The sequence below is a fragment of the Promicromonospora sp. NPDC050880 genome (assembly GCF_044456525.1).
Classification (GTDB): domain Bacteria; phylum Actinomycetota; class Actinomycetes; order Actinomycetales; family Cellulomonadaceae; genus Promicromonospora.
On record NZ_JBITFV010000007.1, the window covers coordinates 54,294 to 163,828 of the forward strand.

Genomic DNA, 109,535 nt, shown 5'->3' on the forward strand with positions numbered 1-109,535 from the left:
CCCGGTGTGTGGGCGGGGGGGGGGGCGGGGCCCCCCCCCCCCCCCCGGGGGGGGGGCCCCCGGGGGGGCCCCCGCCTCTCGTGCGTCCCGCGCCGGCGTGTCACCGGCCCGGCCTAGGCTGTCCGGATGGCAGACGCAGCGTTCAAGGACCTGGTCATCGACGCCACCCACGGGCCGGCGCTCGCCGCCTTCTGGTCGGCGGCGCTCGGCCTGCGAGCGGAGCCGGCGGGCGAGTCACCCACGGACCTCGTGCTGCGGGACGACGTCGCCGAGCACACCGTCTGGATCAACCAGGTGCCGGAGGCCCGCACCGTGAAACACCGGGTACACCTGGACCTGCACGCCACGGTCGAGGAGCTGACGCGGCTCGGCGCCACGGCGGCCGCGGAGTACGCGGGCAACGAAGCCGACGACTGGACCGTCCTGCGTGATCCCGAGGGCGGTGAGCTGTGCGCGTTCCCGCGGCGGGCCGCGACCGTCGGCCGGTACCGGCTCTACGCCCTGGTGGTGGACGCCGCGGACCCGGCGTCCGTGAGCGCCTGGTGGGGCGAGCGCCTCGGCCTGGAGCCCCTGCGGTACGACGATCGACCGTGGTACCGGCTGGAGCCCGGCGGCAGCCTGCCCTGGCCGATGCTCTTCATCCCGGTCCCCGAGCCCAAGACCGTCAAGAACCGCATCCACTGGGACGTCTGGGGCGAGACCGAGGCGTTCCTCGCGGCGGGGGCGACGCTGCTCACCGGCCGCGAGGACTCACCCGACCCGCACGTCTGGTGGGACGTGCTGGCCGACCCGGAGGGAAACGAGTTCTGCGTGTTCCGCCCGGACCGGCCCCTGCACGGGTGAGCTCACCACTTGTCGTGGACGTGCTCCTTGATCATCTCGTCGTAGATCTCGCGCACACCCGACATGAACAGCGGGCCCAGCGTCGCGGCGTCGCCGGCGGCCGCGTTGGCCCGGGCCTGCTCGACGTTCCGCGCACCCGGGATCACCGAGGAGACGCCCGGCCGCTGCCAGGCCCAGGCGATGGCCGCCTGCGCCGGGGTCAGCGCGTCGCCCACGCGGTCGCGCGCCAGCTCCGTGAACCGGACCGCGGCCTCCAGGCCCACCTCGTACGGCACGCCGGAGAACGTCTCGCCGACGTCGAACGCGGCGCCCTCGCGGTTGAAGGTGCGGTGGTCGTTCTCGGCGAACACCGTGTCCTTGGTGTACTTGCCGGACAGCAGCCCGGACGCGAGCGGCACGCGCGCGATGATGCCCACGCCTGCCGCGGACGCCGCGGGCAGCACCTCGTCGAGCGGCTTGAGGCGGAACGCGTTCAGGATGATCTGCACGGTGGCGACGCCCGGCCGCGCGATGGCCTCCAGGGCCTCCGAGGTCTTCTCGACGCTCATGCCGTACGCGGCGATGGCGCCCTCGGACACGAGCTGGTCGAGCGCGTCGTAGACGGCGTCCGACGAGTAGACCGAGGTGGGCGGGCAGTGCAGCTGGACCAGGTCCAGCCGCTCGACGCCGAGGTTCCGCCGCGACCGGTCGATCCACTGGCGGAAGTTGTCCAGCACGTAGTTCTCCGGCACCTGGTCCACGCGGCGCCCCATCTTCGTAGCGACCGTCAGCCCGGCGTCCGGGTGGTCCTTGAGGAAGGAACCGATCACCTGCTCGCTGCGGCCGTCCCCGTACGTGTCGGCCGTGTCGAAGAAGGTCACGCCGGCGTCCAGAGAGGCCTCCAGGACGGCGCGGGCGTCGTCCTCGCTCACCTCTCCCCAGTCGGCACCGAGCTGCCAGGTGCCCAGGCCCACAGCCGATACGAGCCGACCTGTCCGTCCGAGTACCTGCTGTTCCATCGTTCCTCCTGCTGCTGAGGCGGGCGGACTACACCCGCGCAGGCCCGTCGTCGGGCCGTCTTCGTGCGGGGTCGTGTGGACATGCCACAGACCCGACCCCATAGTCTGCTGTCTCACGCTACGTGCCGCAGGAGAAAATTGCCCTACGGTTACGGTGTGAGTGTGACGACAGAAATTCCTCCCGTCGGTGCGGCCAGGCCCCATCCTTCCGGGGACCAGTTCCGGATCGGCCACGGCGGCCACCGCGCGACGGTCACCCAGGTCGGCGCGGCGCTGAGAGAGTACTCGGTGGACGGGCGCGACGTCGTGGTCCCGTTCGGCGTCGACGAGATCAGCCCCGTGTTCAACAGCGCGGTCCTCATCCCGTGGCCCAACCGGCTGGCCGACGGCTCGTACGAGTACGGCGGCGCGACCCACCAGCTCCCGATCACCGAGCCCGCGCGCAACACCGCGCTGCACGGCCTCGCGGCGTGGGAGCGCTGGTCCGTGGTCGAGCACACCGGCTCCGCCGTGACGCTGGAGCTGGAGCTCGTCGCCCGGCCCGGGTACCCGTTCCAGCTCGTCGCGCAGATCCGCTACGCGCTGTCCGACGCGGGGCTGGAGATCACCCTCGACGTCACCAACGTGGGCGCCGACACCGCGCCCTACGGGTGCGGCTTCCACCCCTGGCTGTCGACGGGCGGCGCGGACCTCGACGAGTGCACCGTGCGCCTCGACGCCGCCACGCGCGTCACCACCGACGAGCGACTGCTCCCGACGGGCACCGAGCCGGCCGCGGGCAGCTACGACCTGCGGGAGCCGCGCACGGCGGCCGGCCTGGACCTCGACGACGCGTACGTGGACGTCGTCCGCGACGAGGACGGGCTGTCCTGGGCCCACCTGACCGGCCCGGACGGCCGGACGGCGGCGGTCTGGATGGACGGCTCGCAGGACGTGTGGCAGATCTGCACGGGCGACCACATCGAGCCGGAGCGTCGGCGCCTCGGCCTCGCCGCCGAGCCCATGACCTGCGTCGCCGACGCATTCCGCACGGGCGACCGGCTGGTGCACCTCGCACCGGGCGCGCGGCACGCGGTCCGCTGGGGCATGACGCTGCTCTGACGGACCGCCCGGTGCCGGGCGGCTGCGACGCGGGCGGGACCGGCGGGCGCGACCCGGGCAGGTGACGTCGGCGCGTTGTCACCGATCGGTCACGGGTCGTGCACCACAATGGGGAACCGGCCGTCCGCCAGGCTGCCGGGAACAGGCAAGGAGAGTCCGTTGCAGGATCGCGAGGTGCGCATCTGCGTCGTCGGTGACGAGCTGGCCACGGGTGTCGGAGACGCCCGTGCGCTCGGCTGGACCGGTCGTGTGATCGCGCGCACCCATTTCTCCCGGCCCGCCATGCTGTTCACCCTCGCCGTCCCCGGCGAGACCAGCACGCAGCTCGGTGCCCGCTGGGAGGCGGAGACCGCTGCGCGGTTCGGCCCGGACTCCGAGGTCGAGAACCGCCTGGTGGTAGCCCTGGGGCGGCACGACGTCGCCACCGGGCTCACGGTCGCGCGCTCCCGCCTGAACCTCGCCAACATCCTCGACGTCGCCGACGCGAACCGGACCGCCGCGTTCGTGGTCGGACCGCCGCCGGGGGCGCCGTCCGAGGGCGAGCGGATCGCCGAGCTGTCGGACGCGTTCGCCGACGTCGCGAGCCGCCGGCGGGTGCCGTACGTGGACACGTACACGCCGCTGGCACAGCACGAGCAGTGGCTCGCGGACATGGCCCAGGGCGGGGGCACCTACCCCGGGCAGGCCGGCTACGGCCTCATGGCGTGGCTGGTGCTGCACACGGGCTGGCACGCCTGGCTGGGCCTGCCCCAGGACGAGGTCGCGTAGGTCGCGGAACGCGTCAGGCGCTCAGGTCACCGGAGTGACCTGAGCGCCTGACGCGTTCGCGGGCCGGATCAGCCGCGCGTGACGGTGGCCGTGCCCGAGACCGTGTTGGTCGAGACGTACGCCGCCGCTCCGGGCTCCGCGTGGTCGACGACGACGGTGCGCTGGGCACTGGAGGTCGCCTGCGTACCGTCGATGACGACCTTGCCCGTGACGCTGCGCGCCCGGAGGTTCACCGGCGACCCGGCGTCCAGCCGGATCACCGCGGCGCCCGAGACGGTCTTCGCGTTGACCAGCGGCGTGGTACCCACGGCGGTGACGTCGACCGGCCCGGACACGGTCTGCGCCGATACACGGCCCAGGGCGCCCGCGAGCGACACGGCGCCCGAGACGGTGGTGGCCGACGCGTCGCCGGAGTGCTCCGCGATCGTGACGGACCCGGTGCCGGACTTGGCGGTCACCGAGCCCGACGCCCCCGTGACCGTGATGGCCCCGCCGGCGGTCTTGACGTTGACGCCGGCCTGCGCCCCGGTCACCACGACCTCGGCGCCGACGGTCGCGACGTCGACCACGGACGTGGCCGGCACGGTGATCCGCACGACGGCGCTGTCCTGGTCCTTGAGGCCGCGGAACCGGTCGACGAAGCCCTCCAGGCCCGGGAAGTCGTAGGCCACGCGGAGGTTGCCGTGCTCGGCGAGGACCTGCAGCGGCCGTGTCGAGACCTCCAGGACCTCCACGACGGCGCCGGAGGTGCGGTTCGGGTCGGCCACGACCTCGGCGCGGCCGTTGGTCAGTCGGACGGTCAGGGTCGAGGCGCCGCCGACCTCGATGGTCTGGGGGGCGGCCACGCTCCAGGACTCGGTGGTCATCACTGTGCTCCGTTCGATGGGGAGTTCGCTGGGAAGTTCGATGGGACGTCGGGTGGGGAGGTTCCGGGGCAGGTGGGCATCACAGGTCGGTCGTCCGGTCGGTGGGCGGCCGGCCGGAGGCGGTGGTGTGCGGCAGCGTCCCACGGATCGCGGTGCGCGCCGAGTCGAGCACGGTGCGCAGCGTCTCGACGGTCAGCGCCGACACCGTACCCGCGACGTCGGCCTCGCGCAGGTCCGCCAGGACGTCGTTGCGGAACCGCTGCAGCACCGCCTCGGCGTCGTGCCGCAGGGAGTTGGACCGGGTGCGCTGCGGGTCGGGCGCGGTGTCCGGTCCGGGCCGCGGACGGGAACGTGCCTCCTGGGCCGCGGCCGCGAGCTCGGCCCGCAGCCCGCGCATCGTGTCGCGGATGTCCGCCCGGACCTCGTCCGCGAGGCTGCGCACGGTCTCGGCGACGCTGCGCTCCAGGCGCCGGACGTCGTCCAGGCGGGCGTCGACCTCGGCCCGGCCGGCCGGCGTCAGCTCGTACGACGCCTTGCGGCCCGCACCGGCGGCGCCCGGGTGGTCGCCCGGTACGGTGCGGCGGACGAGTCCCTCCTCCTCCAGGCGGGCCAGGCGCGGGTAGATGGTCCCGGCGCTCGGCCGGTAGGTACCGCCGAAGCGCCGGGTGAGCTCGGTGATGAGCTCGTACCCGTGCCGCGGCCCGTCCAGGAGCAGCACCAGCAGGTACAGGCGCAGCTCACCGTGGGCGAAGACGGGCGGCACTACAGCTCCAGGGGCGCGGGTGAGGCGTCCTCGGGCGCGTCCGCCGGTGCGTCCTGCGGCCCGCCGATCACCGTGACGTCACCCGACACACCGGTCACCCGCAGCTGCATGACGCCGGGCGCGGCCGACCGGACCCCGCCGGTCACCTTGCCGCCGCCACCTCCGGTGAACTGGAGCCCGCCGAGCGTGACCCGGCCGCTGACGCTCTGCACCGAGACCTCGACGGCGCGCTCGTCCGGGACCCGCAGCAGCATGTTGCCCGAGACCGTGTTCACGCGGACCTGCCGCGGCTGGGTCACCAGGTCGAACGTCACGTCCCCGGAGACCGACGTCGAGGTGACGACGTCCGCCGAGCCGCTCACCACGACGTCGGCGGACACGGTGTTGCTCGTGACGTCGCCGACGTGGTCGCGCACCGTCACCTCGCCGGACACCGTGTTCAGCTTGAGGTCGCCGGCCGTACGGGAGACGAGCAGGGAGCCGGAGACGGTGGAGGCCGAGGCGCCCGCCGTCGTCCCGGCGAGCAGGCCCTCGCCGCGGACCGTGCCGAGCCGCACGGCGGTCGTGGCGGGGACCGCAACGTGGATGTCGGCGCGCGCCTTGCCGCCGAAGTCGACGAAACGCTTCACGAACGAGCCCCAGCCCGACAGGCCGCTCTCGTGCTCGATCACCAGGCGACCGTCGACCAGGCGTACCTCGAGGGACCGACCCTCGACCGAGTGCACCTCGATCCGGACGACTGGCTCGTCGTGGGCCACGACGTCGAGCCGTCCGTCGACGACGTGCGCGTCGACGGACGTCACGCCGTCGAGCTCGATGGTCTGCGGACCGGTGACGGTCCAGCTGTCCGCGCTCATGGCTTCCTCCGCTGCTCGGTCTCGCTCGGGGTGGTTCCGGAGGGACGCGATATATCGCGTCCGGTGCAGACACGATATATCGCGTCCTCGGACAGGGCAACCCCTTTCGGCGAGATCTCGATGCCGGACAACGCCCCGATCTGTGGGATCATGGGCACCATTCAGTCCGTCACCTGTCAGGAGACACCCATGAGCAAGCGCGGTCGCAAGCGCCGTAGCCGCAAGGGCTCGGCCGCCAACCACGGCAAGCGCCCCAACGCCTGAGCACAGCCTCAGGCCGCACGGCACACGAAAGGGCCGGCACCCCTGTCGGGGTCCCGGCCCTTCGTCATGCCCGCGCTCGACGAGCGGACGGCGCTACCGCACGACCGCCATGACGGTCAGCTGCTGGTGGATGCGCACCCGGAGCGTGTCCGGGGCGCGCTCGCTGCACGACCGCTTCACGAGCTGCTTGACCAGGTCCTCCACACTGAGCTCGGCCAGGCACGGCGAGCAGTGGGCGACGTGCGCGCGCATGCGCTGCTCGTCGTCGGGGGTCATCTCGGAGTCCAGGTACTCGTACAGGTGCGTCAGTGCATGCTCGCACTCGGACTCCCCCGCCGTGTCGTGCGGGACGGGTTCGATGTTGTTCACTGCGCACCTCCGGGCGCCTGGCTGACGAGTCCACGCTGGGCCGCGTAGTCGGCGAGGAGCTCACGCAGCTGCCGGCGTCCGCGGTGGAGACGGGACATGACCGTCCCGATCGGAGTACCCATGATCTCCGCGATCTCCTTGTAGGGGAAGCCCTCGACGTCGGCGTAGTAGACCACCATCCGACGGTCCTCCGGGAGCTCGGCGAGCGCCCGCTTCACATCGCTGTCCGGGAGCCGGTCCAGCGCCTCGGCCTCGGCCGAGCGCAGGCCGCGCGACGTGTGCGACGCCGCACGCGCGATCTGCCAGTCCTCGACGTCCTCGGTCTGGGACTGCTGCGGCTCGCGCTGCTTCTTGCGGTAGCTGTTGATGAACGTGTTCGTGAGGATGCGGTACAGCCAGGCCTTCAGGTTGGTGCCCGGCCGGTACTGGTGGAACGCCGCGAAAGCCTTGGCGAACGTCTCCTGCACCAGGTCCTCGGCGTCCGCGGGGTTGCGCGTCATGCGCAGCGCCGCGGAGTAGAGCTGGTCGAGGTACTGCAGCGCGTCGCGCTCGAAGCGCACGGCCCGTGCCGCGGCATCCTCCTCGGCCGGCGAGCGCTCGGTGCCCTCGTCCTCCGGGACCTCGCCGGGCTCCGCGGTGCTGACCTCGTTCGCGCTCGTGTCGGGACGCGCCTCGACATCGGCTCCGGCGTCGCCGGGGCCCTCGTTCTGCTCGCGGGAAGTGTCAGTCATCGCACTCGAGCCTAGCCGTGTCGGCCAGCCCGTGTTCGCCAGGACCGCGGACAGCTCGTCCGCCGGGCCCTTGGCCGTGGCCCGCAGGGGGTCCGTGCCGTCCCCGAGCAGGTGGGCAGGAACCGCACCGAACTCCAGGGGCACGTCCCGCACGCCAGCCGTTGCACCCGTCACCGTGTCGATCACCCTGTTCCTCACCGCATCCTTCTCGAGGCATCGCTCCACGAGGGTTTCAACCCCTGGCCGGCGCCGCGAATTCCCGGGCCGGACCGGGCGATCACTGCTGCGGGGGACGCCCGCATCTGCCATGGTGGGTGCATGCTGCTCCGACACATCGCGCGTCCCCTCCTGGCCTCGTCGTTCGTCTACGACGGCGTGCAGGCCGCCCGGAAGCCGAGTGAGCACGTGGCCGCGGCCAGGACGGGTTCCGCGCTGGCGACCAAGGCGCTCGGTGCCGAACCGCTCAGCGAGAAGCAGGTGGCCACGCTCGTGCGCGCCCACGGCGTCGCGACCGCCGCCGCCGGGACGCTGCTCGCGCTCGGCAAGGCGCCGCGCGCGTCCGCCGTCGCGCTGGCGCTGCTGACGCTGCCCCTCGCCGTCGTGAACCAGCCCTTCACCGCGCCCAAGGAGGAGCGCCCCGTGCGCACCGAGCGGTTCCTGCGCAACCTCGCCGCGGTGGGCGCCGCCCTCATCGCGGGCGCCGACCTGGAGGGCCGGCCGGGACTGTCCTGGCGCGTCCAGCAGGCGCGCGCCGCCCGCGCGGAGGCCAAGGCCGCCGCCGCCGGCTGACTCCGCGATAATCTCGGCACATGACGTCTTCGACCACCGCGCCCGCACCGACCTGGGAGGCGCCGCTCGCCGGCGCGCCGCTGGACGCGACGGTCGAGGTACCCGGCAGCAAGTCGCTCACCAACCGTCTGCTGGTGCTCGCCGCCCTCGCGGACGCCCCCGGCACCCTCCGCGGCGCCCTGCGCAGCCGCGACGCGGACCTCATGATCCGCGCCCTGCGCACGCTCGGCGCGGGCATCGAGGAGGGTGAGCACCCGAGCACGCTGCACGTCACGCCAGGACCGGTCACCGGCGGCACCGAGATCGACACCGGCCTGGCCGGCACCGTCATGCGCTTCCTGCCGCCCGTCGCGGCCCTGGCCGACGGCCCGGTCCGGTTCGACGGCGACCCCGAGGCCCGCGTGCGGCCGATGCTGCCGGTGCTCGCGGCACTGCGTGCGCTCGGCATCACGGTGCACGATCCGCAGGCCGCGGACCACGCTGAGCTGCCCGCCCACCTCCCGTTCACCGTGGAGGGCCGCGGACGCGTGCCGGGCGGCGCCGTCGACGTCGATGCCTCGGAGTCCTCGCAGTTCGTGTCGGGACTCCTGCTCGCCGCCGCCCGGTTCGAGCGCGGCCTGACCCTGCGGCACATCGGCGCCACCCTGCCGAGCCTGCCGCACATCGAGATGACGGTGGCCACGCTGCGCGACGTCGGGGTCGAGGTCGACGACTCGCGCGACGGCATGTGGCAGGTCTCCCCCGGCCCGATCGCGGCCCGGGACGTGCGCGTCGAGCCCGACCTGTCCAACGCGGCGCCGTTCCTCGCCTCGGCGCTCGTGGCCGGCGGCACCGTCCGCGTGCCCGGCTGGCCGACCCTGACCACCCAGCCCGGCGCCATGGTCCCCGAGCTGCTGGAGCGCATGGGCGCCTCCTCCACCCTCACCGACGGCGTGCTCGCCGTGACGGGAACCGGCGAGATCCGCGGCATCGACGTGGACCTGCACGCCGGTGGCGAGCTCGCGCCGACGTTCGCCGCGCTCGCCGCCCTGGCCGACTCCCCGTCCCGGCTGCGTGGGATCGCGCACCTGCGGGGGCACGAGACGGACCGCCTGGCGGCGCTCGCCCGGGAGATCACGCGCCTCGGCGGCCAGGCCGAGGAGACCCGCGACGGGCTCGTCATCACTCCTCGCCCCCTGCGCGGCGACGTGGTGCGCACCTACGCCGACCACCGCATGGCGACGTCCGCCGCGCTGCTCGGCCTGCGCGTCCCCGGCGTGCTGGTGGAGAACGTCGCCACCACGGCCAAGACCCTGCCGGACTTCACGGGCATGTGGCTGGGCATGCTCGGCACGGCCGCCTGACGGGCCGCCGCCGATGGAGCAGCCGTGACGAGGGCCGTCTGATGGGCCGCCGCGACGTACGGGACGAGTCGGACTTCCGGTCGCGCCCGTCCAAGCGCGGCTCACGGCCCCGGACCAAGCAGCGCCCCGAGCATTCCGACGCCGTCACCGGGCTGGTCACCGGCGTGGACCGCGGGCGGTACACGCTCCTGGTCGGCGGGGCCGCGGGCGGGACCCCGGACGGCACCGTCGTCACCGCGATGAAGGCACGGGAGCTCACCCGCACGCGCGTGGTGGTGGGCGACCGGGTCGACGTCGTGGGGGACGTCTCCGGCGAGGAAGGCTCCCTCGCCCGCATCGTGCGCATCCAGGACCGGACCTCCACGCTGCGCCGGACCGCGGACGACACCGACCCGTACGAGCGGATCGTCGTCGCGAACGCCGACCAGCTCGTGATCGTCACGGCGCTCGCGCAGCCCGAGCCGCGGACCGGCATGATCGACCGCTGCGTGGTGGCCGCGTACGACGCCGGGATGTCCGTGCTGCTCTGCCTCACGAAGGCCGACCTGGCGTCCCCCGACGCGCTGCGTGCCCTCTACGAGCCCCTCGGGGTCGAGGTGGTGGTCACCCGGCGGGCGGCGTCCCCCGACACCGACCACGTGGCCCTCGTGCCCGAGTCGGTCGAGGAGGTCCGGGACCGGCTGCGGGGCCAGGTCTCGGTGCTCGTGGGGCACTCCGGGGTGGGCAAGTCCACGCTGATCAACGCGCTGGTGCCCGCGGCCCGGCGCGCCACCGGGGTGGTGAACGACGTGACCGGCCGCGGCCGGCACACGTCCACGTCGGCGGTGGCGCTGCGGCTCCCCGTGGCGGCCGGCGGCCCGGACGACGACGGAGCCGCGGCCAGGTCGACCGCAGGGTCCTCCGCAGAATCCACCGCCGGGTCGTCAGCCGGGTTCGACGGCTGGGTGATCGACACCCCCGGCGTCCGGTCGTTCGGTCTGGCGCACGTCGAGGTCGCGCACCTGCTGCACGCGTTCGAGGATCTCGACGAGGTGGCCCGGGAGTGCCCGCGCGGGTGCACCCACCTGGCCGACGCGCCGGACTGTGCGCTCGACGACTGGATCGCGGCCTCGCCCGAGGACGAGCGCCCGGCCCGGGAGGCACGTCTCGGCTCGTTCCGCCGCCTGCTGGCGTCGCGGACGGGCTCGGACACCTGACGTGGGGCAGCGCACCGACGGCGCCACCCGCCTCGGCGCCGTCGACGTCCAGTACCTCGACGACGGCGGGGCGCGGGCGGCGCTCGTCGTCTCCGACCGGCCGGTGTTCGCCGGCCCGCTCGAGGAGCACGCGGTGCTCGTCGATCAGGTGGCGGAGTACCGGCCGGGCCGGTTCTACGAACGTGAGCTACCGGCGCTGGAGCAGGTCCTGTCGCAGGCAGCACCCCTCGACCTGCTGATCGTCGACGGCTACGTGGACCTCGACCCCGCCGGCAGCCCCGGTCTGGGTGCGCACGCCGCGGAGGCGGGGCTCGCACCGGTGGTGGTCGGTGTCGCCAAGACCCGGTTCCGGACGGCGACGCACGCCGTCGAGGTGCTGCGCGGGCAGTCCGCACGGCCGTTGTACGTCACGGCGTCGGGCATGGCGCTGGACACCGCCGCGGAGCTGGTGCGGTCGATGGCGGGTGAGGGGCGGCTGCCGGACGCTCTGCGGCACGTGGACCGGCTGGCGCGCGGGGCATCGCCGGCCTGACGCCGGCTCGTCGTCCGGCAGGTCAGGCCTGGAGGAACATCCAGCGGTGGCCCTCCACGTCCTCCGCGCGGTACAGCCTGCCGTACGGAGCGTCCTCGATGCCGGAGAGCAGCCCCGCCCCGGCGGCACGGGCGCGCTCGTAGTGGGCCTCGACGTCGGCGACGTGGACCAGCACGCCGTCGATCACCCAGGGGGTCGACAGCCAGGCGTCCGCCGCGGTGCAGTGCGCGCGGTGAGCGGTGGGCCCCTCGTACGACGCCAGCTCGGAGAGCATCACCCGCCCGCCCTCGACGTCGAGCTCACCGTGCGAGAGGTGGCCGTCGTCATCCAGCCGGCGTTCCGCCTCCCTGAAGCCGAAGGCCTCGATGAGCCAGTCCATGGCGGCGGCGCCGTCCTGGTACGACAGCATGGGGACCACTGAGGGTGCGGGCATGACAGACCTCCTCTTTCTCGAACAAATGTACGAGTCTTTCGAGGATCTGTCGAGCGCTAGCCGATCTGGAAGCCGAACAGCTCCACCGCCCAGGGGTCCAGGCGCCCGGCGGCCGGTCCGCCGTCGGCGGCCCCCTCCACCTCGAAGCCGAAGAACTCACGGACCGCCTGCTCGCCGAGCTCCAGCGGATGGAACGGGAGCGGGTAGCCGGCCACGGACGCCGGCCGCTCGCCCGCCCAGTACGGCCCCTCGAACGCGAGCCGCTCCCCGGTGTCCTCCAGGACGCCGTCGTCGGGCGACACGCTCAGCGAGCGCACCAGGACGCCGTCCCGCCACACCGCGAACGCGAACCAGTCGACCGCGTTGTGCATCGCGTGCAGGTACAGGGTGCGGCCCACGCTCGCGTCGACCAGGTGCGCGGGCAGCTGCGAGGGCCGGTCGAGCATGAGCGCCTGGTCGCACAGGACGTCCACCTCCGGCGTCGACAACGCGCACGCCCGGCCCTGGGGCGGGAACAGCGCGTCGCCGAGGTCCCACGGCTCCTCGCCGTCGGGCCGGATCCGCGCCGGCGGCCACAGCAGGCCGAGCAGCTCGGCCGCGCCGGCCTCGTCGGCGAACTCCGCGGCCCCCGACAGGCCCGCCGCCACGTCCCCGTCCGCGTACACCAGCATCGCGGTCCTGGCACCCATCGTCTCTCCCGCCCTCGACTCCTCTGCCCGTGGCGTCCGCCCCGACGCCGCACACGAGGGTACGGGTACCCGCCGACACCGCCACCGGACGAGACCGTCCGCCCGTACGTGGCGCCCACCAGCCCCGGGACACGGCAGACTGGGCACATGCGCATCTACGTGCCCGCCACGCTCGACGAGCTCGACGCCGTCACCCACACGTCCGACGCGGCCCGCTGGACGGTCGCCCCCCGCCGCGCGCACGCCGTCACGAAGGAGCTCGAGGCCGCACTGCCGGACGAGGACGCGGAGAGCCTCGAGTACGTCGCCGCGCTGAACGCCGCGGACGACTCCCTCGCCCTGATCGCCGGCCGGACCGACGCCCCGAACCTGCGCGTGATCATCACCGTGGAGGTTCCGGACTCGGTGGTCGGCCCCGCGGCGGCGGGCACCGCGGACGACGACGAGGACGACGAGCCGGTCGCCTCCGAGGTGGAGGTCACCAGCACGGTCGAGGACGTCGCCATCGTCTGCGTGCACGTCGACGAGCCCGACGCAGCCGCTGACATCGAGGCGGTTCTGGCGGCAGCCGACGAGGAGAGCGACAGCGAGGACGTCGCCGAGGTCGGCGAGGAGTCGGAGACCCTGCTCGACGAGGCGCTGCAGCGCGTCACCGACCGCGACCTGCTCTGGTACGACTGGAGCGAGATCAAGAACGTCCCGCGCGCCTGACACCACGGATGCGGCCTGACCCGGCGCCCTGGCGGCGTGCGGGTCAGGCCGGTGCGTCAGACCGGCGCGTCAGGCGAGGTAGCCGAGCGCCTCGGCGTGCAGCCTGCCGTTCGTCGCGATCGCGTTCCCACCCCAGGGCCCGGGGGCACCGTCGAGCGAGGTGAAGGTGCCGCCCGCCTCGGTGACGATCGGTACCAGGGCCGCCATGTCGTACACCTCGAGCTCGGGTTCGGCCGCGATGTCCACGGCGCCGTCGGCCACGAGCATGTAGGACCAGAAGTCGCCGTACCCCCGGGTGCGGTCGCAGGCGCGCGTCAGGTCGAGGAACCCGTCGAGCGATCCGCGCTCCTCCCAGCCGCCGATGGAGGCGTAGCTGAACGAGGCGTCGGCGATCCGGGAGACGCCCGACACGGACATCCGCGCCGCGGAGGCCAGCGACTTGCCCGTCCACGCGCCCGAACCCTTCGCGGCCCACCAGCGCCTGCCGAGCGCGGGCGCGCTGACCAGGCCGACGACGACCTCCTCGCCGTCGGCCAGGGCGATCAGGGTGGCCCACACGGGGACGCCGCGCACGAAGTTCTTGGTGCCGTCGATCGGGTCCACGATCCAGCGCCGTGCGCCGTTCCCGGCGGAGCCGTACTCCTCCCCGACGATCGCGTCGCGCGTGCGGGCGCGGGCGAGCTGGCCGCGGATGAAGTCCTCCGCGGCACGGTCGGCGTCGGACACCGGCGTCAGGTCGGGCTTGGTCTCGACCTTGAGGTCGAGCGCCCGGAACCGTGACATGGTGATGGAGTCGACCTGGTCGGCGATCACGTGCGCCAGACGGAGGTCGTCGGCGTAGTTGTCCTTCGTCATGGCGGCCACGGGCACAACCTAGCGTCGGATGGCAGGTTTCGGTCACCCAGCCGCGCCGGTCGGGCGGATTGTTACCCGGGACGGGGCGCCGACCCGGCGCCCCGCCCTCACACCAGAGCGGGCACGAGATCCCGGACCCGGTCCGCCAGCCCGAGGAAGGCGGTGCGGGCCGGCGAGGCGGGTGCGCACTCGGCGAGCACGCGGCCGGCCAGCAGCGCGGCGTCGAGCCCGCCCGGGTCGTCGGGCACCAGGTGCACGTCGTCGACGCCGGCGTACCGGGCGAGCGCGTCCCGCACCTGCGTCTCGGCGCGCCGCCCGACCGCGGCGTCCCGCACCCGGTTCACCACCACGACGCGCGCGCCCGACACCGGCACGTCGGTGTCCCGCAGGTCCTCCAGGCCCCGGACCAGGCGCTGCATCCCGACCGGGTCCGCCCCGCCGACGACCACCACGACGTCGGCGGCCTGGAGAGCGCTCAGGGTCGCACCGTTGCGCTGGGGTGCGCGCGTGTCATAGGTGATGAGCTCGTCGCTCTCCAGGACGGGGCCGCAGTCGACCACCGTCCAGGACACGAGCTCGCGGCACCGCTGGAACACCACCTCCAGCGACGCGGCGGGCAGCTCGGGCCACCGTGAGGCCCGCGTGATGCCCGTGAGCACGCGCACGCCGGGCAGCACCACCGGGCTGTGCCGCGCGAGCGTCACGACGTCGAGCGCACCCTGGCCGGCGGCGCGGGCCGCGGCCGCCAGACCGGGCGCGTCGTCGAGCAGGCCGAGCCGGGAGGTGACCGACGACGCGTAGGTGTCGGCGTCCGCCAGGAGCGCCGTGTCCGCACCCGCCGGCCGGGTGGCGGCACGTGGGCGCCGCAGCAGGCCCGACCGGCGCACCGGGGCGGCAGCGATGCCCGCGAGGGCGGCGGCGAGCTCGATGGCGGTCGTGGTCCGGCCGGGCGACCCCTGCGGACCCCAGACGGCGACGACGGCACCCCGCCGGCCCCCGAGGCCCGGCAGAGGCTCGGGCTGGGGCGGCACGACGATCTCCGGCGCCGCGCCCCGCACGGCCGCGACCAGGTTCTCCGCGTCGCCGGCCGCCACCACGACGTCGCAGCCGAGGGCGGCCAGGCGGTCGGCGGGCGTGGTCGCGTCCTCGACGGCCACGACCCGCAGGCCCGCGACGCGCAGGCGGGCGACCGCCTCACGGTCCAGCCCGGGCAGGTCCCCCGAGACGACGGCGGCCGTCCCGGCACCTGCCTCGGCGGACGCCAGGAGCTCGGGCAGCTCGGCGCACCGCCGGGCGACGACGACCCGCTGCTGCGCACCGAGCACCGTCACCACCGCGGCCTCCTCACCCGGTGCGTGCACCGCGACCAGGACCGTGACCGTCCGTTCCTCGGTCACCGGACGTCACCCGCCACGGGGACCACGGCGACGGTGCCCGTGTCCGACAACGCCGTCAGGACGGCCGGCAGCGCGTCGGCGGGCACGAGGACGTGCAGGGTGACCTGGCCCTGCACCACGATGGCCCCCTCGGCGGTCTCGACCTGCTCGACGACGACCTGCTCCGCCAGCGTCCGGGGCTCGGGCCGGTCGACCTCGCCGGCCGCGGCGGGCGGGGACGGCACGAACCACAGGTCCACCACGGCTCCGGGCCGGATCCGGTCGGAGAGCCCGGTCGCCACGGGGACGGCGACCGAGCGGACGCCGGCGTCGGCGCCGAGCGCGGTCAGCGGGACCAGCTCGCCGTCGTCCACGACGCGGAGCGCGACCAGGTCCGCGGGCAGCGCCTCGTCGGCGGGCAGGTAGCGGGCCGTCCCCGCGCCGAGCCGGACGTCGGCGACGCGCACGGAGGCGGACGTGACCGGCTCACCGGGTGTCAGCGCACCGTCGGCGACGTAGACCGGGACGGTACGGCTCGCGGCCGAGACCACCCATGAGCCGAGCGCCACCGAGAGCGCGACGACCACGACACCGGTCACCAGCCGCGGGTCACGCCAGCGGGGCCGCCGGAGCCGGGCGGCCGTCGGCTCGGGCACCCCCTGGAGGGCGGGGGCTGGTGCGGCCGGGGCATACGTCATCTCGGTCCTTCCGTGCACTTTGGTGGACTTTGGGTAGACCGTCGCGTAGAACTTCGACTGACTGTTCACGCACTGCGACGTGTCGATCCGGACAGAATGGGCGCAGCTTGGGCAGAGCGCCGGAACCATAGTGATCGAACACCGCCGATCCGGCATCAGATAAACACTTCTTGGGGATAACCCCCTCATGTCGGTGTCTCGTGCCACACTGTTCCCATGGAAAAGCGCTTTCTCTCACTGGCCGATGTGGTCGAGACCCTGAACATCTCGATGGCCCAGGGTTACGCCCTGGTTCGGACCGGCGACCTTCCTGCCATCCAGGTGGGCCCCAAGAAGGTCTGGCGCGTCGAGGCGGCAGAGCTCGAGGCGTACATCGAGCGGATGTATGCAAAGAGCCGCGAACGGCTCAAGGGCTCTGCGACCACCGATGCCTGAATTCCCGCAGCACACCGTCGGGACCGGAGCACTCCACAGGAGTGACACCGGTCCCGATCTCCGTTAACGGGCATTCCGACCGAGGTCAGGGCGCTTCGCTCACGACCAGCAGAGCCGAGAACGGAACCAGCCGCGCCCCGCGGTCATCGAGCAGGTCGACGTCCAGATGGTCGCGCCCCACGCGGGCGACACGACCGCTCACCGTGCCACCGAGCGTGCGCACCGTGACCCGCACCCGGTCGCGCTGAAGCGTACGGAGCGCAGGGCCCAGCCCGAGCGCATCGCGCCGGGACGTCGCCGACGCCGCCTGCCGCGCCAGCCCCAGCACCCCCACGACCGCGCCCAGCGGCACCAGGTGCTGCCCCGTCGGTTCGGGCCGCACCCCCTGGAGCAGAACCCACTCGTCCGCCACCTCCCGCACCACACCGCGCAGCGGGGTGCCGTCGAGCAGCTCCACCGTGACCGCGCCGCCCACCACCGCCCGGAACCGGTCCGCGACCTTCATCGTGGCGTGCTCGGCGCGGGTCAGCTCAGGAACGAGCGCATCGGCCTCGGCCGCCGACCGGGCGCGAGCCTGCGCCTCCAGGTCCCCGAACAGTGCCGCCCACCGAGCGGAACCCGCCTGGTCCAGTGACGTCATGAGGCCACCTTGCGCCATCCACAGCCATCTCGCTCTCCGGTGGACACCCCGATGCCACGGATGTTGAATATCGAGCACCGGGCATCATCAACCACCATCAAAGGCAGCTGATGACGCTCGGCCACTTCGACGACGACCATCACAGGGGGAACGATGTCGAGCAGCATCCTCAGCCAGACTCCGGCGCCACCAGGCACCGTGCGGACCCTCCGCACCGACCGCGTCCGGCGCGGAGGGGCGGCACGCGCCGCCCGGCGTGGGGCGGCCGGGCTCCTGGCCCTCGGCGTGGCGCTGGTCGTGGCCGCCGGCGTGCTGGGTGTGCGCACCTGGCACGTGGGTACCGGACTCGGTAGCGCGCTCTTCCCGGTGGAGGGCATCGTCGAGCTCGCGGCCGTCGCAGCGGGCACCGTGGCGGCAGGCTGGGCCGGCGGGCACACGCTCGTCGCACTGGCCTGGGTGGTCGCCTGCCGCCGAGGCGTGCAGTGGGCCGCCGGTGAGCGGGCGGTGGCCGAGCACGCACCGGCGGTCGTGCGCCGCCTCGCGCGGGCCGCCGTCGGGGCGGGGATCGGGCTCGCCCTCGCCGCACCGACCGCCACGGCACTGCCCGAACGGGGTGCACTCGCGTCGGCGGCGGGCGACGGCGGCCCCGCCGTCGTGCTCGATCTGGGCTGGCGGCCGACCGGTGCCACAGCCGGCGACGGGGCAGCGGCGCGATCCGGCGCGACCGAGCACCAGGAGCCCGCCCGGCGAGGTGCGACGCACGGCCGCGCGAGCGGATCACCGCACACGACGCCGCCCACGACATCCCCGCGCCCGGTGCCCGAACGCTCCTCGCTGGTCGACCGGGGCCTGGGCATCGGAGGCGAGCGGCGGCCGGTGGTCGTGGTCGAACCGGGCGACACCCTCTGGTCCATCGCGGCGGCCCGGCTCACGGACGAGGCGACGGCGACCGACCGGGACCCCGGCACCGACCCGACCGCCGGAACCACCGCCGGCGAGATCGCGGCGGCCGTCCAGCGATGGCACCTGGCCAACCGGCAGACGATCGGTGCCGACCCGGACCTGATCCGCCCCGGGACGGTCCTGCGCGTGCCATGACCGGGAGCCCTGGCTCCACCCTGCCGCCCCCGCCCCACCACGACTGCCCGCTGACCCCAGGAGCTCGCCCATGACCGCACTCGACGTACCCCAGGGCACCCCGCCGCACGTCCCGCCGGGGGCCGCGACACCGCAGGCCGCGGAGGCCCTGACGCCGGCGCCACGCGCCACCACGGCCGATGACGCGCCCCCGGCCGGCACGGGCCCTGCCGGCACGGGCCCTGCCGGTACGAGCCCAGCCAGCAGGACACCACGCAGCACGAGTCCGAACGGCACGGGCCCACGCAGCACGACCTCTCGCACCGCCACTCCGCGCACCGCCACTCCGCGCAGCGCCGCCCCACGCAGCACGGCCCTGCGCACCACCTCCGTCCCGGCCCCGCCCCGCAGGCCGGCGACACCCCGGATCGGCCCGGTCACCGGGCCGGGAATCGGCAGTCGCCTGCGGCGGATGCAGATCGGGGGCACGCCGCACCCGGAGCTGCGGGACGCGGCGGTGGCTCTGGCGGCGACCTCCGCACGCCCGGCACCGGAGCCAGAACCCGAGCTGCCCGACCCGACGGCGCAGGTGTGCCGCGTGGTGCGCGCCGCCGTCGAGGTGCTCCGGGGCGAGCGTCCGGCGGCACAGCTCGTGCGGTGGGTGACGCCGGAGGTCTACACCCAGCTCCTGGAGCGCGGGCGGCTCATGCGGGAGGCCCGCCGGCAGCGCCCGCCGCGACCCAGGGCGCACGCGGCCACCGTCCGGCGGGTGCGCATGGTGCGGCTCGGTGCCGCCTCGGCGGAGGCCACGGTGATCCTGCACGACGAGGGGCGCGTACGCGCGGCCGCCGTGCGGCTGGAGGGGCGGCGCGGGGTGTGGCGCGTGGCGGTCCTGGAGATCGGTTGAGCCCGCGGCGCGGCGTGCCCGGGGCACACCCGGCGGGGCGCACCGGCCACGCCCGGCGTCGGGTCAGACGTACCGGCTGGTCAGACCCACTCGACGACCAGGTCGGCCGCGCCCCGCGTGGTGGCGATGAGCTCCGCGTTGCGCTGGTCGGATCCGGCGGCCCAGGTCTCGGCGTCGGGCAGGGGCTTGCCGAAGGCGTGGTGCCGGGCGACGAGGCGGCGCAGCCGCTCGGCGTCGGGCAGGTCGAGGTACCAGACCTCCGCCATCCGGGAGCGCGCGGCGGGCCAGGCACCGTCCGGGACGAGCAGGTAGTTGCCCTCGGTGATCACCAGCGGCTCGGCGCCCACCACGGTGCCCGCCGCCACGGGCTCCTCGATCTCACGGCGGAACTCCGGGGCGTAGAGCGGCGGGGCGTCGAGGGCATGGTCGGCGATCCGGTCGATGAGAGCGGCGTACCCGGCGTCGTCGAACGTGTCGACGGCGCCCTTGCGGTCGCGGCTGCCGCGGGCCTCCAGGACCGCGTTGGACAGGTGGAAGCCGTCCATGCCCACCACGACGGCGGTACCCGCGCCGAGGGCCTCGGTCAGGGCGGCCGCCAGCGTGGACTTGCCCGCGCCGGGCGGGCCGGTGATCCCCAGGATGCGTGCCCGGCCGGTGCGGGAGGCCTCGGCGGCGAGCTCCGCCGCGCGGTCCGCCAGCTCGCGGGTCGTCAGCCGCACCGCAGGCTCTCCAGCCAGGTGCGCGGGCCGATGTGCTGCACGCGCACGGAGGCCACGCGCACCGCCTCCTCGACGGCCTCCTCCAGGCCGGCGCCGCGCGCGAGCGCCACGACGAGGGCGCCGTGGAACGCGTCCCCGGCGCCGAGGGTGTCCCGGACGTCGACGACGGGCACGTCGGTGGTCCCGCGGCGGCCGTCCTTGTCGCGCCACGTCACGGGGGCCGGGCCGTGCGTGGCGACGGACGCCCGGGACCGTGCGACGTCCGCGGGAGCGTGGAAGTCGGCGGAGCGCGCCGTGACGTCGGCCGCTCCGAGGAGGTCGGCGAAGACGGGCCGCCACCGGCCGGCGTCGAGCACGACGAGCGGACGGGGTTCCAGGGTCCGCGCGTAGGCGAGCACGCTGCGGGCCAGGTCGGGGTGGTGACCGTCGAGCAGCACGACGTCCGGCCGGGGCAGGGTGTCGAGCTCGTCGGGCGTGACGTCGAACCCGCCGGCGAGCGTCGCGTCGGGTGAGACGACCGACCGGTCACCGGTCTCGTCGTCGACCATGACCGCCGAGACCGCGAGCGAGATCTCGCGGCCCTCGGCGGTGTCGTGCACCTCGACGCCGTGGTGCTCGAGGTCACCGCGCGCGGCGGCACCCACCGGCCCGGAGCCCATGGCGCTGATGAGCAGCGCCCGGGCCCCGAGCGTCGCGGCGGTCACCGCCGCGTTGGCCGCCGGGCCGCCGGCGGACACGTCCTGCCGGACGGCGGTGATCTTCTGGTTGGGCCCGGGTCTGACCGTGCTCCGATGGATCACATCGAGCGTCGTCAGGCCAGCAAACCAGCAGGTCACATGCGGTTTTTGGCGGGCTGCGGCGGCTGCTTCGAGCATGTGGAGAGATTACCTGTGAAACCGAGTGTCATTGACCGGCGGTCACGAGGGTCAGCTCTCGCCGTCCGGGTAGGCGCGCTCGGCGTAGACACGGAGGGTGTCCCGCACGAACGTGGCGCCCGCGGTGCCCCCGTAGTTCGCGGCGAACCGGTCGTCCGCCACGTACATGTCACCCAGGCCCAGCAGGTAGCCCTTGTCGGGACGACCCTGCTCGTGGCCAGGGGTGCCGGGGACGGACACGAGCCAGGCGGCGTGCCGTGCGGCGAGCGCCTGCGCCTGGTCGGAGGCGGGGTCGATGCCGGCCTCGCCGGCCTCGGTCCAGGCCTGGTTCAGTGCCGCGACCCGCGCCTTGAACTCGTCCTGTCCCTCCTTGCCGAGCCCGCGCCACCACGTGTCGCCTGTCTCGTAGGCGTCGCGGCCCCAGCGCTCGGTCACCTCCTGTTCGTACCGGGTGTGGTCGAACCCGTCGAGCATGTCCTGCGCCACGATGTCCTCCTTCGCGTCGGGGTCCTGTTCCAGGGCGGCGACCGTGCGCTCGACCGACGCGATCTGCCGCGTCAGCCGGTCCTGCTCCGCGCGCAGCGAGGCGAGGTGCCGGCGCAGCGCCGACGCCTCGTCCTGTTCGCTGTCGAGCACCCCGGCGATGTCGCCGAGGCCGAGACCGAGGTCCCGGAGCAGCAGGATCCGCTGCAGCCGCACCAGGGCGGTGCGGTCGTAGCGGCGCGGGCCGTTCGCCGTCGTCCGGACGGCAGGGAGCAGCCCGACGGCGTCGTAGTGCCGCAGCGTGCGGCTCGTGATGCCGGTCAGCCGCGCTATCTCCTGGATGGACCAGTGCATGCCGTCCACGGTAGAGGTTGACGCCGCGTTAACTTCAAGCCCCTTTTCTCACACGTCCTGGAGGCGCTCCCACTCCTCGTCGGTGAACAGCCGCGACCGGATGAGGAACCGCACGCCCTCGGGTGCCTCCAGGCTGAACCCGGCACCACGACCGGGCACCACGTCGATGGTCAGATGGGTGTGCTTCCAGTACTCGAACTGGTTGCGGCTCATCCAGACCGGCACGGTGAACCCCGGACCGCCGTCGTCCGGGCCCGGCGCGATCGCGAGCTCGCCGAGGCGGACGTCGGCGTCGCCCGTGATGAAGTCGCCGTCGGGATAGCACATGGGCGACGAACCGTCGCAGCACCCGCCGGACTGGTGGAACATCAGCTCGCCGTGCCGGGTGCGCAGCCGCGCGAGCAGGGCGGCCGCCTCCTCGGTCACGCCCACCCGCGCGGGCGGCGCACCGCCGTCGACGTCACTGGACACAACAACCTCCCTCATGCGTGTCAGACGTACAGGCCGCCGGGGCGACCCGTACGTCCGACGCGTCGGGCCATGGGCTAGAAGAAGCCCAGCTTGGTCGGCGAGTAGCTGACCAGGAGGTTCTTGGTCTGCTGGTAGTGGTCGAGCATCATCTTGTGGTTCTCGCGGCCCACACCCGAGCCCTTGTAGCCGCCGAACGCCGCCGCGGCCGGGTAGGCGTGGTAGTTGTTCGTCCACACCCGGCCGGCCTCGATGGCCCGGCCGGCCCGGTAGGCGGCGGACCCCGACCGGCTCCACACGCCCGCACCCAGCCCGTACAGGGTGTCGTTGGCGATCTTGATCGCGTCGTCGAAGTCCGCGAACTCCGTCACCGCGACCACCGGGCCGAAGATCTCCTCCTGGAAGACCCGCATCTCGTTCTTGCCCTCGAAGATCGTGGGCGTCACGTAGTAGCCGCCCGCGAGGTCGCCCTCCAGCTCGGCCCGGTGCCCGCCCGTGAGCACCTTCGCGCCCTCGGCCCGGCCGATGTCGAAGTAGCTCAGGATCTTCTCGAGCTGGTCGTTGCTGGCCTGCGCGCCGATCATCGTGTCGGTGTCCAGCGGGTTGCCCTGCACGACCGCCTCGGTGCGCGCGACGGCGTCGGCGAGGAAGTCGCGGTAGATGTCGCTCTGAATGAGCGCACGCGACGGGCACGTGCACACCTCGCCCTGGTTGAGGGCGAACATCGTGAAGCCCTCCAGGGCCTTGTCGTAGAAGTCGTCCCGGGCCGCCGCGACGTCGCTGAAGAAGATGTTCGGCGACTTGCCGCCCAGCTCGAGCGTCACCGGGATGATGTTCTGCGACGCGTACTGCATGATCAGGCGGCCCGTCGTGGTCTCGCCCGTGAACGCGATCTTGCGGATCCGGGACGAGCTGGCCAGCGGCTTGCCCGCCTCCGCGCCGAACCCGTTCACCACGTTGACGACGCCCGGCGGCAGCAGGTCCGCGATGAGCTCCATGAGGTACAGGATCGACGTGGGCGTCTGCTCGGCCGGCTTGAGCACCACCGCGTTGCCCGCCGCGAGCGCCGGTGCCAGCTTCCACACGGCCATCAGGATCGGGAAGTTCCAGGGGATGATCTGCCCCACCACGCCCAGCGGCTCGTGGAAGTGGTAGGCGATCGTGTCGCCGTCGATCTCGCTGATCGACCCCTCCTGGGCCCGGATGGCGCCCGCGAAGTAGCGGAAGTGGTCGATGGCGAGCGGGATGTCGGCGGCCAGCGTCTCCCGGACGGGCTTGCCGTTCTCCCACGTCTCCGCGACGGCCAGCTCCTCCAGGTGCTCCTCCATGCGGTCGGCGATCTTGTTCAGGACGATCGCGCGCTCCGTGACCGAGGTGCGCCCCCACGCCGGTGCGGCGCCGTGCGCGGCGTCGAGGGCCCGGTCGATGTCGTCCGCGTCGCCGCGCGCCACCTCGGTGAAGACGCGCCCGTTCACAGGGCTGGGGTTCTCGAAGTACTGGCCGTTCGCCGGGGGCACGTACTCGCCGCCGATCCAGTGGTCGTACCGGGCCCGGTAGGTGGCGACGGCCCCCTCGGTCCCCGGGGCTGCGTACACGGTCATGGTCTGCCTCCTCGCAGGTTCACGTGCCTGCCGCGGTCGTCCGACGGCGAAGACACCCTCGGGCGCACCGGCGCGCCCGAGTGGGGCGACGTTAGGCAGCCGCACGTTGCAGGAGCGTTGCAACCCGACCGTGACCTCACGGCGCAAGCCCGGCGGGATCCGGCACACAGGGACCCACAGAGGGACAGATCGCCGGGCCGGCACGGTCCGCGACGACGCCAACCCGGAGAGGGACCAGATGAACCCCGCACCGCACCCCGCAGCACCGCGCCACGCCGGCGGCCCGTTCCCCGTGCACCACCGGCCGCAGCCCGCCCTTCCCCTGATCGTGCCGCTGTCCGCCGCACTGACCGTGGTCCTGGCGCTCGCCGGCTGCACCGCCCAGAACGACGAGGTGGCGACGGCGGGCGACACCACGAGCCTCACGGTCCCCGCACCCGGAACCGGCGAGGCCGCGCCCGTCGCCCCCGGCGCGGACGCGGAGCTCGTCGGGCCCGAGAGCCGGGAGGAGTACGACGACTCCCCCGAGTCACCGTTCCTGGACGTCGCCACCAGCCCCCTGTCCACGTTCTCGGCCGACGTCGACACGGCGTCGTACGCGAACCTGCGCCGCCAGGTGAACCAGGGCGTGGCACCCGAGGGCGTACGGATCGAGGAGCTGGTCAACTACTTCGACTACGACTACGCCGCCCCGGCCCCGGACGCGGAGCACCCGTTCACCGTCACCACCGAGGTCGCGGCCGCCCCGTGGAACCCCGGGCACCAGCTCGCCATGGTCGGCGTGCAGGCCACCGAGGCCGTCCCGACGTCGGAGGGCAACAACATCGTCTTCCTGCTGGACGTGTCGGGCTCGATGGACGAGCCGAACAAGCTGCCGCTGCTGGCGGAGTCCTTCGCGCTGCTGGTGGAACAGCTCGACGAGGACGACCGGGTGTCGATCGTGACGTACGCGGGCGACAACCAGGTGGTCGCCGACTCCGTGCCGGGTTCCGAGCACGGCGTGCTCGTGGACCATCTGCGCTCGCTGCGTGCGGGTGGATCCACCGGCGGTGCGGACGGGCTGGTCACGGCCTACGAGCTGGCCGAGAAGAACTTCGTCGAGGGCGGCAACAACCGGGTGGTCCTGGCCACGGACGGTGACTTCAACGTGGGCCCGTCCACACCGCAGGAGCTGACGGACCTGGTCGAGCAGGAACGCGAGTCCGGCGTGTACGTGTCCGTGCTGGGCTTCGGCATGGGCAACCTGAAGGACAGCACGATGGAGGCGATCGCCGACCACGGGAACGGCAACTACGCCTACGTCGACACCCTCGCGGAGGCACGAAAGGTGCTGGTCGACGAGTTCGACTCGACGATGTTCGTGGTGGCGCAGGACCTGAAGCTGCAGGTGGAGCTCAACCCGGCGACGGTCGGCTCGTACCGCCTGATCGGGTACGACAACCGGCGCCTGGCGGACGTGGAGTTCGACGACGACGCCAAGGACGCGGGCGACGTCGGGGCCGGGCACGCGGTGACCGCCTTCTACGAGCTGGTCCCGGCAGGCAGCGACGGCGCATCGGACGGCGACCTGAAGTACTCGGAGCGGGAGGCCGGCACCAGTGACGACTTCATGACCGTGCACGTGCGGTACAAGCAGCCCGGCGGCGGGCGGAGCACGGAGGTCGAGTTCCCCGTCGGCGCCGAGGCGTTCACGACGGCGCCGACGGCCGACTTCGTCTTCGCCTCCGCCGTGGCCGAGCTCGGCCTGATCGCCACGGAGTCGGAGTACCGGGGCGAGGCCGATCTCGACGCGGTCCGGGAGCGCGCTGCCGGAGCCCTGGGCGAGGATCCCTACGGACTGCGGGCCGAGTTCGTGAGCCTGGTCGACGCCTACCCGAGGTGACGCCGGACCCGCTCTTTCCTCGATGGGTGCAGAGACATTCCATGACCGCCAGAAAGAATGGCCGCAAGAATGTCGAGAAAGTTGTTTACCACCAGGGGTGCGACCCGAAATTTCCGGCCTTGCCGGAAACGGTCGTCACGAGCCGTCGTGGGAGGTGAGGATGGTCCGGGTGCCGACCGGGTCGCGGGAGTCCAGGGTGCGCTGGGCACCCTGCGACTGCTGCACCATGTCCATGGCGACGCGCAGGTCCTCGGTGGCCCAGTCGAGCGACGTCTCGATGTGGGTGGCCTGGTCGAGCAGGGTGCGAGCCTGCGTCACCGATGACGGCGGGGCGTCGGTCACCCGCTGCGCGACGGCGGCGCGGGCGTCGGCGAGGGCCTGGGCGAGCACGTCGCGGGTGGCCGGGTCGGCGACGCGACCGTCCGAGTGCACGTAGACCCGCTCGGCCATGTCCATGACGGCGGCCAGGTCGTGCGAACGGTCGGACGTGGCGCTGACCTGCAGCTCGATCTTGTCGGTCAGGGCAAGCAGCCGGCTGGCCTCGTCGGCGCGGACCGACCCGACCCAGAGGGTGATCGCCACCGCGACACCGGTGACGATCGCGGCGCCGTACGTCCAGCGGCGGCGCCCGCGGGCTCCGGCGAGCTCGGCGAGCGGGGGCTCCGACGCGTCGAGCGGCGGGAGGTCGGCCGGGTCGATCTCGGCCAGGGCGGGCAGCCCGGTGGGGCCGGGCGAGGCGGGCAGGTGGCTCGGACTGTCTCCGGCCGGTTCGTCAGCATCGGACATCGTGGATTCCGGTCTAGCTAAAGCGATGGTGTTCAACTCTTCCCCCAAAGAGAGTTCCCATGAAAACTATCTGTCGGACTCAAGGCCCGTTCAACAACCGGTGAGAATGACGCTAGGACTACTTTCTTCCTCTCGCGCGGCGAATCCGTAATACGTCCGTGATCTGTGGACGACGCACCCGGGGTGCTGGCGGCTTGGCCATCGGCAGGCACAACCTGTTGAGAGGCTTGGCCCGGTGCCTACACTGGCCTGGTTCGACGACGACGTCCGAACCAGGTCAGGGGCAGCATGACGCAGGTGCCGCACCGCGACGCGCAGTGGGTGCGCGCCGCCTACGAGAACTTCGTCGGTTCCGCCGGCTCGCAGGAGCCTGACGGCATCGACCCCGTCGTCGCGGCCTCGTGGCGACGGAGCCTGCGCAACGGCGTCGACCCGGACAGCCCGAGCGCGGTGGCGGTCGCGGCGTCGGACGACCTGGAGGACTACCGGAGCCACCATCCCCTGGCCGTCGCGATGCCCCTGGTCCGGGACATGGTGGGCGGCGCGACGGGGGACGACCTCGTGGTGGCCGTCTCGGACGACGCCGGCCGGCTGCTCTGGGTGGAGGGCCGGGGTCCGGTCCGCACTGCGGTCGACCACGTCGGCTTCGTCGAGGGCGCCGTGTGGCGCGAGGAGTCCGTGGGCACCAACGCGCCGGGCACCGCCCTGGCCACACGCCGCCCCGTCCAGGTGCTCGGTGCCGAGCACTTCGCGCGTCCCGTGCAACGACTGAGCTGCACCGCGGCGCCCGTGCACGACCCGGCGGGCGGGATCGTGGGCGCCGTCGACCTCACCGGCGGCAGCGTCGCCGGGTCGCACGTCGCCCTCGCCCTCGTGCGGGCCACCGTCGCCATGGTCGAGCGCGAGCTCGCAGCGCGGGCCGCCGCCGGGCCGCGGGACGCCGCGGTGGCGACGGCGCTCGGACCGACCGCGGGTCCAGACCGCGGGCCCGACCTCCGGCTGCTCGGGCCGCCCGCGCTGCGCGGCCGGCGGATCTCGCTGCGCCACGCGGAGATCCTTCTCCTGCTGGCGGAGCACCCCCGGGGGCTGGGCGCCGAGGAGCTCGCCGTGCTGCTGCACCCGGGCGACCTGTCGCTCGTGGCCGTGCGGGCGGAGATCTCCCGGCTCCGCCGCGTGGCCGACGGCGCCCTGGACGGTCCGCTGCTCGCCGGTTCACGCCCGTACCGGCTCGCGCGCCCCCTCCTGTCCGACGTGGACGCGGTACGCGAACGGCTGGGCCGCGGCGACGTGCGGGGCGCGCTGGCCGCCTACCCGGAGCCGCTGCTGCGCCGGTCGGTGGCGCCCGGCGTCGAGCGGCTGCGCGAGGAGCTGGAGGCGGAGGTGCGTGCGGCGGTGCACGTCTGCGACGACGCCGTCGCCGTCGAGCGGTGGACCGCACGCGCCGAGGGTGCGGACGACCACGCCGCCTGGACCCGGCTGGCCCGGCTGGCACAGCCCGGCGGTCCGCAGGCCACCCGGGCGTCGGCCCACCTGGCCGTGCTGGAGCGCCGGCTGACCTGACCCGCGGGCGATCCCGGCCGGTCCCGGCGATCCGGGATCGTTTCGGGACCGCCGCGTGTTCTCCTGGTCGTCAGCGCACGCGCTCCCCGAGGAGGAACCATGGCCACGCCCGTCGACCCGTCCGAGAAGTTCTCGCGGTACGCCCACCCGGAGCGCCTCGTGAGCACCGCGTGGCTGGCCGAGCACCTCAAGGATCCCGGGATCGTGGTCGTGGAGTCCGACGAGGACGTGCTGCTCTACGAGACCGGGCACATCCCCGGCGCGGTGAAGGTGGACTGGCACACCGAGCTGCAGCACCCGCAGGTCCGCGACTACCTGGACGGCGCCGCGTTCGCCGCGCTGATGGGCGGCAAGGGCATCACGCGCGACACGACGATCGTGCTGTACGGCGACAAGAACAACTGGTGGGCCGCCTACACGGCGTGGGTGTTCACCCTGTTCGGGCACCAGGACGTGCGCCTGCTCGACGGCGGCCGCGGCCTGTGGAGCGCGGAGGGCCGCGAGCTCACCACCGACGTCCCCGCCCCCGCACCGGTCGAGTACCCCACGGTCGAGCGCGACGACACCACGGTCCGCGCCTTCCGCGAGGACGTGCTGGCGCACCTCGGCACCGGCCCGCTCGTCGACATCCGCTCCCCGCAGGAGTACACGGGCGAGCGGATCGCCATCCCGGACTACCCGGAGGAGGGCGTGCTGCGCGGCGGCCACATCCCCACGGCGCGCAACGTGCCCTGGGCGACGGCGGTGGCCGAGGACGGCACCTACAAGACCCGCGAGGAGCTGGAGGCGATCTACACGGAGGGCCTGGGCATGAGCCCGGACGACGCCGTGATCACCTACTGCCGCATCGGCGAGCGCTCCAGCCACACCTGGTTCGCCCTGACCTACCTGCTCGGCTACGCAGGCGTGCGCAACTACGACGGCTCCTGGACGGAGTGGGGCAACGCCGTGCGCGTCCCCGTCGCGACCGGCGCCGAGCCCGGCACGGTCTGACGGCTCCGCGCGGGCGGCGGCTCAGTCCCGGCCGAAGGCCTTGCGCAGCTCGTCCTTGGCGCGTTCGAGCACGTCGCGCTGGTCGGCGTCCAGCTCCTTGCCCGCGCGGTTGACGTAGAACGTCAGCATCGACATCGCCGAGCGGTACGGGGAGCTCTTGCGCCGGCCGCTCGCCTCCGCGGACTTCTTGAGGGACCGGGCGATCCGCGCGGGATCGTGCCAGGTGAACACGCCCTCCTCCAGGTCCAGGGCGTCACTGCCCTCGGTGACGCGCTGGGACCAGCGGTCGGGGCCGCCGTCCGGCCCCTTCTTCTCGGCCATACAGCCACGCTACGACGCCGTCCGGCCACTCGCCCGGGCCGCCGCGACGGTGAAAGGATGAACGGATGAGCACCGACCACGCGGACCTGCCCGAGGCCCTCGCCGAGCTGCGGGACGCCTTCCTGGAGACGCCCGAGCGGGATCGCCTCCAGCTCCTGCTGGAGGTGTCGCGCGAGCTCCCGCCCCTGCCTGCGCGCTACGCGGACGCGCCCGAACAGCTCGAACGGGTCCAGGAGTGCCAGTCCCCCGTCTACGCCATCGCCGAGGTGGACGACGCCGGGGTGGTCGCCTTCCACGCGACCGCCCCGGAGGAGGCGCCCACCACGCGCGGCTTCGCGTCCATCCTCGCGCAAGGGCTGACCGGGCTCACGGCGCAGCAGGTGCTGGACGTGCCCGACGACTACCCGCTCCAGCTCGGCCTGACGAAGGTGGTCAGCCTGCTGCGGCTGAACGGCATGGCGGGCATGCTCGCCCGCGCCAAGCGCCAGGTCCGGGAGCAGGTCGGCACCGCGCACGCCTGACGGCGCTACCCGCCCAGCCGCGCCCGCAGCCACGGCACGCACACCTCGGCCTGGATGCGCTGGAACGCGCGCAGGTGCGGTATTCCGGGCGGCGGGTCGAGCAGGGAGTGGTGCACGAAGTAGGCGGTCAGCACGGCGACCCACACCGTGACCGCCTCGGGGTCCGTGCCCGGCGCCAGCGGCGTGCGGTCCAGCACCTCCTGCGGGGCGGGCCCGCCCGTGGCGTGCACCGCCGGCAGCATCGCGGTCTGGTCCACGAAGCCCGCGCCCCGCACGGCGTGCGGCCAGTCGACGGCCACCGCCTCCTCGCCCCCGTCCGCCCGGCGGACCACGAGCGCGTTGTCCGCACGCAGGTCCTTGTGCACCAGGTGCGGCCCGGCGAGTGCCGCGCGCTGCCGTGCCGGCGCCGCGGTCTCGGCGACGCGGTCGAGGTTCCGGGCCAGCCAGGGGTCGTAGGTCGCCAGGCCGGCCGGCCGTTCGTCGGCCAGGAGCGAGGCCTCGGGCCAGACCTGGTCGGCCAGGTCGGGGAACGCCCCGCCGGCCGGCACCTCGTGCTCGGCGATGCGGCGGGCCAGGTGCTGCAGCCGGTCGAGGTCGGCCAGGTCCCAGGGCTCGGTGCGCGGCAGGCGGCCGTCCACGGCGTCGGAGGCGACCACGACCCATCCGGGTTCGTCCGACCCGGGCAGGGGCACCTCCCTGGCCCAGCGGAAGGCCGGGGCGGGCACGCCCGCGGGCAGGGCCGCCGCGCGCTGCGCCTCGCGACGGTGCAGCCGGGCGGCGACGTCGTAGCCGGTCGAGGCGACCTTGACGAACACGCGCTCGCCGGCCGCCTCGAGGGTGAGTGCCCAGCCGGGCGAGTAGCCGCCGTCGTGCGACGTCCAGCCGGTGACGAGGCCGCCCAGCTCGGCGACGACGGCGTCGCGCACCGGGGCGGGCAGCTCGGGCCAGGTCGGTCGGACACGGGTCATGCGGTGATCCTGCCCGCCGCGGCGGCGCCCTGGCGAGGAGAAATCGGCGCGCGAAGTGGACGCCCGTCCAGAAAATGCGGGATATCACGACTGTGATGTCTGGGTTACGGGTATTCCTGGCGCTCTGCCGCAGAGTTCGGTCCTGGAATGTCTTGTTTCCTTCCCCGCACCGCACGCACAGCACGGATTGACAGGGTGAAAAGAGCACCCGACTCTTCTTCGTGGTGAACACACACGTGTGCTCCACCACCTGTTTCAACGGAGCTATTCGAGGGGAAACACAATGATCCGAGGATTCCGTGCAATCAGTCGCGCTGTGGCAACCGTGGCGGTCTCCGCCGGCCTGGTCTGCGCAGCCACAGCAGGTGCGAGTGCCGCGGTGGTGACCGACGGGGACGTCCCCGCGGCCCACACGATCAGCGTGGAGGCGGAGCCGGCGCCCGACGTCGTCGCGGACCCCGTGCCGGACGTCCCGATCGACGCCCCGGTCCCCGACGTTCCCGTGCCGGACCTCCCCGTGCCGGAGCTGCCTGTCCCGCTGCCGACCACCGGTCTGCTGGACGGCCTGCTCAGCGCCCTCGGCAACCTGCTGAGCTCGCTCCTCGGTGGTCTCCCCGTCCCCGTCCCCCTTCCCGGGGTCTGAGGACAACCCTTTCGACCTGCCGGACGTCGCCAGCACGGCCGGTTACCGAACCCCTTTTCCACCAGCCGTTCGTGAACGGTGGGGCTGGTGACAAAGGGCTCCCGGTGAGGCCCTTTCCCGGATACCCGGGAAAGGGCCTCACTGCTGTCCGGAAAAGGCATTCGGCCAGGGACTTCCCGCTGACCCGGATCAGGGCAGAACACCGGCGCAGCGGGCGATCCGCCGCACCGCCTCGTGCAGCCGGTCCGGGGTGTTCGCGGCGTACCCGATCACCAGGCCGGGCGGCCCGGCACCCCTCCGGTGCGCCGACAACGGCTGCACCAGCACCCCGTCCGCCCGGGCCCGGCGCGCCACGTCGACGTCGTCGAGGCCGGGCAGTGTCACCAGGAGGTGCAGGCCGGCGGCCACGCCGTGGGCAGTGCCGCCGGGCAGGTGCGTCGTCAGCGCCGCCAGCAGCGCGTCGCGGCGGGCGCGATGGCGGCGCCGGACCTGACGCAGGTGCCGCTCGAACCCGCCGGAGGTGATGAAGTGCGCCAGCGCGAGCTGCGGCAGCGCGGGACTGCCGAGGTCGGTCCAGTACCGGGCCTCGACCAGCTCCGTCCGGAGCGCGGCGGGTGCGAGCAGCCAGCCCAGGCGGATCGCGGGTGCCAGGGTCTTGGACACGCTGCCGAGGTGCACCACGTGGTCCGGCGCGAGGGCGCGCAGGGCGGGGACGGGTGGCCGGTCGTAGCGGTGCTCGGCGTCGTAGTCGTCCTCGACGACGAGGCGGCCGGGCATGCCGTCCGGACCCTGCGGGGCCGCGCGCGCCCATGCCACGAGCTCCCGGCGGCGGCCGGGGGCGAGCACGACGCCCGTGGGGAACTGGTGCGCGGGGGTGACCAGCACCGCGTCCACGGCGGTGCGGCCGAGCGCGGCCACGTCGAGCCCGTCCCGGTCCACCGGGACCGGGACCGGGTCCAGACCCCACCGCCGCAGGTGCTCACGTGCGCCGTACGAGCCCGGGTCCTCGAAGCCGATGCGGTGCGTCCCTCGCGCGCCGAGCACCCGGGCGAGCAGCACGAGGCCCTGGGACACCCCGTTGACGACGATGACCTCGTCGGGGTGGGCACGCAGGCCCCGGGTGCGGGCGAGCCATCCGGCCACGGCCTCGCGCAGCGCGGGCAGCCCGCGCGGGTCGCCGTAGCCGAGCCCGCTCGACGCGAGGCCGCTCAACGCCGCCCGCTCGGCGCGCGCCCAGGCGGCGCGGGGGAACGCCGCGAGATCCGGCAGACCGGGCGACAGGTCGATCAGGTCCGGGCCGGCCGGCACACCGGCGGCGTCCGGGCCGGGGAGCCCGTCGGCAGCACCCGGCGACACGTGCGGCAAGCCGGGCCCGGGCAGCGGCCCAGGAACGGACCCGGGCTCGGGCCGCGGCCCGACGGCGTCACGCCCACCCGGCGCAGCCACGACCTCGGTGCGCACCGTCGTGCCGCCGCCGTGCCGCCCCGTCAGCAGCCCCTCGTCCGTCAGGCGCCGGTACGCGTCCACCACCACGCCCCGCGAGCACCCGAGCTGGTCCGCGAGGACCCGGGTCGCGGGCAGCCGGTCGCCCGGGGCGAGACGGCCGTCGGACACGGCGTCCCGCACCTGCTCGGCGAGCCATGTGGCCAGGCCGCGCGGCCGGGCGCGGGCCGGATCGAGCTGGAGAAAGTCGGCGCCCGCCATCTTGGTCTCCTTGTTCACCATCAACTTGGCACTGTCAGACGGACCAAGTCTGGAGCACGCTCACCGTCATGACGACCTCCGTCCACCCGCCGGCGCCGGGCGACGCCCCGGCCGCCCGCCCGTCCGCACCCTGGTCCGGCCCCGTGTTCGCCGGGCTCGGTATGACCCTCGTCGGCAGCCAGGTGGCCGTGTCGGGGGTGCTCGCCGACGCCCCGCTGTTCGCCGTGCAGGCCCTGCGGTACACGCTCGCCGCCGTGGTCCTGGTGCTGCTCCTGCGGGCCACCGGCCGCACCGTCCCCGTACCGCGCGGCCGGGAGTGGGCCTGGCTCGCCGCGGTCGCGCTGAGCGGGCTGGTGCTGTTCAACGTGGGCGTGGTGCGCGGCGTCGCGCACGCCGAGCCGGCGGTGATCGGTGTGGCGGTCGCCGCCGTGCCGGTGCTGCTCGCGCTCGTGGGGCCGCTCCTCGGCGGGGCCCGGCCCGCTCCTGTGGTGGTGGCCGGCGCGGTCGTGGTCACCCTGGGCGCCGTGCTGGTCACCGGGGGTGGGCGCACCGACCCGGCGGGCCTGGGCTACGCCCTGCTCACGCTGCTCTGCGAGGCCGGGTTCACCCTGCTCGCGGTGCCGGTGCTGCACCGGCTCGGGCCGCACGGGGTGTCGCTGCACACGGTCTGGATCGCCGCCCTCGCGCTGTGGGGCCTCAGCCTCGTGACCGAAGGGCCCGCCGCGGTCCTGACGCTGCGGCCCGGGCAGGTCTCCGCCGTGCTGCACCTCGCGCTGGGCGTCACGGTGGTGGCGTTCCTGCTCTGGTACACGGCCGTCGACCGGATCGGTCCCGGACGGGCCGGGCTGTTCACCGGCGTGGTCCCGGTGGCGTCCGCCGTGGGCGGCGTCCTGCTCGGTGCGCCCGTGCCGGGCCCGGTGGTGTGGCTGGGCGTGGCGGTCGTGGGTGCCGGTGTTCTGCTGGGGTTGCGCGCGCCGTCCGCGGCGCCCTAGCTCCCGTCCGCCCTAGCTCCCGGGCGCGGGCCCCGGCCCCGCCGGCTCGGGCGGCCCCGCCGGCTCGACCTCGAACCGGTACCCCGCCCCCGGGTGGGTGAGGATGTGCTGCGGGTGCGACGGGTCGCGCTCCAGCTTGCGCCTCAGCTGCGCCGTGTAGACCCGCAGGTAGTTGGTCTCGGTCGAGTAGGCGGGACCCCAGACCTCGTGCAGCAGCAGCTTGCGGTCCACGAGCCGGCCCCGGTTGCGCACGAGGACCTCCAGCAGCGCCCACTCCGTAGGACTCAGGCGTACCTCCGCCCCGGACCGGAAGACCTGCCGCCGCGCCAGGTCGATCCGCAGCTCACCCGCCACGACCACCGGTTCCTCCGCCTGCGCCGGGGCCGCCCGGCGCACCGCCGCCCGCAACCGCGCGAGCAGCTCGTTCATGACGAACGGCTTGGTCACGTAGTCGTCGGCCCCTGCGTCCAGGGCGTCGACCTTGTCGTCACCGAGCTGCCGGGCCGACAGCACCACGATCGGCACCCGGGTCCAGCCACGGATGCCCGCGATCACCTCGAGGCCCGGCATGTCCGGCAGGCCGAGGTCCAGCAGCACGACCTCCGGCCGGGCCGAGGCCACCGCGTCCAGCGCCGCCGCGCCCGTCGGTGCCGTGGTCACGTCCCAGCCGTGCGCCCGCAGGTTGATGGCCAGGGCGCGCACCAGCGCCACGTCGTCGTCCACGACGAGCACCCGGTTGCCGGACGGCGGGCGCGTGCCCTCGTCACCCGGCTCGCTGTTCACAGCACCCATCTCACCACGTGGCGCAGCGCCACGCGTCCGGCGTCCGGGCGCCAGGGCACGTCAGAAGTCGAAGAGGTCCTCCAGGAAGGACTCCTTGCGCTTCTTCTTGTAGCGGCGGTCCCCGTACGAGTCGTAGCGACGGTCGTCGTCGTACCGGCGGTCGCGGTCGTAGCGGCCGTCCCGGTCGTAACGACGGTCGTCGTCGCGGCGCCGGTCGTCGTACCGCGGGTCGTAGGCGGGCTGCGGCGAACCGTACGACGGGCCCACCTGGACGGGGTTGGGCGCGGGCGGAGCCGCGGGGGCCGACGGGGCCGACGGCCGGTTCTCGGCCGCGATCTCGGTCTCCACCGAGCGGTCGATGACCTTGTCGAGCTCACCGCGGTCGAGCCACACGCCACGACACGTGGGGCAGTAGTCGATCTCGATCCCCTTGCGCTCGGACATGACGAGCGTGGTCTGGTCGATGGGGCACAGCATGCTGAAGGTCTCCTCGCGGTCGTCGTCTGCGTCAACCAACGGACAGGGCCGCCGGGCGGTTCCTCGTCCGCTGCCTACCTGCCCGGGCCGGTCCAGGTTCCCAGGCTCTCACGGACGCCTGGACCGCCGGGGGACGCCGCTGCCGAGATGGCGGTGCCGCCGTCCTGCGCGGCCACGACGGCCCACACGACCGCGCCCACCAGGAGGAGCGCCGCCAGGACGGTGAGGGTGATCTTCCAGGCCGACCAGGGACGCTGGCCCACGACCTCCGCCGTGCGCGCGTTGACCAGCACCTGGAAGGGCTTGCCCGCGTACAGGTAGGTCGCGATCCACACCGGCAGCAGCAGGAGCTTGTACGTCACCGCCGAGTAGCTGGTGTGCACCTGGTGCACGCGCTGCACGTCGCCGCCGATGTCGCGCTCGCAGTCGTTCTCGATGACGGGTGCCATCTCGCCCTTGGCGACCTCCAGCCCGGCCTCGGGCTCGACGTCGTACCGCAGCGTCTCGTAGCCGGCGAGGTAGTCGGGCTGGTAGGGCCGGGCCTGGCCCAGCGGCCACGGGCTGAGCCTCGCCAGGTGCTCGGGCATGACCCGGCCGGTCCCGGCGACCAGCACGTCGTCGAAGTCGCGCGCCACGGTGCCCGCGGCCGGGTACCAGCGGGTCTTCTGCACCTGCCGGGTCTGCGTCTGGCTGCGGCCCTCGGAGTCGGTGGTCGTGTAGGTCTCGGTGACCCAGTAGTGCTCGCCCCGCTGGCCCGTGTAGTCGGAGCGGGTCCGGGCGTCGAACGTCCAGTGCGGCAGGTAGACGCCGTGCGCCTGCTCGGCGGAGACCACCTTCTTCAGGGCCGACGGCGCGAACCACCGCGAGCGCACCCACGTCCGCAGGGCGCCCTGCATGGCGTCCCGGTCCACCTCGAACGGCAGCACGGCCTCCGGCTCGACCAGGCCGAGGCCCTCGACCTCCGCGACCATGGGCGACCCGCAGAACCCGCACTTCTGCGACAGGTGGTCGCTGGTGGTGACCGCACCGCAGGTGCCGCACCGGTAGTCCTGCGTGGCGGGCGCCGCCACGGGGCGCGTCCGCGCCGCGAGCGCCGCGAAGTCGTGCTCGCGCACCTCGCGGACGACGGCGGCGATCTCCTGCGTGTGGCCGCAGTATGGGCAGGTGAGCGTGCCCGTACCGGCGGAGAACTCGACGGTGGCCCCGCACTGCTCGCACGGGTAGGCGCGGTGGGCGACGGGGCCGCCCTCGGTCAGCTCGACCATCGTCAGGCCTGTGGCAGCGGGGGCGGCGTCGCGCCGAGGTGCCTGGCCACGTCGGGCACGGACGACGCCGGCTCCCAGCCCGCCATGCCCGCACGCCAGATCAGCGTGCTCGCCGTGAGGGTGCCCGCGGCGGCCTGCGCGGCGAGGGCGGCGTCGTCGAACGGGCCGGTCTGGGTGCCGCCGTTGCCCAGGAACCAGCCGCCCGGCAGCGGCGGTGGGCCGGCGGGCGCGGCGGCGGCCGGGGCGGCGGGCGCGGCGGCGGGCTGGGCAGGGGGCACGATCGCGTTGCCGACCGCCTGGCCCAGCCCCATGCCGATGACGGCGCCCGCGCCACCACCGCCGTCGGCCGCGGCCTCCATCGCCTGGCCGGCCTGGAACTGCTGGAAGGCGGCCATGCTGCCCACGGTGCCGGACGAGACGATGCCCATCGAGGTGCGCTTGTCGAGCGCCTCCTCGACCTCGGGCGGCAGCGAGACGTTCTCGACGACGAACTTCGGCACGGCGATGCCGAGGTCGGTCGACAGCTCCTCGGTGAGCCGGGCGGCGAGCTGGTCACCGAGGTCGCCGTGGTGCGCGGCGATCTCGATGACGGGGATCCCGGAGGAGGCGAGCACGCTCGCGAGGTGGCTCACCACGTTCTGGCGCAGGTACTCGTGCACCTCGTCGGTGCGGAACTGCGGGTCGGTGCCCACCAGCTCACGCAGCAGGAGCTTCGGGTCGGAGACGCGGACGGCGAACGCGCCGAAGGCCCGCACACGCACCATGCCGAGCTCCGGGTCCCGCATCATGACGGGGTTCTTGGTGCCCCACTTGAGGTCGGTGAACTGGCGGGTGCTGACGAAGTACACCTCGGCCTTGAACGGCGAGTGGAAGCCGTGCTTCCAGCCCTTCAGGGTGGACAGCACCGGGAGGTTCCGGGTCTCCAGGGTGTAGGTGCCGGGCTCGAACACGTCGGCGATCACGCCCTCGTTCACGAACACCGCGGTCTGGGACTCGCGGACCACGAGCCGCGCGCCCATCTTGATCTCGTTCTCGTAGCGGGGGAACCGCCACACGATCGTGTCCCGCGTGTCGTCGAGCCACTCGACGATGTCGACGAGCTCGCCCTTGATCTTGTCCAGCAGGCCCATGCCGCACTCCCTCGCCTCGTCCGTCCGCGCGCCGCGGACACCTGGACGATACAAGCGCCGGGTACGGGGCGGTACGAAAGGTGACGGGACCGTGACCTGGCATCGACCCGGCACCGACCTGGCACCGACCTGGCACCGCCCTGGCAGCCGGCCGCTGCCGCGACCCCGGACGTGTGAGAGAGTTTCACCGCAGGGTGACAACCCGGCGAACCTGTCCGGAGGTGCAAGGGCCGATGACCGTCCTCGTGGCGTACAACGAGTCACCCCAGGGTGAGGCCGCCGTGCGCGCGGCCGTCAGCGAGGCGGCACGCCGCCGGCAGGAGCTGGCCGTGCTCGTCCTCACGCCGCAGGCCGGCACGCAGGTCCCGGCCGCGCTGGCCCACCTGCTCGACGCGGTGCCCAGCACCGTCACCCTCGGTCCGATCGCGTTCCGTCCCGAGCAGACCGAGGTGGCCGACGCGATCGTGGACCAGGCGGAGGCCGTCTCCGCGGACCTCGTGGTCATCGGCTCGCGCAAGCACTCCACCGTGGGCACGTTCCTGGTGGGCTCGACCACGCAGCAGGTGCTGCTCGACTCCCCCGCGCCCGTGCTGGTGGTCAAGGCCAGCTACGCCTGAGCCGGAGGTGAGCGTGGGCGGAGCGCCGAGGAACGAGGCGTACCGCCCGGAGCGAACCGCAGGCTCAGGCGTCGTCCGGCTACGCCTGAGGCTGCGCCGCCCGTGCGGTGATCCGGCCGACGACGTCGTCGAGCACCGGCGTCGCGATGCCGTGCGCAGCCGCCCGACGGCCCACCGCCCCGCCGATCGCGTCGAGCTCGCCCTCCCGGCCCGCCTCGACGTCCGCCTGGAGCGAGGAGCGCATCGGGGGCGGGAAGCCGTCCAGGATGCCGCGCAGGTCCTCCCCCGTGGTGGGCACCCCTTCGGCGGTGGCGGTCGCGGCGATCTCGGCGAGCAGCCCCGCGGTCAGCCCGGGGTCGCGGGTCAGCGCCTCCCCGATGCCCGTCGCCCACGTGGAGGTCAGCAGCGCGAGGGGCGCCAGGAAGCGGAGCTTCTTCCACAGCACCTCGGCCTCGGTGCCACCGGTCACCACCTCGATCGGGGTGTCGCGCAGCGCGGTCACGACGCCGAGCGCGGCGGCGTCGTCCGGCACCACCGTGCGCAGGAGCGTGCCGCGGTGCCGCACCAGCGCCGGACCGAAGCCGCCCGCACCGGTGCGCAGCGTCTCGCCCGCGATGGTGGCCCCGACCACGCGCACGCCCGGCAGCGCCTCGCGGAGCGCGACCAGGTGGTCCAGGCCGTTGAGCAGGGACAGCACCTCGGTGGGCGCGGTGCCGGCGAGCAGGCGGGCGGCGTCGGCGACGCCTTCGGCCTTGACCGCCACGACCACCCGGGCGCCGTGCGGCACCTCGGTGACCGCGGCGAGCGGCGCGTGCCAGGAGCCGAACTCGTCCGTGACCACGTCCATGCCGTGCTCGGTGACCTGCCGGGCGGTCCGCTCCCGGGCGACCACGACGACGTCGTGCCCCGCGCGCTGGAGCATCGCGGCCACCAGGCCGCCGATCGCACCGGGGCCGACGACGGCGATCAGGGTGTCAGTCATGGCCACATCGTAGGTGGGGGCGGGCGACGGGCGGTGCTCGTCACCTGACGAACTCATGACGGTCTGGCCGGGCGGCCGGGGCTCTGGACTAGTCTCGGCACATGACAGCAGTCACGCTCGGGATCCCGTCGGTACGGGGCGTGCCCCGGCGAGCCGCCACGCCGGCCGGCCGGCCGCGACCCGACACCCCCCTGCTGGTCGACCGGTACGGGCGCGTGGCGCGCGACCTGCGCGTCTCGATCACCACCGCGTGCTCCCTGCGCTGCACCTACTGCATGCCGGCCGAAGGGCTCCCGCTCGTGCCGCGCGACGAGCTCATGACGCCCGGCGAGATCGGCCGCCTGGTCGGCATCGGGGTACGTGACCTCGGCATCCGCGACATCCGGTTCACGGGCGGCGAGCCGCTGATGCGGCGCGACCTGGAGCAGATCATCGGCGCCGCCCGCGAGGCGGCGGACGAGGGCATGGCCGCGCTCGCGACCGGCGGCACGCCGCCCGAGCGGGTCCGCATCGCCATGACCTCCAACGCTCTCGGCCTGGACAAGCGGGTCGACGCCCTGGTCGCGGCCGGGCTCGACCGGGTCAACGTCTCCCTCGACACCGTGGACCGGCAGGCGTTCGCCACGCTGACCCGGCGCGACCGCCTGGACGACGTGCTCACGGGCATCCGCGCGGCCCTCGCGGCGGGCCTGGCGCCGGTCAAGATCAATGCGGTGCTGCTGCCGGAGACGCTGGCGGGCGCGGCCGACCTGCTCGCCTGGGCGGTGGAGCACGGCTGCGCGCTGCGGTTCATCGAGGAGATGCCGCTGGACGCCGACGGGCGCTGGACGCGCGACGACGTGGTGAGCGCCGCCGACCTGCTGGAGGTGCTGGGGCAGCGCTTCACGCTGACCCCGGCGGGTCGCGAGGACCCGTCGGCCCCGGCCGAGGAGTGGCTGGTCGACGACGGCCCGGCGACCGTGGGCGTCATCGCGTCGGTGACCCGGTCGTTCTGCGGGGCGTGCGACCGCACCCGGCTGACCGCCGAGGGCACGGTCCGGTCCTGCCTGTTCGGCAACGAGGAGACCGACCTCAAGGCGCTGCTCCGGGCGGGTGCGAGCGACGAGGAGGTCGGCGACGCCTGGCGTGCCGCGATGTGGGCCAAGCCGCGCGCGCACGGCAGCGACGCGGTCGAGCTGGCCGCGGACGCCTTCGCGGACACCCGGCGCAGCATGGGAGCCATCGGCGGCTGACGCCGGACATGTCCCGCAGGTGACGTCCGGCGGTCCCAGGTGACCCCTCGGGGACCGCCGGATGTACGTTGCCCGAAGCCTCGCCCCCGCCAGGGACAAAACAGAACATAACCCCCGGCGGGCTTCCTAGGCTCGCCGCCGTGACCACCATCGCGACGCCCCGGGCGCCGGAGGAACCGGGCACCCGGCCGACCCGCGGCTCCGTGGCCGGGCCACAGAGCCCGCGCCCCGGCCGCCTCGGCGCACGACGCCGGCGCACCGCCCTCCTGTGGGCCGTGCTGCTCGCCGGCCCGAACCTCGCCCTCCTGCTCGTCTTCGTGTACCGGCCGCTGGTCGAGAGCCTCTACCTCTCGACCCTCCAGTGGAACCTCGGCTCACCCACCGCGCGGTTCGTGGGCCTGGGCAACTACGTCGAGTGGTTCACCGCGCCCACCACCGGCCGGATCGTCACCACGACCGTGGTCTTCACGGTCGCGACCGTCGGCGGCGCCCTGGTCCTGGGCCTCGGCCTGGCCCTGCTCCTGGACCGGCGGCTCCGGGGCCGCGGCCTCGCCCGCACGGTCGCCTTCGCGCCCTACGTGCTGAGCGGGTTCGCCGTCGGCATCCTCTGGCTGTTCATGTTCGACCCCCGCTACGGGCTCGTACAGGAGCTGCTCGGCTGGTTCGGCGTCGCCTCGCCCCAGTGGTACACCGGCCGGCCGTGGCCCCTGGTCATGGTGATCGTCGTCTACCTGTGGAAGAACCTCGGGTACGTCGCCCTCATCTACCTCGCCGGCCTGCAGGCGGTACCGCAGGACCTCAAGGACGCCGCGGCGCTCGACGGCGCGTCCGCCGCCCGCACGCTGCGCTCCGTGGTGCTGCCGCTGCTCACCCCCACCACGTTCTTCCTGCTCGTGACGATGCTGCTCAGCTCGCTCCAGTCCTTCGACATCATCAAGGCGATGACCCAGGGCGGCCCGCTCGGCTCCACCACCACGCTCATGTACTCGATCTACGTGGAGAGCTTCGTCAACGGCCGCGCGGGCTACGCCTCCGCCGTCGCCACGATCCTGTTCCTCGTGCTGCTGGCAGTCACGGCCGTGCAGCTGCAGTTCGTCCAGCGGAAGGTACACTACGCATGACCGCCGTGCCGCACCCGGGCCCCGCCGCCCCGGTGGCCCGACGACGCCCCGCTCCCCCGGTGGGCAGCTACGTCACCATGATCCTGGCGACCGTGGTGCTCGGGGCGCCGCTGCTGTGGCTGGCGCTCGCGAGCCTCAAGGCCCCCGACGAGCTGTACCAGGTGCCGCTCCAGTGGCTTCCCGCCCGGCCGGACCTCGACAGCTACGTGCAGGCCGCGGACACCGTGCCGCTCGGGCGGCTGCTGCTCAACAGCATCGGCCTGACGGTCGCGGGCGCGGGTCTCAAGGTGGCGCTCGGCCTGTGCTGCGCGTACGCGCTGGTCTTCCTGGACTTCCCGTTCAAGCGCGTCGCGTTCGGGCTGGTGATCGTGACCCTGATGATCCCGCCGCAGATCACGATCATCCCCAACTACACCCTCGTGGCGAGCCTGGGCTGGCTGAACACCTACCAGGGCATCCTCGTGCCCGGCCTGGCCAGCGCGTTCGGTACGTTCCTGTTCCGCCAGCACTTCCTCACGCTGCCCCGGTCCGTCCTGGAGGCGGCGGAGCTCGACGGAGCCGGCCACTGGCGCAGGCTGTGGCGGTTCGTGGTGCCCATGAGCACCCCCACGCTCGCCGCGGTGGCGCTGGTGTCCGTGGTGACCGAGTGGAACGACTACCTGTGGCCGTTCCTCGTGGTCGACAACCCCTCGACGATGACGCTGCCCGTCGGGCTCACGCTGCTGCAGAACAGCGACGGCATGACCAACTGGGGCGTGCTGCTCGCGGCGACCGTCCTGGCGACGCTCCCCGTCCTGCTCGTCTTCCTGGTGCTGCAGCGCCGGCTCGTCGCCGGCCTCACCGCGGGCGCCGTCACCGGCTGACCCGCGCCCCCGTCCTGTCTCACTCCCGAACGCGCCCCGGACCGGGGCGCGCGAACACCAAGGAGCACACCGTGTCCCACCGTCCCGTCCGCGCCGCCGTCCGGCGTCCGCGTACCGCCGTCGTCACCGCACTCGCCGCGCTGACCGCCCTGACCGCAGCCGGGTGCGCCGGCCCGAGCCTCGGCGCGACCGGCGGATCGTCCGACGCCTCCGCCGAGGCCGTCGACTGGTCGCAGGTCGAGCCGGCCCAGGAGATCACCTGGTGGAGCAACCACCCGGGTGAGTCGCAGGAGGTCGAGCAGCAGCTCATCGACGAGTTCGAGGACGAGACCGGCATCCAGGTGAAGCTGGTGACCGCGGGCGCCGACTACGACGAGGTCGCCCAGCGCTTCCAGGCCGCCTCGCAGACGGACGAGCTGCCCGACCTGGTCATCGCCTCGGACGTGTGGTGGTTCCGCTACCACCTGAACGACCAGATCATGCCGGTCGACGACGTGCTGGAGTTCCTGGACGCCGACGCCGCCGACTTCCAGCCCGCCCTGTACTCCGACTACGAGTACGACGACCAGCACTGGGCCGTGCCGTACGCGCGCTCGACGCCGCTGTTCTACTACAACAAGGACCTGTGGGAGGCCGCCGGCCTGCCCGACCGCGGCCCGGAGACCTGGGCCGAGCTCGAGGAGTGGAACGCCGCCCTGGAGAAGGAGGTGCCCGCGAAGGGCTCGACGTTCGGCCTGTCGACCGGCCCGTCGTGGGGCGCCTGGTGGTTCGAGAACATGATCTGGGGCCAGGGCGGCGCCTACTCGGACGGCTTCGAGCTCACCCTCGACACGCCCGAGGCGGTCGCGGGCGGCCAGTTCGTGCACGACCTCTTCCACGAGTCCGGCGTGGCCACCCTGTCGGCCGACGACGCCATGGCCGACTTCTCGTCCGGCCTCATCGCCTCCACGATCGGCTCGACCGGCTCGCTGAAGGGCGCGCTCGACGCCGCGACGTTCGAGGTCGGCACGGCCTACCTGCCCGACGGACCGCAGGGCGGCGGCACCCCGACCGGCGGTACCGGCCTGGCCATCCCGTCGTCCAAGACGCCGGAGGAGCAGCTCGCGGCCGCGATGTTCCTGGAGTTCCTCACGAGCACCGAGAACACCGCCACCTTCTCGCAGAGCACCGGCTACATGCCCGTGCGCACGTCCGCGGTGGAGAGCGACACCATGAAGGCGACCTACGAGGCGACGCCGCAGTTTCGCACCGCCGTGGACCAGCTCGCCGACAAGGCCCGCGTGCAGGACGACGTGCGCGTCTTCGTGCCCGGCGCCGACGCGCTGCTCAACGAGGCGCTGGAGCAGATCGTCATCGAGGGCGCCGACCCGGCCGCCGCGTTCGAGGAGATCGCGCCGCGCATCGAGACGGCGTACACCGAGAACGTCGAGCCCTACCTCGACGCCCAGGACTGACGCCCAGGACTGACACCCCGGACCGACGCCCCGGACCGACACCCCTGACTGACAGGGCCGGCACTTCGCGCGCGGCTCGTGGCACGGACCACGAGCCGCGCCGTCGTGAGCGGCACACCCCCGAGAACATGGTTGAATCTCGCCCGTGACTACAGCGACCGCACGGCCGCGACGCATCATGATCGTGACCGACGCCTGGGAGCCGCAGGTGAACGGCGTCGCCACGGCCCTGGCCCGCACGGTCACCGAGCTGCGCCGGATGGGCTGCGCCGTCGAGGTGGTCACGCCCTGGGACGGTTACCGGACCCTCCCGCTGATCACCTACTCCGAGATCCGCGTGCCGATCATGGCGCGCGACGACGTGGAACGCCGCTTCCTGGAGTTCGCGCCCGACGCCGTGCACATCGCCACCGAGGGTCCGCTCGGCTGGTACGCCCGCGCCGTGTGCGACCACTTCGGCTTCCCGTTCACCACCAGCTACCACACCCGGTTCCCCGAGTACGTGACCGCACGCTGGTCGTGGATCCCGCTGTGGGCCGGCTACCGCTACGTGCGCAGGTTCCACGACAAGTCCGGCGCCGTGCTGGTCACCACGGCGACCATGCGCGAACAGCTCACCCGGTGGCGCATCCCCAACGTCACGCCCTGGAGCCTCGGCGTGGACACCGAGCAGTTCCACCCCCGGCACCGGGCGGCCGACCGGGAGTCCGGCGTCTACCGGGACCTGACCGGACCCGTCTTCCTCTACGTGGGACGGCTCGCCGTGGAGAAGAACGTCGAGGCGTTCCTCGACCTGGACCTGCCGGGGCCGAAGGTGGTGGTGGGCGACGGACCCGCCCGCGCCGCCCTTCAGGCCGCCTACCCGGAGGCACACTTCCGGGGCCGCCGGTCGGGCGACGACCTCGCCCGGCACTTCGCCGACGCCGACGTGCTCGTGTTCCCGAGCCGCACCGACACGTTCGGGCTCGTCATCCTGGAGGCGATGGCGTCCGGCACGCCGGTGGCCGGCTTCGATGCGCCCGGGCCCCGCGACCTCGTCCCTGGTTCGGGTGCGGGCGCCGTCGACGAGGACCTGCGGGCCGCGTGCCTCGCCGCGCTGGAGTGCTCACGCGCACAGGCCCGGCGGTACGCCGAGCTCTACTCGTGGCGGGCCTGCGCCGAGGCGTTCCACGACCGGCTCGACGTGCCGCCCCCGCCGGTGCGGGAGCGCATCTGGGTCCGCGGGATCCAGCGGCTGCCGGGCGGCGGCCTGCCGTCCCTGAGCATGCCGAGCCTGACCATGCCCACCATCACGCTGCCCAGCATCACCCTGCCCGGCCTGACGCGGCCGGTGCGCAAGCCCAGCCTGACGTTCCGCTCGGCCCGCGACCTCGGTCAGCGCATGCACCCGGCGCGGCTCCCGGAGCTGCTGCCCGACGACGTGCCCGGCACGGTCCGCCGCGCCGTGACCCGGGTCCGCGGGATCGCTAGAGACCGACCCACTCGGACTCGCCGTCGGTGAACTGCTGCTTCTTCCAGATCGGCACCTCGGCCTTGATCCGCTCGACCAGCAGCGAGCACGCCTCGAACGCCTCCTTGCGGTGCCCGGCGGACGCCGCCGCCACGAGCGCGACGTCGCCGATCTCCAGGTGCCCGTACCGGTGCGCCGCGGCGACGCGCAGACCCGTCTCGGCGGACACCGCGGCGCACACCTGGCGCAGCACGGCGCTCGCGTCGGGGTGCGCCTCGTAGTCGAGGCTGGTGACGTCCCGGCCGCCGTCCTCGTCCCGGACCACACCACGGAACGTGACCACGGCCCCGCACTCGGGCGCCGCCACGGCGGCCTCGACGGCCCGTCCGACGGTCTCGTCCAGCACGTCCTCGGTCACGCGCACTACCTCGTCCACCAGCGCTCCTTCGTCCTCCGGGCCCTCGGCGGGGCCGGCGTGCGGCGTCACAGCGGCCACGTGGCCACCTCTGCACCCGGGTCGAGCGTAGTCGCGGCCGCGGGCACGTCGATCAGCACGTCCGCAGCCGCCATCGAGGCCACCAGGTGCGAACCCGGCCCGCCGACGACGGCGACCCGCGGCGCCGCGCCCGCCTCGTGCACCCACCGCCCGCGCAGGAGCTGACGGCGGCCGGCCGGAGAGCCGACGGCGCCGTCGAGCACCGCGGGCACCCGGTCCACGGGCGGCAGGCCCCCGGCCCGGCGCAGGAGGTCGCGCAGGAAGACCACGAACGAGACCTGGGCGCTCACCGGGTTGCCAGGGAAGGCGAGCACCGGACGGCCGCCGACCCGGCCGAGGCCCTGCGGTCCCCCGGGCTGCATGGCCACGGAACGGAACGTCACCTCGGGCAGGGCGTCCTTGACCACCTCGTAGGCCCCCTGGCTCACGCCCCCGGTCGTCAGCACGAGGTCGCACAGCGCCGCCGCCCGCTCCAGCGTGGCACGCACGATCTCCGGCTCGTCGGGCACGCTCACGCGCATGCCGACCCGCGCCCCGGCGGCGCGCACGGCGGCCTCCAGCGCGGGCCCGTTGGCGTCCCAGATCTGGCCCGGACCGGGTTCGGCGTCCGGCGGGACCAGCTCGCTCCCCGTGGACACGACCGCCACCGACACCGGCACGAGGACGGACAGCCGGGTGATGCCGCACGCGGCCGCCGCGGCCACGTGGTGCGGTGCCAGCACGGTGCCCGCGCGCAGCACGACGGCGCCGGCCGCGACGTCGGACCCGGGCTCCCGCACGAACTCGCCGACGGCGCGCGACCGGGTCACGGCGACGGTCGCCGCGGGGATGCCGGCCGCCCCGTTGAAGGTGTGGTGGTCGGTGTCCTCCACCGGGACCACGGCGTCTGCACCGTCGGGCACGGGGGCGCCCGTCATGATGCGCACCGCGGTGCCGGGCTCCAGCGGTTCCGGTTCACCCGGCGCGGCGGCGACGTCGCCCACCACGGGCAGGGTGACGGGCGTGCCCGGGGCGGCCGGGGCGACGTCCGCGGCGTGCACCGCGAACCCGTCCATCTGCGAGTTGCGGAAGCGGGGCAGCGCGCCGGGTGCCGTGACGTCCTGCGCCAGGACACGCCCCAGCACGTCGGGACCGACCGGCACCTCCTCGACGGGACGTTCGGCGAGCGGCGCGAGAAGCTCCGCGACGTCGGCCCGATGCTGTTCCACGACCACGCGATCACCCATGTCCGCAACCTATCCCGGCACCACGCGAGCCTCCGCACCGGCGCGTCCCGCTCTGGCGCGGGAGCCGGACGTGACGCAAGAATCGACCATGCACATCCACGCGCTGAGCAACAACGGGACCACCCCCGACGGCGCACTGGTGCGCCGCGACGCGCAGACCCACGACGGGCTGCGCGTGCTCGACTCCGTGCTCGCCATGCGGCCCACGCCCGACGTGGTGCTGCGGGCCCGGCAGCGCGTGGAGTACGACGGCGACATCCGCCACTGGGTGCGCTACTCGCTGCAGCGCGAACCCGGGGGCGTGGACGTCGCGTTCGAGCGCTCGGAGCTGCCGCCCGGCGTCGGGGACGGCGTGCCGTCCTTCGCCCGGTACCTGCTGGTGCTGGAGCTCGCGTCGGTGGGCGCGTGGGTCGAGTACACGCAGCTCGACGACGCGGACCCCACGCGCGCGCAGCACGCGCTGCTCGTCCGCACCGACACGCAACCGCTGGTGCTGCCGGACGGCGTCTCGACGTCGGCGATGCGCATTGACCAGCTCCTGGACGGCGTGCCCGCCAACGCGTTCTGGTGCGACGCGTTCGGAGTGCTCCAGGCGGACTACATCGAGCGGTTCCCCGACGGCAGCCAGGTCACGGGGATCTCCTGGCGCACCACGTGGGAGGGCATCGAACCCTGGCTCGACGCCGAGGTGCGCGGGGCGCTGGACGCCTCGGGGATCCTGGTGCAGCCGTAGGGGCTGGGGCCGGTGGGGCGGGTGCGCCGGGGGTGGTGCGGGTGGCGGGGGTGGGAGTGGCTGGTGTGGGTCCGCTCGGTCCAGCTGATGTGAGCCCGGCGGACGTGGACCCCGCTGATGCGGACCCGGCGGACGTTGACCCCGCGGACGTGGACCCCGCGGACGTTGACCCCGCTGACGTTGACCCCGCTGACGTGACCGGCCTGATAAGTGGCCCGCGGCCTGCCTGATGTGTGACCGGGCTGATGTGTGACCAGGCCGATGTGCGACCAGGCCGATGTGTGACCACCGCCTGGTGTGCGGCTGACCAAGGCGGGCGTCTTCGGTCACCTGCCCGGCTCGGACCGCGATGTTCGGTCCCTTGCCGCGAGATCGGCCCACCGCCGGGCCGATCTCGCGGCAAGGGACCGAACACGCAGCCGGCGCAGATGCATCTGACCGAAGCCACCACACCGAACCGCCCCGACGCACGGCCCGCTCCTGGATCTGGGGCCGCATCGCCCACCGGGGCCGCATCGCCCACCGGGGCCGCACCTACCGGTGCAGATGCGCCTTGTGCCCCACCGCCGCCGAGACGTCGCTCTCGGCGACCGCGAGCAGCCGGTCCGCGAGCCGCCGCAACGCCCGGCCCGCCGCGATCTCGTCGCCGATCATCGGCACCTCGGGGTCCTGGGGCGCCTTCCGCGCGTGCCCGACGCCGCGCAGCGACTCCGGCGGGCCGTTCATCACCATCGCCTCCGCCGTGGTGCTGTCTCCGGACTCGACCACGGTGATCCGCACGTCCCAGGTGAGCGCGCGCCCCGGGTGAGCGGGCTCCGCCGTCGTGCTCCCGGTCGGCGCGCCCGGGTCGACGATCGTGTCCGCGCCCGGGAAGACGAGCGTCTCCTCGCCCGTGTCGGACCACCTGACCCGGTACGGCGGCGACCCGTCGTCGTGGGGACACTCGGTCACCACGCCGTCACGCACCGCGCCGCCGACCACTCCCGAGGCCGTCACTATCCGGTCGCCCACTGCTGCCTTCATGGGTCCTCCTCGCGTCGTTGCGGTCCTCCCATCATCGCTCCGTTCGGGCCGGTGCGTCAGGTGGTCGTTTGATGCGGCTGTCACGCGGGCGACTCCCGGCCGTGACGAAGAAGTGGGACGCTGACGGAGAGGTGCCCGGCGGGTTCCGACAGCGGGCCGGAACGGGCTCGGCGTGCCGGGCGGACGAACGGGAGTGCCGAGCGGGCGTACACGAGCGCCGAATGTGCCGAGCGGGCGTACACGAGTGCCGGGCTCGTGATCGGAAGGAGGTGCGCCGCATGCTGGATCTGCTGCCGCAGCTGCTGGACTGGTGGCGCACCGGCGAGCGCGCCGCCGTCGCCACGGTGGTGCGCACGTTCCGGTCGGCGCCACGTGAACCAGGCGCCGCGATGGCCGTCGGACCGGGCGGCGAGGTGATCGGCTCCGTGTCCGGCGGATGCGTCGAGGGCGCGGTGTACGACGTGTGCCTGGAGGTCGCCGAGACCGGCCGCCCCGCACTGGTCCGCTACGGCGTGTCCGACGAGGCGGCTTTCGACGTCGGTCTGACCTGCGGCGGGACCATCGAGCTCTTCGTCGCGCCGCTCTCCCGTGCCGCCTGGCCGGACTTCGATACGTTCGCGCGGCGGGCGATCGGACGCACGACGCCGGGTAGCGGCGCCACGAGGAGCACCCACGCCGACGCGGCAGCCGGCGGCGGCGTCTGCCTGGCCACGGTCGTGGCCGCACCGGGCGGTACGACGGTGGGTCGGCACCTGATCGTCCTCGAGGCCGCACCAGCCGAACCCGGCACCAGCACCAGCCCCGGTCCGGGGTTCCCGCCCGGACCCGCGCCTGCGCCCGGGCTGGGCGGCGCAGGGCTCGACGCCGCAAGGCTCGGCGACACAGAGCTAGACGCCGCAAGGCTCGACAACGCAGGGCTCGACGCCGCAGAACTCAGCAACGCGGGGCTAGGCAACGCAGGGCTGGGCAACGCGGACCTCGACGCCGCCGTCACCGCGGACGCCGTCGGGCAGATCACCGCGGGACTCTCCACGCTCCGGGAGTACGGGCCGCACGGCGAGCGCACGGGTACCGGAACGCAAGTCTTCCTCCAGGTGTTCGCACCCCGCCCGCGCCTGCTCGTGTTCGGTGCCATCGACTTCGCCGCCGCGATGACCCGCGCCGGACGGCTGCTGGGCTACCACGTCACCGTCTGTGACGCGCGCCCCGTCTTCACCACGGCACAGCGTTTCCCGGAGGCGGACGAGCTGGTCGTGGACTGGCCGCACCGCTACCTCGCCGCCGAGATCGAGGCCGGACGGGTGTCCGGACGCGACGCCGTCTGCGTGCTCACCCACGACCCGAAGTTCGACGTGCCGCTGCTGCGCACCGCGCTCACCGGTCTGCCCGCCGGCACGTACGTGGGCGCGATGGGCTCCCGCCGTGCGCACGCGGAACGCCAGGCGCAGTTGATCGAGGACGGCGTACCGCCCGAGGCGCTGGCGAGACTTCGCAGCCCGATCGGCCTCGACCTGGGCGCCCGCACCCCGGACGAGACAGCGGTCTCCATCGCGGCCGAGATGATCGCGACCCGCTCGGGCGCCTCGGCCAGACCGCTGCGCGAGACCCACGGCCCGATCCACGGGTGACCTGTCGGTCCTGGCCCGACCTGCGCAGCGGACCTCGCAGCCCGCACGGCCACCACCGTCCTAGGCTGCAGCCATGCCAGAGCACGTACAGACCGTCGTCCCGCCCAGGCTCCGCCGTGGCGACACCCTCCGTGTGATCGCGCCCGCGCGGTCCCGGACCATGGTCATGGAGCACGACAACACCCGGTGGATCGACGAGCGGTTCGCCGCCATGGGGCTCACGCTCACGTTCGGTGAGCACGTGGACGAGGACGACCAGTTCCGCAGCAGCACCGTCGAGCACCGCGTCGCGGACCTGCACGCCGCGTTCGCCGACCCGTCCGTGGCGGGGATCCTGACCGTGATCGGCGGCTTCAACAGCAACGAGCTGCTGCCGTACCTGGACTTCGACCTGATCGCGGCGAACCCGAAGGTCTTCTGCGGCTACTCGGACATCACCGCGCTGCAGAACGCGATCCTCGCGCGCACCGGTCTGGTCACGTACTCCGGACCGCACTGGTCGAGCTGGGGCATGCGCGACCACTTCGAGCCCACCGGGGACTGGTTCCGCGCGGCCGTGACCGACGACGCCCCGATCGTCGTGGAGCCCTCGGCCGCCTGGACCGACGACCTGTGGTTCGCCGACCAGGACGCCCGCACGCCCGTACCGAACGAGGGCTGGTGGCCGCTGCGGCCGGGGCGGGCCGCGGGCCGGGTCGTCGGCGGCAACCTGAGCACGCTGGCGCTGCTGCACGGCACCCCGTACCTGCCCTCGCTGGACGGCGCGCTCCTGTTCCTGGAGGACGACTTCGAGTCCGACGCCGCCCACGTGGCCCGCCACCTCACGGCCCTGCTCCAGCAGCCGGGCGCGGACGGCGTCGCCGGCCTGGTGATCGGCCGGTTCCAGGCGAGCTCCGGCGTGACGCGCGAGGCGCTCGACGAGATCGTCGCGCGTCAGCCCGCCCTGCGCGGCAAGCCGGTCCTGGCGGGCGTGGACTTCGGGCACACCAGCCCGCTGCTCACCCTCCCGGTGGGCGGCACGGCGGAGGTCGCCGTCGGCCCGGACGAGGCAACGCTGACGATCACCCGCCACTGACCTCGTGATCCCAGGGCGGCGTCCGCCGTCGGCGAACCCGGAAATTGAGTCGGGTCGACTCAGGTTGTACCGGTCATCAGACCCCGCCCGAGGAGGACATCATGACCACCGTTCTGACCCGTTCCCCGTTCGCCCACACCTGGCTCCGCGACCCGTGGAGCCAGCCGCTGGCCGCCGAGGGCCCCGTGCCCGCGGCCGACGTCTACCGTGAGGGCGAGGACCTCGTCGCCCGCCTCGACCTGCCGGGCGTGAACCCGGCCGACGACATCACCGTCGAGGTCGAGGGCCGCAAGCTCGTCGTGCGTGGCGAGCGCAAGGACCAGCGCTCGGAGGAGTCCGAGGGCCGCCGCATCTCGGAGGTCCGCTTCGGCTCCTTCCGCCGCACCGTCACGCTGCCGAAGGCCGTGGACGGCGACGCCGTCCGCGCGTCCTACGACGCGGGCGTGCTGACGGTCACCGTGCCGGGCGTCTTCGCCGGCACGACGCCGCAGCGCATCGAGGTCACCACCGCCGCCTGATCCCAGGCGCTCCACCGACGGCGCCCGACCGCTCCCCGCGGCCGGGCGCCGTCGTCGTGTACGGGGCCTTTTCACCCCTTCCGGCGCGGCACGCCGTGGACGCCGTCGGGGAAAACCCGTATGTGCCGGTCAGATCGTTGTCTGCCGCGAAACGGCGCCAAATACTTCTCCTGAGCACCGCACCCGTCGCGCCCCAGCGCAGCGGGAGGACATGTCCGCGAAGGAGCGTTCGATGCGTCGCACCAGACACCGCACCACCCGCACCGCACTGGTGGCCACGGCCGCCCTGTCGCTCGTCCTGTCGGCCTCGCTCGCGGCCTCGGCGGCCGCACCGCGCGCCGGCGACGCCGGGCCCACCGCGGACGACGCCGCCGCACCGGCCGCATCCGCCCAGGACCTGGCGGCGGCCCTGACCTGGTCGGACGAGTTCGACGGCGCTGCCGGCAGCGCGCCCAACGCCGCCAACTGGAACCACGAGACCGGAGCGGGCGGCTGGGGCAACAACGAGCTGCAGAACTACGTGAACTCGCGCCAGAACTCCGCGCTGGACGGCAACGGCAACCTCGTCATCACGGCACGGCAGGACGGCAACGGCGGGTACACCTCCGCGCGTCTGACCACCAAGGGCAAGGTCCAGCCGCAGTACGGTCGCCTGGAGGCGCGCATCAAGATCCCGCGCGGGCAGGGCATCTGGCCGGCGTTCTGGATGCTGGGGGCGCAGTTCCCGAGCACGCCGTGGCCGAACTCGGGCGAGATCGACATCATGGAGAACATCGGCCGCGAGCCGCACCTGGTGCACGGCACGCTGCACGGCCCCGGGTATTCCGGCGGCAACCCCATCACCGGGCAGTACATGCACCCGCAGGGCTGGTCGTTCGCCGACGACTTCCACACCTTCGCCGTCGACTGGAGCCCCAACTCCATCACCTGGCTCGTGGACGGCGTCGCCTACCAGACGTTCACCCCGGCCAACACCGGGAGCAACCCCTGGGTCTTCAACCAGCCGTTCTTCTTCATCCTGAACGTCGCCGTCGGCGGCAACTGGCCCGGATACCCGGACGGCACCACCCAGTTCCCGCAGCAGATGGTGGTCGACTACGTGCGCGTCTACGACTCCACCGGCGGCGGGGGCAGCCGCACCGGCACCGTCACGGCGTCCAACGGCATCTGCCTCGACGTGGCCGGCGCCAACACCGCCAACGGCACGCCGATCCAGCTCGCCTGGTGCAACGGCAACGCCGCCCAGCAGTGGACGGTCGGCACCGACGGCACCGTCCGCGCGCTGGGCAAGTGCCTGGACGTCTCGGGCGGCGGCACCGCGGCCGGCACCCCGGTCCAGCTCTGGGACTGCAACGGCACCGGGGCGCAGCAGTGGACCGCCGTGAGCGGCACCCAGGCACTGCGCAACCCGCAGTCCGGGCGCTGCCTCCAGCCCGTGGGCCGGGTGCAGAACGACGGCACCCGCACGGAGATCGCCAACTGCGACGGGAGCACTGTTCAGCGCTGGACGCTGCCCTAGCGGGTTTCCGGGCCCGCGCGATGAGGGACTTGCCGACCGGCGTCGGGTAGCGGGCACGCCGACCGGCGTCGGGTAGCGGGCACGCCGAGCCGCGGGGTGGGCGCGCCGACCCGTGGGGTGGCGGGCGCGCCAGCCTGAGCGGGGTGGCACGCGTGACACCCCTCCGATAGTGCGCTTCTACCCAGTCATCAGGCCCAGAAACCGACGCGATCCTGGGCCTGATGACTGGGTAGAAGCGCACCTTTCTGTGGCGACGCCGGCATGCCGAGCATTCGACCGACCCTGGTGGTCCGACCGTCAGGATCAGGAGCACGCCGCAGCAGGAGCGCACCGCAGCAGGAGCACGCCGCAGCAGGAGCGCCGCAACGGCGCACCGAAGCAGCGCGTCGCGTCAGCTCGCGGGCCGCCGCGCCAGGGCTGCCGCACCCACGACCGTCGCATCGCCACCGAGAGCAGCACGACGCACCTCGACCCGGTGCCCCGACACGGGCGGCGCCTCGCGGAGCCGCGCCAGGAGGGCGGGTTCCAGCAGGTCCCACGCGCGCGCCAGGCCGCCGCCCACCACCACGTGGCCGACGTCGAGCAGTGCGGCCACGACGAGCACCGCCGACCCGACGGCGTGCCCCGCGTCCGCGTGCACCCGGAGCGCCACCGGGTCCCCGGCCCGAGCCCGGACCTCGATCTCGGCCGCACCGACGGGCCCGGACCCACCCCGTTCGCCCAAGCCCTGGTCTCGCCTGTCCAAGCCCCGGTCAGCCGAACCAACCTCGGCCGAACCCAGCCCACCCGAACCCAGCCCGTCCAAGACCCGCCCGTCCGAACCAACCCCGTCCAAACCGACCCCGTCCGAACCGACCCCGTCCGAACCGACCCCGTCCGAACCAACCCCGTCCGAACCTCGCCCAGCAGGCGCCACCCCCTCGTCCGACACCCCCTCGTCCGACACCCCCGCAGGCCACACCCCCGCAGCCCCCACCCCCTCCGACACCAGCTCCGCGTACCGCCGCTCCACCGACCGCCCCGACGCCAGCGTCTCCAGGTGCCCCCGCTGCCCGCAGGTGCACGGTGCGTCGCCGAACCCGGGCATGTGCCCGATCTCCCCGGCCGCACCGGCGCCCCGGTACAGCCCGCCGTCCAGCCACAGCGCGCCCCCGACGCCGGTGCCGAGCGCGATGCCCGCCGCCGACCGGACACCGCGGACCGCACCCCAGGTCGCCTCCCCGACGAGGAACGCGTCCACGTCGTTCGCGACCGTGACCGGCAGACCGGTCCGGGACGCGAGCCCGGAACGCAGGTCCGTGCCCACCCAGCCGACGAACGAGTCGCTCGCCGCCAGCACCTCGCCCGTCCCGGGGTCCACGACGCCCGCCGCGCCGACGCCGACCGCCGCCACCGGCACCCCGGCCGACGCCGCGGCACGCGCCACCAGGTCCGCCGAGACGTCGAGCATCGCCGCACCGCCCGACGGCGTCGGCGCGGTCGCCGAGGCGAGCACCTCACCACCCGGTGTGACCACGGCGGCGCGGATCTTGGTGCCGCCGATGTCGACGCCGGCGGTCGGTGCGCCCGTCACCCGACACCGAGCCGCAGCCGGGCCTCGCGCCGCTCGCGCTGCGCCGTCGGGTCCGGGGTCGGCACCGAGGCCAGCAGCTCGGCGGTGTACACGTCGCGCGGTGCGGCGAACACCTCCGCCGTGGGGCCGCTCTCCACCAGGCGCCCGCCGCGCAGCACGGCCACGCGGTCGGTCAGCTCGTGCACGACGCCGAGGTCGTGGCTGATGAACAGGCAGCCGAAGCCCAGCTCCGCGTGCAGGTCGCGCAGCAGGCCCAGCACCTCGGCCTGCACGGACACGTCGAGGGCGCTCGTGGGCTCGTCGGCCACCAGGAGGCGGGGTCGCAACGCCAGCGCCCGGGCCAGGCCGATGCGCTGCCGCTGCCCGCCGGAGAACTCGTGCGGGTAGCGGCGCTCGGCCCCGGCGGGGAGGCGCACGGCGTCGAGCAGCTCGCGGACCCGCGCGCGACGTTCGGCGGCGGACGGCCGCCGCCCGTCGCGGCCGTGGATGACCAGCGGTTCCGCGATCGACTCACCCACGAGCCGGCGCGGGTCCAGCGAGGCGCCCGGGTCCTGGAACACGACGCCGACGTCGGCCAGCAGACGCCGCCGCGCGCGGCCCCGGGCACGGCCCACGGACGCGCCGAGCAGCAGCACCTCGCCCTCGGACGGAGACAGCAGGCCGAGGCACGCGCGCCCCGCCGTCGACTTGCCCGAGCCGGACTCGCCGACCAGACCCAGCATCTCGCCCGCGTGCACCGTCAGGTCCAGCCGCTCGACGGCGCGCACGTGCCGGCCCGCCACCCGGTAGTCGAGGCTGACGCCGCGCAGGTCCAGCACGACCTCCCGCTCGTCGACGGAGCCCGCCTCGCCGGCAGATCCAGAGCCGGCAGATACCGCGGCACCGACCCCGGGACGTGCATCGTCCGTCGTACCAGGACCGTCACCCGGACCGGAGCCGACACCGGCCACCCGCCCCTCGGCGCGCTCCGTACCCCGCTCCACGACCCGCCCGGCCGGCGGCACCGCCGGCACCGCGTCGAGCAGCGTGCGCGTGTACTCGTGCTCCGGTGCGAGGAGCACCTGCTCCACCGGCCCGTGCTCCACGATCCGTCCGGCGCGCATCACGGCCACCTCGTCCGCGAGGTCGGCGACCACGCCCATGTTGTGCGTGACCAGCAGCAACGCGGTCCCCCGCTCCGCCACGAGCGAGCGCAGCAGGTCGAGGATCCCGGCCTGCACGGTGACGTCGAGCGCCGTCGTCGGCTCGTCCGCGACGATGAGACGCGGCTCGCAGGCCAGCGCGATCGCGATGACCACCCGCTGCCGCTGCCCGCCCGAGAGCTCGTGCGGGTACTGCCGCGCCCGCCGCTCCGCCTCGGGGATGCCCACGGAACGCAGCAGCTCGACGGCGCGCTCGCGGGCGGCGGCCCGGGACACCGGCTCGTGGTTCAGCACCGCCTCCGCGATCTGGTCGCCGAGGGTCATGGTCGGGTTGAGCGCCGTCATCGGCTCCTGGAACACCATGGACGCCACGCGACCGCGCAGGTCCACCAGCTGCTCCTCGGGTGTGGTCACCACGTCGCGGAGACCGTCGTCGTCGGCCAGCTCGACCGAGCCCGCGACGCGGGCCGTGCCGGGCAGCAGGCCCAGGACGGACAGCGACGTGACGCTCTTGCCCGAGCCGGACTCGCCCACCAGCGCGACCACCCGGCCCCGCGCCACCTCCAGGTCGATGCCCCGCACGGCGGGCACCTCCCCGGAGTCGGTGGTGAACGTGACGTCCAGGTCCCGGATGCGCAGTACGACCTCGCTCATGCCGCCCTCCCCTTCACGTCCACGACGTCGCGCAGCCCGTCGCCCACGAAGTTCAGGGCGCACACCACGACCACGATCGCGAGGCCGGGCGGCAGGATGAGCCACCAGGCGCCCTGGTAGATGTAGTTGATGCCGTCGTTGAGCATCGCGCCCCAGTCCGTGGTGGGCGGCTGCACGCCCATCCCCAGGAAGCTGATGTAGGCCACGAGCAGGATGGCGTCGGCCACCTGGAAGGTCGCGTTCACCACCACGGTGCCCACGGTGTTGGGGATGACGTGCGTCAGCACGGTGCGACCGTGGGAGGCACCCATCGCGCGGGCCGCCACCACGTAGTCGCGGGTGCGGACCGACAGGGCCTCTGCGCGGATCAGCCGGGCCGGGACCAGCCAGGACACCAGGCCGAGCACGACGATCATCATGCCGACCGTCGGCCGCACGATGGTGGAGAGCACCAGCAGCAGGAAGATCGCCGGGATCGCGATGCCGGCGTCGACCACCCGCATCATGACGGCGTCCACGACGCCGCCCACGTAGCCGGCCACGGCGCCCCACAGGGTGCCCACCACCGTCGCGAGCGCCCCGGCCAGCACGCCGACCAGCAGCGACACCCGCCCGGCGACCATGAGCCGGCCCAGGTTGTCGTAGCCGAGCGCGTCGGTGCCCAGCGGGTGCCCGTCGGCGCCGGGCGGCAGGTTGGCGGCGCCGAGGTCGGTCGCGACCTGCTCGGTGGGGTACACGAGCGGGCCGACCAGCACGAACAGCACCAGCACGGCGAGCGCGACGGCGCCCACCACGGCCAGCCGGTTGCGGGCGAACCTGCGCAGCGCGGTCATCGCAGTCCTCCCCGGGTGCGCGGGTCCAGGAGGGCCTGGACCAGGTCGGCCAGCAGGGAGCCCACGACGGTGGCCACCGAGATGACCAGCACGCAGCCCAGCAGCACCGGGAAGTCGCTGCTCTGCGCGGCGCTCCAGAACAGCAGGCCCATGCCCGGGTAGTTGAAGAGCTGCTCGACCACGAGCGCCCCGCCGAACATGACGGGCAGGTAGTAGCCCAGCATCGCGACCACCGGGGTGAGCGAGTTGCGCAGCACGTGCCGCAGCACCACGCGGCGGTAGACGGTGCCCTTGGCGCGGGCGGTGCGCACGTAGTCCTCGCCCAGGTTGTCCAGCGTCGCGGAGCGCATGTACCGGCTGAACGTGGCCACGATCGGCACGGCGCCCGTGAGCACCGGCAGCACCAGCGCGGCCGGCTGTGCCAGCACCTCGGCGACCCCTGTGCCCTGCGGCGCCGCCGCCGGGAACAGCCCGGCGGTCTGGCTGAGCAGCAGGATCAGGAGCATGCCCAGGAAGAAGGTGGGTGTCGAGTAGGCGACGATCGCGAGCGTCGAGAGCCAGTAGTCGACGGCGCGGTTGCGGCGCACGGCCTGGTAGACGCCGGCCGGCACGGCGATCAGCACCGCGACCACGAGCGAGAGCCCGGTGAGCAGCAGCGTCTTGGGCAGCCGCAGCGCGATCGCGTCGGCCACCGACTGGTTGAGCAGGTAGGACTCCCCGAGGTCGCCCGTCAGCGAGCGCCCGAGGAACGACAGGTACTGGAGCACCACGGGCTGGTCCAGGCCGTTGGCGGCCTCGAAGGCGGCGATCTGCTCGGGCGTGGCCTGCTGCCCGAGCACGCCGCGGGCGGGTCCGCCCGGCAGCGCGTGCAGCAGTGCGAACACGATGACGCTGACCACGAGGATCACGACGAGGGCCTGGAGCACGCGCCGGATCAGGAAGCGGCCGAAGCCGCCGCGCGCCGCCCGGGTGGGCGGCACGACGGCGACCTCGGCCCCGCTCTGGGCGGGGATGGCTGTCGTCATGTCAGCCGGCCCAGCTCCAGCGCTGCGGGTGGAAGCTGGCGAGCGGGTCCTGCGTGGTGCCCTCCAGCCCCTCCTTGATCACCGAGACCTGGTAGACGGGGTTGGGCAGCCACATGACCGGAAGGTTCTCGGCGCCGAACTTCGAGTACTCCTGCATGACCGAGGGGTCGGTGCTCTCGGTGGAGTCGTGCATGAGGGTGTCGAGCTCCTCGTCGGAGTACGAGCCGAAGTTCGACGCCGCACCCGTGCCGAACACGCGCTCGCCGCTCGGGTAGCCACCGAAGTACCAGCTCCCGGCGGTGCCGAAGAACGGCAGCTCCCAGTCGCAGTCGGGCTGGTCGGCGGTGCAGGGGGCGATCGAGGAGAGCACCGTGTTCAGCGGCGCGCTCTCGATGGTCACGCCGACGCCGGCCTGCTCGAAGGTCGACTTGATCTCGGCGAACATGTTGTCGGTCTCGGCCGAGCCGCTCTGCGTGAGGATCGTGATGGCCAGCTTCTGGCCCTCCTCGACGTCCGTGCCGCACTCGTCGTCGCCGTCGCCCGGACGGGTGCACTCCAGCACGCCGTCGGACCCGGCGGTCCAACCGTGGTCGGCCAGCAGAGCGGCCGCGGCCTCGGGGTCGAACGGGTACGGGTTGGCCTTCTGCTCGTCGGACAGGAAGTCGCTCTCGGGGTTCTGCGGCACCGGACCGTAGCCGGGCAGCGCGGCACCCTTCCAGATGACGTCGGAGATCTGCTCCTGGTCCACGAGGTGCTGGAGCGCCTGGCGCACGTAGAGCTGGCGGTAGACCGGGCCCAGCTCGGGGTGGTTGAAGTTGTACGGCAGGTAGGTGATGGACCAGCCGGCCCACGGCTCGACGGCGTACCCGAGCGACTCGTACTGCTCCGGCGCGTCCAGGCCCGTGGTCGGGATGTACCCGTAGTCGACGGCGCCGGAGCGGACGGCGTTCACCTCGGCGTCGGTGGAGGTGTACGGCAGCAGGTTGACGGTGTCGATCGAGGCGGCGTCGTCGCCGTCGTACTTCTCGTTCCTCGTGAGCTCGACCTGGCCCGCGTCGGTGAACCCGGTCAGCGAGTAGGGCCCGTTGATGGTCTGCCACAGCGGGTTCGTCTCGTAGGTGCCCAGGTCCTCGCCCTGCGTGACGAGGTAGTCGAAGATCGCCTCGGCACCCTCCTTCGTCTCGGCGAGCGCCGGGTCCGGCTCCTCGTCGTCGGCGGCCTTGGCCCAGGCGTGGGCGGGCAGCGGCACGACGAGCGTGAGCTGCGAGGCCTGCAGCCACTCCGGGTTGTAGACCTTGTCGAAGGTCAGCACGACGGTCGTCTCGTCGGGGGTGGCCACCTCGGTCACGTTGTCGGGCATGCGGCCCTCGGAGTAGCTGGCCCAGACGTCCGTGTTGGCCTTGACCAGGTCGAACCAGAACTTCACGTCGGCGGAGGTGACGGGTTCGCCGTCGTTCCAGGTGCGGCCCTCGTCGAGGGTGATGGTCGCGGTGCGGCCGTCGTCGGAGAAGGTGATCTCGTCGGCGAGATCGGCCTGCGCCACGCGCCCCACCTCGCCCTCCGAGCCGTCGTAGGCGACGAGCGGCTCCCAGAGGGTGCGCGTGATGGCGGAGTTGTGGGTCGCGAGCTTGCCCGCGATCCCCAGCGGGACGATCCAGTTGGGGGTCGCGTTGGCGGGCAGGGCGTAGTTCACGTCGGTGCGGGCGGCTGATTCGTCCGCACCGGAGGACGTCGAGCATCCGGCGAGGAGGGCGACGGCGGCGGCCGCGCCGACGGCCAGCCGTGCGGCCCGTCCGGCCTGCGTGGTGCGCATCTGGGTCTCCTTGGTCTGCGGGGCCACCGATCCCGGAGGGACTTTCTTCGGCAGCCGAATAATCGAGCACCGTAGACGGATGAAGTTTCCTGGATCTATCCGATATCCGTAACAAGTCTGTTAATTCGGGACCGCACAAAGCCCGCGGTGCGGAATCCGGCCTGGGGCGTGGTGCAGACTCTCTCCGTCACTTGCTCCACATGTGAAGCAACTCCGCGCGAGAAGTCCCGTCCGTGCAAGAAGTCCTGGAGGAGGCCCGTGCCCCAGCCCACGCGTCCCCGAGTCGCCGCCCCGCGGCTCGAACGGGAGATCGTCGTGCTCGTGTCGAGCGGCCGTGCCCGGTCGCGCAAGGAGATCGCCGAGTCGCTCGGCATCGCTGCCTCCACCGTGTCCCAGCGCGTCCAGGCGATGCTCGCCGCGGGCACGCTGGAGGAGACGGGCGAGGGCGCGTCCAGCGGCGGACGGCGTCCCCGTTCCCTCCGGGTCCCGGGCAGCACGGGCCACCTCGGCGTGGTCGACGTCGGCGGCGCGCACGCCCGGCTCGGCATCCTCCGGCACGGCGGCGAGCTGGTCACGACGACGGAGGTCGCCCTGGCGATCGCGGACGGACCCGAGCAGGTCCTCACGCAGGTCACGGCCGCCCTGCGGGGGCTGGCCGGCACGGTCGCCGCACCCGGCGACTCGTCCGTCGACCGCACCGACCCCGGCCACCTGCTCGGCGTCGGCATCTCCCTGCCCGGCCCCGTCGACGTCACGCGGCGGGCTCTCGACAGCCCGTCGCGCATGCCCGGGTGGTCAGGGTTCGACGTCGGCTCCTGGCTGGAGGACGCCCTGGGCGTGCCCGCCGTGGTCGAGAACGACGCGAACGCGATGGCCGTGGGCGAGCACTTCGGGCACGCCCGGCGCACCCGGCACTCGGTGTCGGTCAAGGCGGGCACGGCGATCGGCGCCGGCATCCTCGTCGACGACCGGCTGTACCGCGGCGCGGGCGGCGCGGCGGGCGACATCACGCACACGCGGATCCCCGCCGGCGGCGACACCCCGTGCACCTGCGGCAACCGGGGCTGCCTGGAGACCGTGGCCTCGGGCGCGGCCCTGGTGCGGCTGCTGCGCGAGCAGGGGTACGACGTCGCGGCGACCGCCGACGTGCTCGCCCTCGTGCGCGACGCCGACCCCGTGGCGACCACCCTGACCAGGACCGCCGGCCGCCACCTGGGCGCGGCGCTGTGCACGGTCGTCAACTTCTTCAACCCCGGCGCCGTGTACCTGGGCGGCGCGCTGTCGACGCTGGAGCCGTTCGTCTCGGCGATCCGGAGCCAGATCTACGAGGGTGCCCACCCGCTGATGACCCGCGACCTCGTGATCGCGCCGTCCGGTCTGGGGGCCGACGCGAACCTCGTGGGCGTGGGCCGCCTGCTGGAGGACGCCCTCGTCCCGCACGCCCTGGCCGCCCCGCAGTCCCCTGCCCCCTCCACAGCGTCGGAAGGACCACGATGACCACCACCCGCCCGCGGGTCGCGATCGCCGGCATGTCGATCGAGTCCAGCACGTTCTCCCCGCACCGCTCCGGGTGGGAGGCCTTCACGCTCCGCCGCGGCGCGGAGCTCGTGGCGCACTACCCGTTCCTCGCCGACGGCGCCCCGCTGCGCGACGCCGCGGACTGGACCGGCGTGCTGCATGCCCGGTCGTTGCCCGGCGGCGCCGTGCCGGCCGAGGTGTACGAGTCGGTGCGCGACGAGATCGTGGCGACCCTGCGCGCGCAGCAGGACGAGCACGGCCCGTACGACGGCCTGCTGCTGGACATCCACGGCGCCATGACCGTGGTGGGGCGGGACGACGCCGAGGCGGACCTGGCCGCGGCGGTGCGCGCCGCCGTCGGCCCCGGGACGCTGATCAGCACCACGATGGACCTGCACGGCAACGTGCCGCGCGAGCTGGCGCAGGTGAGCGACCTGATCACCTGCTACCGGATGGCCCCGCACGAGGACGCCTGGGAGACGCGGGAGCGCGCGGCCGCGAACCTGCTCGCCCGGCTGGAGTCGGGCGGCGCCCCGAAGAAGGCGTGGCTGCAGGTCCCCGTGCTGCTGCCGGGCGAGAAGACCAGCACCCGCATCGAGCCGGCGGCATCGATCTACGCCGACGTCGCCCGCGCGGCCGATCTCCCCGGCGTCGTCGACGCGGCGCTCTGGGTCGGGTACGCGTGGGCGGACGAGCCGAGCTGCCGGGCCGCCGTCGTCGTGACCGGCGACGACGAGGAGGTGATCGTGCGCGAGGCCGAGCAGCTCGCCCGGCGGTACTGGGACGCGCGCGACGACTTCGCGTTCGTCGCGCCGGCCGCCCCCTACGAGGAGTGCGTCGCGACGGCCCTGGCGAGCGAGGCCCGGCCGTACTTCCTGTCCGACTCGGGCGACAACCCCACGGCGGGCGGCGCCGGCGACGTCACCTGGACGCTCGCGCGCCTGCTGGCGGAGCCGGCCTTCGCACGCCCGGTCGAGGAGGGCGGCCGCACCGCGATCTACGCCTCCCTGCCCGACGCCGAGGCCGCACGCGCCGTCGCGGCGGCCTGGGCGGCACACGGGCCGCGCACATCGGTCGACGTCGAAGCCGGCGCCCGCGTCGACGACGGGCCGCACGGCCCCGTCCGCCTGCGCGGGGTCGTGGAACACGTGAGCGAGGGCGACCCCGACGCGGGCATCGTCGCCGTCGTCCGCGTGGGCGGGCTGCGCGTGATCCTCACCGAGCGCCGCAAGCCGTACCACCTGGAGCGCGACTTCACGGCGATCGGCCTGGACCCGCGCGGCACCGACGTCGTCGTGGTGAAGATCGGCTACCTGGAGCCCGAGCTGTACGACATGGCGGCCGACTGGATGCTCATGCTCACCCCGGGCGGCGTCGACCAGGACCTGCTCCGCCTGGGCCACCACCGCCTGACGGTACCGACCCACCCCTTCCACGCGTTCGACACCGAGCCGAAGCTCCGCGCCGAGCTCCTCTGAACGGCGCCTGCCAGGCTCAACCGGCGAGGCTCCGTCCGGCAGGCTCCGTCCGGCAGGCTCCGGCCGGCCGCCCTGGGCGTGTCGCCGCGCGTGTCGCGCCGGGCGCGCCTACGTGCGCGGGGGTGTGTTGCGGTGGGTAGACAACGTCTACGCACCGCAACACACCCCCGCGCACCACACTCTCCCGGAGCGACACGCCCGGCGACGACACGCCGGGCGCCGCCGGGCCGGAGCGGCACGCGGGCGCCCGCCACGTCCGCGGGGCGCACCCAGTTCGGTGGCGTGCCCAGCCGGGTCGCGTGCCCGATCCCGTGGCGTGCCCGGTCGGGTCGCGTGCCCGGTCCCGTGGCGTGCCCGGGTCAGGCCTCGGCGACCAGGGAGAACAGGTCCTTCGGGTCCGACGGCTCGGCGATCAGGTCGAGGTGGCCGAGAAGCTCCGGCGCGTTCGCCGTCACGTCCGCCAGCACGAACTTCAGCGTGGTCCAGTCCTCCACGGCGAACCCGACGGAGTCCCACACGATCAGCTCGTCCTGGCTCCGGCGGCCCTGCTCGGCCCCCGTGACGACCTGCCACAGCTCGGTCACCGGGAAGTCCGCGGCCTGGCGCTGGATCTCGCCCTCGATGCGGGTCTGCTCCGGCAGCTCCACGAACACGCTGGCGCGGGCCACGATCGCCGGGTCCAGCTCGGTCTTGCCGGGGCAGTCGCCGCCGATCGCGTTGATGAACACGCCGCCGGACACGTCGGCGTCGTGCAGCACGGTCGCGTTCTGCTTGTCGGCGGTGCAGGTGGTGATGACGTCGGCGCCGCGCACCGCGTCCGCGGCGTCGTCGGCCAGGACGACGTCGAAGCCGAGCGCCTTGGCGTGCTTCGCCAGCTTCTCCATCGCGTCGGGGTCGACGTCGAAGACGCGCAGCGTCTCGATGCCGAGCTCGGCGCGCATGCCGAGGGCCTGGAACTCGGCCTGCGAGCCGCAGCCGATCAGGGCCAGCGTGCGCGAGTTCGCGGGGGCCAGGTAGCGCGCGGCCAGGGCCGACGTCGCCGCCGTGCGCAGGGCCGTGAGCAGCGTCATCTCGGCGAGGAACGTCGGGTAGCCGTTGCCGACGTCGGCCAGCATGCCGATCGCGGTGACCGTCTGGAAGCCGTTGGCCGGGTTGAGCGGGTGGCCGTTGACCAGCTTGAAGCCGTAGGTCTCGGCGTCCGACGTCGGCATCAGCTCGATGACGCCCTCCGGCGAGTGCGACGCGATGCGGGGGCGCTTGTCGAGCTCGGGCCAGCGCGCGAAGTCGCGGTCCAGGGCGTCGGTCAGCGCGGCGATGGCAGCCTCGGGGCCGCGGCGCGCCACCCAGCGGGCGGTGGCGGCGACGTCGAGGTACGGGACGGTGGTCATCGGGTCTCCTCGGGGGCGGCGGGGGCAGCGGTCGTGGCGGCTGCGTCGGCGAGCACCGCGCTCGCGACGACGGCGCTGGCCAGCGCCGTGCCGGTCAGCGCGGGCACGGCCGACGGCGTGGTGGTCTCGGGGCGCAGCTCGAGCGTGCAGCACTTGACGGAACCGCCGCCCTTGAAGATCTCGGACAGGTCGATGCCGACGGGCACGAAGCCGCGCTCCTTGAGCGCGTCGGCGTAGGCACCGGCGCGGTCGCTGAGGAAGACGTGCAGCCCGTCGGAGACGACGTTCAGGCCCAGCACGGCGGCGTCCTCGGCGCCGACCAGGATCGCGTCGGGGAACCGCTCACGCAGGGTCTCCTGCGCGGCGGGGCTGAAGGCCTCGGGGTGGTAGGCGACGACGACCTCGCCGGAGACGGTGCCGTCGTCGAGCACGGAGAGGGCGGTGTCGAGGTGGTAGTAGCGCGGGTCGACCAGCTCGAGCGGGACCAGCTCGATGCCCTGCTCGGCGAGCTCCAGGCGCTCGGCCACCTCGGCGTGGCCGGCGGGCGTGGTGCGGAAGCCGGTGCCGGCGAGCAGCAGCTTGCCGATGAGCAGCAGGTCGCCCTCACCCTCCATGACCTCGTTCGCCTCGCCGAGCCGGCGGTAGCCCTCGGCGGCCGGCGTGCCGAACCAGCGGTCGTACGCGGGGCCCTCGGCCGCGCGCTCCGGGTAGGTGAACCGGGCGGCGAGCGCCCGTCCGCCGACGACGATGCCGCCGTTGGCCGCGTACACCATGTCGGGCAGGCCCGGCTCGGGCTCGATGACGTCGACCTTGTGGCCGCGCGCCACGTAGGCGTCGCGCAGGGCCTCCCACTGGGCGAGGGCCTTGGCCGTGTCGACGGGCGAGGACGGGTCCATCCACGGGTTGATGGCGTAGACGACGTCGAAGTACGTGGGCGGGCACATGAGGTAGTGCCGCGGCGTGGCGGTCCGCTGCGCGGTGGTCTGCGTCATGGCGCGAGGCTACGGCCCGAGCGGTTCACAACAGGCGAGCATTCGTTGCGTTCTCAGCCGCTGAATCTTGCAAAATCACACGGCTCATTGAACGATTCGTTCATGGATGCCGTGAACCGGGCAATCGTCTCGGAGCTGCTGAGGGACGGTCGCGCGACGTACCAGGAGGTGGGCAACGCCGTGGGCCTGTCGGCCCCCGCGGTCAAGCGGCGGGTCGACCTCATGATGGCCCGCGGGGAGATCGCGGGCTTCACCGTGCGCGTGGACCCGCAGGCGATGGGCTGGATCCTGGAGGGCTACGTCGAGATCTTCTGCTCCGGCATCGTGTCCCCCAAGGTGCTGGAGCGCGACTTCGCCCCCATCCCGGAGGTGGTGCGCGTCTCCACCGTGACCGGCGACGCCGACGCCATGGTGCACGTCATGGCCACCAGCATGGAGGAGATCGAGCGCACCGTGGAACGCATCCGCACCGTCACCCACGTGGTCAAGACCCGCACGGCCCTGGTGATGTCACGGGTGGTGGACCGGCCGGGCGCGTGACCGGAGCCGGGCCGGGCACGGATTAGGCTGTCCTAACCAACCCGCTCCCCAGCCGACCGGAGGCCACCCGAGATGATCAGGACCGCGGTGTCGGACGACGTCGCCGGCTGGCTCGACGTGCTCGGGCCGCTCGCGTTCTACCTGGTGGTCTGGGGTCTGGTCTTCGTCGGGACCGCGTTCTTCGTGGGCGTGTTCATCCCGTTCCTCACCGGCGACGGCCTGCTGTTCGGCGCGGGCATCGTCGCGGGGTCCACCGAGCGGATCGACATCTGGGTGCTCGCGGTCGGCGTGGGCGTCGCCGCCGTGGCGGGCGACCAGGTCGCGTTCCTGCTGGGGCGCCGGTACGGGCGGCCGTACCTCGCCTCGCGCAAGGGCCGCTGGGTGCAGGCCACCGTGGTGCGCACGGAGCGGTTCTACGAGCTGTTCGGCTGGTGGTCGGTGGTGATCGGGCGCTACATGCCGTGGGCGCGGGTGTTCGTGCCGGTCATCGCGGGCATCGCGGGGATGCCGTACCTGCGGTTCCTCACGGCGAACGTGTTCGGCGCACTGAGCTGGGGGGTGCTCATCACGGTGCTCGGCTACTTCGCGGCGTCCGACCCGTCCGTGCGCCCCGTCGCGTACGTGGTGGCGGGTGTGGTGATCGCGGCGTCGGTCGTGGCGGGCATCCGGGCATGGCGCCAGGACCGTGCGGGGCGCCCGGCACAGACGGACCCTGCCGGGCACGACGGGCCTCCTCGCCGGTAGCGGCCGGGCGATCAAACGGCCCCGTCGCGCGATCAACCACCGGACGCGTGCGGCACGCAGGCTGGGTCCATGCCCACGTCGAGCACCTCTGTGCGCACCCCGTCGCCGTCCGGCACCCCGGGCACGGCGACCGCCCCCGGCCGCCCCGGCACCCGTCCCGGCCTCCCGACCTGGACCCCCGTCGCCGCCCTGTCGTTCGGCATCGCGATGGTGGTCCTCAGCGAGTTCCTGCCCGCGAGCGTGCTGCCCGCCCTCGCCGCCGACGTCGGCGTGAGCGAGGGACGCGCGGGGCTCGCCGTCGCGGCGACGGCGATCGCCGGAGCCTTCACGGCACCGAGCATCGCGGTGCTCCTGCCACGCACGGACCGGCGCACGGTGCTCGTGTCGCTGCTGGTGGCCGCGGCCCTGTCGAACGTCGCCGTGGCCCTCGCGCCGAGCTTCGCGGTGCTGCTGGCGGGCCGGCTGCTGCTCGGCGTCGCGCTCGCGGGGTACTGGTCGTTCGCGTTCGGTGCCGGCACGCACGCCGTGCCCGGCAAGGACCACGTGGTGTCCTCCGCGCTGGCGTTCGGGACCAGCATCGCGACGGTCGTGGGCGTCCCGCTCGCCTCGGTGGTGGGCGACGCCGTCGGCTGGCGGGCCACCTTCGCCGGCTCGGCCGTGCTCACCGGGCTCGGCGCGGTGGCGCTCGGCCTGACCCTGCCGTCCGTCCCGCCCCACCCGGGGGCGGGCCTGCGGATGCTGCGCGAGGCCGTGCGCAACGGGCGGCTGATGGCCGGCATCGCCTGCGTGGTGCTGGTGGCGCTCGGCAACTTCGCGGCGTACCCGTACATCCGCATCGCGATCGAGCGCGTGGACGCGGGCGCCACCACGTGGATGCTGCTGGCCTGGGGGCTGGGCGGCGTGGCCGGCACGGTGCTGGCGGGATTCCTCGCCCGGTGGCTGCGGCCGCTGGCCGCCCTGGCGCCCGTGGCGCTGTCCGCGTCCCTGCTGCTCACCGCGGCCGCCACGTCGGTGCCCGTGCTGACCGTCGCGGTGGTGCTGTGGGGTCTCTCGATGAGCATGATGCCGGTGATCACGCAGCTCTGGGTCACCCGCGTCGAGCCCGAACGTGCCGAGTCGGCCATGTCCCTGCAGGTCACCGCGTTCCAGGTGGCGATCACCGCCGGTTCTTCCCTCGGCGGCGCCCTACTGGACGGGCACGGCGTCCAGTCGCTGCTGCTGGTCGGTGCGGGAGCGGCGGTCGCGGCGGGCCTCGGCTGGGCGGTCCTGCGGGTGCCGCGCCGCTGACGGGACCGACGGCACCCAGGGCCGGCCGGCCCGGTCCGCCGGCCGCGGCAGCGCACCGGCCACGACGGGCCCGGGACCCGTGGGGATCGCGATCGCGGCCGGCGGGGTGCCCGCCGACTGCGGACCGGCCCGCCACGCCTGGGGCGAGACACCGTGGTCGGCCGCGAACGCACGGCTGAACGCCGCCACCGAGCCGTAGCCCACCTCGAACGCCACGCGCGTGACGGGCAGGCTGCCCTCGGCCAGGAGGGTACGGGCCCGGTGCATGCGCACCTCGCGCAGCATCCGCATCGGGCTGTGCCCGGTGGCTCGCCGGAAGCGTTCGGTCAGGGCGGAGCGCGACAGGTGCACCAGCGCCGCCATCCGGTCGAGGGTCCACGGCTCGCCGGGGTCGGCCGCCAGCGCGGCCACGACGTCGGCCACCTGGATGTCGGCAGCACCGTCCGCGCCGCCGCACTCCGGCCCGGCGTGCGCGTCGGCCTGCCACAGCGCCGTCATCGCCGCGCCGACTAGGCCGGCATAGCTCGCGGCGAACGGTGCGGGGCTGGAGATCGCGTCCAGCGGGCACGCGGTCACCAGCGCGACGACGCCGCGCTGCCGCTCGTCGAAACCGCGCACGACCAGCGGGCTGGGCAGCGTCACCGAGGGGACGGCCTGCCGCAGGTCGCCGTGCACCAGGTCGGTCTCGTCGTCGGCAGTGAGGCGGTGCGCGGTGCGGGCGCCGACGAGCACGGCATCACCGGCCCGGACCTGGTGGCGGGCTCCTGCGGTCTCCAGCGTCGCGGCGCCGGCCAGCACGACGGCCCAGAGGGCCCCCGGCCGGGATCGCACCGCACCGGCGGGCAGCCGCTCGCGCCTCAGCGCCGTCATCTCCCACTCCATGTACAACGGAGCCATCGGGACGCGCCGGCTATTCCCGAGGACGAGCGGGTGGAGCCCTGAGATACTGCCGACCACCCGGCCGCCGTCGGCGCCCGGCCCCCGAACCCGGAGGACAACCTTGCTGATCGCCGGACTCGTGCTCGCGGCCGTCGCGGCCCTCGTGCACGTCTACATCTTCTACCTGGAGTCGTTCGCGTGGACCGACCCGCGCACCCGGGCGACGTTCGGCACGACGGCCGAGGAGGCCGAGGCGACCAGGCAGCTCGCCCTGAACCAGGGGTACTACAACCTGTTCCTCGCGATCGTCACGGTGGTCGGCATCGTCCTGACGGCGGCCGGGTCGACGGCGGCGGGGACGGCGCTCGTGCTCGCGGGTGCCGGCTCGATGGTCGCGGCGTCGGTGGTACTCGTGGTCTCCGACCCCGCCAAGCGGGGTGCGGCGCTCAAGCAGGGTCTGGTCCCCGCCCTGGGTGTGCTCGCGGTGGTCGTGGGCCTGCTGACCTGAACGACCTGCGCCCGCCCCTGGCCAGATCCCGGAGGTCGTTGGCCGCCGGGCCACTGTCGGCTCCCGGGCCCGCACGCGGACGATGACCGCATGCGAACCACCCTGGCGGGCGCGGCATGACCGCGCTCCTTCTCTCCCTGCACGTCCTGGCCGCCATCCTCACCGTCGGACCCGTGGCGATCACCGCGAGCATGTTCCCGCGTGCCGCCCGGCGCGCGCTGGCCGCACCCGACGACGCGAGCGCCGCCGCCGCGGCCCGCCTCCTGCACCGTGTCACGCGGGTCTACGCGGTGGTCGGCGTCGCCGTACCGGTGCTCGGGTATGCCACGGGGGCGAGCCTGGGCGTCCTGTCCGACGCGTGGCTGATCACGTCCATGGTGCTGACCGCGGCGGCGGCCGCCGTGCTGATCGTGCTCGTGCTGCCGGGGCAGCGGCGTGTGCTGGAGGCACTGGACAAGTCGCCCTCCGCGGCGAGCGACCCGGTACGCCGCCTCGCCATGCACGCCGGTGTGTTCAACCTGCTCTGGGCGGTCGTGGTGGTGCTCATGGTCTACCGCCCCGGGTCGACGACGGGGGCCGGGCTGTGACCGGCGGCGCGGCCCTGCGGGTGCTCGGCGCGGTGGAGCTCGTCACCGTGCTGGTGCTGCTCGGCAACCTGGCCACGGTGCACCACCCGGGTGTCGCGAGCGCCGTCGGACCGCTGCACGGCATGGTCTACCTCGCGGTGCTGGTCACCGCGGCGTCGCTGGCCCGCGGGCGGCACCGGGTCTGGCTGCTGGCGCTCGTGCCCGCCGTCGGCGGCCTGCTCGCGGACCGGGCGAGCCGCCGGCCCTGACCGCCTGAGCGGGGCCGCCGGCCGGGCCTGGCGGCCCCGCTCAGGTCGCGCTGCTCATGTGCTGGGTGCCGATCACCGCGAGCAGCCGCAGCGCCTCGTCCGACGGCGACCCCGGGTCGGCCGTGTAGACCACCACGTGCTGGTCCTGGTCGGTGAGGTCGAGCGCGTCGCAGTTCACGGTGACCGGGCCCACGACGGGGTGCTGGAAGGTCTTGCGGAGCATGGGGGCGGTGTCCACGTCACCCGCGGCCCACAGCGCGGCGAACTCCGGGCTGCCGGTGAGCAGGTCGTCGACCAGCTCCGCCACCTCGGGGTCGTCCGGGTACCGGGCCGCGGTACGGCGCAGCCGGGCGGCGGCCGAGCGGGCGAACTCGTCGCCGTCCGACACGCCGTACAGCCGGTCCGCACGGTCCTCGGAGCCGAGGAACGCATGGCGCGCCAGGTTGCGGTCCCGCCGGGACAGCGCCGAGAAGTCCTCCATGAGGGCCGCCGCGAGGCCGTTCCAGGCGATCACCTCCAGCAGGGCGGAGGTCACGAACGCGGCGGACTGCGGCAGCCGGTCCAGCATGAGCTGGACGCTCGGCCGCACGGTGCGTGGCGGCCCCGGGGGCGGGTCCGGTGGGAGCCCGGCGAGCTGGTGCAGGTGGTCGCGTTCGGCGTCGGACAGGCGCAGCGCGCGGGCGAGGCCGCCCACCACCTCCCGCGAGGGGTGCGGGCCGCGGGCCTGCTCCAGCCGGGTGTAGTACTCGGTGGAGATGAAGGCGAGCTGCGCCACCTCCTCCCGCCGCAGCCCGGGCGTCCGGCGACCGCGCCCGGCGGGCAGGCCGACGTCGGCGGGACGGATCCGCTCGCGCCGGCCGCGCAGGAACGTCGCGAGCTGGGCTCTGTGCATACCCCTGAGTATCGGCGCCCGCCGCGACCGTAGCCAGGTACCCGCGGTGCCTGGCTGTGGTCGGTGCGGACGGCGCAGGCTCGTCGGCATGAGCACAACAACCCACCACACCACCCCTGCGACCGGCGCCGGCCTCCTGGCGGGCAAGGTCGCCTTCATCACCGGCGCGGGGCGCGGCCTCGGCGCGGCCGCGGCCCGGCTGTTCGCCCGGGAGGGCGCCGCAGTGTTCCTCGCGGCGCGCACGGAGTCCGAGCTCGCCGCGGTGACCGAGGAGGTCCGGGCCGCAGGCGGCACCGCCGACCACACGGTGGCCGACCTGGCGGACGCCGGCAGCGTGCGGGCCGCCGTCGACCGGGTCGTGGAGCGGCACGGGCGGCTGGACGTCGCGTTCAACAACGCCGCGGCGTTCACCCCGCCGCAGCCGCTGGACGAGGTGTCCGAGGCCGACTTCGACCGCGTCTACGCCGTGAACCTGCGCGGGCCGTGGCTGTCGATGGTGGCCGAGATCAACGCGATCCGTGCCACCGCGGGCACCGGCGCGATCGTCAACAACTCCAGCATCGGCAGCCTGCGGGCCAACCCGGTGCTGCCCGCCTACGGGGCCATGAAGCGGGGCGTGAACAGCCTGACCGAGTCGGCAGCCGTGACGTACGGGCCCGAGGGCATCCGGGTCAACGCCGTCTCCCCGGGCGGCACGCTCACGGAGATGATCCGCACCTGGGAGGAGTACACGCCCGGGCTGATGGAGCAGCTCGCGCCCGGGGTCCCGCTGCGCCGTGCGGCGCAGCCCGAGGAGATCGCCGAGGCCGCCGCGTGGCTGCTCAGCGACCGCGCGTCGTACGTGACGGGCGCCGTGCTGCAGGTGGACGGCGGTGCGGGCGCCTGACGCTAGCGGGCGCTCCGGAGCCGGCGCAGCATCCGCGGGTCCTGGAAGCCGACGGCGTGCGCCGCGGACTCGACGGTGGCGCCGTGACCGATCAGGTGCTCGGCGCGCTCCAGCCGCAGCAGCTGCTGGTAACGCAGGGGCGTCAGCCCCGCGGCCCGGGTGAACAGCCTGGTCAGGGTGCGTTCCGCGACACCCGCACGGGCTGCGAGGTCGGCCAGCGGCAGGGTGTGCGTGAAGTGCGTGTCGATGTGGTTCTGCACGGTGTGGACCGTGTCGTCGAGGTGCGCCCGGTGCCGCAGCATCGCGCTGGCCTGCGGCTCCGCGCCGTTGCGGCGGGCGTACACCACCATCTCGCGGGCCACGCGGGCGGCGAGGGCCGGACCGTGCCGCATCGCGAGCAGGTGGAGCGACAGGTCGATGCCGCTGGCGATCCCGGCGGAGGTGATGACGCGGTCGTCCGTGGTGAACAGCACGTCGCGCACCACGTGCGCACGGGGGTACCGCACGGCGAGCTCGTCCTGGAGCCCATGGTGCGTGGTGCAGCGCCGGCCGTCGAGCAGCCCCGCCTGGCCCAGCGCGTCCGAGCCGGCGCACACGCTCGCGACGGTGCCGCCCGCCGCGTGGTGCGCACCCAGCCGTTCGCGGACCGCGTCGCTCACGAGCGGCCAGGCCTGGCGGTCGTCCCCGACGCGCCACCCGGGCACGACGACGAGGTCGTCCGCGCCGAGCGCCGGCCACTCGGCCCCCGCGAGCAGCGGGAGGCCCTGCGCCGAGAGGACCGGTGCCACGGCGGCGGGGACACCGGGGCGGTCGGCGCCGGCCCCGGCGTCCGCACCCGCACCCGCGCCCGTGCCCGTGCCCGCGACGTACCGCAGGTCGTACGGGTGCCCGAAGTCGCCCGCGGAGAAGAACGCCTGGGCGGGACCCGCCAGGTCGAGCAGGTGGACCCCGGGCAGGAGCACGAACAGGACGGTGGTCACCCCGCCGATGCTGCCACCTCGGCACGGGTTCCCGCCGCGTCCCCGGCGCTGGCCCGGTCCTCGGCCTCGAGCTCGGCGACGGTCGCGATGCGCGCGAACCGGTCGCGGAGCACCGCCTCGGTACGCTCCAGGATGTCGGCGGCGCTGAACCGGCCCAGCGGGTCGGTGCTCGTCGCGTCGCTGACGAACGTCACGGCGTACCCGAGGTCGGAGCCGACCCGCGTCGTCGTCTCCACGCACTGCTCGGCGCGGATGCCGCACACCCGCAGCTCGCCGACGCCGTGGGCGGTGAGGACCTGCTGCAGATTGGTCGTGGTGAAGGCGTTGTGCGAGGTCTTGCGCAGCACCGGTTCGCCGGCGCGCGGCTCGTGCAGCTCCGCGAACAGCCGCACGTGGCCGCTCTCGGGGTCGAACGGGGTGCCCGAACCGGGTTCGGTGTGCAGCACCCAGACCACCAGGTCGCCGGCCGCGCGGGCGAGGTCGACCAGCCGGTTGACGGGCTCCGCGATCCCCGGGTTGAGGGTGTCGGCCCACTGAGGCCGGACACGGAAGGACTCCTGGACGTCCACGACGATCAAGGCTCTGTTCATGTCCCCAGTCTGAGCCGGTCCGCGGCCCCGTCGGGAGTCCGGATCAGGTCGCGGGGCGGACCGATCCGGTCACCCGGTACCGGCCCGCCCCGGACCGCCAGGGGCGGACGTGACAGGCGGCGACGTCACCCCGCGAACGCCGCCGCGTTCCGCCGCGCCCAGTCCGCGAAGGTCCGGGCCGGGCGTCCCAGCACGGTCTCGACGTCGGGGCTGACGGCCTGCTCCTGCGGCGTCGGCTCCCCCAGGATCGCGAGCGTGCCGTCCACGACGTGCTCCGGGATGTACGCGAGCATGTCGGCACGCGCCTGCTCCCGGGTCTGCTCGGCGAAGACGAGCGGCGTGCCGAGCACCTCGGCGAGCGCCCTCGTGCGGTCGCGCGGGGAGACCGCGGCCGCACCGGTGAGCGCGTAGGTGCGGCCCGCGTGGCCGTCGTCCACCAGGGCGGCGGCCGCGACCTCGGCGATGTCGAGCGGGTCCACGGCGGGCAGCGCCACGTCGCCGAACGGCGCGTGCACCGTGCGCTCCGCCCGCACGGACGGCACCCAGGCCAGGGCATTGCTGGCGAAGTCACCGGGCCGCAGCACCGTCCACTCCAGGCCCGAGCCCCGCACCAGCTTCTCCAGCCGGGCGAGCGGCCCGTGCGAGACGGAGTCGGCGCGCGTCGCCGCGCCCAGGGACGACAGCAGCACCAGACGGCGCACGCCCGCCTCGGCGGCCGTGCCGATGATCCGTTCGGTGTCGAGGTGCTCGCCCGAGCCCGGCACCAGCAGGAACATCGCGCTCGCGCCGGTGACGGCGGCGCGGAGGCCGCCGGGATCGGCCAGGTCGGCGCTCAGGCCGCGGACCCGGGCCTGGGCGTGCGGGGCGGTGCCCGCCCGGGACACGGCGGTGACCTCGTGGCCCCGCCGGGCAAGCTCGGCGACCAGGGGCCGGCCCACGTTTCCGGTGGCTCCGGTGACGACGATCATGTGCGCTCCTCCGTGCGTACGAGACGGCCCCCGACCGGGGCCGTGCGGCCCTCGCGGCCGCGGTGCCGCCGACGTTACGAGCGCGGATACAGTAGGTTCCCTCAGGAAAGTATTGGAGCCCACCATGTCGAGCACCCCGCCGGACACCACCTCGGGACCGAGCAGCGCGTGGTGCCCCCAGCCGGACGACGACCCGGCCACCGCCTGCCCCATCTCCCCCGTGGTCGACCTGGTCTTCAGCCGGTGGACCACGCCCATCCTGTGGGTGCTGCAGGCCCACGGGACACAGCGCTTCGTCGAGCTGGAGCGGCGCATCGGCGTGACACCCAAGGTGCTGACCCAGCGGCTGCGGCAGCTCGAACGGGACGGCCTCGTGCAGCGCCGGATCTATGCGGAGGTGCCGCCGCGCGTGGAGTACCGGATCACGGAGCTCGGCAGCAGCCTCCAGCCCGTGTTCGCCGCCCTCGGCGAGTGGGGCGACGCGCACATGACCGACGTGGAACGCTCGCGGGCCACCTACACGGGCCCCCTCCCCCGCTGACCCCCTCGCGGCGGCTGCACGGCCCGCGCGGTCAGCGCGGCGCCGGCGCGCTCGGTGCCGCCCGCGCGGTCGGCAAGAGGTCAGGTGGTCGGCACCCCGAGGTACCGACCACCTGACCTTCTACCGACTGCCTGACCTTCTCCCGACCGTCACCGCGCGGGGTCACCGGCGCGGGCACGCACGCCCGGGTACCAGGTCAGGCGCCGGGAATCAGGCCTTGACGAAGGCCAGCAGGGCCTTGTTGACCTCGTCCGCGTGCGTCCACAGCAGGCCGTGGGGCGCACCCTCGACCTCGACGTACTCGGCCTCGGGGAAGGCGGCGTGGAACGGGCGCGCGGTGGCGTCGATCGGCAGGATGTTGTCCTTGGTCCCGTGCAGGATCAGGGACGGCTTGCCGGCGGCGCGCACGGCCTCGACGTCGGCCCGGAAGTCCTCGATCCAGGCCGAGACCACGGCGTACGCCGCGACCGGGGCGCTGCCCGTGGCCGTGTTCCAGCTGGCCGTCACGGCCTCCTGGCTGATCCGGCTGCCGAGGTTCTCGTCCAGGTTGTAGAAGTCCTGGTAGAACTGCGTGAACCAGGCGAAGCGGTCGCTGCGGGCGGCCTGCTCGATGCCGTCGAACACGGACTGCGGCACGCCGGTCGGGTTGTCGTCGGCCGCGACGAGGAACGGCTCCAGCGAGGCCAGGAACGCGAGCTTGGCGACGCGCTCGTGGCCGTAGTTCTTGACGTAGCGGGCGAGCTCGCCGGTGCCCATCGAGAAGCCCACCAGGATGACGTCGCGCAGGTCGAGCGTGGTCAGCACCGCGTTCAGGTCGGCGGCGAAGGTGTCGTAGTCGTAGCCGGCGCCCACCTTGCTCGACTTGCCGAAGCCGCGGCGGTCGTAGGTGATGACCCGGTAGCCGGCGGCGATCAGCTCACGCGACTGGCGCTCCCAGCTGTTGCCGTCCAGCGGGTAGCCGTGGATGAGCACGACCGGCTGGCCCGTGCCGTGGTCCTCGTAGTAGAGCTCCGTGGTGGTGCTGTTCTCGGTGTCGACCGTGATGAAACCCATGATCCAGCCCTCTCGATCCTTCGTTCCGGGCGGAGAACGGTCGTTCTCCGCCGATGTCAGCTACAGTAGAGAACGAACGTTCTCCGCGCAAGTCGTGCGGGGCACCGGAGAGGGTGAATCGGAGTGAGCACACGATGATCGACGAGAAGACCGCCCGGGAGGCCGTCGTCCGGGCCGCGGACGAGCTCTTCTACGCGCGCGGCGTACAGGCGGTGGGCATGGACGCCGTCCGGACGGCGGCCGGCGTCTCGCTCAAGCGGATCTACTCGCTCTTCGCCTCGAAGGACGAGCTGATCGTGGCCGTGCTCCGCCACCGCACGACCATCTGGGACGACGGGCTCGCCTCGACCTCCGCGCGTGCGACGTCGGCCCGCGAACGGATCCTGGCCATCTTCGACTTCCTGGACGCCTGGTTCCGTGAACCCGACTTCCGGGGCTGCGCCTTCATCAACACCCACGGCGAGCTCGGCGCCTCCTCACCGGCGGTCACCGCCGCCGTCCGCGAGCAGAAGCGGACCTTCCAGGAGTACGTCGCCCGCCTCGTGGCCGACGTCGGCGCACCGCCCGAGCTCGCGCCGCAGCTCGCGATCCTCGCCGAGGGCGCGCAGACCACCGCCGCCATCGCGGGCACGCCGGAGGCAGCGCGTCACGCGCGCGCGGCGGCGGAGACGCTGCTCGACGTCGCGACGGCGCGGGCCTGACCACGACCACGACCGACCCCGCCGTGCGCCCCGGCACACGCCGCCACGACGGGCCCGATGGGAGAATGACGCCATGACGACCGACGAATCCGACGGCACGCGGGAAGCCACCCCGCTCGCGCTGCCGAGCGGGGTGCACGATCCCGACTTCGCGTTCCGCTGGGCCTTCGGCAACCCCGAGGCGCCGTTCACGATCGTGGAGTTCGGTGACTTCGAGTGCCCCTACTGCGGCGCGGCCAAGCCCGTGCTGCACGAGCTGATCAACGGCTCAGAGGGCCAGGTCCGCCTGGTGTGGCGGCACTTCCCCCTGTTCGAGCCGCACCCGTACGCACTGACGGCGGCCCTGGCCGCCGAGGCCGCCGGGCACCAGGGCGCGTTCTGGCCCATGGCCGGCCTGCTCTTCAAGCACCAGGACAGCCTCGACGACGCGTCGCTGGTCCGTTACGGGGAGCAGCTCGGGCTCGACACCGACGCCCTGGTGGGCGACGCCGCGCAGCGGTTCTCCGACGCCGTGCGCACCGACTACCAGGACGGCATCGACGCGGGGGTGCACGGCACGCCCACGCTGTTCGTCAACGGCGAGCCCTACAAGGGCGACGTCACGGTCACCGACCTGCGGGACACGATGGGACTGACGCGCAAGCGGACGTCCCGCTGGCGCCGGTGACCACGACGGGGGTGGCGGGCGTCAGACCGGCGCGCGCCACGCCCCGTCCGGCAGCGGCGGCGGCCCCTGGGCCTCGTGCGGCGAGCACAGCGGCAGCCGGTCGCCGAAGTACCGCAGGATCACGGTGCCGATGACGCCCGCGAGCAGGGAGCCGACGAGGATGCCCACCTTGGCCTCGTTGATCAGCGCCTCGTCGTCGAAGGCGAGCTCGCTGACGAACAGGGCGATGGTGAACCCGATGCCGCACAGGAACGCGCCACCCGCGAGGTGCCCGTAGCGCACCTGACCGGGCAGGCTGCCCAGGCCCGTGACCAGCGCGACCATCGCCCCGGCGAAGACGCCGAGACCCTTGCCGAGCACGAGGCCGACCAGCACGCCGAGGGTCACCGGGCTGTCCAGCGCGGCGCTGATCGACTCCCCCGACAGCACGACGCCCGCGTTGGCGAGCCCGAACACCGGCACCACGACGTAGGAGCTCAGCGGGTGCAGCGCGTCCAGCAGCCGGTCGCTCGTCGGGACGGCCGACCGGGCCGCGCTGACGGCCAGGCGGGAGCGCGCCGGATCGAGCTCCTCCATCAGGGCGCGGCCGTACATCCGGAAGTACCAGCGCGCCTCGTCGTCGTGCCCGCGGCGGGCCGTGGGCACCGCGAGGCCCACGACGACGCCCGCCAGCGTCGGGTGCAGGCCCGACTCCAGCACGACCACCCAGAGCACCGCCCCGATGATCAGGTAGGGCGCGATCTGCCAGATGCCGATCCAGCGCATGGCGAACAGCACGACCGTGAGCACGGCCGCGAGCACGAGCGCACCCACCATGAGCGCGTCGGAGTAGAAGATGCCGAGCAGGGCGATGGCGCCGATGTCGTCGAAGATCGCCAGGGTCAGCAGGAAGATGCGGAGCTGGTCGGGACAGCGCGGGCCGACCAGGGCGAGCACGCCGATCACGAACGCCGTGTCCGTGGACATGGGCAGGCCCCAGCCGGACGCGTCGGGCCCGGACGGGTTGATCAGCAGGTACATGCCGATCGGGACCGCCAGCCCGCCGATGGCGCCGAACAGCGGCACCGACGCGGCACGGAAGCTGCGCAGCTCGCCGACCGTGAGCTCGCGGTTCACCTCGACGCCGACCACCAGGAAGAACACGGCCATGAGGAAGTCGTTGACCCAGTGGTGCAGCGTCAGGTGCAGCTCCCACGTGCCGACCGTGAGGTTGACCGGCGTCTCCCACATCGCGTGGTACGAGCCGAACGCGACGTTGGCCCACACGAGCGCGATCGCCGACGCGGCGAGCAGGAGCGTCGCTCCGCCGCCCTCGGTGGCGAAGTAGCTGCGCAGCCCGGGGGACAGGCGCGGGTACGGGATGTCGACGCGCGGCCGGGGACCCGGCCGGGTAGGTACTCCGGTGGGGATCCGGTCTGTCACGGCTCAAGTCTGACAGACGCCGCGGCGGCCGGCCCCGTGCGCTCGGCCACACGCACCACGCTCAGCCGAGCGCCCTGGTCGCGGCGATGGACCCCAGCAGCGACAGCGCCTCGGCCGACGCCGATCCCGGCCGCGCGTGGTACACCACGAGCTCCTGCCCGGTGGCGCCCCGCACCTCGAACGCGTGCACGTCGAGCTCCAGGTACCCCACCTCGGGGTGCTGGAACCGCTTGACGGTGAGCCGCTTGCCCCGCGCGTCGTGCTGGTCCCACATGGCCACGAAGTCCGGGCTCTTGACCCGCAGCTCGTCGACGACCTCCCGGATGCGCGGGTGGCCCGGGGTGAGCCCGTCGGCCAGGCGGAGGCCGGCCACCGTGTTCTCGGCGACGCGGTGCCAGTCCGGGTAGAACGTGCGCGCCGCGGGGTCGAGGAACGTGGCACGGGTCAGGTTCCGGGAGAACGCGAAACCGCCGAACAGCGCCTCGCCGAGCGGGTTGGTCGCGAGCACGTCGAACGCGCGCCCGAACAGCAGCGCGGGGCTGCCGGTCCACGAGAGCATCAGCTCCACCAGGGACGCGTCCGCCTCCTCGACCGGCGCCGGGGGCTCCGGCCGGGGGCTGAGCCCGGCCAGGCGGTACAGGTGCTGGCGGCCTTCGTGGTCCAGGCGCAGCACCTCGCCGAGCGAGTCGAGCACCTGCGGCGACGGGCTCACCTCGCGGCCCTGTTCCAGGCGCACGTAGTAGTCCACGCTCACGCCGGTGAGCATCGCCACCTCCTCCCGGCGCAGGCCCGCGACGCGGCGGCGGCCGTAGACGGGCAGTCCGAGCGCCTCCGGGGTGAGCCGGTCACGCCGGCCACGGAGGAAGTCGCCGAGCGGGGACGGGGAGGAGGTCATGCCTCGACCGTACCCGCCCGGCGGCGCGGAGCCAGGGTGCGGTGCACCCAGGAAGACGCCGTCCTTCCACGGCGGCCCCCGGCTCCGGAACCTGGAGCCATGAACACCGGCACAGAACCCCGTACCCCCAAGACCGTCCTCGTCACCGGCGCCAGCAGCGGCATCGGCGAGGCCACGGCGCTCCGGCTCGCCGCGGAGGGCCACCGCGTGGTGCTCGCCGCTCGCCGCACCGACCGCCTCGGCGCGGTCGTCGACCGCATCCGGGCGGACGGCGGCACGGCGAGCTCCGTCCGCCTCGACGTGACCGACGCCGACGCCGTCCGCGCGGCCGTCGACGCCGTGGTCGAGGAGCACGGCCGCATCGACGTCATCGTGAACAACGCGGGCGTCATGCCGCTGTCCCGGCTCGACGCGCTCCTCGTGGAGGAGTGGGACCGCATGATCGACGTCAACGTGCGCGGCCTGCTGCACGGCATCGCCGCGGTGCTGCCGCACTTCCGGCGGCAGGGCGGCGGCCACGTGGTCACTGTCGCGTCGATCGGCGCGCACGAGGTGTACCCGACGTCGGCCGTGTACTCCGCCACCAAGTTCGCGGCCTGGGCCGTCACCGAGGGCCTGCGGATGGAGTCCGACCCGAGCATCCGGGCCACCACCATCACACCCGGCACGGTCGAGAGCGAGCTGGCCGACCACATCTCCGACGCGGACGCGCAGACCTACATGAAGTCGTTCCGCCGCAACCTGATCCCGGCGGACGCGATCGCCCGCGCGATCTCGTTCGCCCTGGACCAGCCGGCCGACGTGGACGTGAACGAGATCATCGTGCGCCCGGCGGCCCAGCGCTGACGCCCTCGGCCTCCTGACCCGCGTTCAGCAGGCCCCGGGCGACCGTCGCTCGAGGGTTGACGGTCGCCCGGAGCCTGCTGAACGGACATCAGTCCGTCACGGTCCCGTCGTCAGGTACGTGACCTGGCGCGCCGAGCTGACCGTCTCCCCCGTGTCGTTGATGACCCGGCGGATCGTGCCCACCCCGCCCAGCGACACCGTCACCATGTTGTGGAACCGCACGCCGGAGCGCACCGGCACCTCGAAGGCCCGCGCGTTCGCCACCGCCGGGTTGACGTTGAAGAACGCGTAGCTGCCCAGCCCCCATGCCTGGTGGTCGGTCACGGCGTCGCCCACCTTGTACGCCGCCCAGCCCTCGGTGGAGCCGTTCATGTACGCGGCCTGGTTCGGCGGGTCGTACGGCATCTCGTTCTGGTAGAAGTACGTGCGCCCGCGCTCGCCGTTCCAGATGGTCTGGTACTGCTGGTAGTGCTCCACGAACAGGCCGTACATCGTGACGTCGTCGCCGTTCACGATCAGGCCGTTGCGGCCGGTGTTGACGGTCCAGCCCACCGTGCCGCCGTTGCCGTGGTCGGCGCGCCAGATCCAGGCGTGGTCGCCGATCACGTCGTCGCTGTTGACCTCCATGCTCACCACGGCCTTGCCGGCGATCGAGCCGCCGACCCGGATGAACACGTCGGACAGCACCGTCGGGTTGGCGGCGTGGTCCGCGGACGAGCCCGCCGGGCCCACCTGCAGCAGCACGTTCGAGCCGCCCGTCCCGGCGTCGAACATGATGCCGGCCAGGCGCACGCCGTCGACGTCGGCCACGCGCATGGCGTCGATGCCGCCCTGGGGCACGAAGGTGGCGAGACCCAGCCCGAGCACCACGGTGTCCGCGCGGTTGACCTGGAGCGTCTGGTCGATCGGGTAGGTGCCCGGCGTGACGAGCAGGTGCTTGCCGGCGGCGAGGGCCGTGTTCATGCTGGCCGCGGAGTCGCCGGGCCGCACCACGTGGAAGTCGCCGATCGGCAGGGACCGGCCGGCCGGGTCGCCGTTCGCCCACGTGGTGCCGACCGAACCGGACCGGACCGCCGGGACGAAGACGCGGTAGGAACCGTTGTCGTCCACGTAGAGGTACGGCTTCTCGGCCACCTTCGGTGTGGCCCCGATGGTCGTGTAGGGCGGGTTCGGGAAGCTGTTCGACGGCGCCCCCGTGCTGCCCACGAACACCTGGTTCCAGTTGGACCCGGTCCAGCTCCCCATGGCGGAGTTCCGGGTGAGGAACTGCTGCTGGGTACCGGAGTTGATCTGGCCGTCGACCTTCGAGTCGGCGATGAACCCCCCGGACGACCAGCCGCCGTCGGACAGGGCGAGGTTGCCGCGCAGGTGCATGCGCCGGTAGGGCGCGGCCTGGGAGACGGACCAGCGGTCGTTGCCGTCGGCGGGCGTCACGGACAGGCCCTCGGCGGAGCGCCAGAAGTTCTGCGTGGCGTTCTGCGAGCCGTCGGGCCACCAGTCGGCCTCGACGTGCACGTGGCCGTTGATGTTCACGTCGTCCGGCACCAGGCCCAGGCCCGCGACCTGCGTGAAGAAGCCGACGTTCGCGTCGACGTCGTAGGAGCCCGGGTAGAACAGCAGGGCCTGGCGCTGCGGGCCGAACTGGTTGGTCTCCTGCGCGTCGAAGACGCTGTTCAGCTTCGCCTGGATCGCCGAGTCGGACATCGAGGTGTCGAACACGGCCACGTTCGGGCCGAGGTCGGGGTTGGCCGGGTCCGGCAGGACCGGGTCGGGGTTCGGCTGCGGCACGGAGCTCCCGTTGTGCCGCCACTTCTGGTTGGCGGCGCCGGTGCAGGTCCAGAGCTGCACCGTGGCTCCGTTGGCCGTGGCCCCGCCCGTGACGTCGAGACACTTGTTCGCGGCCTGGTTGACCAGGTCTCCGGCCGCCGTCAGGGTCCACCGCTGGCTCGCGAGCGAGGAGTAGCAGTCCCACAGGTGCACGACGGCACCGTCCGCGGTCGAACCGTTCGCCACGTCGAGGCACTTGCCGCGCCCGCGCACGGAGCCGTCGTCGGCGAAGGTCCAGGTCTGGTTGGCGTTGCCCGACGTGCAGTCCCAGATCTGCGGCCGGTTGCCGTTGGCCGTGGACCCGTCGGTCACGTCGAGGCACCTGCCGCTCCCCGCGCCGACGATCGTGCCGGTCGAGGCGGCGACCGCGCCCGGGGACGCGACCACCCCCAGCAGACCGGCGAGGAGGACGGCGCCCAGCGCGCCGACCACCTTCCGAACACGTGACCTGTAACGCGACATGGCGGCCTCCGGCAGGGTCTGGCGCCGCGTCGTCGCGGCGGCACCTCACCCTACCGATTCACTTACTAACCTGTCAGTAGGTAAAACCCCCTACGGGCGGACGAGCGCTGTCAACGCCCGGGCGAACGGCTCTGGATCGACGTCGCCGCGCACGGCGAGCTGCTGGGTGTACCCGTGGCAGAGCGCCACGAACGCCTCCGCGGTCGCCTCGGCCTCGTCGCGCGGGCGCGCGGGGAGGCGATCGGCGACGGCGTCGCGCAGCTCCGCGAGCTGCCGCCGGACGACGGCGGCGAGAGGTGGGGAGACGGCGGCCTCGGCATAGATCTGGGCGACGAGCCGGGCATGGTCCCGCTCGCGCGCCAGCGTGCGGAGGTCGTCCAGGAACCGACGCACGGACACGGCCGTCAGCTCGTCCGGCAGAGCCTGGCCCGCCTCGTCGCAGGTGGCGGCGACGATCTCGTCCTTGCTCCGGAAGTACCGGTAGATCGCACCGGTGGACAGGCCGGACGCCTCCACCAGGTCGGTCATGGAGGTGCGGGCGAAGCCTCGCGTGGCGAAGCAGGCGCGCGCGGCGTCGAGGATCTGCCGGCGGCGCGTGTCGAGGTGGGCCTGGCTGACTCGGGGCATAAGAGAATGACCGTTCGTTTTTTTATGCTAGCGTCGCCGATCGTACCGCGGGTTGCCGGAAGCAAGGGAGACGCTCGTGCGCTACAAGATCCTCGGCCGACACCACGGGCTACGCGTGTCGGACCACGTGCTCGGCACGGCCGGGTTCGGATCGTCGCCCACCGCCACCGGGCTGGAGGGCGCCCGGGCGATCTTCGAGGCGTTCGTCGGGGCGGGTGGCACGACCTTCGACGTGTCGAACATCTACCGCGACGGCGAGGCCGAGACCGTCCTGGGCTCGCTGCTGGGCCGGGACCGCGACGACTACGTGCTGATCGCCAAGTACACCGGGAGCCGCGCGGTGCCGGTGCGTCCCGGCACGACCGGCAACAGCCGCCGGACGATGGTCCGCTCGCTGGAGCAGACGCTCACGCGGCTGGGGACCGACCACGTGGACGTGTTCATGCCGCACTTCTCCGACGGGATCACCCCGACGTCGGAGATCCTCGAGGGGCTCGACGACCTCAGGCGCGCGGGCAAGATCCGCTACGGCGGGTTCTCCGGGTTCCCGGCCTGGCGGGTCGCCGGCGCGGCCGTGCGCTCCGAGCTGGCCGGCCGGCGGCTGGTGGTGGGCATCGAGACCGAGTACAGCCTCGCCGAGCGGTCGGCGGAGCGTGAGCTGTTCCCGATGGCGGAGGCGCACGGCCTCGGTGTGCTCCTGTACTCCCCGCTGGCGGGCGGTCTGCTCACCGGCAAGTACCGGCGGGGCGAGTCAGGCCGGCTCGGCGCCCCGGGGCCGACCGCGGGCGGCGGACGGGCCGACGCCGTGCTCGACGCGGTGCTCGCCGTCGCCGAGGAGACCGGCACAGGGCCGGTGCAGGTGGCCCTCGCCTGGCTGCGCGGGCGGGGCGACCGTGCCCGGACGACGATGATCCCGATCGTCGGCCCCCGCACGCCCGCTCACCTGGAGAGCTACCTCGCCGCGTCGGACCTGGACCTGACCCCCGAGCAGTACCGGCGCCTCGACGAGGTGAGCGCGGTCCGGCTCGGGGTGCCGCACGACGAGGTCGCCGGCGCGCTGGCCCACGGCGTCGACGGCGACCGGAGCCGGCTCGACCTTCCCGACGTCCCGGCCGCGTGACGGGGAGCCCCGCGCGGTCAGCGCCGCCGGGGCAGGGGCCGCGGCTCGTCGGACCCGGACGCGCCCGCGGGCGCAGCGCCGGCCGGTGCCATCGCCGCGGTGAGCTCGGCCTCGTCGGCCGTCGCGCGGCAGTACACGCGCCTGCCGCTGCCCTGGCACAGCTCGTTCAGGCCGGCGGCGAAGGCGCGCAGGTCCTCCGGTTCGGCGCGACGGAAACGCCGGGACAGCGACCAGTGCCTGACGAGGTCGTCCAGGGTCGCCGGCCGCACCATGCCGAACAGCGTGACCAGGTGGTTGGACAGCCGGATGACCAGCCGGGCGCCGTCCGGGCTCTCGGCGACGAGCTGCGCGCTGCGCAGCCCGTCGTCCCCGACCGGACCACCGAGCAGTCGCTCCAGCTGACCCAGCACCGAGGCGGGGTCGACGACGTGCGATGCCACGCTCGCCTCGATGTCGCCGCCGTCCACGGTCAGCGCTGCGGTCTCGTCGTCAGGGACGGTGAAGTACTCGAACCTCATGGGCGCATCTTTCCGCATGTCAGGGGGTGCTCGGCGCCACTTTCCAGACCTGGGTCGCAAGACCGGCGGATTCGCACGGCCTACGCCGCGAAACGGTCCGGGTCCATGAAGCCGATGTCGCCGTACGGCCGCTCCCCGACGGCGATCTGGGCGAGCAGCTCGCCGATGCCGGCGGCGTGCTTGAACCCGTGGCCGCTGTCCCCGCCGGCCATGACCAGGCGCGGGTCGCCGCCCGGCCGGCCCACGAGGAACTGCTCGTCCGGGGAGTTGGTGATCATGCACGGGATGGCCTTCACCGGGACGGGATCCACCTGCGGGAACGCCGCCGCGACCGCGGACGCGAGCCGGTCGACGTCGGCGCGCGGGTGGATGTAGCGGTCGAGCTCGTCCGGGTCCGTGTCGTCGTGGCCGTGGTCGCCGAGCCCGATCTTGATGTGGAAGCCGTCGCCGCTGCCGTGCCCCCAGACGCTGCGCCCGTCGGCCAGCTCGTAGATGAACGACGGGAAGTGCGCGAGGTCGAACGGCTGCGCCGCGTCCATCCGGGGAGCGAACCAGTACAGCGGGGTGCGCCGCGGACGCAGCGGAAGGCCGGGCAGGAGCTTCGCGTTCCAGGCACCGGCCGTCACCACGGCCTGGCCGGCCTCGAAGACGGCGGTCGGCGTCACGACGCGCACGCCGCCGTCGACCAGCTCGATCGAGGTCACGCGCGTGCCCGGGTAGACCCGCGCCCCCGCCTCGGCGGCCGCGCGCACCTGCGCCCGCACGTTCCGTTCGGGATAGCACAGGCCGCCCTCGGGGTCGAACACCCCCACGGTCTCCGCGTCGTGGCCCGCGTACTGCGGGTAGCGGCGCACCAGCTCCTCGTGCGACAGGTGCGCCACCTCGACGCCGGCCGCCGCAGCCGCCGCGGTGGTGCCCTGGATCGGGCGCGAGGCGGGGCCACCCACGCTGAGGCAGCCGGTCTGCTCGACGTACGTCTCGCCGTACCGCTCCCCCAGCTCCGTCCACAGGTCCAGGGACTTCCGGGCCACGGCCGCCAGCCCGGGGTGCTCCATGCAGGCGACCCGGAACAGCCGTGTCACACCGTGCGACGACCCGAGGTCGTGCCCCACGTCGAACCGGTCGATGCCCGCGACGGACACACCCCGCTCGGCCAGCCGCCACAACGCGGCGCTCCCGAACCCACCCAGCCCGACGACGACGACATCCGAGGAGATAACGCTCACGCCCCCACGCTAACCCGTCGAGTGCCGGGTGTTCGTCGGCCAGGACCGGTCCTGGCCGACGAACACCCCGCGCTCAACGGTTCGGGTGGCGGGTGCGGGCGGCCGACATGCGGCGGGAGCCGCGGACCAGGGCGACACCCAGGGCGAGCAGCACGCCGGCCGCCAGCGCCACCGAACCGACCGTCGCGCCGGTCGCCGCCAGGTCGCCCGGCTCCTGCGTGCCCGGTGCGGGCTCGGCCGACGGCGCCGACGACGGGTCGGGGTCCGGACCCGGGCCCGGGCTCGGGGCCTCGCCCGCAGCGCTCAGCACGAAGTCGAGGCCGCTGACCGCGGCGTCCGTGACCTCGAACGCGATCGAGTCCTCACCCTCCACGACGTGCCCCTCGCCCGGCTGGACGACGGCGGTGTACGACCCCGTCGGCAGCTCGGCACCCCAGGTGCCCTCGTCGTCGGTCGTCGCGGTGGCGACGGTCTGTCCGTCACCGTCCGTCACGACCACCTCGACGCCCGGCACGGGGCTGCCGTCGGTGTCCGTGACCGTCCCGCCGACCGGCTGGTCCTGCGGCTCGACAGGCTCCTGGGAGACCTCGAAGTCCTCCGTGAGCCAGTTCTCCCCCGCGTCGGTCACGGTGACCGAGCGCTCGGTGGTGCCGGCCGTGTAGCCCTCGGGCACCGTCAGGGTGATCGTGTAGTCGCCCGGCGGCAGGTCGCCCGCGAAGTACCCGCCCTCGGCATCCGTGACCAGCTCGACGGGACCGTCCGGCCCGGCCACGGTGACGGTCGCACCGGCCACGGGCTCGCCGGCGTCGTCGGTCACGGTGCCGCCGATCGTGCCGGGGGTCGTCAGGGCGAAGTCCACGCCGGTCACGTCCTCGCTCCCCACGGTGACGTCCTGCGTGGCCGGGCCGTCGACGCGGTAGCCGTCGGGTGCCTCGACGCTCACGACGTGGTCGCCCGCCAGGACGTCGTCGAAGCGGTAGGTGCCGTCGGCGGCCGTCGTGGTGGTGACCGTCCCGCCGGGGCCCTCCAGCCTCACGACGGCGCCCGCGACGGGCTCACCGCCCGACGTCACCGTGCCGGAGACCGAGGCCGGTGCCCGCACCACGAAGTCGTTGCCGGTGCTGGGCTCCTCCTGGTCCACCTCCACGGTGACGGAGTCCGGCACCGTCCCCACCACGAACCCGTCGGGCAGGTCGCTCAGCGTGAAGGTGTACTCCTGGGGCTGCCCGTTCTCGGCATCCCAGCCCACGTTGTCGACGAGGTACGCGCCGGTGGAGTCCGTGACGGCCGTCCGGGGCGTGCCCCCGCCGACCGGCGTGAGGGTGACCGTCGCGCCGGGGACCGGCTCGCCGTCCTCGGTCAGGACGGTGCCGCTGACGACGACCGGCACGATGTCGCGGGCCGCGAAGTCGACGCCCGTGGCGTCGGCGTCCGTGAGGTCGATGTCGGCGACCACCCGCTCGCCGTACGGGACCAGCCCGTACGGGTGCGCGTCGTCCGCCTCCGGCAGCGTCGTCAGCTCCACGCGGTAGCCCGGCGCCGTGGTGTAGCCGGGGAAGCCGTACTGCCCGCTGTCGTCCGAGGTGGTGGTGGCCAGCTCGGTGCCGTCGGGGCCGAAGAGCGTCAGGGTGGCGCCGGGCAGCACACCCTGCGGGGCACCGGACGCGTCGACCAGGTCGACCGTGCCGGCGATGTCGCGGGCCAGCGACGCGAACCAGGTCTGGTACACGGGGAACCCGCTGCGCTGGAAGAACTCGACGGTCAGGCTGGAGATCGGCGTCGTGGGGCGGAACCAGCCCGCGGCGCCCGAGGTGTCGTTCGCGGCCGCGTTGCCGATCAGCTCGCGCGTGGCCGGGTCCCAGGCGGGCACGTCCGCCGGGTCGCCCGTGCACGACGGCGCCCCCTCGGCAGCGCAGTAGTTGAAGCCGCCCTGCCAGCCGAGCTCCGCCGCGGACAGCTCCCGGCCGTCGGGGTCGAGCGCCGTCACCACCGCACGGTCCGCGTCGATGTCGCCGAGCACGAACGCCCAGCCGGCGGCCGGCGTCGGCCGCTCGAAGGTGTACGTGGTGGTCGACGGCGCCGTGGGCCGGTCGGCCTGCGGCCGCAGGTTGAGGTACTGCTGGCCGCGGCTCGACCCGAACACCTCGCCCGGCGGCGTCGCGGCGCTCAGCCACGAGGACGCCCCCGAGATCACGCCCACGCCACCGCGGGAGTCCGAGGTGACCGTCGCGGCCGGGAAGCCCGCCGCGGGCACCTGCATGGTGGTCGACCAGTCGCCGGCCGAGCCGGTCAACGGCTCCCAGTCCGCCCAGTCCGCCGTCGTCGCTGCCGAGGTCGCCGTCGGGGCGACCGCGCTCAGTGCGACCAGCACCGCCGCCGCCAGTACGCCCAGGCCCCCTGTGCTCCGCTTCACAGCCGCCACCGTAGGAGCGGTCCGCACGAACCGCACGCGGAACGATGCGAATGCATCGTTATCGGTCGGATGTCTGGTTTCAGGCGCCGAACTCGCGGGCGCGCAGCCGCGCCAGGTGGGCGTGCACGAGCGGCAGCACGGACGCGCCCTCGCCGCTCGCGGAGGCGACCCGCTTCATCGACCCCGCACGCACGTCGCCGACGGCGAAGACGCCCGGCACCGTCGTCTCCAGGCTCGCGGGCGGGTGCCCGTCGACCCAGGACTCCCGGGGCACGTCGCGGCCGGTCAGCACGAAGCCGCGCTCGTCGAGCGCCACGCCCTCGGGCAGCCACGCGCAGTCCGGCTCCGCACCGAGCAGGCAGAACAGGCCGTCGGCGGAGGTCTTCGTGTGCTCGCCGGTGTCGAGGTCCTCCAGGCGCAGCCACTGGAGCCAGCCCTCGCCGCCGCCGTCGGCGACGACGGTCCGTGTGCGCACCTGGATGGTCGGCGTGGCCTCGATCTCGCGCACCAGGTAGTCCGACATCGTCTCGGCGAGGCTCGCCCGGCGCACCAGGATCGTCACCCCGCCGGCGAACTTGGCGAGGTGCACGGCCGCCTGCCCCGCGGAGTTGCCACCACCGACCACGTAGACGTCGCGGTCCTGCATCTCGCGCGCCATCGACGTGGCCGCGCCGTAGTACACGCCGGCACCCACGAGCTCCTCGACCCCCGGCACACCCAGGCGCCGGTAGGCCACCCCGGTGGCGAGCACGACGGTGCGCGCGCAGAGCTGCGCGCCCGTGACGTGCACGTGCTGGTGCTCGGGCTCGTTCGGCGGCCCCGGCTCGACACGGATCGCGGGGCGCCCCGTGAAGAACCGGGCGCCGAACCGGCTGGCCTGGATGCGGGACCGTTGCGCGAGGCGCATCCCCGAGATCCCGCGCGGGAACCCGAGGTAGTTGCGGATCATCGAGCTCGACCCGGCCTGCCCCCCGATCGCGTCCCGTTCGAGCACGACCGTCGCCAGCCCCTCGGACGCCGCGTAGACGGCGGTGGCCAGCCCCGCGGGACCGGCCCCGACGATCGCGACGTCCGCGATCACGCCGTCCGGGATCGAGTCGAAGCCGCCGTAGATCGACTCGGCGACCGCCGCCGACGTCGCCCCGGACAGCGTGCGGCCGGTGTGCGTGCTCACCACGGGCAGCTCCGCCCCGGGGCCGGCCGCCTCCAGGATGGCGTGCGCGTCGTCGTCGGCCGGGGTGAGCGAGCGGTACGGGAAGCCGAGCCGCTCCAGCAGGTCCCGGATCGCCGCGGCGGCCCGGTCGCCGGGCTCCGCCACCAGGTCCGTCACCGTCACCACGGGGCGGCCGACCGACCAGTTCCACTCCGACAGCAGCTCGATCAGCGCGGTGTGGAACTCCTCGTCGCGGGGTCCGCGCGGGAGGATGACGAACGTGTCCAGCTCACGCCGCATCGTCGCGGCCCGCAGGTCGTCCAGGCTCTCGGCGAAGATCTCGAACGGGACCAGCGCGACCCGCCGCGCGGTCGCCACGACGGCGGGCACCTGGTGCAGCAGCTCGATCGCGGTGCCGTCGTCCAGGCGCTGCTCGGCGGCGATCATCGCGATCTGCTCGTCCTGGGCCACGAGCGCCCGCGCACGGTCCAGGGCGGCCTCCGCGCCCACGGTCAGCTCGATCCGGTAGTCCCGGTCGTACCGGGCGCGGAACTCCTGCTCGACGACGTCGGCATGCTCGCCGGCGACCAGCAGGATCACGGGCCTGTCGTGCTCCATGCGGCACAGCGTAGACGGCGCGCCGCCCGGCGTCGGGCGGCCCGGGCAAGTTCGCCCGCACGGACGGGCGCTTTCCCGCGCCCCGGTGCCACGGGCGGCCCTACGCTGGTGCCACCATCGTGCCGGGCCACCCCGCCCGGCCCCGGTCACCCGGACGGGAGTCAGCATGTCCTTCGCCACCCGTGGTTTCTCCGGCCGCCGACGTGAGCGGGACGACCGCCTCCCGCCGGGCCAGACGCTGGTCCAGGACTGGCCGGTGCTCAGCGCCGGGCCCACACCGCACGTGGACACGGCGGACTGGGAGCTCGCGATCCGTGACGAGACGGGCACCGACCACCGGTGGTCCTGGGACGAGCTGCTCGCGCTGGGGGTCGAGGACGTCACGGTGGACATCCACTGCGTGACGCACTGGTCCCGGCTCGACATGTCCTGGCGCGGCGTCAGCCTCGACAAGGTCTTCGAGGACGTCGAGTCCGAGCACGAGTTCGTCATGGCGCACTCCTACGGCGGGTACACCACGAACGTCCCGCTCGAGGACCTGCTGGACGGCAAGGCCTGGATCGCCGTGGAGGCCGACGGCGCTCCGCTCGACCCCGAGCACGGCGGCCCGGCCCGGCTGCTCGTGCCGCACCTGTACTTCTGGAAGAGCGCCAAGTGGCTGCGCGGCCTGACGATGATGCCGGACAACGACCCGGGCTTCTGGGAGCAGTACGGCTACCACCTCTACGGGGACCCCTGGAAGGAGGAGCGGTACTGGTGAGCGCCGAGCCCGTTCTCTCGGCCCCGCCCCGGACCCGCCCCGCGTGGCACGTGGCGACCGTGGCCGAGACCCGCCGCGAGACGCCGTCCGCCGCCCGGCTGGTGCTCGACGTGCCCACCTGGCCCGGGAGCGAGGCCGGCGCGCACGTCGACGTGCGCCTGACCGCCCCCGACGGCTACCAGGCGAGCCGCTCCTACTCCGTCGCGGCGTCCACCCCGGCGACGGCGACGGCCCCCGGCCGGGTGGTGCTCGCGGTGGACGAGCTGCCCGACGGCGAGGTCTCGCCGTTCCTGGTCCGCGAGCTCCGGGCGGGCGACCAGCTCGAGCTGCACGGCCCGCTGGGTGCGTTCTTCGTCTGGCGGCCCGGTGAGAGCAGCCGTCCGGTGCAGCTCGTGGCGGGCGGCTCCGGCGTCGTGCCGCTGTACGCCATGGCCGCGGCGCACGGCGCCGCGGACGACGACGTGCCCTTCCGGCTGCTGTACTCGGTCCGCACACCGGCCGACGTGTACTTCGCCGACGAGCTCGCCGCGCTGACCGGCCCGGCTCTCGGCCTGGACCTCGTGTACACGCGGGAGGCGCCGGACGGCTGGTCCGGCACCGTCGGGCGGCTCACGCGGGACGCGCTGGCCGCCCGCACCATCGCCGCGGCCGACCGGCCGCGCGTCTACGTCTGCGGCTCGACGGGCTTCGTCGAGGCCGTGGCGGGCTGGCTCCAGGAGCTCGGCCACCAGCCCGGGGACATCCACACCGAGCGCTTCGGAGGGCTCAGATGACACACCTCGACGGCAACGTGCTCGCGGGCGCGCTCTCCGAGGTCTTCACGGCCGACGTGACCACGGCGCGCGGACGCTGCGGCGGCTGCGGGCACATGGCCGCGCTCGCCGAGGCCATGGTCTACACCGACGCACCCGGCCTGGTGGCCCGGTGCGCGGGGTGCGACCAGGTGCTCGCGACGGTCGTCGACACGGGCGACCGCGTGATCCTCAGCCTCGCCGGCCTCAGCGCGGTGGAGCTGCGGCGCTGATCACCGCGCCGGGCAGGTCCAGGTGCACCGTGAGGCCGCCCTCCGGGTTGGGGTGCAGCGCGAGCGTGCCCTCGTGGGCGGTGGTGACGGCCGCGACGATGGCCAGGCCGAGCCCGTGACCCGAGCCGCGCGTGGAGGTGCGCCCGGCGCCGCGCACGAACGGCTCGGTGAGCGCGTCGAGCGACTCCTGGGGTACCACCGGGCCGCTGTTCGTGACGGTCACGCACGCGCGGTCGGCGTCGGCCGAGACCCGGACCGTCACGTGCCCCGCGGGCACGTTGTGCCGGATCCCGTTGCGCACCAGGTTCGTCACGGCCTGGCGCAGCAGCACGGGGTCGCCCAGGGCCGCGACCGGCGGACCCTCGGCGGTCAGGTCGACGCCGCCGTCGACCGCCTCGTCCGCAAGGGCGATCACGACGCCGTGCACCAGGTCGGTGAGGTCCACCGTGGCCCGGGCCGCCGTACCGGAGTCCGCCGCGGCGAGGTCGAGGAGCGCGTCCACGGTCTCGACGCTGGCCCGGTTGACCTCGCCGACCCGTTCGGCCAGCCGGCGCAGGTCGGCCCGGTCCGCGTCGGGGTCGGCGAGGGCGACGTCGATCATGGTCTTGGTGGTGGCGAGCGGGGTGCGCAGCTCGTGCGACGCGTTGGCGGCGAACCGGCGGTGCGCCGCGAAGGAACGCTCCAGCGACGCGAGCATGCGGTCGAAGGTGCCGGCGAGGTCGTGGATCTCGTCGGCGGGACCGTCGAGGCCGATGCGGTGGTCCAGCGTGCCGGTGGAGGCGCGGTTGGCGGCGGCGTTGATCGCGGCGAGCGGCCGGATGATGCGCCCGGCCACCAGCCAGCCGACCGTGCCGCCGAGCACCGCGAGCACCACCAGCGCGACCGCCGAGGCCGTCAGCAGGTTGCTCAGGAAGTCCTCGGCGCTGGTGATCTGGATCGCGTCCACCGGCTGTGCCCGCCCGGCCGGGCCCGTGGGCTGGTAGTCCTCCGGGAGGAGCTCCTGCGCCGGGGCGATCCGGTAGCTCGGCACGTACCGCATGTAGAGGTAGACGAGGGTGATGAGCACCGCGCCGCACCCGGTGACGAGGCCGGCGTAGCTCAGGGTGAGCCGGGCCCGGATCGTGAGCCGTCCGCCGCGCACGTCAGCCCCCGAACCGGTAGCCGGCGCCGGGCACCGTGCGGATGACCCAGGGCTCGCCGAGGCGGCGGCGCAGGTTGGAGATGGTGACCCGGATCGTGTTGGTGAACGGGTCGGTGTTGGCGTCCCAGGCACGTTCCAGCAGCTCCTCCGCGCTGAGCACCCCGCCGTCGGCGTTCATGAGCACCTGCAGCACGGCGAACTCCTTGGGGCTGAGCCGCACGAGCCGGCCGTCGCGGTAGACCTCCCGGCGGAACGCGTCGAGCCGGACCCCGTCGGCCTCGACCACCGGGGGCCGGGCGGGCTGGGTACGGCGTTCGAGCGCGCGCAGCCGGGCGACGAGCTCGGGGAACTCGAACGGCTTGAGCAGGTAGTCGTCGGCGCCCAGCTCGAAGCCGGTGACGCGGTCGTCGAGCGTGCGGGCGGCCGTGAGCATCAGCACCCGCACCTCGGGGTGGTCCCGCGCGAGGCGCGCACAGACCTCGTCGCCGTGCACGCCGGGCAGGTCCCGGTCGAGGACGACGACGTCGTACGCGGCGTCGGCGACCGACGTGAGGGCCGCGGCCCCGTCGTGGACGACGTCGGCGGCGATGGTCTCCCGCCGGAGACCGACGCGGACCGCGTCGGCCAGGTAGGGCTCGTCCTCGACGATCAGTACACGCACCACAAACCTCCCGGGACTGCTCGAACCCTGCTCGGCACCCTGCTCGAACCTCGCCCAGGCAATCACACGCAGCGTTGGGAGAACGTAAAGGAAACCCTGAACACCCTGGCAACACCCCCGGTGCTCGACTGGGCGACGTCCACGGACAGACCGTGGCACCGAACCGGAGGAGCACCTCATGTCGAAGCGCCGAACCCCGTCCCTGGCCGCCGTCCTGGCGGTCCCCCTGCTGCTCGTGGCGCTGAGCGCCTGCGGCACCGCCGGCGACGCACCCGACGCGGAGAGCACCGCGGACAGCGGCACCGAGCAGTTCGAGTCCCTCGAGGACTACCAGCTCGCGTTCGCCTCGTGCATGCGCGACCAGGGCGTCGACATGGCGGACCCGAACAGCGACGGGTCGGTCGAGGCGCAGGCCGGCGACGCGTTCATGGAGGCGGCAGAGGCCTGCCAGGGCGAGCTGGGCCAGCCACCGGCCGCGCCCGGCGGCGGACCGTCGATGTCGGACGAGGAGCAGCGCGCCGAGTGGCTGGAGATCGCCGCCTGCCTGCGCGACAACGGCATCGACGTGGCCGACCCGGGGCCCGGCGAGTCGCTGACCATCCCCATGGACGTGCCGGACGACGTCTTCGCCGAGTGCGCGCCGCAGGGCGTCGGCGGCTCGACCGGGCTGGGCAGCTGATGGCGCGGGTGCACGGGCGGCGGCGCCGGCGCGTCGTCGTCGGGCTGGCCGCGGTGGCGGCGATGGCGGGGGGCGCGGGGCTCGGGATCCACGCGTTCGCGAGCTCCGCGGACGAGCAGGGGCAGTCCGCCCAGGCGTTTCGGGGCGACACCGACGAGGTGGTCCGCGGCGATCTGGAGGGCAGCACCACCGCCCAGGGCACGCTGCGGTTCGCGGACCCGAGGCCCGTCCAGTCCGCACGCGGTGGCGTGGTGACCGGCCTGCCCGACGCCGGTTCCGTGGTGCGTCCGGGCGGGCGCCTCTACGCCGTCGACAACGTGCCCGTGTTCCTGCTGCGCGGCACGGTGCCGGCCTGGCGCGACCTCGCCGCGGGCATGAGCGACGGACCCGACGTGCGACAGCTCGAGGAGAACCTGCGGACGCTGGGGTACCTCGACGTCGAGCCGGACGAGACGTTCGACTGGTACACCACCGCGGCGATCATGGACTGGCAGGAGGCGAACGACCTCGAACGCACCGGCAAGCTGCCGCTGGGGTCGGTCCTGTTCTCGGCCGGCGGCGTGCGCGTCGGCACGCTGACCGCGAGCGTCGGCAGCCAGGTCGGGCCCGGGGCCGAGCTGTTCGAGGCGACCGGGACCAGTCAGGTCGTGAGCATGGACCTGGGCCTGGACGACCAGCAGCTCGCCGTGATCGGCAACCCGGTCACGGTGCGCCTGCCGGGCGGCCGGGAGACGAGCGGGACCATCACCTCGGCCGGCACCCCCACGGAGGCCGAGGACGCCACCGGGCAGCGGAAGACGGTCATCCCGGTCGTCGTCGCCCTGGACTCCGCGAAGGAGGCGAAGGCCTTCCAGGAGGCGTCCGTGACCGTGGACATCCCCAGCGAACGGCGGGAGGACGTGCTGTCCGTGCCCGTGGGCGCCCTGATCGCGATCACGCCCGACCAGTTCGGCGTCGAGGTCGTGGGAGCGGACGGCGCCACCCGACAGGTGCCCGTCACCACCGGCCTGTTCGCCGGCGGCCGGGTCGAGATCTCCGGCGACGACGTCGAGGCCGGCCAGCGAGTGGTGGTGCCGCAGCGATGACCACCACGACGGTCCTGCCGCCCACGCGCCTGCTGAACCCGCTGGTCGCCCTCGACGACGTCCGGCGCTCGTACGGGGAGCCGCCGGTGCTGGCCTGCGCGGGCGTGACCCTGCGCATCATGCCCGGCGAGCTGGTCGCGATCGTGGGCCCCAGCGGTTCCGGCAAGTCCACGCTGCTGAACCTCATCGGCACCCTCGACCGGCCCACCGCGGGCGTCGCCCGCATCGACGGGCTCGACGTGTCCGAGCTCGACGACCGGTCCCTGTCCGCGCTGCGCGCGTACCGGATCGGGTTCGTGTTCCAGCAGTTCCACCTCGCCGACGGCGTCACCGCGCTGGACAACGTGGCCGACGGCCTCCTGTACACCGGGGTGCCCCGCACCGAACGACGACGGCGGGCAGCCGAGGCGTTGGACCGGGTGGGGCTCGGCCGACGGCTCGACCACCACCCCCACCAGCTCTCGGGCGGCGAACGGCAGCGCGTGGCGATCGCCCGCGCCGTCGTCGGCGACCCGCCGCTGCTGCTGGCCGACGAGCCCACGGGCAACCTGGACAGCACCTCGGGTACGGCGATCGTGGAGCTGCTCCACGAGCTCAACGCCCAGGGCACCACGGTCGTGGTGATCACCCACGACACGGAGCTGGCCGCTCGTCTGCCCCGGCGCATCGCGCTGCGGGACGGGCGTGTGGTCACCGACACGACCGGACCGGGGGCCGGCGCATGAGCACCGTCGCCGCTCCCCCGCCGGTCACGGCGAGCCCGCCGCCGGAGGGTCGTGGACCGGACCGGTCACGGCTGCTCGGCCTGGACGTGCTGCGTCTGGGCACCACGGGGCTGCGCGCCCGGCCGACCCGTGCGGTGCTCTCCGCCCTGGGTATCGCCATCGGGATCGCGGCGATGGTCGCCGTGGTGGGCGTCTCGTCATCCAGCCAGGCCCGCCTCAACGACCAGCTCGCGCAGCTCGGCACCAACCTGCTCACCGCGCAGGCCGGCCGCACCCTCACGGGCGACCGGGCCACCCTGCCGCCCGACACCCTCGGCAAGGTGCGGCGGGTGCCGGGGGTCGAGAGCGCGAGCAGCACCGCGACCCTGCCGCAGCCCGTCTACCGCAGCTCGCTGTCCGACCCCGACGCCACCGGCGGCATCGCGACCATGGCGGCCGACCAGAACCTGCTCGACGTCGTCTCCGGCACGGTCCGGTCCGGGGTGTGGCTCAACCCGGCCACCGCGGGCTTTCCCGCGGTGGTGCTGGGCAGCATCGCCGCCGAACGTCTCGGGGTGGTGTCGCCGGGCACGCAGGTCTGGCTCGGCGGCACGTCGTTCACCGTGGTGGGGATCCTCGACCCGGTGGCGCTGGCCCCCGAGCTCGACACCGCCGCGCTCGTCGGCTCCGCCGTCGCCGCCGACCTGTTCGGCTTCGACGGCAGCCCGACGATGATCTACGAGCGCTCGGCCGACGACTCCGTGGAGCACGTCCGTGCCCTGCTGGCCCCGACGATCGCACCGCAGGCGCCGAACGAGGTGGAGGTGTCCCGGCCGTCCGACGCGCTCGCGGCGCGGACCGCCGCCAACCAGGCGTTCACCGGCCTGCTGCTCGGCCTCGGCTCGATCGCGCTGCTCGTGGGCGGGATCGGCGTGGCCAACACCATGATCATCTCGGTGCTCGAGCGGCGCCGCGAGATCGGCCTGCGCCGCTCCCTGGGGGCCACCCGCCGGCACGTGCTGGTGCAGTTCCTCGCGGAGGCGCTCCTGCTCTCCGCGCTGGGCGGGCTCTTCGGCAGCGCCTTCGGGACGGCCGCGACGGGGATCATGGCCGCGGTCAACGGCTGGCCGTTCGCCCTCCCGCCGGCCGCCGTCGTCGTGGCGGTCACCGCCACGCTGGTCATCGGCGCGATCGCGGGCCTCTACCCGGCCCTCCGCGCGGCCCGCACCCCACCGACGGCCGCACTCGCCTCCTGACCACCACCCGTTGAGTGCTGGATGCTCGCCCTTTTCGGAGCCCCTCAGGGGCGAATGTCCAGCACTCAACGGGGTCCGCGGTCAGCGGGCCGTGAGGAACTCGTCCAGGCCCGCCAGGTCGTCCGTGTTGATGTGGTCCACGCCCGCGTCCGCGAGCTCCGTCCAGACCGCCTCGCGCGCCGCGCCCGGCTGGTCCGGCGTGGCCCAGAACCGGACCCGGTAGCCCGCGGCGTGCGCCTGGTCCACGACGGCGCGCAGTCGCTCGCGCTCGGCGGCGGGCATCGGGCCCTCGCCCTGCCAGGTGAACAGCTTCGTCCAGTTGTCGCTGACCAGCGGCACGAGGGACGCCGGGAGCCCCGACCCGAGGTCGCCGGACCGGCCGTCGTAGAACGCGTACCGCACGTCCTGGTCCCGCATGGTCTCCAGCGGCCGGTTGCCGCTGATGACGGCGGTCACCGCGCCCGTCCGGACCCGGCCGTGCACCGAGCGCGTGAGGATCGAGCGGTGCTCCGCGAGCGCCTCGTGGACGGCGGCGTAGGTGGCCTCGCCCTCGGACTTGATGTCGACGAGGAGCTGGAAGCTGCCGTCCCAGCCGGGGTAGACGCTCCGGTCCCGGCCGCGCGCCAGGTCCTGGAGCGGATCGAGGTAGAGGCTCTCCAGGGTGCGGTCCGGGTCGACGTCGACCAGGTCGTGCGCCACGAGGAGCTCGCCGTCGACCAGCCAGACGTCCGCCTCGACGCTGGTGAAGCCGCTGGCCAGCGCGTCGTACAGCGGGCGGTCGTGCTCGTAGTCGTTGTGCGCGTGGGCGGCGTCGTGCGGCTCGCCCAGCTCGGCACCGCACCCGGGCCGCGTCACCGGGAGCGGCGCCGCGGCCGACGCCGGTCCGCTCGACACCGGTCCGCTCGACCCCGGGGCGGCCGACGCCGGCACGGCGGCGAGCCCCGCGAGCAGGGTCGCGGCCGTCAGGGCCGCTCCGACGATGGTTCTTCCGCGCATGATCGTCTCCTCGTGCCTGGTGTGGCGGGTGCCCGCACGGGTGCCCGGCGGGGACTCACCCCGTGCTGGCGGCGCGGCGAGGCGCCTCGCCCATGCAACCGCCGGGTGCTGACCCACGGGTGAACTCCGCCCGACGGGCACCCGTCGAGGAACCGAACCGACGCCCCTCGTTCGGTGCGGTGCCACGTGGGCCGCACTGCGTTCGGGTGGACGTGGCCTGATGCGGCTCAGGCGCCGGACCGCGGCTCAGGCCGCCGGCTCGAGGCCCGCGACCTGCCGGGCCGCGTCGACGAACGCCACGCGCACGGTGTCCCAGCCGTCGAGGTAGCCGCCGACCAGAGCGGCGTCACGGAGCAGCACGAGCTGGCCGGCCGCGGTCCCGGGGTCCTTCGCGCCCGAGGCGGTGAGCGCCTCCTCCAGGACGCCGCGGAACCATGCGCGGTGCTGGTCCACGGCGCGGCGCACGCCGCTGTCCGGGTCGGGGTACTCGGCGGCGGCGTTGATGAAGGGGCAGCCGCGGGTGTGGTGCCGGGCGACGTCCTCGGCGATGCCCTGGATGATCAGCCCGACGAGCTCCACGGGGTCGTCCGTCATGGACCGTGCGCCCTCCAGCGCGCCACGCAGGTTCGCGTCCTCCACCCCGAGGTACGCCTCCACGAGCTTCTCCTTGCCGGGGAAGTGGCGGTAGAAGGTGGCGCGCGTGACCCCCGCCTCGGCGAGGATCCGGTCGACGCCCACCACGTGGATGCCCTCCGCGTAGAAGAGCTCGGATGCCGTCCGGAGCAGCCGTTCGCGTGCCTCGGACCCGCCGTCGGCTGTCTTGCGCGGGGCTCGGGAGGCGGTGGTCCTGGGTGCCATACGACTCAGCATAGAACGATCTTTCTCTTTGGCGTTGACGCCCGCCGGGCGGGGGCGCTACCGTCGGGAACAACAGAGAAAGAACGATCGTTCTTCCTGACGACGGACCGGGGACCCGGTCCCCGACCGCAAGGAGCCCCACCATGAACGCCGCACCCGACACGACGACCACCGACGGCAGCACCACCGGAAAGCGCCCGATCGTCCTCATCCACGGGCTGTGGATGACCCCGAGGAGCTGGGACACGTGGGCCGAGCGGTTCCGTGCCGCGGGTCACGAGGTGATCGTCCCGGGCTGGCCGGGCATCGACGACCGCAGCGTCGCCGACGTGCGTGCCAACCCCGCGCCGCTCAAGGGCATCGGCCTGAAGCAGATCGCCGACCACTACGAGCGCATCATCCGCGCCCTGCCGGTCAAGCCGATCATCATGGGCCACTCGTTCGGCGGCGTGCTCACCCAGATGCTCGCCGACCGCGGCCTCGGCGCCGCCTACGTGGGTGTCGCCCCCGGCCAGACGGCCGGCGTCACCACGCTGCCGGCGTCCACACTGCGCACCGGCTTCCCGGTCCTGTCCAACCCGTTCGCGCGCAACGGCGCCACGCCGATCTCGAAGGCCCACTTCCACTTCACGTTCGGCAACGACGTGTCCCGCGCCGAGTCGGACGCGCTGTGGGAGCAGTACGCCGTGCCCTCGTACAACCGGGTGCTCTTCGACGGCGTCACGTCGGTGCCGAACGAGAAGGGCGGCGTCACCCACGTCGACTACGCCCGCGCCGACCGTGCCCCGTTCCTCGTGATCACGGGCGAGATCGACCACGTGGTGCCGCCGGCCATCGGCCGGGCGATCGTCGCGAAGTACACCGGGACCGGCAGCCCCGCCGTCGTCGAGTGCCGGGAGTACGCGGGCCGCACGCACCGCCTCGTGTCCCAGCCGGGCTGGGAGGAGATCGCGGACCACGCCCTCGCGTGGGCGACGTCCCACGCGAGGGTGTGACCCAGGTCACCCGACACGATCACGCGGGCCCACCGTCCTACCCGAGTGTGAACCCAGCTCCGGTCCCGCCGCGCGCGTGCGCTGCCCGGCACCGCCCATCCCGACGAGGGGCCTGGTGGAGGCGCCGTCGCCCGACCCGGCGGACCGTCCGGTACCCGACGTGGCACCGGCCGGCCGAGCCCTGCGCAGGACGACGGCCGCAGGGCCGGGCCTGATGTCCCGCGAGGCGCCACCCGGGTCGCTCGAGCGCGCCGGGGAGCTGCTGCCCGCGCTCCCGCCGGGCGTGCACCGGCGGCCGTACGTCGAGCTGGCGCTCGACCAGGCGCTGCGGGCGGGTCCGACGGCGATGGTGCTGCTGCGGACGCCGCGCGGAGCCGGACGCCGCACCGCCGTCGCGCTGTGGTCCCGGCGGCTGCTCCGCAGCGGGCGGCTGGTCGTCTGGGTGGACGTGCCGGAGCGCGAGTCCCTGGACGGCGACGCGCTCGGCCGCGCCGCGAGCGCCCGGCTCTCCGGGGTCGCCGGAGTGGAGCCGGACCCGTCGGCCGAGGCGCTGGCCGCCGCGCTCGACGCCCAGGACGCGGTGCTCGTCGTCGACCGGCTGGGACACGGGTCGGGCGCCGCCCTGGCCTTCCTCGACCGGGTGTCGCGGATGGTGCGCCGCGGCCGCGTCGTCGCGCTGACCGCGGTACCCCTGCCCGGACCGGTCCCGACCTCCGACGGCTGGGCACCGGCCGGCGGGTCCGCGGACGGGGACGCACCGGCTGTCCGGCACACCGAGCTGACCCTGCGGGACCTCGCCGTGCATCCCGACGAGGCCCGGACCGCGGCGGCGACGGCGGGGGTGCCCCTGACCCGGTCGCACGCGCGGCTGCTGGTCACGGCCGTGGCGGGCTGGGCACCGGTGGTCTACCCGGTCCTGGAGGAGCTGCGCCGCACGAACGCCCATGGCACCCCGCTCACGGACGAGACCGTCGCGGCCACGGCCGCCGCCCACCGCGGGGCCTACGTGCGCGCGGTGCTGCCCCAGGAGGCCGTCAGCCTGCTGGTCGAGGCCGGCCTGGCCCCGCGGTTCCGCCTCGCGGACCTCGCCGCCACCGGGCTGCTCGACGCCGTCCCCGGCGCCGCGGCCCTCATGGACCGTCTCGTCGCCACCGGTCTGGTGCTCGACGACCCTGCCGGCCCGGACGGCGACCTGGCCCTCGACCCGCACGCGCGCCGCGCGCTGCTCGACTACGCGCGCGGCCGCGACGCCGGCGAGCTGGCCCGGCGCGCCGCCAGGGCGGCCCGTCGGCGAGCCGGGGCAGGTGACGCACGGGGGGCGCTCCTGGTCGCGCTCGAGTCCGGCGACCCGGCCCTCGTCCGTGATCTGCTGCACGACACCTGGACCGCCGTCCTGGACGGGCACGACGCGACCCTGCACAGCGCCCTCTGGGCCGCCGTCGCGTCCACCCCCTCCGGGCACGTGCCCGCCGAGCTGCATGCCCTGCTGTCCGTGACCCGCGGCACCCCCGGCCGGCACGGCGACCCCCGGCACCCGTTGCTCCGGCAGGCGGAAGGCCGCCGTCCCGCGTCCGACCCGGGCGGTCCCGAGAGCCCGCTCACGACCTTCACCCGGGTCGCGGGCCTCCGTCGGTCGGGGCGGGCCATGGACGCCCTGCGGGTGGCCCGGGGACTGCTCGACACCGTGGCCGGGTCCGACGTCGCCCGCGTGCTCGTGAAGCTGCAGGCCGCGCTCGCCGCCGCCGAGGCCGGGCTGCTCGACGAGGCCCTCCGACGTGCCGAGGCGGCCTACCTCGGGGCGCTGGCGTCCGGCGCGCTGCCGCTGGCCGCCGCCGCGGCGGAGCTGGCCGCCCTGGTCCACGCGCTGGACTCCGGGGTCCGGTCCGCGTCCGACTGGTCGGGTGAGGCCGACATGCTGCCCGAGCCACCGGCCTGGTGGCGCGAGGCCGTGGGTGACCCGGCCGCCCTGACCGCCGCGCTCGTCCGCCTGGAGCACCTCGACGACGAGCTCGCCCACCCTCTGCTGTCCGCCGTGCGCGACGCGGCCGGGACGGACCTGTGGTTCGCCGGGCTGCACGCCGAGGTGACGCTCTGCGCGCTGCGCGGGCAGGAGGAGCCGGCCGTGGACCGGCTCCGGGACGTGCTCGCGCAGCGCGGCCTGACCCCGTCGGACGGCGGCGCGGACGGCAGCGTGCGCTTCGGCCCGGGAGGCGGCCCGAGCGAGGCCGACGTGCGCATTCCGCCGCTGCTCGCGCTCGACCTCGGCCGGCTCTATCTGGCGCTGGGCCGCGGCACGCACGCCGCTGTCGTCGCCGGCGCGCTGAGCCTCCGGACACCGGCCGCCGCGCTGCTCGACGCCCACGTCCACCTGGCCCAGGGCCGGCCGCGCGACGCGTTGCCCGCCGTCTCCGCCGACAGCCTGGGCTGGACGACGGGTGCACGGCTCCAGGCGCACCTCCTGGCGGCCGAGGCCCTGACCGCCGCGGCAGGGACCACCACGGCGGGGACCGGCCCAGCCGCACCTGACGGCGCCCGGCGCGAGCTGTCCCGGGCGGTCGCGCTGGCGCAGCAGGCCGGCGGCGGCCTGCCCTACTGGTGGGCGGCGCCCTCGGTGCTGCGCCGCCTGGCGGTCGACGCGCCCGCACCGGTGCGCGAGCGGGCCGACGAGGTGCTGAACCGGCGCGGAGCACCCGTGCCGGTCGAGTTCGTCGTGGTCCCCGACCGGCAGCTCGTCGTGCTGCTCCACCTGGCCGACGGCCTGACCTCGACCGAGGTGGCCAGGGTGTCGTTCGTCTCGCGGAACACGGTCAAGACGCAGATCCGCGAGCTGTACCGGAGGCTGGGCGCGCACGACCGGGCAGAGGCTCTGCGGCGGGCCCGGGAGCTGGGGCTGCTGGACCCGATGGTGCGGGCGCGGCTCAGCTCCCGGTCGTGACCGTGACCACACCCACCACGAACGCGTCGCCGTTGGTCTCGACGGCGGTGAGCTGCGCACGCGTCGAGGTCAGGAACGCGGGCTCGAACGGCTTGACGTCGACGCCCAGCGCGTTGGCGTACGCGGAGCCCCAGGCCGTGGAGTCGAAGGCGTTGTCGCCCGATCCGGGACCGCCCGGACCGGCACCCGTCCAGCGGAGCGGTACCAGCGGCGCGCCGTCGAACAGGAGCTGGTCGCCGGGCACGCTGCGGTCGCCGTCCCAGACCACGGCGCCGACCCGGGCGGTGGTGCCCGGCCGGCCGGCTACGGAGAAGTGCCCCTCGCCCGCGGTGGACGAGACGGGCAGCAGCCCGTCGTACACGATGGCCAGCCCGGGGCCCGCCGGGCCCGACCCGGCCGGCCGGTGCACCACGACGAGGGCCCAGCCCGCGTACCCGCCCACCGCCTCGGTGGCGCACACGTCGGCCACGCCCCACGTGCCCGCTCCCCCGGCGCGGACCAGCTCGGTCACGTCGGCGCTCGCCTGGTAGACCTGGCTCCCGGAGCGGTCCACGGTGACGTTCTCGACGGTCGTGAGCGTCCCGCCGGGCGGTGCCACCCGGGCCGGCGGGATCGTGCCCGCGCACCCGCCCGACCAGTAGAGCCGCGCGGCCAGCACCTCGGCCCCCACGGGGACGTCGAGCACGGCAGCGGACGACGTGCTGCCCGTGCCCAGGGCGTCCACGGCCACCATGGCCCAGGCGTTGTTGTTCTGCGTGGGGCCGGTGGCGGTGCCGGCAGCGGCCGCCGCACAGCCCGGCGCGGCCGGCGCGCAGTGCAGCACGGGTGCGCCCACCTGGGTGATCTCGACCGCACCGGTGGCGACGTACCGTGCCGCGAGCGACCCGGCACGCACCGGCACGGGCTCACTGACGCTCGTGCGGGCGACGCCCTCCCCGTGGAGGTCCAGCCGGAGGACGACGTCGCCCACGGCGAGGTCCGCGGCGACGAGCACCGGCACCAGGACGGTGGAGGTGGCACCCGCCGCGATCGTGCCGACGGTGCAGACCACCCGCGCGGACGGGCCCTGGTCGCAGGACCACGCGGTGACGGCGCGTGCCCGGCCGGCGGTGTCGAGCGTGACTCCGTCCGGCAGCACCACCTCGACGACCACCCGGCCGCTCGGGTCGGCGTTCGGGTTCGACACCGTGGCGCCGAGCACCCCGGTCCGGCCGGGCACCAGGTCCCCCAGGTCGTCGTGCTCGATCACGAGGGTCAGGGGGTCCGGCTCCGGGACGGGGGACGCCGTCGGACGGGGGCCGGGTTCCGACGGGGGTGCCGGGTCCGGCGGCAGCGAGGACGGCGGACGTCCGCCGAGGACCGGACCCGGCGCCGGGGGCGTCAGGTCGACCAGCGACGGGCCGCCGCCGTCGCCCGGCCCGGCGCCCGGCACCTCCCACCGCACGGGCCGGTCGTCGGTGCGGCCCGTGCCGTCCACCCGGTCCCTGCCGTCGCCCGCGGCGTCACGGCGGCCGGGAGACGCTCCCGCACCACCGGTCGACGGGTCCGCGTCGTCCCGGCCGCCGGATCCCGGTGGCCGGCTGTCGCCGGCGGGCACGGGGCCGCGCTCCGGCTCGTCGTCACCGGCCGCCGATCCGGCGACGGTGAGCCCTGGGACGTCCGGCACGGACCCGCCGACGACGCCCGAGGCGGCGACGGCGGACAGCGTCAGCGCGCACAGGGCGACGCATGCCGTCACCAGCACGATCTCCCGGCGTCCGACCCGGGGTCGCGCCCACCACCAGCGCCGGCCCAGAGCCCGCACCCCTCGGTGCCCGCCACGGACCGCTGCCCACCCGTCGGGCAGTCCCTCCGCACCGTGCTCCTCGGGCAGCTCGCCGGCCGCCGCGACCGGCAGGCCGAGCGGCAGCAGCAGGCCGCGCATCCGGCGCCGCAGGTCCCGCATCTGGTCGACGGCGGCCGCGCAGTGCACGCACGCGAGCACGTGCGTGCCGACCCGGCGGTGGACCGGCAGGGCCAGGGTCTCGTCCACGTACCGCGCCAGGTGCGGGGCGTAGTCCTCGCACCCGGGTGCCACCCGGTCCTGATGGGCCTGCAGGTACGCGCGCCGCAACCGCTCGCGTGCCCGCCGCGCCAGCGACGACACCGCGTTGGGCGAGACCCCGAGGAGCGGTGCCACCTGGGACGGCGGGAGGTCGTGGACGTCGACGTACCAGAGCACCCGGCGCCACCGCGGCGACAGCTCGGCGAAGGCACGCCGGACGCGGTGGTCGTCGTCGGCGGCGACCAGCCCGTCGCCGTCCTCGTGCGGGCGGTCGATCACCTCGGCCTCGGCGGGCACGGCCTTCTGCTGCGACCGCAGGAAGCCGACGGCCGTGTTGCGCACCGTGGTCAGCAGGTAGGACCGGACGTTGCCCGACGGACCGCCCCCGCGTCGCACGGCCGCCAGCAGCGCCGTGAACGACTCGGCGACCACGTCGTCGGCGGCGGGTCCCGGGCCCACCACGCGCCGGGCGACGGACGCCGCCGTCCGGTGGTGCCGCGCGTAGAGCTCGGCGAAGGCGGCGTCGTGCCCGGAGCGGAACTCTGCGAGCAGCTCCTCGTCGGAGGCGTCCCGGGTCGCGCGCGACGACGGCCGCGACGCGGTGGGAGACGCAGCAGAAGACACGGCGGAAGACGCAGTGGAAGACGCAGTGGAACTGGTCGTGTCGACCATCCGGGAGTACTCCCTGGCACCTCGATGGAGTTGTCCTGATTGCGTAAAATACTACTGGCAGGTGGGGTATGACCCCGCATCACGCGGGGTGATCCGGGGGGTGATCCGCGATCCAGGAGCTCGTTCCGGTTGCGCCGTCATCACCCTCTTGTGCCACCGTCTAGCCCGGCGATGAACAAGGCACCGGCAGGAGACGACGGACTCGGCACGCTGTGCGCGCGCTGGCGCAGGCACACGGTCGCCGAGGGCTGGCGCATGCCCGAGGACTGGTCGAGCCCGGCGGTCGTCCCGCTCGCCTACGCCGTGATGAACGGGCTGGCCGCCGAGGCGCCCGCCCGGGCGCTCGGCACCGCTCGCGCGCTGGCCGACGTGGGGGTCGCCGAGGGCCTGCGCGACATCGGGGTGCTCTACGACCTGTGCCTGACCGCCCTGCCGCAGTCGGTGGCGGTGGCGTTCGCCACCGGTTGGGAGACGGCGGAGACAGGGCCCGACCCCCGGCTCGCGGCACGCGGCATGAGCGGGCTGCCCCGGCACGGCGAGTTCCTCGCGCGCGCCGCGGACGTCTTCGCGGGCATCGAGAGCACGCGGGAGGGCGGGTCACTGGTGCTGGTGACCATCGACGGGCGGGTGGGCGGGGTCAGCGCCGCCGGGCGGCTGGTGCGGTGGAAGCGCGACGTGCTGCTCGGCGAGGCGGTCCGGCTCTCGTTCGGCGAGGACTGGCCGGCCGGCTACCGGGACGGGGTCGCCGTCGTGCTCGGCCGGCCGGAGCCCGCGGGCCGGATGCTGGCGTCCGTCGCCCGCGCCCGGGACACCCTGGCCGGCCTGGCCCGGAAGAACCCGAGCATCCTGCGCGCCCCGGTCCGGATCACGGTACGGCCGCTGCCCTCGGACCTGGCTGCCCTACGGCGTCTCCTCGACGCCGACCACGCCGCCTAGGCGTCCGCGTCAGCCGTGCGGCGCGCCCCGGGCCGCGCCGTGCTCGTGCACGCCTCGCGCCACGAACCGGCGGATCGACTCGCGCGCCCGGACGAGCAGGGCCGCCACCGCATTGCTGGAGATGCCCAGGTCGGCGGCCACCAGGGAGATCGGGACGCCCTCGAACACCGTCATCTGCATCGCGTACCGCTGCCGTGGCGGGCAGGCCGCCAGACCCTCCAGCACGTCACCGAGCTCCATGGCGGACAGCGCGGCCGCTGCGGGGTCGTCCGGGGCGGGCAGGTCGCGCGCCTCGTCGATCTCCGCGGTGGACGGCTGCCGGCGGCGGGACCGGTCGGTGGCGATGTTGCGCACGGTGCGCGCCACGTAGGTCTTGCCGTGCTCCCGCGGGCCGCGCCCCTCGCGCAGCAGCGACAGGATCCGGACGAACGCCTCCGCCGCCAGGTCGTCCGCATCGGCGGGGTTGCGGGTGTAGCGCCGGGCGACCTTGACGGCGTACGGGTAGTGCCGCCGCCAGACGAGGTCGATCGCGAGCGTGTCCCCGGCGCGGGCGCGGCCGAACAGCTCGACGTCGCCGGGCTCCTCCGGCTCACCGGCCGCCTCGTCCGCCGCCCCGGGACCCCGGACCCCCTGCCCCGCCGGACCGATCTCGCGCTGCCAGGCCCCCGTCGTCATCGGCATCCAGATCCCCTCCTCGCCACGACGGCCGAACCGCTCGGCCGGACCGTCGGCGTACCGGTGTACGCGTTGGGAGAGACGCCGCGACACCGCCGGCGTGTCGCGAGGCACAGTGGTGATCGGGAGGGTGATCTGCCTGGTCAGAGGGATAAAACATGCGAATGCATGCTCAAGCGCCGGTCACCGGGGGCGCCGCCGGATGACGGGCACGACGAGCAGGTGCACCAGCACCCACGCCGCCAGCGCGGCCGCGGGGTACCGGTCCGCCACGGTGAGCACGACCACCAGGACCAGGAGCACGACGACGAGCACGCCCACGGCGGCTCGCGTCAGGGTGCGGGAGAGCCGCACCAGCCGCACTGCCTCGTCGGGCAGGGGCGGGAGCGGCGGCGGGCTGGGCTGCAGATCGGGCACGGACGTCTCCTCTCGGGACGCGGCTCCCGCCGGAAGCTCGGCCCGCGCCCGAGAACCCCAGCTTCCGGGCACGGGCCGAGCAACCGGCGGGAGCCGCACGGATCAGCGGGCGAGTGCCTGCCGGGTCCACCCGGCGACGTCGTCCTGGGCCGACCGCGCGGCGAGCAGGTTCTCGACCACGTCGACCACGCGGCTCGCGGCATGACCGTCACCGAACGGGCTGGGTGCCGACGCCATGCGCCGGTGCAGCGTCTCGTCGGTGAGCAGCGCGCTGATCGCGTCGACCACGCGCCGCGTGCGGGTCCCGACCAGCACGCCGCCGCCGGCGTCGAGCAGCTCGGGACGCTCGGTGGCGTCGCGGGTGATCACCACGGGCACGT

112 protein-coding genes (1 of these 112 only partly in view) are annotated in these 109,535 nt (G+C 74.0%); 53 read left to right on the forward strand and 59 right to left on the reverse strand.

What is annotated here, in order from left to right:
• Positions 1-126 precede the first annotated feature (126 nt).
• Positions 127-843, forward strand: a complete 717-nt coding sequence (locus tag ACIBBF_RS13780) for a VOC family protein (protein ID WP_397414045.1) — start codon at positions 127-129, stop codon at positions 841-843.
• Positions 844-845: 2 nt separating this feature from the next.
• Here the strand turns inward: ACIBBF_RS13780 and ACIBBF_RS13785 are convergent, their stop codons facing one another.
• The gene (locus ACIBBF_RS13785) at positions 846-1,841 is read right to left on the reverse strand and encodes an aldo/keto reductase (protein ID WP_397414048.1); all 996 of its coding nucleotides are present in this window, start codon (positions 1,839-1,841) and stop codon (positions 846-848) included.
• A 156-nt stretch (positions 1,842-1,997) separates the two neighbouring features.
• On the opposite strand from ACIBBF_RS13785, the gene ACIBBF_RS13790 reads away from it, so the two are divergent.
• Together ACIBBF_RS13790 and ACIBBF_RS13795 are read left to right on the forward strand one after the other, a co-directional pair.
• Entirely contained in the window at positions 1,998-2,942 is a 945-nt protein-coding gene (locus ACIBBF_RS13790; protein WP_397414050.1) for an aldose 1-epimerase family protein, read from the forward strand.
• A gap of 174 nt (positions 2,943-3,116) precedes the next feature.
• On the forward strand, positions 3,117-3,710 hold the full coding sequence (locus tag ACIBBF_RS13795; protein ID WP_397414403.1) for a GDSL-type esterase/lipase family protein: 594 nt from the start codon (positions 3,117-3,119) through the stop codon (positions 3,708-3,710).
• Positions 3,711-3,778: 68 nt separating this feature from the next.
• On the opposite strand, the gene ACIBBF_RS13800 is transcribed toward ACIBBF_RS13795, so the two are convergent.
• The 3 genes from ACIBBF_RS13800 to ACIBBF_RS13810 all read right to left on the reverse strand — a co-directional run bounded on the left by ACIBBF_RS13800 (position 3,779) and on the right by ACIBBF_RS13810 (position 6,196).
• Positions 3,779-4,576 (reverse strand): hypothetical protein, encoded by a 798-nt coding sequence (locus ACIBBF_RS13800; protein ID WP_397414052.1) that lies wholly within the window; start codon positions 4,574-4,576, stop codon positions 3,779-3,781.
• Positions 4,577-4,655: 79 nt separating this feature from the next.
• Positions 4,656-5,339, reverse strand: coding sequence for a PadR family transcriptional regulator (locus ACIBBF_RS13805; protein ID WP_397414055.1), 684 nt, complete (start codon positions 5,337-5,339; stop codon positions 4,656-4,658).
• On the reverse strand, positions 5,339-6,196 hold the full coding sequence (locus ACIBBF_RS13810; RefSeq protein ID WP_397414057.1) for a DUF4097 family beta strand repeat-containing protein: 858 nt from the start codon (positions 6,194-6,196) through the stop codon (positions 5,339-5,341). The genes ACIBBF_RS13805 and ACIBBF_RS13810 overlap by 1 nt, the downstream gene beginning before the upstream one ends.
• Before the next feature lie 189 nt (positions 6,197-6,385).
• On the opposite strand from ACIBBF_RS13810, the gene ACIBBF_RS13815 reads away from it, so the two are divergent.
• Positions 6,386-6,460: a 50S ribosomal protein bL37 gene (locus ACIBBF_RS13815; RefSeq protein WP_156968370.1), complete on the forward strand. Its 75-nt coding sequence runs from the start codon at positions 6,386-6,388 to the stop codon at positions 6,458-6,460.
• 93 nt (positions 6,461-6,553) lie between these two features.
• Here the strand turns inward: ACIBBF_RS13815 and rsrA are convergent, their stop codons facing one another.
• Together rsrA and ACIBBF_RS13825 are read right to left on the reverse strand one after the other, a co-directional pair.
• Entirely contained in the window at positions 6,554-6,829 is a 276-nt protein-coding gene (gene rsrA / locus ACIBBF_RS13820) for a mycothiol system anti-sigma-R factor (protein ID WP_397414059.1), read from the reverse strand.
• A complete protein-coding gene (locus tag ACIBBF_RS13825; protein WP_397414062.1) occupies positions 6,826-7,560 on the reverse strand; it encodes a sigma-70 family RNA polymerase sigma factor in 735 nt (244 codons plus the stop codon). The genes rsrA and ACIBBF_RS13825 overlap by 4 nt, the downstream gene beginning before the upstream one ends.
• Positions 7,561-7,878: 318 nt before the next feature.
• Here ACIBBF_RS13825 and ACIBBF_RS13830 point away from each other — a divergent pair, with 318 nt between their 5' ends.
• The 4 genes from ACIBBF_RS13830 to ACIBBF_RS13845 are packed head-to-tail and all read left to right on the forward strand — an operon-like array spanning position 7,879 to position 11,420.
• Entirely contained in the window at positions 7,879-8,349 is a 471-nt protein-coding gene (locus ACIBBF_RS13830) for a DoxX family membrane protein (protein WP_397414064.1), read from the forward strand.
• A gap of 20 nt (positions 8,350-8,369) precedes the next feature.
• Positions 8,370-9,692 carry a 3-phosphoshikimate 1-carboxyvinyltransferase gene (gene aroA / locus ACIBBF_RS13835; protein WP_397414066.1) on the forward strand — a complete coding sequence of 441 codons (1,323 nt, stop codon included), beginning with the start codon at positions 8,370-8,372 and terminating at the stop codon, positions 9,690-9,692.
• A 41-nt stretch (positions 9,693-9,733) separates the two neighbouring features.
• Positions 9,734-10,888: a ribosome small subunit-dependent GTPase A gene (locus ACIBBF_RS13840; RefSeq protein ID WP_397414068.1), complete on the forward strand. Its 1,155-nt coding sequence runs from the start codon at positions 9,734-9,736 to the stop codon at positions 10,886-10,888.
• Position 10,889: 1 nt separating this feature from the next.
• Positions 10,890-11,420: an endonuclease V gene (locus ACIBBF_RS13845; protein WP_397414070.1), complete on the forward strand. Its 531-nt coding sequence runs from the start codon at positions 10,890-10,892 to the stop codon at positions 11,418-11,420.
• 22 nt (positions 11,421-11,442) lie between these two features.
• Here the strand turns inward: ACIBBF_RS13845 and ACIBBF_RS13850 are convergent, their stop codons facing one another.
• Positions 11,443-11,853 (reverse strand): VOC family protein, encoded by a 411-nt coding sequence (locus tag ACIBBF_RS13850; protein WP_397414072.1) that lies wholly within the window; start codon positions 11,851-11,853, stop codon positions 11,443-11,445.
• Positions 11,854-11,909: 56 nt separating this feature from the next.
• Positions 11,910-12,542, reverse strand: a complete 633-nt coding sequence (locus tag ACIBBF_RS13855) for a DUF6928 family protein (protein ID WP_397414075.1) — start codon at positions 12,540-12,542, stop codon at positions 11,910-11,912.
• A 147-nt stretch (positions 12,543-12,689) separates the two neighbouring features.
• Here ACIBBF_RS13855 and ACIBBF_RS13860 point away from each other — a divergent pair, with 147 nt between their 5' ends.
• A complete protein-coding gene (locus ACIBBF_RS13860) occupies positions 12,690-13,253 on the forward strand; it encodes a DUF6912 family protein (protein ID WP_397414077.1) in 564 nt (187 codons plus the stop codon).
• Positions 13,254-13,322: 69 nt separating this feature from the next.
• Here ACIBBF_RS13860 and hisN read toward each other — a convergent pair whose 3' ends face one another.
• The 3 genes from hisN to ACIBBF_RS13875 all read right to left on the reverse strand — a co-directional run bounded on the left by hisN (position 13,323) and on the right by ACIBBF_RS13875 (position 16,182).
• On the reverse strand, positions 13,323-14,108 hold the full coding sequence (gene hisN, locus ACIBBF_RS13865) for a histidinol-phosphatase (protein WP_397414405.1): 786 nt from the start codon (positions 14,106-14,108) through the stop codon (positions 13,323-13,325).
• A gap of 107 nt (positions 14,109-14,215) precedes the next feature.
• Positions 14,216-15,505: a hypothetical protein gene (locus ACIBBF_RS13870; RefSeq protein WP_397414080.1), complete on the reverse strand. Its 1,290-nt coding sequence runs from the start codon at positions 15,503-15,505 to the stop codon at positions 14,216-14,218.
• Positions 15,502-16,182 carry a hypothetical protein gene (locus ACIBBF_RS13875; RefSeq protein ID WP_397414082.1) on the reverse strand — a complete coding sequence of 227 codons (681 nt, stop codon included), beginning with the start codon at positions 16,180-16,182 and terminating at the stop codon, positions 15,502-15,504. The genes ACIBBF_RS13870 and ACIBBF_RS13875 overlap by 4 nt, the downstream gene beginning before the upstream one ends.
• A gap of 216 nt (positions 16,183-16,398) precedes the next feature.
• Between ACIBBF_RS13875 and ACIBBF_RS13880 the strand changes: the two genes are divergently transcribed.
• Positions 16,399-16,617 carry an AlpA family transcriptional regulator gene (locus ACIBBF_RS13880; RefSeq protein WP_116673897.1) on the forward strand — a complete coding sequence of 73 codons (219 nt, stop codon included), beginning with the start codon at positions 16,399-16,401 and terminating at the stop codon, positions 16,615-16,617.
• Positions 16,618-16,702: 85 nt separating this feature from the next.
• Here ACIBBF_RS13880 and ACIBBF_RS13885 read toward each other — a convergent pair whose 3' ends face one another.
• Positions 16,703-17,257: a hypothetical protein gene (locus ACIBBF_RS13885; RefSeq protein ID WP_397414084.1), complete on the reverse strand. Its 555-nt coding sequence runs from the start codon at positions 17,255-17,257 to the stop codon at positions 16,703-16,705.
• The gene (locus ACIBBF_RS13890) at positions 17,254-17,424 is read right to left on the reverse strand and encodes a hypothetical protein (protein WP_397414086.1); all 171 of its coding nucleotides are present in this window, start codon (positions 17,422-17,424) and stop codon (positions 17,254-17,256) included. The genes ACIBBF_RS13885 and ACIBBF_RS13890 overlap by 4 nt, the downstream gene beginning before the upstream one ends.
• Between ACIBBF_RS13890 and ACIBBF_RS13895 the strand changes: the two genes are divergently transcribed.
• Both ACIBBF_RS13895 and ACIBBF_RS13900 read left to right on the forward strand, forming a co-directional pair.
• A complete protein-coding gene (locus tag ACIBBF_RS13895; RefSeq protein ID WP_397414088.1) occupies positions 17,411-18,355 on the forward strand; it encodes a LysM peptidoglycan-binding domain-containing protein in 945 nt (314 codons plus the stop codon). The two genes, ACIBBF_RS13890 and ACIBBF_RS13895, sit on opposite strands and share 14 nt — an antisense overlap.
• Positions 18,356-18,806: 451 nt before the next feature.
• Positions 18,807-19,241, forward strand: coding sequence for an Rv3235 family protein (locus tag ACIBBF_RS13900; protein ID WP_397414090.1), 435 nt, complete (start codon positions 18,807-18,809; stop codon positions 19,239-19,241).
• Positions 19,242-19,321: 80 nt separating this feature from the next.
• On the opposite strand, the gene ACIBBF_RS13905 is transcribed toward ACIBBF_RS13900, so the two are convergent.
• The 5 genes from ACIBBF_RS13905 to ACIBBF_RS13925 all read right to left on the reverse strand — a co-directional run bounded on the left by ACIBBF_RS13905 (position 19,322) and on the right by ACIBBF_RS13925 (position 23,741).
• A complete protein-coding gene (locus ACIBBF_RS13905) occupies positions 19,322-19,960 on the reverse strand; it encodes a nucleoside/nucleotide kinase family protein (protein WP_397414092.1) in 639 nt (212 codons plus the stop codon).
• Positions 19,951-20,835, reverse strand: coding sequence for a PfkB family carbohydrate kinase (locus ACIBBF_RS13910; RefSeq protein WP_397414094.1), 885 nt, complete (start codon positions 20,833-20,835; stop codon positions 19,951-19,953). Before ACIBBF_RS13910 ends, ACIBBF_RS13905 begins: the two co-directional genes overlap by 10 nt.
• Positions 20,836-20,886: 51 nt before the next feature.
• Positions 20,887-21,672: a MerR family transcriptional regulator gene (locus ACIBBF_RS13915; protein WP_397414096.1), complete on the reverse strand. Its 786-nt coding sequence runs from the start codon at positions 21,670-21,672 to the stop codon at positions 20,887-20,889.
• 48 nt (positions 21,673-21,720) lie between these two features.
• A complete protein-coding gene (locus ACIBBF_RS13920; RefSeq protein WP_397414099.1) occupies positions 21,721-22,143 on the reverse strand; it encodes a DUF779 domain-containing protein in 423 nt (140 codons plus the stop codon).
• 74 nt (positions 22,144-22,217) lie between these two features.
• Entirely contained in the window at positions 22,218-23,741 is a 1,524-nt protein-coding gene (locus tag ACIBBF_RS13925; protein WP_397414101.1) for an aldehyde dehydrogenase family protein, read from the reverse strand.
• A gap of 238 nt (positions 23,742-23,979) precedes the next feature.
• On the opposite strand from ACIBBF_RS13925, the gene ACIBBF_RS13930 reads away from it, so the two are divergent.
• Positions 23,980-25,623: a von Willebrand factor type A domain-containing protein gene (locus ACIBBF_RS13930; protein WP_397414104.1), complete on the forward strand. Its 1,644-nt coding sequence runs from the start codon at positions 23,980-23,982 to the stop codon at positions 25,621-25,623.
• 135 nt (positions 25,624-25,758) lie between these two features.
• Here ACIBBF_RS13930 and ACIBBF_RS13935 read toward each other — a convergent pair whose 3' ends face one another.
• Positions 25,759-26,409: a hypothetical protein gene (locus tag ACIBBF_RS13935; RefSeq protein WP_397414107.1), complete on the reverse strand. Its 651-nt coding sequence runs from the start codon at positions 26,407-26,409 to the stop codon at positions 25,759-25,761.
• A gap of 288 nt (positions 26,410-26,697) precedes the next feature.
• On the opposite strand from ACIBBF_RS13935, the gene ACIBBF_RS13940 reads away from it, so the two are divergent.
• Both ACIBBF_RS13940 and ACIBBF_RS13945 read left to right on the forward strand, forming a co-directional pair.
• Complete coding sequence (locus ACIBBF_RS13940; protein ID WP_397414109.1) at positions 26,698-27,969, forward strand: transcriptional regulator; 1,272 nt, start codon at positions 26,698-26,700, stop codon at positions 27,967-27,969.
• A 99-nt stretch (positions 27,970-28,068) separates the two neighbouring features.
• Entirely contained in the window at positions 28,069-28,962 is an 894-nt protein-coding gene (locus ACIBBF_RS13945) for a sulfurtransferase (protein ID WP_397414111.1), read from the forward strand.
• A gap of 21 nt (positions 28,963-28,983) precedes the next feature.
• On the opposite strand, the gene ACIBBF_RS13950 is transcribed toward ACIBBF_RS13945, so the two are convergent.
• Positions 28,984-29,283, reverse strand: coding sequence for a DUF3175 domain-containing protein (locus ACIBBF_RS13950; protein ID WP_397414113.1), 300 nt, complete (start codon positions 29,281-29,283; stop codon positions 28,984-28,986).
• Between the two features lie 65 nt (positions 29,284-29,348).
• Here ACIBBF_RS13950 and ACIBBF_RS13955 point away from each other — a divergent pair, with 65 nt between their 5' ends.
• Complete coding sequence (locus ACIBBF_RS13955) at positions 29,349-29,804, forward strand: SufE family protein (protein ID WP_397414115.1); 456 nt, start codon at positions 29,349-29,351, stop codon at positions 29,802-29,804.
• Positions 29,805-29,809: 5 nt separating this feature from the next.
• On the opposite strand, the gene ACIBBF_RS13960 is transcribed toward ACIBBF_RS13955, so the two are convergent.
• Positions 29,810-30,772: a hypothetical protein gene (locus ACIBBF_RS13960; protein ID WP_397414117.1), complete on the reverse strand. Its 963-nt coding sequence runs from the start codon at positions 30,770-30,772 to the stop codon at positions 29,810-29,812.
• Between the two features lie 316 nt (positions 30,773-31,088).
• On the opposite strand from ACIBBF_RS13960, the gene ACIBBF_RS13965 reads away from it, so the two are divergent.
• The gene (locus ACIBBF_RS13965) at positions 31,089-31,415 is read left to right on the forward strand and encodes a hypothetical protein (protein ID WP_397414119.1); all 327 of its coding nucleotides are present in this window, start codon (positions 31,089-31,091) and stop codon (positions 31,413-31,415) included.
• Between the two features lie 189 nt (positions 31,416-31,604).
• Here ACIBBF_RS13965 and ACIBBF_RS13970 read toward each other — a convergent pair whose 3' ends face one another.
• Positions 31,605-33,140: a PLP-dependent aminotransferase family protein gene (locus tag ACIBBF_RS13970; protein WP_397414121.1), complete on the reverse strand. Its 1,536-nt coding sequence runs from the start codon at positions 33,138-33,140 to the stop codon at positions 31,605-31,607.
• A gap of 47 nt (positions 33,141-33,187) precedes the next feature.
• On the opposite strand from ACIBBF_RS13970, the gene ACIBBF_RS13975 reads away from it, so the two are divergent.
• Entirely contained in the window at positions 33,188-34,111 is a 924-nt protein-coding gene (locus ACIBBF_RS13975; RefSeq protein ID WP_397414124.1) for a DMT family transporter, read from the forward strand.
• A gap of 12 nt (positions 34,112-34,123) precedes the next feature.
• Here ACIBBF_RS13975 and ACIBBF_RS13980 read toward each other — a convergent pair whose 3' ends face one another.
• The 4 genes from ACIBBF_RS13980 to ACIBBF_RS13995 all read right to left on the reverse strand — a co-directional run bounded on the left by ACIBBF_RS13980 (position 34,124) and on the right by ACIBBF_RS13995 (position 37,766).
• The gene (locus ACIBBF_RS13980; RefSeq protein ID WP_397414126.1) at positions 34,124-34,894 is read right to left on the reverse strand and encodes a response regulator; all 771 of its coding nucleotides are present in this window, start codon (positions 34,892-34,894) and stop codon (positions 34,124-34,126) included.
• A 60-nt stretch (positions 34,895-34,954) separates the two neighbouring features.
• Positions 34,955-35,371 carry a zf-TFIIB domain-containing protein gene (locus ACIBBF_RS13985; protein ID WP_397414131.1) on the reverse strand — a complete coding sequence of 139 codons (417 nt, stop codon included), beginning with the start codon at positions 35,369-35,371 and terminating at the stop codon, positions 34,955-34,957.
• Between the two features lie 74 nt (positions 35,372-35,445).
• Complete coding sequence (locus tag ACIBBF_RS13990; RefSeq protein ID WP_397414134.1) at positions 35,446-36,636, reverse strand: hypothetical protein; 1,191 nt, start codon at positions 36,634-36,636, stop codon at positions 35,446-35,448.
• A gap of 2 nt (positions 36,637-36,638) precedes the next feature.
• Positions 36,639-37,766, reverse strand: a complete 1,128-nt coding sequence (locus ACIBBF_RS13995) for an SPFH domain-containing protein (protein WP_397414136.1) — start codon at positions 37,764-37,766, stop codon at positions 36,639-36,641.
• Positions 37,767-37,999: 233 nt separating this feature from the next.
• Between ACIBBF_RS13995 and ACIBBF_RS14000 the strand changes: the two genes are divergently transcribed.
• Positions 38,000-38,383, forward strand: coding sequence for a universal stress protein (locus tag ACIBBF_RS14000; protein WP_397414139.1), 384 nt, complete (start codon positions 38,000-38,002; stop codon positions 38,381-38,383).
• 79 nt (positions 38,384-38,462) lie between these two features.
• Here ACIBBF_RS14000 and ACIBBF_RS14005 read toward each other — a convergent pair whose 3' ends face one another.
• Complete coding sequence (locus ACIBBF_RS14005) at positions 38,463-39,365, reverse strand: ketopantoate reductase family protein (protein ID WP_397414142.1); 903 nt, start codon at positions 39,363-39,365, stop codon at positions 38,463-38,465.
• Positions 39,366-39,466: 101 nt separating this feature from the next.
• Here ACIBBF_RS14005 and moaA point away from each other — a divergent pair, with 101 nt between their 5' ends.
• The 5 genes from moaA to ACIBBF_RS14030 all read left to right on the forward strand — a co-directional run bounded on the left by moaA (position 39,467) and on the right by ACIBBF_RS14030 (position 45,536).
• The gene (gene moaA / locus ACIBBF_RS14010; RefSeq protein WP_397414144.1) at positions 39,467-40,597 is read left to right on the forward strand and encodes a GTP 3',8-cyclase MoaA; all 1,131 of its coding nucleotides are present in this window, start codon (positions 39,467-39,469) and stop codon (positions 40,595-40,597) included.
• Positions 40,598-40,737: 140 nt separating this feature from the next.
• A complete protein-coding gene (locus ACIBBF_RS14015) occupies positions 40,738-41,718 on the forward strand; it encodes a carbohydrate ABC transporter permease (RefSeq protein WP_397414146.1) in 981 nt (326 codons plus the stop codon).
• On the forward strand, positions 41,715-42,581 hold the full coding sequence (locus ACIBBF_RS14020) for a carbohydrate ABC transporter permease (RefSeq protein WP_397414148.1): 867 nt from the start codon (positions 41,715-41,717) through the stop codon (positions 42,579-42,581). The genes ACIBBF_RS14015 and ACIBBF_RS14020 overlap by 4 nt, the downstream gene beginning before the upstream one ends.
• A gap of 71 nt (positions 42,582-42,652) precedes the next feature.
• A complete protein-coding gene (locus ACIBBF_RS14025; RefSeq protein WP_397414151.1) occupies positions 42,653-44,035 on the forward strand; it encodes an ABC transporter substrate-binding protein in 1,383 nt (460 codons plus the stop codon).
• A 145-nt stretch (positions 44,036-44,180) separates the two neighbouring features.
• Positions 44,181-45,536 carry a glycosyltransferase family 4 protein gene (locus ACIBBF_RS14030; protein WP_397414153.1) on the forward strand — a complete coding sequence of 452 codons (1,356 nt, stop codon included), beginning with the start codon at positions 44,181-44,183 and terminating at the stop codon, positions 45,534-45,536.
• On the opposite strand, the gene ACIBBF_RS14035 is transcribed toward ACIBBF_RS14030, so the two are convergent.
• A complete protein-coding gene (locus ACIBBF_RS14035; RefSeq protein ID WP_397414407.1) occupies positions 45,502-45,924 on the reverse strand; it encodes a molybdenum cofactor biosynthesis protein MoaE in 423 nt (140 codons plus the stop codon). The genes ACIBBF_RS14030 and ACIBBF_RS14035 overlap by 35 nt on opposite strands.
• A 44-nt stretch (positions 45,925-45,968) precedes the next feature.
• Positions 45,969-47,207 (reverse strand): gephyrin-like molybdotransferase Glp, encoded by a 1,239-nt coding sequence (glp, locus tag ACIBBF_RS14040; RefSeq protein ID WP_397414155.1) that lies wholly within the window; start codon positions 47,205-47,207, stop codon positions 45,969-45,971.
• Between the two features lie 88 nt (positions 47,208-47,295).
• Here glp and ACIBBF_RS14045 point away from each other — a divergent pair, with 88 nt between their 5' ends.
• Complete coding sequence (locus ACIBBF_RS14045; RefSeq protein ID WP_397414157.1) at positions 47,296-47,940, forward strand: hypothetical protein; 645 nt, start codon at positions 47,296-47,298, stop codon at positions 47,938-47,940.
• Between the two features lie 534 nt (positions 47,941-48,474).
• Here the strand turns inward: ACIBBF_RS14045 and ACIBBF_RS14050 are convergent.
• The gene (locus tag ACIBBF_RS14050; RefSeq protein ID WP_397414159.1) at positions 48,475-48,963 is read right to left on the reverse strand and encodes a dsRBD fold-containing protein; all 489 of its coding nucleotides are present in this window, start codon (positions 48,961-48,963) and stop codon (positions 48,475-48,477) included.
• Between the two features lie 278 nt (positions 48,964-49,241).
• On the opposite strand from ACIBBF_RS14050, the gene ACIBBF_RS14055 reads away from it, so the two are divergent.
• From ACIBBF_RS14055 to ACIBBF_RS14070, 4 genes are all read left to right on the forward strand, one after another.
• Complete coding sequence (locus ACIBBF_RS14055) at positions 49,242-50,591, forward strand: XdhC family protein (protein WP_397414161.1); 1,350 nt, start codon at positions 49,242-49,244, stop codon at positions 50,589-50,591.
• Positions 50,592-50,664: 73 nt separating this feature from the next.
• Entirely contained in the window at positions 50,665-51,666 is a 1,002-nt protein-coding gene (locus tag ACIBBF_RS14060) for an LD-carboxypeptidase (RefSeq protein ID WP_397414164.1), read from the forward strand.
• Positions 51,667-51,767: 101 nt separating this feature from the next.
• A complete protein-coding gene (locus tag ACIBBF_RS14065; RefSeq protein WP_397414166.1) occupies positions 51,768-52,184 on the forward strand; it encodes an Hsp20/alpha crystallin family protein in 417 nt (138 codons plus the stop codon).
• A 232-nt stretch (positions 52,185-52,416) separates the two neighbouring features.
• Complete coding sequence (locus ACIBBF_RS14070) at positions 52,417-53,703, forward strand: family 16 glycosylhydrolase (protein WP_397414168.1); 1,287 nt, start codon at positions 52,417-52,419, stop codon at positions 53,701-53,703.
• 391 nt (positions 53,704-54,094) lie between these two features.
• Here the strand turns inward: ACIBBF_RS14070 and ACIBBF_RS14075 are convergent, their stop codons facing one another.
• From ACIBBF_RS14075 to ACIBBF_RS14095, 5 genes are read right to left on the reverse strand one after another with little or no spacing between them, the layout of a single operon-like run.
• Entirely contained in the window at positions 54,095-55,276 is a 1,182-nt protein-coding gene (locus tag ACIBBF_RS14075) for an ROK family protein (RefSeq protein ID WP_397414170.1), read from the reverse strand.
• Positions 55,273-57,072 carry a dipeptide ABC transporter ATP-binding protein gene (locus ACIBBF_RS14080; RefSeq protein WP_397414172.1) on the reverse strand — a complete coding sequence of 600 codons (1,800 nt, stop codon included), beginning with the start codon at positions 57,070-57,072 and terminating at the stop codon, positions 55,273-55,275. Before ACIBBF_RS14080 ends, ACIBBF_RS14075 begins: the two co-directional genes overlap by 4 nt.
• A complete protein-coding gene (locus tag ACIBBF_RS14085) occupies positions 57,069-57,905 on the reverse strand; it encodes an ABC transporter permease (RefSeq protein WP_397414175.1) in 837 nt (278 codons plus the stop codon). Before ACIBBF_RS14085 ends, ACIBBF_RS14080 begins: the two co-directional genes overlap by 4 nt.
• On the reverse strand, positions 57,902-58,930 hold the full coding sequence (locus ACIBBF_RS14090; protein WP_397414177.1) for an ABC transporter permease: 1,029 nt from the start codon (positions 58,928-58,930) through the stop codon (positions 57,902-57,904). Before ACIBBF_RS14090 ends, ACIBBF_RS14085 begins: the two co-directional genes overlap by 4 nt.
• Position 58,931: 1 nt before the next feature.
• Positions 58,932-60,743: a peptide ABC transporter substrate-binding protein gene (locus ACIBBF_RS14095; RefSeq protein ID WP_397414179.1), complete on the reverse strand. Its 1,812-nt coding sequence runs from the start codon at positions 60,741-60,743 to the stop codon at positions 58,932-58,934.
• A gap of 258 nt (positions 60,744-61,001) precedes the next feature.
• Here ACIBBF_RS14095 and ACIBBF_RS14100 point away from each other — a divergent pair, with 258 nt between their 5' ends.
• Both ACIBBF_RS14100 and ACIBBF_RS14105 read left to right on the forward strand, forming a co-directional pair.
• Positions 61,002-62,240 (forward strand): ROK family protein, encoded by a 1,239-nt coding sequence (locus ACIBBF_RS14100; protein WP_397414181.1) that lies wholly within the window; start codon positions 61,002-61,004, stop codon positions 62,238-62,240.
• On the forward strand, positions 62,237-63,739 hold the full coding sequence (locus ACIBBF_RS14105; protein ID WP_397414183.1) for a M81 family metallopeptidase: 1,503 nt from the start codon (positions 62,237-62,239) through the stop codon (positions 63,737-63,739). The genes ACIBBF_RS14100 and ACIBBF_RS14105 overlap by 4 nt, the downstream gene beginning before the upstream one ends.
• Before the next feature lie 359 nt (positions 63,740-64,098).
• Here ACIBBF_RS14105 and ACIBBF_RS14110 read toward each other — a convergent pair whose 3' ends face one another.
• Together ACIBBF_RS14110 and ddaH are read right to left on the reverse strand one after the other, a co-directional pair.
• Complete coding sequence (locus tag ACIBBF_RS14110) at positions 64,099-65,127, reverse strand: ornithine cyclodeaminase (RefSeq protein WP_397414185.1); 1,029 nt, start codon at positions 65,125-65,127, stop codon at positions 64,099-64,101.
• Entirely contained in the window at positions 65,124-66,119 is a 996-nt protein-coding gene (gene ddaH / locus ACIBBF_RS14115; RefSeq protein ID WP_397414187.1) for a dimethylargininase, read from the reverse strand. The genes ACIBBF_RS14110 and ddaH overlap by 4 nt, the downstream gene beginning before the upstream one ends.
• 102 nt (positions 66,120-66,221) lie before the next feature.
• Here ddaH and ACIBBF_RS14120 point away from each other — a divergent pair, with 102 nt between their 5' ends.
• From ACIBBF_RS14120 to ACIBBF_RS14130, 3 genes are all read left to right on the forward strand, one after another.
• The gene (locus ACIBBF_RS14120; RefSeq protein ID WP_119139119.1) at positions 66,222-66,659 is read left to right on the forward strand and encodes an Lrp/AsnC family transcriptional regulator; all 438 of its coding nucleotides are present in this window, start codon (positions 66,222-66,224) and stop codon (positions 66,657-66,659) included.
• Positions 66,660-66,731: 72 nt separating this feature from the next.
• Positions 66,732-67,403: a DedA family protein gene (locus ACIBBF_RS14125; RefSeq protein WP_397414189.1), complete on the forward strand. Its 672-nt coding sequence runs from the start codon at positions 66,732-66,734 to the stop codon at positions 67,401-67,403.
• A 69-nt stretch (positions 67,404-67,472) separates the two neighbouring features.
• Positions 67,473-68,690, forward strand: coding sequence for an MFS transporter (locus tag ACIBBF_RS14130; protein WP_397414191.1), 1,218 nt, complete (start codon positions 67,473-67,475; stop codon positions 68,688-68,690).
• Here ACIBBF_RS14130 and ACIBBF_RS14135 read toward each other — a convergent pair.
• Entirely contained in the window at positions 68,589-69,560 is a 972-nt protein-coding gene (locus ACIBBF_RS14135; RefSeq protein WP_397414193.1) for a helix-turn-helix domain-containing protein, read from the reverse strand. The genes ACIBBF_RS14130 and ACIBBF_RS14135 overlap by 102 nt on opposite strands.
• Before the next feature lie 130 nt (positions 69,561-69,690).
• Here ACIBBF_RS14135 and ACIBBF_RS14140 point away from each other — a divergent pair, with 130 nt between their 5' ends.
• The 3 genes from ACIBBF_RS14140 (at position 69,691) to ACIBBF_RS14150 (ending at position 70,912) form a co-directional block, all read left to right on the forward strand.
• Complete coding sequence (locus ACIBBF_RS14140; protein WP_397414196.1) at positions 69,691-70,077, forward strand: DUF1304 domain-containing protein; 387 nt, start codon at positions 69,691-69,693, stop codon at positions 70,075-70,077.
• 116 nt (positions 70,078-70,193) lie between these two features.
• The gene (locus tag ACIBBF_RS14145) at positions 70,194-70,664 is read left to right on the forward strand and encodes a DUF2269 family protein (RefSeq protein WP_397414198.1); all 471 of its coding nucleotides are present in this window, start codon (positions 70,194-70,196) and stop codon (positions 70,662-70,664) included.
• The gene (locus ACIBBF_RS14150; protein WP_397414200.1) at positions 70,661-70,912 is read left to right on the forward strand and encodes a hypothetical protein; all 252 of its coding nucleotides are present in this window, start codon (positions 70,661-70,663) and stop codon (positions 70,910-70,912) included. The genes ACIBBF_RS14145 and ACIBBF_RS14150 overlap by 4 nt, the downstream gene beginning before the upstream one ends.
• 40 nt (positions 70,913-70,952) lie before the next feature.
• Here ACIBBF_RS14150 and ACIBBF_RS14155 read toward each other — a convergent pair whose 3' ends face one another.
• On the reverse strand, positions 70,953-71,804 hold the full coding sequence (locus ACIBBF_RS14155) for a helix-turn-helix transcriptional regulator (protein WP_397414202.1): 852 nt from the start codon (positions 71,802-71,804) through the stop codon (positions 70,953-70,955).
• An 88-nt stretch (positions 71,805-71,892) separates the two neighbouring features.
• Between ACIBBF_RS14155 and ACIBBF_RS14160 the strand changes: the two genes are divergently transcribed.
• Entirely contained in the window at positions 71,893-72,690 is a 798-nt protein-coding gene (locus ACIBBF_RS14160) for an SDR family NAD(P)-dependent oxidoreductase (protein WP_397414205.1), read from the forward strand.
• 2 nt (positions 72,691-72,692) lie between these two features.
• Here the strand turns inward: ACIBBF_RS14160 and ACIBBF_RS14165 are convergent, their stop codons facing one another.
• The 3 genes from ACIBBF_RS14165 to ACIBBF_RS14175 all read right to left on the reverse strand — a co-directional run bounded on the left by ACIBBF_RS14165 (position 72,693) and on the right by ACIBBF_RS14175 (position 75,228).
• On the reverse strand, positions 72,693-73,670 hold the full coding sequence (locus ACIBBF_RS14165) for a GlxA family transcriptional regulator (RefSeq protein ID WP_397414207.1): 978 nt from the start codon (positions 73,668-73,670) through the stop codon (positions 72,693-72,695).
• Entirely contained in the window at positions 73,667-74,260 is a 594-nt protein-coding gene (locus ACIBBF_RS14170) for a cysteine hydrolase family protein (RefSeq protein WP_397414209.1), read from the reverse strand. Before ACIBBF_RS14170 ends, ACIBBF_RS14165 begins: the two co-directional genes overlap by 4 nt.
• A 125-nt stretch (positions 74,261-74,385) precedes the next feature.
• Positions 74,386-75,228, reverse strand: a complete 843-nt coding sequence (locus tag ACIBBF_RS14175) for an SDR family oxidoreductase (protein ID WP_397414211.1) — start codon at positions 75,226-75,228, stop codon at positions 74,386-74,388.
• 124 nt (positions 75,229-75,352) lie between these two features.
• Here ACIBBF_RS14175 and ACIBBF_RS14180 point away from each other — a divergent pair, with 124 nt between their 5' ends.
• Positions 75,353-75,769 (forward strand): winged helix-turn-helix transcriptional regulator, encoded by a 417-nt coding sequence (locus tag ACIBBF_RS14180; protein WP_397414213.1) that lies wholly within the window; start codon positions 75,353-75,355, stop codon positions 75,767-75,769.
• A 210-nt stretch (positions 75,770-75,979) separates the two neighbouring features.
• Here ACIBBF_RS14180 and ACIBBF_RS14185 read toward each other — a convergent pair whose 3' ends face one another.
• On the reverse strand, positions 75,980-76,822 hold the full coding sequence (locus tag ACIBBF_RS14185; RefSeq protein ID WP_397414216.1) for an alpha/beta fold hydrolase: 843 nt from the start codon (positions 76,820-76,822) through the stop codon (positions 75,980-75,982).
• Between the two features lie 134 nt (positions 76,823-76,956).
• Here ACIBBF_RS14185 and ACIBBF_RS14190 point away from each other — a divergent pair, with 134 nt between their 5' ends.
• Together ACIBBF_RS14190 and ACIBBF_RS14195 are read left to right on the forward strand one after the other, a co-directional pair.
• Positions 76,957-77,523 carry a TetR/AcrR family transcriptional regulator gene (locus ACIBBF_RS14190; protein ID WP_397414218.1) on the forward strand — a complete coding sequence of 189 codons (567 nt, stop codon included), beginning with the start codon at positions 76,957-76,959 and terminating at the stop codon, positions 77,521-77,523.
• A gap of 73 nt (positions 77,524-77,596) precedes the next feature.
• Positions 77,597-78,190, forward strand: a complete 594-nt coding sequence (locus ACIBBF_RS14195) for a DsbA family protein (RefSeq protein ID WP_397414220.1) — start codon at positions 77,597-77,599, stop codon at positions 78,188-78,190.
• 21 nt (positions 78,191-78,211) lie between these two features.
• Here the strand turns inward: ACIBBF_RS14195 and nhaA are convergent, their stop codons facing one another.
• Both nhaA and ACIBBF_RS14205 read right to left on the reverse strand, forming a co-directional pair.
• Complete coding sequence (gene nhaA, locus ACIBBF_RS14200; RefSeq protein ID WP_397414222.1) at positions 78,212-79,612, reverse strand: Na+/H+ antiporter NhaA; 1,401 nt, start codon at positions 79,610-79,612, stop codon at positions 78,212-78,214.
• Positions 79,613-79,673: 61 nt separating this feature from the next.
• The gene (locus ACIBBF_RS14205) at positions 79,674-80,507 is read right to left on the reverse strand and encodes a helix-turn-helix transcriptional regulator (RefSeq protein WP_397414225.1); all 834 of its coding nucleotides are present in this window, start codon (positions 80,505-80,507) and stop codon (positions 79,674-79,676) included.
• Between the two features lie 99 nt (positions 80,508-80,606).
• Between ACIBBF_RS14205 and ACIBBF_RS14210 the strand changes: the two genes are divergently transcribed.
• On the forward strand, positions 80,607-81,353 hold the full coding sequence (locus ACIBBF_RS14210) for an SDR family oxidoreductase (RefSeq protein ID WP_397414228.1): 747 nt from the start codon (positions 80,607-80,609) through the stop codon (positions 81,351-81,353).
• A 96-nt stretch (positions 81,354-81,449) separates the two neighbouring features.
• Here ACIBBF_RS14210 and ACIBBF_RS14215 read toward each other — a convergent pair whose 3' ends face one another.
• The gene (locus ACIBBF_RS14215; protein WP_397414231.1) at positions 81,450-83,642 is read right to left on the reverse strand and encodes a ricin-type beta-trefoil lectin domain protein; all 2,193 of its coding nucleotides are present in this window, start codon (positions 83,640-83,642) and stop codon (positions 81,450-81,452) included.
• A 90-nt stretch (positions 83,643-83,732) separates the two neighbouring features.
• The gene (locus tag ACIBBF_RS14220) at positions 83,733-84,269 is read right to left on the reverse strand and encodes a TetR/AcrR family transcriptional regulator (protein ID WP_397414233.1); all 537 of its coding nucleotides are present in this window, start codon (positions 84,267-84,269) and stop codon (positions 83,733-83,735) included.
• 76 nt (positions 84,270-84,345) lie between these two features.
• On the opposite strand from ACIBBF_RS14220, the gene ACIBBF_RS14225 reads away from it, so the two are divergent.
• Positions 84,346-85,389 (forward strand): aldo/keto reductase, encoded by a 1,044-nt coding sequence (locus ACIBBF_RS14225; protein ID WP_397414236.1) that lies wholly within the window; start codon positions 84,346-84,348, stop codon positions 85,387-85,389.
• A gap of 17 nt (positions 85,390-85,406) precedes the next feature.
• Here ACIBBF_RS14225 and ACIBBF_RS14230 read toward each other — a convergent pair whose 3' ends face one another.
• From ACIBBF_RS14230 to ACIBBF_RS14245, 4 genes are all read right to left on the reverse strand, one after another.
• Positions 85,407-85,907, reverse strand: coding sequence for a hypothetical protein (locus ACIBBF_RS14230; protein ID WP_397414238.1), 501 nt, complete (start codon positions 85,905-85,907; stop codon positions 85,407-85,409).
• Between the two features lie 80 nt (positions 85,908-85,987).
• Positions 85,988-87,133 (reverse strand): N-methyl-L-tryptophan oxidase, encoded by a 1,146-nt coding sequence (gene solA, locus ACIBBF_RS14235; RefSeq protein ID WP_397414240.1) that lies wholly within the window; start codon positions 87,131-87,133, stop codon positions 85,988-85,990.
• A gap of 73 nt (positions 87,134-87,206) precedes the next feature.
• Complete coding sequence (locus ACIBBF_RS14240; protein ID WP_397414243.1) at positions 87,207-89,546, reverse strand: carboxypeptidase regulatory-like domain-containing protein; 2,340 nt, start codon at positions 89,544-89,546, stop codon at positions 87,207-87,209.
• A gap of 79 nt (positions 89,547-89,625) precedes the next feature.
• Positions 89,626-91,317: an FAD-dependent oxidoreductase gene (locus ACIBBF_RS14245; RefSeq protein WP_397414245.1), complete on the reverse strand. Its 1,692-nt coding sequence runs from the start codon at positions 91,315-91,317 to the stop codon at positions 89,626-89,628.
• 166 nt (positions 91,318-91,483) lie between these two features.
• On the opposite strand from ACIBBF_RS14245, the gene ACIBBF_RS14250 reads away from it, so the two are divergent.
• The 3 genes from ACIBBF_RS14250 to ACIBBF_RS14260 are packed head-to-tail and all read left to right on the forward strand — an operon-like array spanning position 91,484 to position 93,101.
• Positions 91,484-92,077, forward strand: a complete 594-nt coding sequence (locus ACIBBF_RS14250; RefSeq protein ID WP_397414248.1) for a molybdopterin-dependent oxidoreductase — start codon at positions 91,484-91,486, stop codon at positions 92,075-92,077.
• A complete protein-coding gene (locus ACIBBF_RS14255; RefSeq protein WP_397414250.1) occupies positions 92,074-92,850 on the forward strand; it encodes an FAD-binding oxidoreductase in 777 nt (258 codons plus the stop codon). The genes ACIBBF_RS14250 and ACIBBF_RS14255 overlap by 4 nt, the downstream gene beginning before the upstream one ends.
• Positions 92,847-93,101, forward strand: a complete 255-nt coding sequence (locus ACIBBF_RS14260; protein ID WP_397414253.1) for a DUF6510 family protein — start codon at positions 92,847-92,849, stop codon at positions 93,099-93,101. Before ACIBBF_RS14255 ends, ACIBBF_RS14260 begins: the two co-directional genes overlap by 4 nt.
• Here the strand turns inward: ACIBBF_RS14260 and ACIBBF_RS14265 are convergent.
• Both ACIBBF_RS14265 and ACIBBF_RS14270 read right to left on the reverse strand, forming a co-directional pair.
• Positions 93,076-94,242 carry a sensor histidine kinase gene (locus ACIBBF_RS14265; RefSeq protein WP_397414255.1) on the reverse strand — a complete coding sequence of 389 codons (1,167 nt, stop codon included), beginning with the start codon at positions 94,240-94,242 and terminating at the stop codon, positions 93,076-93,078. The two genes, ACIBBF_RS14260 and ACIBBF_RS14265, sit on opposite strands and share 26 nt — an antisense overlap.
• A gap of 1 nt (position 94,243) precedes the next feature.
• Positions 94,244-94,903, reverse strand: coding sequence for a response regulator transcription factor (locus ACIBBF_RS14270; RefSeq protein WP_397414258.1), 660 nt, complete (start codon positions 94,901-94,903; stop codon positions 94,244-94,246).
• A gap of 178 nt (positions 94,904-95,081) precedes the next feature.
• Between ACIBBF_RS14270 and ACIBBF_RS14275 the strand changes: the two genes are divergently transcribed.
• The 4 genes from ACIBBF_RS14275 to ACIBBF_RS14290 are packed head-to-tail and all read left to right on the forward strand — an operon-like array spanning position 95,082 to position 98,627.
• Positions 95,082-95,582, forward strand: coding sequence for a hypothetical protein (locus tag ACIBBF_RS14275; RefSeq protein ID WP_397414260.1), 501 nt, complete (start codon positions 95,082-95,084; stop codon positions 95,580-95,582).
• Positions 95,582-96,667 carry a peptidoglycan-binding protein gene (locus tag ACIBBF_RS14280; protein WP_397414262.1) on the forward strand — a complete coding sequence of 362 codons (1,086 nt, stop codon included), beginning with the start codon at positions 95,582-95,584 and terminating at the stop codon, positions 96,665-96,667. Before ACIBBF_RS14275 ends, ACIBBF_RS14280 begins: the two co-directional genes overlap by 1 nt.
• Positions 96,664-97,392, forward strand: coding sequence for an ABC transporter ATP-binding protein (locus ACIBBF_RS14285; RefSeq protein ID WP_397414264.1), 729 nt, complete (start codon positions 96,664-96,666; stop codon positions 97,390-97,392). The genes ACIBBF_RS14280 and ACIBBF_RS14285 overlap by 4 nt, the downstream gene beginning before the upstream one ends.
• Positions 97,389-98,627: an ABC transporter permease gene (locus tag ACIBBF_RS14290; RefSeq protein WP_397414266.1), complete on the forward strand. Its 1,239-nt coding sequence runs from the start codon at positions 97,389-97,391 to the stop codon at positions 98,625-98,627. The genes ACIBBF_RS14285 and ACIBBF_RS14290 overlap by 4 nt, the downstream gene beginning before the upstream one ends.
• A gap of 81 nt (positions 98,628-98,708) precedes the next feature.
• Here ACIBBF_RS14290 and ACIBBF_RS14295 read toward each other — a convergent pair whose 3' ends face one another.
• Both ACIBBF_RS14295 and ACIBBF_RS14300 read right to left on the reverse strand, forming a co-directional pair.
• Complete coding sequence (locus ACIBBF_RS14295) at positions 98,709-99,623, reverse strand: phosphatidylinositol-specific phospholipase C/glycerophosphodiester phosphodiesterase family protein (RefSeq protein WP_397414269.1); 915 nt, start codon at positions 99,621-99,623, stop codon at positions 98,709-98,711.
• A 246-nt stretch (positions 99,624-99,869) separates the two neighbouring features.
• On the reverse strand, positions 99,870-100,481 hold the full coding sequence (locus ACIBBF_RS14300) for a TetR/AcrR family transcriptional regulator (RefSeq protein ID WP_397414271.1): 612 nt from the start codon (positions 100,479-100,481) through the stop codon (positions 99,870-99,872).
• Positions 100,482-100,624: 143 nt separating this feature from the next.
• Here ACIBBF_RS14300 and ACIBBF_RS14305 point away from each other — a divergent pair, with 143 nt between their 5' ends.
• Positions 100,625-101,476, forward strand: coding sequence for an alpha/beta hydrolase (locus ACIBBF_RS14305; protein ID WP_397414273.1), 852 nt, complete (start codon positions 100,625-100,627; stop codon positions 101,474-101,476).
• Positions 101,477-101,591: 115 nt separating this feature from the next.
• Positions 101,592-104,411 carry a LuxR C-terminal-related transcriptional regulator gene (locus tag ACIBBF_RS14310; protein ID WP_397414275.1) on the forward strand — a complete coding sequence of 940 codons (2,820 nt, stop codon included), beginning with the start codon at positions 101,592-101,594 and terminating at the stop codon, positions 104,409-104,411.
• Here the strand turns inward: ACIBBF_RS14310 and ACIBBF_RS14315 are convergent.
• A complete protein-coding gene (locus tag ACIBBF_RS14315) occupies positions 104,395-107,079 on the reverse strand; it encodes a sigma-70 family RNA polymerase sigma factor (protein ID WP_397414277.1) in 2,685 nt (894 codons plus the stop codon). The two genes, ACIBBF_RS14310 and ACIBBF_RS14315, sit on opposite strands and share 17 nt — an antisense overlap.
• A gap of 219 nt (positions 107,080-107,298) precedes the next feature.
• Between ACIBBF_RS14315 and ACIBBF_RS14320 the strand changes: the two genes are divergently transcribed.
• Positions 107,299-108,063, forward strand: coding sequence for a hypothetical protein (locus ACIBBF_RS14320; RefSeq protein WP_397414279.1), 765 nt, complete (start codon positions 107,299-107,301; stop codon positions 108,061-108,063).
• 9 nt (positions 108,064-108,072) lie between these two features.
• Here ACIBBF_RS14320 and ACIBBF_RS14325 read toward each other — a convergent pair whose 3' ends face one another.
• The 3 genes from ACIBBF_RS14325 to wecB all read right to left on the reverse strand — a co-directional run.
• Positions 108,073-108,744, reverse strand: a complete 672-nt coding sequence (locus ACIBBF_RS14325; protein ID WP_397414281.1) for an RNA polymerase sigma factor — start codon at positions 108,742-108,744, stop codon at positions 108,073-108,075.
• Between the two features lie 177 nt (positions 108,745-108,921).
• On the reverse strand, positions 108,922-109,155 hold the full coding sequence (locus tag ACIBBF_RS14330; protein ID WP_397414283.1) for a hypothetical protein: 234 nt from the start codon (positions 109,153-109,155) through the stop codon (positions 108,922-108,924).
• 102 nt (positions 109,156-109,257) lie between these two features.
• Positions 109,258-109,535 carry the 3' portion of a non-hydrolyzing UDP-N-acetylglucosamine 2-epimerase gene (gene wecB / locus ACIBBF_RS14335; RefSeq protein WP_397414286.1) on the reverse strand. Its footprint extends 904 nt past the window's final position, so only the last 278 of its 1,182 coding nucleotides appear in the window; its start codon lies off the right edge, out of view — the gene reads right to left on this strand; it ends in the stop codon at positions 109,258-109,260.

Bases quoted from the DNA above. Each gene is read 5' to 3' on its own strand.
- ACIBBF_RS13780 (WP_397414045.1), top strand. From the start codon at position 127: ATGGCAGACGCAGCGTTCAAGGACCTGGTCATCGACGCCACCCACGGG.
- ACIBBF_RS13785 (WP_397414048.1), bottom strand. From the start codon at position 1,841: ATGGAACAGCAGGTACTCGGACGGACAGGTCGGCTCGTATCGGCTGTG.
- ACIBBF_RS13800 (WP_397414052.1), bottom strand. From the start codon at position 4,576: ATGACCACCGAGTCCTGGAGCGTGGCCGCCCCCCAGACCATCGAGGTC.
- ACIBBF_RS13810 (WP_397414057.1), bottom strand. From the start codon at position 6,196: ATGAGCGCGGACAGCTGGACCGTCACCGGTCCGCAGACCATCGAGCTC.
- ACIBBF_RS13825 (WP_397414062.1), bottom strand. From the start codon at position 7,560: ATGACTGACACTTCCCGCGAGCAGAACGAGGGCCCCGGCGACGCCGGA.
- ACIBBF_RS13830 (WP_397414064.1), top strand. From the start codon at position 7,879: ATGCTGCTCCGACACATCGCGCGTCCCCTCCTGGCCTCGTCGTTCGTC.
- aroA (WP_397414066.1), top strand. From the start codon at position 8,370: ATGACGTCTTCGACCACCGCGCCCGCACCGACCTGGGAGGCGCCGCTC.
- ACIBBF_RS13840 (WP_397414068.1), top strand. From the start codon at position 9,734: ATGGGCCGCCGCGACGTACGGGACGAGTCGGACTTCCGGTCGCGCCCG.
- ACIBBF_RS13850 (WP_397414072.1), bottom strand. From the start codon at position 11,853: ATGCCCGCACCCTCAGTGGTCCCCATGCTGTCGTACCAGGACGGCGCC.
- ACIBBF_RS13855 (WP_397414075.1), bottom strand. From the start codon at position 12,542: ATGGGTGCCAGGACCGCGATGCTGGTGTACGCGGACGGGGACGTGGCG.
- ACIBBF_RS13860 (WP_397414077.1), top strand. From the start codon at position 12,690: ATGCGCATCTACGTGCCCGCCACGCTCGACGAGCTCGACGCCGTCACC.
- hisN (WP_397414405.1), bottom strand. From the start codon at position 14,108: ATGACGAAGGACAACTACGCCGACGACCTCCGTCTGGCGCACGTGATC.
- ACIBBF_RS13875 (WP_397414082.1), bottom strand. From the start codon at position 16,182: ATGACGTATGCCCCGGCCGCACCAGCCCCCGCCCTCCAGGGGGTGCCC.
- ACIBBF_RS13880 (WP_116673897.1), top strand. From the start codon at position 16,399: ATGGAAAAGCGCTTTCTCTCACTGGCCGATGTGGTCGAGACCCTGAAC.
- ACIBBF_RS13885 (WP_397414084.1), bottom strand. From the start codon at position 17,257: ATGACGTCACTGGACCAGGCGGGTTCCGCTCGGTGGGCGGCACTGTTC.
- ACIBBF_RS13895 (WP_397414088.1), top strand. From the start codon at position 17,411: ATGTCGAGCAGCATCCTCAGCCAGACTCCGGCGCCACCAGGCACCGTG.
- ACIBBF_RS13890 (WP_397414086.1), bottom strand. From the start codon at position 17,424: ATGCTGCTCGACATCGTTCCCCCTGTGATGGTCGTCGTCGAAGTGGCC.
- ACIBBF_RS13900 (WP_397414090.1), top strand. From the start codon at position 18,807: ATGCAGATCGGGGGCACGCCGCACCCGGAGCTGCGGGACGCGGCGGTG.
- ACIBBF_RS13910 (WP_397414094.1), bottom strand. From the start codon at position 20,835: ATGCTCGAAGCAGCCGCCGCAGCCCGCCAAAAACCGCATGTGACCTGC.
- ACIBBF_RS13915 (WP_397414096.1), bottom strand. From the start codon at position 21,672: ATGCACTGGTCCATCCAGGAGATAGCGCGGCTGACCGGCATCACGAGC.
- ACIBBF_RS13925 (WP_397414101.1), bottom strand. From the start codon at position 23,741: ATGACCGTGTACGCAGCCCCGGGGACCGAGGGGGCCGTCGCCACCTAC.
- ACIBBF_RS13930 (WP_397414104.1), top strand. From the start codon at position 23,980: ATGAACCCCGCACCGCACCCCGCAGCACCGCGCCACGCCGGCGGCCCG.
- ACIBBF_RS13935 (WP_397414107.1), bottom strand. From the start codon at position 26,409: ATGTCCGATGCTGACGAACCGGCCGGAGACAGTCCGAGCCACCTGCCC.
- ACIBBF_RS13940 (WP_397414109.1), top strand. From the start codon at position 26,698: ATGACGCAGGTGCCGCACCGCGACGCGCAGTGGGTGCGCGCCGCCTAC.
- ACIBBF_RS13945 (WP_397414111.1), top strand. From the start codon at position 28,069: ATGGCCACGCCCGTCGACCCGTCCGAGAAGTTCTCGCGGTACGCCCAC.
- ACIBBF_RS13950 (WP_397414113.1), bottom strand. From the start codon at position 29,283: ATGGCCGAGAAGAAGGGGCCGGACGGCGGCCCCGACCGCTGGTCCCAG.
- ACIBBF_RS13955 (WP_397414115.1), top strand. From the start codon at position 29,349: ATGAGCACCGACCACGCGGACCTGCCCGAGGCCCTCGCCGAGCTGCGG.
- ACIBBF_RS13960 (WP_397414117.1), bottom strand. From the start codon at position 30,772: ATGACCCGTGTCCGACCGACCTGGCCCGAGCTGCCCGCCCCGGTGCGC.
- ACIBBF_RS13970 (WP_397414121.1), bottom strand. From the start codon at position 33,140: ATGGTGAACAAGGAGACCAAGATGGCGGGCGCCGACTTTCTCCAGCTC.
- ACIBBF_RS13975 (WP_397414124.1), top strand. From the start codon at position 33,188: ATGACGACCTCCGTCCACCCGCCGGCGCCGGGCGACGCCCCGGCCGCC.
- ACIBBF_RS13985 (WP_397414131.1), bottom strand. From the start codon at position 35,371: ATGCTGTGCCCCATCGACCAGACCACGCTCGTCATGTCCGAGCGCAAG.
- ACIBBF_RS13990 (WP_397414134.1), bottom strand. From the start codon at position 36,636: ATGGTCGAGCTGACCGAGGGCGGCCCCGTCGCCCACCGCGCCTACCCG.
- ACIBBF_RS13995 (WP_397414136.1), bottom strand. From the start codon at position 37,766: ATGGGCCTGCTGGACAAGATCAAGGGCGAGCTCGTCGACATCGTCGAG.
- ACIBBF_RS14000 (WP_397414139.1), top strand. From the start codon at position 38,000: ATGACCGTCCTCGTGGCGTACAACGAGTCACCCCAGGGTGAGGCCGCC.
- ACIBBF_RS14005 (WP_397414142.1), bottom strand. From the start codon at position 39,365: ATGACTGACACCCTGATCGCCGTCGTCGGCCCCGGTGCGATCGGCGGC.
- moaA (WP_397414144.1), top strand. From the start codon at position 39,467: ATGACAGCAGTCACGCTCGGGATCCCGTCGGTACGGGGCGTGCCCCGG.
- ACIBBF_RS14020 (WP_397414148.1), top strand. From the start codon at position 41,715: ATGACCGCCGTGCCGCACCCGGGCCCCGCCGCCCCGGTGGCCCGACGA.
- glp (WP_397414155.1), bottom strand. From the start codon at position 47,207: ATGGGTGATCGCGTGGTCGTGGAACAGCATCGGGCCGACGTCGCGGAG.
- ACIBBF_RS14045 (WP_397414157.1), top strand. From the start codon at position 47,296: ATGCACATCCACGCGCTGAGCAACAACGGGACCACCCCCGACGGCGCA.
- ACIBBF_RS14050 (WP_397414159.1), bottom strand. From the start codon at position 48,963: ATGAAGGCAGCAGTGGGCGACCGGATAGTGACGGCCTCGGGAGTGGTC.
- ACIBBF_RS14055 (WP_397414161.1), top strand. From the start codon at position 49,242: ATGCTGGATCTGCTGCCGCAGCTGCTGGACTGGTGGCGCACCGGCGAG.
- ACIBBF_RS14060 (WP_397414164.1), top strand. From the start codon at position 50,665: ATGCCAGAGCACGTACAGACCGTCGTCCCGCCCAGGCTCCGCCGTGGC.
- ACIBBF_RS14065 (WP_397414166.1), top strand. From the start codon at position 51,768: ATGACCACCGTTCTGACCCGTTCCCCGTTCGCCCACACCTGGCTCCGC.
- ACIBBF_RS14070 (WP_397414168.1), top strand. From the start codon at position 52,417: ATGCGTCGCACCAGACACCGCACCACCCGCACCGCACTGGTGGCCACG.
- ACIBBF_RS14080 (WP_397414172.1), bottom strand. From the start codon at position 57,072: ATGAGCGAGGTCGTACTGCGCATCCGGGACCTGGACGTCACGTTCACC.
- ACIBBF_RS14085 (WP_397414175.1), bottom strand. From the start codon at position 57,905: ATGACCGCGCTGCGCAGGTTCGCCCGCAACCGGCTGGCCGTGGTGGGC.
- ACIBBF_RS14090 (WP_397414177.1), bottom strand. From the start codon at position 58,930: ATGACGACAGCCATCCCCGCCCAGAGCGGGGCCGAGGTCGCCGTCGTG.
- ACIBBF_RS14095 (WP_397414179.1), bottom strand. From the start codon at position 60,743: ATGCGCACCACGCAGGCCGGACGGGCCGCACGGCTGGCCGTCGGCGCG.
- ACIBBF_RS14105 (WP_397414183.1), top strand. From the start codon at position 62,237: ATGACCACCACCCGCCCGCGGGTCGCGATCGCCGGCATGTCGATCGAG.
- ACIBBF_RS14110 (WP_397414185.1), bottom strand. From the start codon at position 65,127: ATGACCACCGTCCCGTACCTCGACGTCGCCGCCACCGCCCGCTGGGTG.
- ddaH (WP_397414187.1), bottom strand. From the start codon at position 66,119: ATGACGCAGACCACCGCGCAGCGGACCGCCACGCCGCGGCACTACCTC.
- ACIBBF_RS14120 (WP_119139119.1), top strand. From the start codon at position 66,222: ATGGATGCCGTGAACCGGGCAATCGTCTCGGAGCTGCTGAGGGACGGT.
- ACIBBF_RS14125 (WP_397414189.1), top strand. From the start codon at position 66,732: ATGATCAGGACCGCGGTGTCGGACGACGTCGCCGGCTGGCTCGACGTG.
- ACIBBF_RS14130 (WP_397414191.1), top strand. From the start codon at position 67,473: ATGCCCACGTCGAGCACCTCTGTGCGCACCCCGTCGCCGTCCGGCACC.
- ACIBBF_RS14135 (WP_397414193.1), bottom strand. From the start codon at position 69,560: ATGACGGCGCTGAGGCGCGAGCGGCTGCCCGCCGGTGCGGTGCGATCC.
- ACIBBF_RS14145 (WP_397414198.1), top strand. From the start codon at position 70,194: ATGACCGCGCTCCTTCTCTCCCTGCACGTCCTGGCCGCCATCCTCACC.
- ACIBBF_RS14155 (WP_397414202.1), bottom strand. From the start codon at position 71,804: ATGCACAGAGCCCAGCTCGCGACGTTCCTGCGCGGCCGGCGCGAGCGG.
- ACIBBF_RS14160 (WP_397414205.1), top strand. From the start codon at position 71,893: ATGAGCACAACAACCCACCACACCACCCCTGCGACCGGCGCCGGCCTC.
- ACIBBF_RS14170 (WP_397414209.1), bottom strand. From the start codon at position 74,260: ATGAACAGAGCCTTGATCGTCGTGGACGTCCAGGAGTCCTTCCGTGTC.
- ACIBBF_RS14175 (WP_397414211.1), bottom strand. From the start codon at position 75,228: ATGATCGTCGTCACCGGAGCCACCGGAAACGTGGGCCGGCCCCTGGTC.
- ACIBBF_RS14180 (WP_397414213.1), top strand. From the start codon at position 75,353: ATGTCGAGCACCCCGCCGGACACCACCTCGGGACCGAGCAGCGCGTGG.
- ACIBBF_RS14185 (WP_397414216.1), bottom strand. From the start codon at position 76,822: ATGGGTTTCATCACGGTCGACACCGAGAACAGCACCACCACGGAGCTC.
- ACIBBF_RS14190 (WP_397414218.1), top strand. From the start codon at position 76,957: ATGATCGACGAGAAGACCGCCCGGGAGGCCGTCGTCCGGGCCGCGGAC.
- ACIBBF_RS14195 (WP_397414220.1), top strand. From the start codon at position 77,597: ATGACGACCGACGAATCCGACGGCACGCGGGAAGCCACCCCGCTCGCG.
- ACIBBF_RS14205 (WP_397414225.1), bottom strand. From the start codon at position 80,507: ATGACCTCCTCCCCGTCCCCGCTCGGCGACTTCCTCCGTGGCCGGCGT.
- ACIBBF_RS14210 (WP_397414228.1), top strand. From the start codon at position 80,607: ATGAACACCGGCACAGAACCCCGTACCCCCAAGACCGTCCTCGTCACC.
- ACIBBF_RS14215 (WP_397414231.1), bottom strand. From the start codon at position 83,642: ATGTCGCGTTACAGGTCACGTGTTCGGAAGGTGGTCGGCGCGCTGGGC.
- ACIBBF_RS14220 (WP_397414233.1), bottom strand. From the start codon at position 84,269: ATGCCCCGAGTCAGCCAGGCCCACCTCGACACGCGCCGCCGGCAGATC.
- ACIBBF_RS14230 (WP_397414238.1), bottom strand. From the start codon at position 85,907: ATGAGGTTCGAGTACTTCACCGTCCCTGACGACGAGACCGCAGCGCTG.
- ACIBBF_RS14245 (WP_397414245.1), bottom strand. From the start codon at position 91,317: ATGGAGCACGACAGGCCCGTGATCCTGCTGGTCGCCGGCGAGCATGCC.
- ACIBBF_RS14250 (WP_397414248.1), top strand. From the start codon at position 91,484: ATGTCCTTCGCCACCCGTGGTTTCTCCGGCCGCCGACGTGAGCGGGAC.
- ACIBBF_RS14260 (WP_397414253.1), top strand. From the start codon at position 92,847: ATGACACACCTCGACGGCAACGTGCTCGCGGGCGCGCTCTCCGAGGTC.
- ACIBBF_RS14275 (WP_397414260.1), top strand. From the start codon at position 95,082: ATGTCGAAGCGCCGAACCCCGTCCCTGGCCGCCGTCCTGGCGGTCCCC.
- ACIBBF_RS14280 (WP_397414262.1), top strand. From the start codon at position 95,582: ATGGCGCGGGTGCACGGGCGGCGGCGCCGGCGCGTCGTCGTCGGGCTG.
- ACIBBF_RS14285 (WP_397414264.1), top strand. From the start codon at position 96,664: ATGACCACCACGACGGTCCTGCCGCCCACGCGCCTGCTGAACCCGCTG.
- ACIBBF_RS14290 (WP_397414266.1), top strand. From the start codon at position 97,389: ATGAGCACCGTCGCCGCTCCCCCGCCGGTCACGGCGAGCCCGCCGCCG.
- ACIBBF_RS14295 (WP_397414269.1), bottom strand. From the start codon at position 99,623: ATGCGCGGAAGAACCATCGTCGGAGCGGCCCTGACGGCCGCGACCCTG.
- ACIBBF_RS14300 (WP_397414271.1), bottom strand. From the start codon at position 100,481: ATGGCACCCAGGACCACCGCCTCCCGAGCCCCGCGCAAGACAGCCGAC.
- ACIBBF_RS14305 (WP_397414273.1), top strand. From the start codon at position 100,625: ATGAACGCCGCACCCGACACGACGACCACCGACGGCAGCACCACCGGA.
- ACIBBF_RS14320 (WP_397414279.1), top strand. From the start codon at position 107,299: ATGAACAAGGCACCGGCAGGAGACGACGGACTCGGCACGCTGTGCGCG.
- ACIBBF_RS14325 (WP_397414281.1), bottom strand. From the start codon at position 108,744: ATGCCGATGACGACGGGGGCCTGGCAGCGCGAGATCGGTCCGGCGGGG.